This is a genomic window from Mucilaginibacter sp., assembly GCF_025362475.1.
Classification (GTDB): Bacteria; Bacteroidota; Bacteroidia; order Sphingobacteriales; family Sphingobacteriaceae; genus Mucilaginibacter.
On the sequence record NZ_JANYGH010000059.1, the window covers coordinates 1 to 87,911 of the forward strand.

The following is an 87,911-nucleotide window of genomic DNA, read 5'->3' on the forward strand; positions in this document are numbered from 1 at the left end:
CCGATAGTCGATCCCCTCAGCTAAAACTGGGGGGCTTAGAAATCGGATTTAAAACCTAAACCGTTAAAACATACACTAATCAACATCTTTTCTTGATTAGCCAATCTTTACCGGACAACAGTGAACGCAGTGAAGGATCTATTATCCGCCATGCTTCTTCGCCCTGTACAGTCTGCGAATAGATCCTTCGTTCCTCAGGATGACAAACCTTTTTAACGTCATTTCACTTTCTGAGTTTTACCAAATTTTAAAACTCAGAATCACAAGACTATTTAAAAACGCAATTCTCCTTAATCTGCAAGCTCGCGCAGGTCAACAGGAACCACGCGCGAAATACCCTGCTCAACCATGGTTACACCATAAATTACATCGGTACTGGCAATGGTGCGCTTGTTATGCGATACAATGATGAATTGCGAATCTTTTGAAAAGGTGCGGATAATATTGTTGAATTTATCAATATTAGTATCATCAAGCGGGGCATCTACCTCATCAAAAATACAGAAGGGAGCCGGTTTAAGCAGGTAAAGCGAAAACAGGATAGCGGTAGCTGTAAGGGTTTTTTCGCCTCCTGAGAGTTGGTTGATGGAGAGCGGGCGTTTTCCTTTTGGTTTGGCAATGATATCAATGTCCGATTCTAAAGGATGATTAGGGTCGGTAAGGATCAGGTCGCAGGAATCCTCATCATTAAACAGGGAGCGAAACACCTTAATAAAATTCTCACGTACCATAATAAAGGCATGCATAAATTTTTCTTTGGCGGTATCATCAATCTCCTGTATAGTAGCCAGCAGGGATGCCTTAGCCTCGCTCAGATCCTTCTTTTGTGCCTGGATAAAGGTATAGCGCTCATTCATCTCGTTGTAGGCCTCAACCGCCATAGGGTTGATAGCACCAAAATCATCCAGTTGTTTTTTTAGCTTGTCGGCCTTTTCGCGCAGGTCATGCTCACTTTCTGCCGGCGTTTCGGTTTCCGGTAAATCTTCAATGTCAATATTAAATTCAACGGATAAGCGCTCCTTTAGGGCATTCAGTTCCAGTTTAAGGTTATTGCGTTCGTCCCTGAGTTCGTTTTCAATAACCTCATGATTATCTTTTTTGCGCCTTAGCGCCGTAACTTCATTTTCGTTTTCGGTGATAATTCCACGCCATTGGTAATACTCCTGCTCGGCTTGCTGGGTGGCCTTTTCAAGGTTTTCCTTTTGCTCGTACATTTCCAGCAAGTCATCGTCGGAGTTGTCTGATTGTTTCAGGTTGTCCTGTATGGCTGCTTTTACTTTCTCCAGTTCGCTGCTGTTTTGTTTGATGCGCACCTCCAGGCTTTCCTGCTGGTTATCGCGGTATTCCAGGTCTTTTACTAAGCCTGATACTTTATTTTGCTGCTGATGGAAACGGATATTCTCCTGGTTATAAGCGTTTGATTGTACCGATACATATTCATTCAGCTCGTTAAAGGCAGCCTGTTTATCGACCAGCATTTCGCTTTGGATCTGCTTTTGCGCTTTTAATTCGGCAAGCTGCGGATGCAGGGCCATCATTTCATCTTTAATACCTGCAATTTTGCGGGCTATGTCATCCTTGCGGTTAAGGCTGTTCTCAATAAATGTTTGATACTGTTCCTGCCGGGTTTTAACGGTGATGAGCTCGGTATTTAACCGGTTAATGATCATCTGCTGCTCATTGATCTCGGCGCTTTTGGTAGATGAGCGTAAGCCCGAAAGTTTACTTTGCAACTCATCTGTTTTGCTTTTTTGAGCGTTAACCAGGTTTTCAATACCCTTAATTTCTTTCGCCAGGTTCTCCAAATTCTTGGCCCGCCCAATCCGCTTACCCTCAAACAAACCTACAGACCCACCGGCCATGGTATGCTTTGATTTATTGAACTTACCACTCTTGCCTATTATGACAACGCCATCAGGTAAGGCGGCATTGTTAATTTGCAGGTCCTTATCATCATCAACCAGGTAAACATCTTTTAATAAATGGTTACAAAGGCGGGCGTATCTTTTATCAACCTCAATAACCTGTAGGGCCGAAACTGCGCCTGCATTTTCAAAAATAGGGTTAACAGGTACTATTTCCTCGTAATTTTCCAGTATAAAGAAGTGCGCGCGGCCCCTCGCGGCATTACTTAACAGTTGTATGGCCTTTATAGCTTCATCGTAGTTATCAACTACGTAATAGTTCATGAGTGGTTCCATGTAGTTTTCTATGGCTACCCGGTACTCTTCCTTACAAAAAAGCACATCGCTAAACAGGGGGGCATTTTTGGCCCAGTCGGCATTTTTCTTTAAAAAGCGGATAGATTCCGGGAAACCTTCCAGGTTATCAACCATGCTTTTGGTAAGGTTGTACTCGTTTTGTTTGGCATCAAGCTTACGACTTTCTTTGATGATGGTATCCTTTACCAAACTCAATGTCGAATCAGTTTCGGCTATCTGCTCTTTTAATTTATTCTCAAAATCCAAAGCCGACTGGTAGTCATAATCCAGTGTTTCCTTACGGTTTTGCAGCTCGGCAACTACCTGGTTAAAGTGCGAAAGTTCTACCTCTTTATTGGTAGTATCTTCCATGTTGCGCTGGCTCTCCTGCTCCAAAGCCTGTTGCTGAATTTGCAGTATGTCAATATCCTTTTCGGCTTTGTAGGCCTGGTTTTGCAGCCGGGTGTTAATGCCGGTGATCTCCGTTAGCTCATTGCGGGCTTCGGCCTGTTGTGCTCTTAACTCATCAACAGCCTCCTTAAGATCCAGCAAACGGCTTTGGATGGTTTGCAGATTTTCATCCTCCAAAGCCTTTTCTTCGGATAGGCGCTTAATGTTATAAAAAACGTGGTTAAGCTGGTTTTTATCTTTGTCCAGCTCCTCGGTTAATCTTGATTCTTTATCCTGTTGAAACTTCAGCTGCTCGTTCTTGATCTTTTTCTCACTTTCATAAGCACGGATCTTGGATACAAACTCGTTAGTGGTTTTTTGCTGTACCGAAAGATTTTTTTCTTTGGTGATGCTGTCCAGCTTCTGCTGTTGCAGTGCGGCTTCCAGGGTATCTATCTGGGCAACAATGCCACCTTTTTCGGCTTTTTGCTGTTGCTCCTGGTTCTCAATTTTCTTTAATGATTCGCTGAACGATACAATTCTGAAAGATGCCAGCATAATGCTGAGCGATTTGTATTGCTCTTTGATGCGGTAATAACGCTCGGTTTTTTTGGCCTGGTTCTCCAGTGTTTTCAGATTTTTCTCTATCTCGAAAAGCAAGTCTTCCACACGTTCGAGGTCGGCCTCGGTATCTTTTAGCTTGCTGAATGTTTGTTTTTTACGAAGCTTGTATTTAGAGATACCAGATGCTTCCTCGAACAAATTACGGCGCGAGCCTTCCTTGTTGGTAATGATCTCATCAATCATCCGCAGCTCGATGATGGAGTAGGAGTCGGAGCCGATTCCGGTATCCAGGAACAGGTCTGTAATATCTTTTAGGCGGCACTGTACATCATTGAGGCGGTACTCACTTTCGCCGGTGCGGTAAAGCTTCCGGGTAAGGGTAACCTGCGAATAATCTGTTGGCAGTACGTTTTTGGTATTGTCAAAAGTAAGGGAAACTTCGGCAAGGTTGGCCGATTTGCGACTCTTTGTGCCGTTGAAGATGACGTTGTCCATCTTCTCTGAGCGCAGCATGCGGGTGCTTTGTTCGCCAAGTACCCAACGTATGGCATCAACCACGTTTGATTTGCCGCAGCCATTGGGCCCCACAATTGCAGTTACACCCTCATTAAAATTAATGGTGATCTTATCTCCAAAACTCTTAAAGCCCTTGATTTCTAAGCGGGTAAGCTGCATTTATTTTGTTGTATCCTTGCAAAAAATTTAACCTTCAAAGTAATCATAAAAAAATGGTTTTTGAAACTTTTTTTAGCGGGATAAGAAGAAGATAAGGTGAAAGTTTAACGGCGATAGGTTTGGCTTTACCATGATACTATGCCAATCTTACCACGGTTGAATAAGAACGAAAGAATATTAGTTTTAAGGATTTTTAATTTCAGAAAAATATTAGCTTTGAAGGCTAAACCTATTCACGATGACCAAATATCTCTATTCCATTATTTATGCCCTCACTGCTATTTCGTGCACATCCAATAATACTATTGGCGTTGTAAACGCCGATACGAAAACGTCTGATGTGAAGCAATCTGTTACGGCAGGTAAGAAGGCTAAAGATAATGGTATGAAAGCTGTTACTGATACTTCTATGGCGGGGCGCCTGCAGGGTTATTGGGCTGTAGACAGTTTGGAGAATGCAACTTTTACGGTTGATAAGAACAAATTCTACTATCCCGATCAGCATGCCTATTACGCCTACAAAATTAAAGGCGACTCGGTAATAGTTACTTACGATGATTTCAAGGAGGCTTTTAAAATAGAATTTAAAGGCACGGATTCATTAACCATGAGTAATTCAAATGGCGTAAGTAAGTTTTTCAGGTTTAAATAATTTGTATGCTTTAGACTGATTTAAGCCAGGGGGCTTGGATCATGTTGCCCGCGAGTTACCTCGCGGGAGTTAACTAAAACCTTATCTCTCCTCTTAAATAGGTAACCGCTTTGCCGCTCATCAGCACACGGTCGCCTTTTAGCTCGCACCAAAGTTCGCCGCGGCGGGCCGAGATCTGGTAGGCGTGGAGCTTGTTTTTACCCAGTCTTTTTGCCCAATAGGGTATCAGGTTGCAATGTGCCGATCCAGTAACCGGGTCTTCGGGGATACCTGCGCCGGGCGCGAAGAAACGGGAAACAAAATCAGAGTTATCACCGGGGGCAGTGGCTATAATGCCCACAGTATCCATTTTCGACATTGCAAAAAAGTCGGGCGTAAGGTCTTTGATGTCCTGCTCAGTTTTGTAAACGATGAAATAATCCCTTGATCTTAAAAAGGCCAGTGGCTCCTTTTCGCCCAGTGATTCGGCCAGTCCGTTTGGTGGTTCAATGGGTATGGGCGGCCTTGAGGGGAAATCCATCGTGTATTTATCACCATCGCGTTTCACAATAAGCGTTCCTGCTTTTACAGTTTCAAATAATATAGAATCGCCGGTGTAGCCCAATTCGGTAAATATGATATGTGCCGACGCCAGTGTAGCATGTCCGCACAGGTCAATCTCATACTCGGGAGTAAACCAGCGTAGTTTGTAACCGGCATCTGTTTTTACAAAAAAGGCGGTTTCGGCCAGGTTGTTCTCTATAGCTATTTTTTGCATGGTGGCGTCGGGCAACCACTCCGTAAGCGGGCAGGTGGCTGCCGGGTTGCCGCCAAACAAAGTATCGGTAAACGCATCGGCCTGGTATATGGGAATAGTCATATAAAAAATGGTATAGTTTAGCTAATATACTAAGTAGAGTCAAGAATCAAGAGGTAAGAATTAAGATTATAAAAAAAAACTATTTGTCGTCCTGAACGATAGTGAAGGATCTATTATTCGCTATACTTCTTCGCCCTGTATAGTCTGCGAATAGATTCTTCGCGATGCAGCCTTTGACGTGTTGTTGAAAAATTTTTCATGACGTGTTAAAAAACTATTTGTCATCCTGAACGCAGTGAAGGATCTGTTATTCGCCATGCTTTTCGCCCTGTACAGTCTGTGAATAGATCCTTCGTACCTCAGGATGACAAACTTTTTAAAACGTCATTTCCCCTTCAGAGTCACCCGAAATTTTCAAACTCATAACGACAAAGCTTTTTTTAAATTTCATTTCCCTTTCAATGTCCAGTTTTAATTCTTGATTCCAATCTCCTCACTCTTTCTTCCTACTCAATCCATAAAACGGAATTTCCGGTATCATATTCGTTTTTCTCGTATAATTTATTTCCGGGATCCAGCACCCATTGGCCGTCTACCAAGAATTTATAACGGTATTTGCCCGGTTTAAGGTAAAGGCCGATGGTCCATTCGTCGCCGTTATGGGCCAGCGTAAAACCGTCCGGATCCCAGTTGTTAAAATTACCGGCAAGATGAACCACCTTTGCATTGGGGTAGCCCTTAAGCTTAAAAGTATAGTTGGGTTTAACCGCGATAAAAGAATTAACAACGCCATCTTCCACAACGGTGCGCTTATTCAGCGGATCGGTGATCCAATTGTCATCCACTATAAATTTATAGCCATAATTACCAGCCGGGATAATTAAAGGCAAAGCCCACCCGGTTGCTGTTTTTTTGAGCGCTATTTCGCCTGGTTTCCAGTTATTAAAAGTGCCGGCTACATATACTTTACGCGCGTTTGTATATCCGTCGAGGGTAAAATTAACAGTCTCGCCCAGGTTGATTACCGAATTGGTATGACCGTCAACATCTTTTACTGTTACCGGATTAGCCGGATCTGTAAACCACTGCCCATCTACTAAAAACCGGTAGGTATGCATTCCATCGTGCAGGTAAAATTTGGTTTCCCAGCTGTTGCCCTTTTTTTGCAGGATGATGGTATTGGCATCCCAGTTATTAAAGCTACCTGCAAGGGTAATTTTATGCGCACCTGCAAAGCCGCTCAGCCTGAAAGTGTGGTTGTAGCGGTAATAAACCGAGTTTACATCACTAAAGCCATCCGGGTGCTGCTGCAGATTGCTTCTATCTCGCTGCCACTTGCCGTCTATAATGTATTTGTACTCATACACACCTGCGGCGAGCTTTACATCGGCTATCCAGCCGCTGTCCGTTTTAATCATAGCGCCCTTTAAGGTGCTCCAATTATTGAAATTACCCGATAATAAAACACGTTTCGACTTCAAAAAACCAGGCAAGTAAAAACGGGTTAAGCCCGATGGAAGCTCGTAAACATTAAGCTGCGAGAATTTATTAATTCCAAATGTTTCATCGGCGGGGTAACCGGGACGCCCTTCATTTTCATTGGAGATATTGGTGGTTATAAGAAAAGGCTTGTTTTGCGCATTAATGTTCAAGTCGGTGAGTGACCTATCAAACTGAATTAAATTTTTTGAGCGTTTATTTATATTCCAGCCATCCTTTTTAAAAGCCGAGTAATCGCCGTTAAAAAAAGCAGTTGCGGTGGCGCCTTTTACACCGGCTGCTTTAAACAGGCTATCCAGCTCCTGTTTTGACGAGCGCATATCAAGCAGCAGGATCAAATGATCCTTACCTAAAACCAGCGAACTGCGTTTTTGCGCCTTTGTTTCAGAAACGAAACAACTGAGCAACAATAAAAATAGGACGATTGATCTGTACTTTTTCATACTACTGGTTAGTGTAAATGTACATTTCAAATTCTTTTTTAACAAAGTTGATGCTGAATATACCGCGGATAAAAAAATCATACCCCAATATTCCGTCAACGGCATGCCCGTAAGCTTTGCCCATTTTATCCAGGCTGGTTAATAGCACCCGGTTTTTCATAAATCGGCGGTCTCCAATTTTCAGGGTATCAAAACGGGCGTATATCACCTCGAATGATGAACCGCCAATCCCTGTAGTTTTGGTACGGTTAAGCACCTGCATACCAGGTAACAGTTTACGCACGCGGTCATAATCCATCAGGTTGGTTTCTGCACCGGTATCAAAGGCGAACCATAACGGGCTATCATTGGCAATGCCCTTAATAAATATCACATCGTTTAAATACTTAAAGGGGGTAACCATCCAGGGATCATGAAAAGCCTTTTCGCCCTGCGGAATATTGCCGTCTTCTTTGAGTTTATGAATGTATAGCGTATTCCTGAACAGGTCTACAGTAATGGCAAATTTGTTAAACAACCTTGTACCCAGCAAGCCCAATATTTTAATGTTGCGGCTGTTTTCTATGGCCGATAGATCGGTAACATCGGCGGTAAGCCTGGAATAATGCAGATCGAGGATATTGAAATTATACACATTAGTAGTAAATGTGGCGGCTCCCGTACCATTTAAACCTGCCGATTCCTGCTCTGTTATTTGCGGCATATACCTAAAGTAAGTGGCGTTTAAAACGAGGTATGGCGCACCGGTATCCAGTACAAAATTGCCAACTAAGCTATCAATCTGCGCTTCTACAATGATGAGGTTGCCGGCCCGTTTTATGGGGACTATCAGCGTATTGAAATCTCCGGAAGGGTCTGGGTCAGGGTCGCGAATGGCGTTTTTAAAGGTGATACCGTTTATAGGTATGTTATTGCTGCATTGGCCTTGGTGCCAGCAAACAGCTAATAAACATATCATCAAATATAAGTAACTACGGGGCATCACAGGGCTGTTTGTATAGTAGACACGGCGAAATGACTATATGTTACAGCTTGCAATATTTAATTAATGTGGCTAAGGTATCCGTAAGTAATCAGCTCATCCCGATGCTTAATTGGCCGGGTGTAGCCATTGGTTATCAGGATTATCCTGTCGCTTACATCTAAAATGTTGTAATACTGGTGATCTGTTAAAATGATCCCCTTCACCTTGGCGCATTTTTTTATGATAGCCTTAAACATTTCTGCCTGCATGGGCGATATATGGGTAAAAGGCTCATCCAGTAAAATAAAATCGGCTTTGCTGTAAATAACCATCAGGGTTTCCAGCTGCCTTACCTCACCGCCTGAAAGCTCGCCAATGGTTTTCTCGCAATGATCATGGTAAACGGGATGGGCCGAAAAATCATCCCAAAATCGGTCGTCGATAATGCTTTTGGCCAGTTTTTTAATTTTGATGCCTTTAGGCAGGTAGTTATGCTGGGGCAGGTAGGCAATACGCCTGTTGTGATACCCTTTTTTAATGTATTCGCCATTGATGCTTACATGTTTATAAGCGGGAGTAAGCGTACCAAACATGATGCGTAATAATGATGATTTACCGCAGCCGTTGCGGCCAAGGATGCCCAATACCTCGCCCTGTTTGCATTCCAGGTAAACATCCTGCAGAATCTTTCGCCCGTCAAATTCCAGGAGCACGCTGTCGGTTTTTAAAATGAGAGGCTCCAATTTTTTAGCGGATTGTTGATAGTGATAAAAGGATACTGAAGGTAATAAGATCGAAACTGAACACATAAAAGTATAAGCGACGAACGCTATAACCCGCATTGCGGAAATAGAAGTAGGTTTTGGTTGAGTTAAAGTTGAGATACTGAATGCCCAGGATAGAAGCATAGCTGAATAGCTTGCACAGGAAAGCAAGTGGGATATTTAACTGGCGGGAAAGTACATAATAGATACAGGCGAAAGTGGCCAGCAAACACCATACAAGTGTCGGTTTATAAAAATACCAGGCTATTTTTAAGGTGTTGTACATTTAACTAATTATGACAGGTTAAGCTAAATAACGGGAACTTAGGTTTTAAATTTTATTGGGTTTGAAATTATTGTATGCAACCTACCCACGATGTGTTTGAAAAAAGTCTTTTGTCATGCTGAGTGATAAAATTTGGCGAAACTCTGAAGGTGAAATGACGGAAACTAACCAAGGTTAAGACTCACCCCGTCGAGGCTACGCCCGACACCCCTCTCTTCAACTTCGTTGGAAAGAGGGGGTTGAAATCTAGAATTAACTTTTTTGACCCTCTTTCCGGCGCAGCCGAAGAGAGGGGCGCCTTCCGCGAAGGGCGGACCGGCGGGGTGAGTCGTTGCCAGCATACAGAGCCGATTGACTGGTATGAAACAAACACGTCAGGGGTAGTCTGTCGAAGCATGCGGGCAAAGGCCTCTGCGCGCGCCCCTTCGACAGGCTCAGGGTGACAGGCCGTTTAAGAATAGATCATTGGGAGAACAAATCATACAAATGCAAAAAGCCACTGGCTTTTCACCAATGGCTTCTCTTAAATATTTTTGAAGGAAGATTAACCCAGATACGATTTTAAAATTTTGCTACGCGAGGTGTGGCGTAAACGTTGCAGGGCTTTGTCTTTAATCTGGCGTACACGTTCGCGGGTTAGATTAAATTTTTCGCCAATCTCCTCTAAGGATAGGGGGTGGTTGGTGCCTAAACCAAAGAATAATATAATGATCTCGCGTTCACGCTCGGTTAACGTTGATAATGACCGTTTGATCTCTTCAGATAATGATTCGTTAATTAAAATAGAATCGGTATCCGGTTCATGATTTTCCAGTACATCAAGCAGGGTGTTTTCTTCGCCCTGTACAAACGGGGCATCCATAGATACATGGCGGCCCGAGTTGCTTAAGGTATCAGATATTTTATCAACAGTAGTTTCCAGGATGTCGGCAAGTTCCTCTGGCGATGGCTCGCGCTCATACTCCTGCTCCAGCTTTGAAAACGCTTTACTTATTTTACTTAATGAGCCTACCTGGTTCAGCGGTAAACGCACGATACGTGATTGCTCGGCAATGGCCTGCAATATCGACTGGCGAATCCACCATACGGCGTAGGATATAAATTTAAAACCCTTAGTTTCGTCAAAACGTTTGGCTGCTTTAATTAAACCCAGGTTTCCTTCGTTAATTAAATCGCCAAGGGTTAAACCCTGGTTTTGATATTGTTTAGCAACAGATACAACAAAGCGTAAATTAGTTTTAGTTAAACGCTCTAATGCGGCCTGGTCGCCTTCACGTATTTTTTGGGCTAATATTACTTCTTCTTCGGCAGTTATCAAATCAACTTTACCAATTTCGTGAAGATATTTATCCAGCGATTGTGACTCGCGATTGGTAATGGATTGCGTTATTTTGAGTTGTCTCATCTATTTAATAAAACTTTCTATCCGTTATATTCTGAATAGAACGTATAAAGTTAAAAATTTGTTCTAAAATAAAACATATAAATTGACAATGGCAAGTAGCTGATATAAATAAAAAAATAAATTTAATAAAATAAAAGTCGACTAATATTTATCGTTAAATAATAAATATTAGTCGAATTTTGATGAATTATATTTTACTTTGCATGTAATTTAATGATATGGTAATGAAAAAAATACGAAGATTACAGGTGTTGGTTTATATAGCATTTGGCTTGTTTTTTATTCAGAATGGAGCAGTTGATGCATTGCGGGGTTTTAAAGAGGGTTTAAGCGATGGAACGGGCTTAAAAAGCAGCGGTTTTACACAAGGATCGCCCCTGCATCCTGTTATAGATGGCAGTTTTATAACTCACCAGGCCGATGGTGAGTTAAGGATAGGCGACGACTACATTATGCGGGATATTAACATTACCAGCGAAGTGCGGGTTAATGCTGATAAATTGGTAACTCCCTGGATAATAAGGGTGGCAACAATTGTGCTGATACTGAGTATTGTAATTATTATGGGCAAAATGGCTTACACCATAAACAGGGTAATTCAACATATTGCTGAAGGCAACATGTTTCAGCTGGTATGTATTAAGCAGATAAAAAATATCGGGATGCTATTGCTCTCCTACTCACTGGTTGATTTTGGATATCAGCTTATAATGTATTATGAACAAAGGCTTTTGATCCATTCGCCATTGAAGGTGATAAACACATCCTCTTTTGATTTTGTAGCCTTGATAATTGCCATATTGGTTTTCATTATTGCTGAGGCCTTTAAACAAGGTGCAAAGCTTAAGGAAGAGCAGGCCCTAACCATTTAACCCATGCCGATAATCATAAATCTTGATGTGATGATGGCAAAACGCAAAATGTCATTAAACGAACTGAGCGATAGGGTAGGTATTACCATATCCAACCTATCTGTCCTTAAAACAGGTAAGGCAAAAGCTATCCGTATAGAAACCCTGGAAGCGATATGCAAAGCACTGGATTGCCAGCCGGGAGATATTTTGGAATACGCACAACCGGCTGTTATTGAGAGTGTTAATAAATGGAATCATGGGGCGGATAGTAATGACATGTAGGCGTTATAAACAAACAATGGCCATGTTAATTGCTATGAGTTTAAAATACCAGTGGGTACTGAAAGGAAAATGACCTTTAAAAAGTTTGTCATCCTGAACGATAGTGAAGGATCTATTCGCAGACTGTACAGGGCGAAGAAGCATGGCGAATAATAGATCCTTCACTATCGTTCAGGATGACAAAAGGTTTTTTATAAACCCTACACCTCGCTCAGTTTAAAAGTATCCTTCACCCTGATGCCTTTTTCAGTTTGTTGCAATGTGCAGCATTCGTTAATAGGATCATGTTCAAAGTAGAGGATGTAGTCGTTCTCCACAGCTTCGGTCAGGAACACCTTTTTCTCCTGGAGGGTAGTAAGCGGAAACATGTCATAAGCCATTACATAAGGCAGCGGAAGGTGCCCTACAGAGGGAAGCAGATCGGCCATGTAAAGGATTTGTTTGCCCATATAGTTGATGAGTGGCAGCATCATGGCTTCGGTATGGCCGGATACAAAACGGATATTGAAATCTTTGGTAAAAGCTATGCCATCCTCTGGAGCGATAAATTGCAGCTGACCGCTCTCCTGGATCGGTAATATGTTCTCCTTTAAAAAAGAAGCCTTTTCACGATCATTGGGATAAACGGCCCAGTCCCAATGTTTAGGATTGCTCCAGTAAGCGGCATTTTTAAATGCAGGCGATAGCTTTTCGCCCTCTCTGATCACGGCACCGCCAACGTGATCAAAATGCAGGTGGGTTAAAAACACATCAGTAATATCATCCCGGTGAAAACCGAGTGCAGCTAATGAGCTATCCAACGTAGCATCGCCATGTAAATAATAATAACTAAAAAACTTCTGGTCCTGCTTATTACCTATGCCGGTATCAATCAGGATCAACCGGCCTTCATCCTCCACAAGCAGGCAGCGTAAAGCCCAGGTGCAAAGGTTGTTGGCATCGGCCGGGTTAGTTTTATTCCAAATTGTTTTTGGTACCACGCCAAACATGGCGCCACCATCTAATTTAAAAAAGCCGGTATCTATTGTGTGTAGTTTCATAGAGGGTCAATAGTATAGAGAGTCAATAGTCGATGGTCCATAGACCATGGTTTTAATAGAGGTTTTAGTAAAAGGCGCAAAAGCTGATAGTCCAAAGTTAAAAAATAGCTATTGACTATGGTCTATCGTCCACGGACTTCATTTTGCCAATAAATAAGCACAAAAAAGCCGATAGCTCAAAGTTAAAAAAATAACAATGGACTATCGGCTATCGTTTATGGGACTTCTTTTACAAGTGTATTACTTCGTCATAAGCGGCTGCTGCAGCTTCCATAACAGCTTCGCTCATGGTTGGGTGCGGGTGAACCGATTTAATGATTTCATGACCGGTAGCTTCCAGCTTGCGGGCGGTAACCACTTCGGCAATCATTTCGGTTACGTTGTAGCCCAGCATGTGTGCGCCAAGGAATTCGCCATATTTGGCATCAAAGATCAGTTTTACGAAACCATCTTTAGCGCCGGCGGCACTTGCCTTGCCCGATGCCGAGAATGGGAATTTACCAACCCTGATCTCGTAACCTGCTTCTTTAGCCGCTTTTTCGGTATAACCTACCGATGCAACCTCTGGTGAGCAATAGGTACAACCCGGAATGTTATTATAATCTAAAGGATGCGGGTTTTGACCCGCAATTTTTTCCACGCAAATAATACCTTCGGCAGATGCAACGTGCGCAAGCGCCTGGCCTTTTACTATATCACCAATAGCGTAAACGCCTTCAATATTGGTTTTGTAATAATCATCAACCAGTACTTTACCTCTTTCGGTTTTAACGCCAACTTCTTCCAGGCCAATGCCTTCGATGTTGGTAGCAATACCTACGGCCGATAACACCACTTCGGCTTCAATAACCTCGGTACCTGTTGCGGTTTTGATATTTACTTTACAAAGTTCGCCGCTGGTATCTACAGATTCAACATTTGAACCGGTCATGATGTTGATACCCTGTTTTTTAAGAATACGTTGCAGGTTTCTTGAAATTTCTTCATCCTCCAACGGAACAATATTATCTAAAAATTCCACTACAGTTACTTTGGTACCTATTGCATTATAAAAATAAGCAAACTCAATACCTATAGCACCAGAGCCAACAACCACTAATGATTTTGGCTGTTTAGGCAATACCATTGCCTGTCGGTAACCAATTACTTTAACGCCATCCTGTTTAAGGTTTGGTAACTCGCGTGAGCGGCCACCGGTTGCAATAATGATATTTTTAGCAGTGATTTGTTTGGTTGAGCCATCATTAAGCTTTACTTCAACAACGCCTTTTGATTTTAATTTACCAAAACCGTTTACAACATCGATTTTGTTTTTTTTCATTAAAAACTGTACGCCCTTGCTCATGCCATCGGCAACACCGCGGCTACGTTTAACAACAGCTGCAAAATCAACTTCGCCGGCACCGTTAATTTTAATACCGTAATCCTGCGAGTGATTAAGGTATTCAAATACCTGGGCGCTTTTTATTAAAGCTTTGGTTGGGATACAACCCCAGTTAAGACAAATACCACCTAATGATTCTTTTTCAATGATGGCAGTTTTTAAACCGAGTTGTGAAGCGCGGATTGCTGCTACATAACCACCCGGGCCTGACCCTATAACAATTAAATCGTAGTCCATATTTTTAATGATATACTTTGATAACTAAATTTTTGTTTTGTACGGATTATAGCGGGATGTGTTATTTACCGCAGGCGCTATAATTTTAAAGGCCCAAAGCTAAGTAAAAACAGGCGAAATGAGAAAATTGAACAATTTACCAGGGCGATAAAAATTTATTTTTACAGCACAATGTTTTCTGGGGCTTAAAGCAAGGAAATAATTATGAATATCATATAATATCTACCTATTTACTTGTGATTATTTATGATTTTATGACACTGTGTTGAAAAAAACATAACGATTGTTAACATTAACTTAACATTGGCAGTCAGGCGATTACTTATCTTTGCCGCTAATTAACTAAAAGTATAATTAAAAAAACAATTTATGAGGAAGCCTTTACTTCTTTTATTATTATTAACGGGTTTATCATTCCTTTTCAGCAGGAATGCAGCCGCCCAGGGTGTTACCACCGCGAGCATCAACGGTATCGTTACCGATGCTAAAGGTGCTATCCCAGGTGCAACCGTTACTATCACACACGTGCCAACAGGTACCGTGTATGCAAGCGTTAGTCGCTCAGACGGTCGCTTTAACATCCCTAACTTAAGGGTAGGTGGACCTTACACCTTTAAAGTAACCTTTATTGGTTATAAGGATTTTGTTCAGGATAACATCACATTATCTATCGGCCAGGATCAAAGGATCGCTGCTGCGCTTGAAGATAATACTACTAATTTGTCTGAGGTTAAAGTAACAGCTTCCGGAAGCAAAGTGATCAACTCTTCACGTACCGGTGCCCGCGAAACCATCAGCCGTTCACAAATTGAAAATTTACCAACTGTAAACCGTTCATTAAGCGATTTTACCAAGTTAACTCCATCTGCAAACGGACTAAGCTTTGGTGGTCGTAGCAGTAACTTTAACAACATTACTGTTGATGGTGCATTGTTTAACAACTCATTTGGTTTGTCAGGTACTTTAGGTGGCCAGGCAAGTTCACAGCCAATTTCATTGGATGCGATTGACCAGATCCAGGTTGATATTGCTCCTTATGACGTTCGCCAGGGTAACTTTACCGGTGCGGGTGTTAATACAGTAGTAAAATCAGGTACCAACGAAGTAAAAGGTACTGTTTACTACTACGGTCGTGGTGTTAGGTTAACAGGTTACCATGCAGGTAATACAAATGTGCCTATCACTCCGTTTGATTACCATACTGTTGGTGCATCAATAGGAGGCCCTATTATCAAAAATAAATTGTTCTTATTCGTATCTGGCGAGCAGGAAAGAGTTAGCCAGCCACCTGCAACTGCATACGTGGCAGGTCGTCCAGGTTTAAGTGGTTCTAACGTATCGGCAGTTCAGTCAAGCACGTTAGAAGACATTAAAAATAAACTAAAAAGCTTTGGTTATGATCCGGGAGCTTATGAAAACTATGTTTACAGAACATCAAGCGATAAGTTAACCGCTAAATTAGACTGGAACATTGACAAGAACAATACTTTAAGCGCTAAGTATTTCTACTTAAAATCGTTTAAAGATCAGCCAGCCAGTAACTCTGGTATCAGCAATAGCGATGGTAAAACAAGTGTAGGTTACGGTACAACACGTGCTCCGGGCCCTAATACTTTACCTTTCTACGGTTCTGGTTATACCATCAACAATAACTTTAATATCGGAATTGTTGAGTTGAATACCCGCGTTACCAACGCAATGTCAAACAAGCTTACTGTAGGTTATTCAGCATTGAGAGATTACCGCGCCTTTTTAGGTAATGGATCTTTACCAATGGTTGATATTGGCAACGGTACTTCTGATGTAAATGGTAATGTTGTTACCGGCGCCAGCGCTACAGCAACAAGTTTTGGTTCTGAGCTTTATACTGCAGGTAACTTATTAAGTACCAACATTTGGCAATTTGCTGATGACTTTACCATATACGCAGGTAAACATGAGCTTACAATTGGTACAAGTAACCAAATTCAAAGCTATACCAATGGTTTTGCTCCTGATTATAATGGTTTATATACTTATAACTCAGCATCAGACTTTATCAATGATAAACCTGCCGCTGCTTATACTTTACGTTACCCTGCTACAGGTAGCTCATTACCATTAGCAAAAATAAAGGCTTCTATTTACAGCCTTTACATACAGGATAAATACCATGTTACTGATAACTTCAGGTTAACTTATGGTTTAAGGGCTGATTATGATGCTTTCCCTACATCGTTGGCTGCAAACAGCAATGCTGCTGCTTTAACTTTCCAGGGTGGTACTCATGTTGATGTTTCTAAATTACCTAAAAACAGAATACAGCTTTCTCCTCGTGTAGGCTTTAACTGGGATGTTAATGGTGATGGTTCTACACAGGTACGTGGTGGTTCTGGCTTATTTACAGGATCGGTACCGTTTGTATGGATATCTAACCAGGCTTCAAACAATGGTTTATTGTTTGGTTCACGCACAATCACAAAAGCTAATGATCCTACCAATTCGCAGTTAGTTTTTAACCCGAATGTTAATGCTAACCGTCCACAAAATGCAACTGCAAACACATCTTACGAGCTTGATGTTGCTGATCCAAATTTAAAATATCCAAAAATCTGGAGAACAAACCTTGCAGTTGATCAAAAATTGCCTGGCGGTATCATTGGAACTATCGAAGGTGCATATACCAAAGATATCCGTGCTATCTATCACCAGAATTTAGTATTGTCTGATGGCTTTAGCACTTTTGCTGGTCCAGAAGGTCAAATACGTTACGATGCTAAAAATACTACGCCTGCTGCTGCGGCTGCCACTGCTGCCAACCCATCAATTACAGGTTTGTATTATATGAAAAACACCAGCAAAGGATTTTCATACTTCGTAACCGGTCAGTTACAAAAAAGCTTCACAAATGGTTTTGCTGCCAGTGTTGCCTACACTTATACCAAATCAAAGGATGTTAATGACGGTGGTTCAACTGCCAGCACCATCTGGAGCACAAGGTATGTAGCCGGTAATCCTAATAGCGATAACCTTTCAAATAGTTCATACGTTCAGCCTAACAGGATCATTGCAACCGTATCATACCGCAAGCAATATGCTAAAAACCTGGCTACTACTGTAGGTTTGATATTTGAAGCTGCTAACAACGGAGCTATATCATACATTACTGCCAATGACCCTAACGGTGACGGTGCTACCAATGATTTGATGTTCATCCCTAAAAATCAGGGCGATATTATTTTAACCCAGGCACCTACAGCTCAAAATGGAACTGTAGATACACGTACGCCTGCTCAGATTTGGACTCAGTTAAATGGCTTTATTAACCAGGATAATTATCTTAGCCAGCACAGAGGTCAGTTTGCTCAAAGGAACGGCGCCATATTGCCTACCTACAAACGTCTTGATCTGCACTTTGCCCAGGATTTCTTTATCAAAACTGGTAAAGTAAAAAACACTCTGGAAGTTACTTTTGATGTAATCAACTTTACCAACCTGTTGAACAGAAATTGGGGTTTACAACAAGTTTCATACAGCGGGTTTAACAATGGTGCAACTACTGTGTTAAGGTATATGGGTAAAGATGCTGCTACCAATAAGGCAATTTATTCATTCCCTTATCTTGATGCAAATAACGCTATCCCTGTTACCAATTCATACAAAACGGATATCAGCCAGTTTTCTCGTTTCCAGGCTCAGATTGGTGTTAGATACATCTTCAACTAATCTTTCCTGATAGTATAAATTTAAAAGTCCCGGGCCATTTGGTCCGGGACTTTTTTTGTGCCCTGGTATTTGCTTTTGCTATTTTGCAGGATAAAATTACCGGAGTTTTGAAAATAGCGATAATGAAAAAAGGCCCTGAAATCAAGGCCTTTTTCTTATCTATATAGAAGGATCTAAAATTTATTCGTACTCAAAAACGCCAAACTCCGATGTGATGGTTACTTTTTTAGTTTCTGCCTTTTCAACACGCCCGATGATCTGCGCATCAACACCAAAGCTTTGAGATATTTTAATCAGATCTTCTGCTATTGCATCGGGTACATACAGCTCCATACGGTGCCCCATGTTAAATACCTTGTACATTTCCTGCCAGCTGGTTTTTGACTCCTCCTGGATAAGCTTAAACAGCGGTGGAACCGGGAACAGGTTATCTTTTATAATATGAAGTTCATCAATAAAATGTAGCACCTTAGTTTGCGCGCCGCCACTGCAATGTACCATGCCGTTTATCTGGCTGCGATATTTATCAAGCATCGCCTTAATGATAGGTGCATAAGTACGTGTAGCGCTTAAAACCAGTTTACCTGCGGTTATACTTTGGCCATTCCCGATGTCAACAAGATCCGTCAGGTTTTTACTGCCGCTAAAAATGAGATCATAAGGGATAGCCGCGTCATAACTCTCTGGGTATTTATCGGCAATGGTTTTATTGAACACATCATGGCGGGCAGATGTTAGTCCGTTTGAACCCATGCCGCCGTTATATTCTTTTTCATAAGTGGCTTGTCCGTATGAGGCCAGGCCAACTATAACGTTGCCAGGTTGGATGCGGTGATTAGAGATAACATCTTCACGCTTCATGCGGCAGGTTACCGTAGAGTCGACTATAATGGTGCGTACAAGGTCGCCAACATCGGCAGTTTCGCCCCCGGTTGAGTAAATGCCAATGCCGGCATCGCGCAGTTCGGTTAATATTTCTTCGGTGCCGTTAATGATGGCTGCAATCACATCACCCGGAATCAGGTTTTTGTTGCGGCCAATGGTTGATGATAGCAGGATATTATCAATAGCGCCTACGCAAAGCAGGTCGTCAAGATTCATGATGATGGCATCCTGGGCAATGCCGCGCCATACAGATATGTCGCCGGTTTCTTTCCAGTAAGTATACGCCAGTGACGATTTTGTGCCCGCACCGTCGGCATGCATAATATTGCAGTATTCCGCGTCGTTGGTTAAAATATCTGGTACTATTTTACAAAAGGCCTTTGGGAAAATGCCCTTATCAATGTTTTTAATGGCATTATGTACATCATCTTTTGAGGCGGATACACCTCTTTGATCATATCTTTGCGAAGAAATCATGGGCAAATATAAATTAATCGTACACGAATCTCAAATAAACAAATAAACACGAATTTTACGAATGGGAACGAATTGCCACCAATTTAAGAAATACGGGTTTTACAAATGGGTTGAAGTGTGGGGAATGTTTTTCAAAATGTATAACTTGCCATGTGCGGTGGAATTGGTGTTAATTCGACTTAATTCGTGAAATCTGTGTTGATATTAAAATCCATCTCCTATAAAATAAACCGCTGGCGCCTTAGGCGAAACAGCCAGCGTAACTTTTTAATTTATTGCAGTGTGTTTGTGGGCTTTTTTGGAGGCCTTGCAGCCATCGCGTTAAAGTTTCTGGTGCATTTTATGGAGGATGTGAGCCACAGCATCTCATCGCACCTGTATTATCATATCGCTTATGTGTTTTTGCCCGCACTGGGTATTTTTTTGGCCGTAGCCTGGCAGCATCTCATCAACCGCGATAAAATTCAAAAAGGCATAGGCAGTATTTTGGTCAATATTAAAAAGAACAGATCAAACATCAGGGTAAATAATATTTACTCGCATATAGTAACCAGTTCGTTAACCGTGGGCTTTGGTGGCTCGGCAGGTTTGGAAGCACCCATTGTGGCTACCGGTGCCGCCATAGGCTCCAATGTGGGCAAATTTTTTAAACTCAGTCCCTACGAAAAAACGGTATTACTGGCTGCAGGAGCGTCGGCTGGCATAGCGGCAGTATTCAACAGCCCTATAGCGGGGGTATTGTTCTCATTGGAGATATTAATAGGCGAGATAACCATACCTACATTTATACCTTTATTGATAGCATCAGCTACAGGTGTGGTGGTTTCTAAATTATTATATTCTGGTCAGCTTTTTCACCTGGTTACCGAGGGCTGGGTAGTTACTGCAATTCCTTTTTATATTTTGCTAGGCTTGTTTAGCGGATGGATGGCCTTATATATTAATAAGGTAGGCGGCAAACTGGAGGGCGGTATCCTGAAAAAACAAAACCGCTATGTGCGGGCACTTTTGGGCGGCTTGTTTTTAGGGGGTATTATTATGCTATTTCCGCAGCTTTTTGGCGAGGGTTACCATTACCTGCAGGAGATTTTGAATGGCAATATTGATGCCCTAAAAGATGAATCATTATTTGCTGACTGGCTTTCTCAGCCGATGCTCATGATCCTGTTTATCGCGTCGCTGGTGTTTATGAAAATCATAGCGGCAGGTATCACCTTAGGCTCGGGCGGTAATGGTGGTTCATTTGCGCCTACCATGTTCACCGGCGCGTTTTTAGGTTTGCTGGTGGCTTATAGTGTAAATGCAACAGGGCTTATTCATTTAAATACCAGTAATTTTATTGCTGTAGGTATGGCCGGGGCATTAAGCGGCGTACTGCACGCGCCCCTCACCGCCATATTTTTGATTGCCGAAATAACCGGGGGGTATGTTTTATTTATTCCGCTGATGATTGTATCCTCTATCTCCTACATTATATCGCGGTTGTCGTCGCCACATAATATATACTGGCAGCACCTTATTCATGAGCAAAACATTCATCCTGGACAGGATTATAGTATGCTGAATGCCATTACGCTTGATAGTGTTATCAATAGAAAATACACTGCGGTTGACAAGCAAACAACAGTTAATGATTTTTATAAGATTTTGGCGGTAACCGATGCCAATATTTTCCCCGTATTGAAAGATGATGGCCGGCTGGAAGGTGTAGTGCTGATTGATGACATTCGCCGCCGCCTGTTTAACCAGGAGATAGCCGATAATACCATTGCCGATATCATGATTGTACCGCCAACAATAATTGACTATGAGCAGCCAGCCAGCAGCGTAATGGAAACCTTTGATGCCATAGATGTATGGCAGCTTCCGGTAACAAAAGATAACTTGTTTATTGGCTTTATATCCAAGTCGGCCCTGTTAAGTAAGTATCGTGAGGCAATTATTGAGCAGCATAAGGCGAGTGATTTATTTGCATAAATTATACACTAATTTCACGAATAAAGACGAATGCCACTAAGCAGGTCGCCGAGGGGGCACACAGAGCAAACTTGAAAGCCTTACACATTGTAAGCGGTCTCTTGGTCCCTTTTCAAGGAGATGGTGAAGAGACAGAAAGGGGGCGAAACAAAAATGCCACTAACTCAACATTAGTGGCATTAGCAAATTGAATTAATTATATTACCGTTTTTGGTTCTTGCTTGAAGTTGTGGTGACTATTATGAATACCAGTAATGAGGTAATAACCATCATAGCGCCTACAATAGCAAAGGTTTTATCATGCGTTACGGGATGCATTCGTCTGTCTCCAAAATACATTGATATAGAAAGAAAACCTATAACTAAAACAAACAGACATAAAAATTTTATGATTTTCATTGCATTTTATTTCAATTCAATTTGCGGTTTTTAGTCCCTATTAATATGATTCGGGAAAATTTGTTTTTATTTCAATTCGTGAAGTTAGTGGAGTGATTATTTGATGAATAGCAACTCCCTAAACTTAGGCAGCGGCCACATGCCGTCATCAACTAATTGCTCCAGCTTATCAACCCGGTAACGGATTGGCGCGAAGAATGATTTTACCTTTTCATCGTAATCAATAGCACGCTGGCGGATATCTTCAATGATATTTGCTTTTTTGCGCTCTTCAACCATGTGATCAACATTGGTTTTAATAAAGTTCACATGCTCAGATATCTTATTGATAATGTCCATTTGAGCCTCATAAGTTGAGGGGGCCATGCCAAGGTCTTTTAGTCCTTTTACATTTTCAACCAGTTTGGTTTGATAAGCGATCGCCGCCGGGATGATCACGTTGAGTACCAGTTCACCCATTACGCGGGCTTCTATCTGTAGTTTTTTGTAGAAGCTATCTAATAATATCTCGTGGCGGGCATGAGCCTCACGTGGCGTAAATACGCCGGTTTCGGCAAACAGTACTTCCGCTTTTTCTGATAAAAATGCATCAAGCGCTTTCGGGGTAGTTTTTATATTGGCTAAGCCACGTTTTTCGGCTTCTTTTTCCCATTCATCGCTGTAACCATTGCCCTCAAAACGGATATTTTTTGATTCCTTGATGTATTTTTTAATAACGATTAATAAGGCAAGATCCTTCTTTTCGCCTTTTTTTATCAGCTTATCAACATCATATTTGAACTTTTTAAGCTGATCGGCCACAATAAGGTTCAAAATGGTCATTGGGCTGGCCGAATTGGCTGAAGAACCCACTGCCCTTAACTCAAACTTATTACCGGTGAAAGCAAAAGGCGATGTACGGTTACGGTCGGTATTATCAGGAAATATTTGTGGGATCTTGGGGATGCCCTGCCATAATAAATTATCCTCTTTTATTTTTTTGCTGATCCTGGAGGTTTCTATCTCATCCAGTACATCATTTAGCTGGCTGCCCAGGAAAATAGATATAATGGCAGGAGGGGCTTCATTAGCGCCAAGGCGGTGGTCATTATTCACCGATGCAATGGATGCCCTCAGGAGGTCGGCATGTTCATAAACCGCTTTTATGGTATTCACAAAAAACGTAAGGAACATGAGGTTGTTCTTTGGCGTTTTTCCTGGCGATAACAGGTTTTTACCGGTATTGGTAATCAGCGACCAGTTATTATGCTTGCCCGATCCGTTGATGCCGGCGTATGGCTTTTCGTGCAGTAACACCTTAAAGTTATGTCGCCTGGCTACGCGGTCCATCAAGTCCATTAGTAATTGGTTATGATCAATGGCCAGGTTTATTTCCTCATAAATAGGGGCGCATTCAAACTGTGACGGTGCAACCTCATTATGGCGTGTTTTTAATGGGATGCCCAATAATAGGGCTTCGGCTTCCATATCCTGCATGTAGGCATATACCCGGCCTGGTATCGCGCCAAAGTAATGATCTTCCAGCTGCTGGTTTTTGGCCGAGATATGACCAAAAAGGGTACGGCCGGTTAAATACATATCCGGGCGCGCATTAAATAAGGCGATATCAACTAAAAAATATTCCTGCTCTAAACCTAAAGAGGCATTTACCTTCTCAATTCCTTTATCAAAAAAGTGGCAAACATCCACCGCTGCTTTGTCTAAAACGTTCAAAGCCTTTAATAATGGTACTTTATAATCCAGCGCCTCGCCGGTGTATGATACAAATACGGTGGGTATACATAAAGTACGCGCCATTAAAAACGCGGGCGATGAAGGATCCCAGGCGGTATAGCCCCGGGCCTCAAAGGTATTGCGGATGCCGCCACTCGGGAAACTGGATGCATCCGGTTCCTGTTGAGATAAAGCATCGCCGCTAAAACGCTCAATTGCGCCGCCATCGGCAGTGGGTTCAAAAAAAGCGTCGTGTTTTTCGGCTGTTGTGCCGGTAAGTGGTTGAAACCAGTGTGTATAGTGTGTTGCTCCTTTGCCCAAAGCCCATGATTTCATGGCAGATGCTATTTGTTCTGCCAAATCACGTGGGATAGGTTCGCCTTTTTCAATAGAATTAACAATGCCCTGGTATGCTTCTGTTGAAAGGTATTCCTTCATTTTCTTTTTATCAAAAACATTGGCACCAAAATAATCAGAGATTTTTGCAGCAGGTGGTTTAACTTCAGGTATGGTTCTGCTCAGAACGTCCTGCAGTGCTTTAAATCGAATGTTAGACATAATTATATGCGGTTTAAAATAAAGGCAAAATCAAAAATAGAACTATCCTTTAAATAAGCATTAAAAATAATTGAAATATAATAGAGGGAAGTGATATACGGCAGCCTGATTTATAAATCATTTATATAATTGAAAGTTTATTTTTATTACATAATGCCATAAAACTTACCTTTTGCGTTAATTTTTTAACTATTTTTAACTAAAACAGGTAAAAAATGGAACTTTAAGATTTAAATCATCTTATTTTTTGTGTTATTTTCATTTAATGTGAATTTATTGCGTTTTGTAATTTGAAATTCATTAAAATTTAATCTGTTTTTAACTTTTGAATTATGATTTTTATAATTTTTACACTTTTTGTGATCTTTTTTTTGTCGAAAATTTGTTATTGTTAAAAATACTACCTAATTTCAGGAAATAATTTACAGAAACCCTATAAATATTATATTTTTTACAAAAGGAATGTAGATTTTATAGGTCAAAACCTAAAGAGTGTGTTTTTGAGAGTTAATTCTGGATAATTTATCCCTTGCAATCAAACAAATTAACAATACGACAATCAAACTAAAATTAAACTATTAAAAAACAATCAAACTAAATTAAAAAACAAATGAAAGTAAGTTCTACAAAATTAGACCTCCTAAGTTCAGTCCGGCAGCTGACACGAGAGAAATGGGCGCTGGGTGCTACCATTCTAACAGGAAAAATGATTGGCCTATTGCTGGTATTTGCAGCAATGATGGTTCTGCCAGGTGTATTTGGCACATCGGCACATGCTGCCGATACATACACCGCTCATGAAACCACGTTAATTAATACAGTTAACACGGTTTGGACGCTGGTTGCAGCCTTTTTAGTATTTGGTATGCAGGCTGGTTTCGTTATGCTTGAAGCAGGCTTTGCCCGCAAACGCGAAACGGTGAACGTTTTAATGGAGTGTATTTTTGATACTTGCCTTTGTGGTTTGTTATTTTATGCCATAGGTTATGCCTTTATGTTTGGTAATGGTAACGGTTTCATTGGCTGGGGTGGATTGGGTGCTGATGGTAAAACCATCACTAACTGGTTCTTCCTGCAAAACACACCTGATACTTACGGTTCAACAGGTATCCCTGTTTTGGCACACTGGATATTCCAGTACGCTTTTGCTGATACTTGCTCAACTATTGTTTCTGGTGCAATGATTGGTCGTACCAGCTTCCGTGGCGATATTTTGTACAGTATAGGTATTACAGGTTTTATTTACCCAATAATTGGTCACTGGGCCTGGGGACCGGATGGTTTCCTTGCAACAATGGGGACTTCAGGCTTCTTAGCTCACATCAGCGCTCAGCCTTTCCGTGATTTTGCAGGTTCAACAGTGGTACACACTATTGGTGGTGTAGCTTCATTGGCGGGTGCAATGGTATTAGGCCCACGGTTGGGTAGGATTTTTGCCCGTGATGATAAAGAAAAAGGTGGATTACCTGCAGGTCATAACTTATTGGTAGCTGCAGTGGGTGGTTTCATCCTGTGGTTTGGCTGGTACGGTTTTAACCCTGGTTCTACTTTATCTGCAATGGATATGCAGGGTATTGGCCGTGTTGCTGCCAACACTACGCTTGCTGCCTGCGCCGGTGGTTTCACTGCTATGCTTGCTGCTTTATGGTTTGGCCCAACCAAAGGTAAGTTTGATTTAGCTTTCACTATTAATGGTTTCCTTGCTGGTTTAGTTGCCATTACCTGCCCTTGCTACTGGGTAAGCCCGCTTGGTGCTATATTGCTTGGTGGTATATCTGGTTTCATTATTTTTGGTGGTGTTTATTTGATCGAATGGTTCCGTATCGACGATCCGGTTGGTGCAGTATCTGTACACGGTTTTAACGGTATCTGGGGTACATTATCATTAGGTTTATTTGCATCTGGCCAGTTTGGCGCTACAGGACCAACAGGAGCTGATAATTCAGCACCGGTTACAGGTTTATTTTACGGTGGCGGCTTTGGCGTACTTAAAGCACAAGCCATTGGTAGCTTTACCATTACAGCAGCTGTGTTTATAGTAACTTTTGCAATGATGTTTGTGATCAATAAATTAGGTCATCCATGGAAATTACGCATTGAAGAAGAAGGCGAAACAGGAGCCGGTGGTATCGATGTATTTGATCACGGTATTGAAGTTTACCCGGTTCAGGATGACGAGATCAGCTTGAGCGGCCTTTTTGATAAAGGTGTAAAATCCCCAACTACAGTATAATAAAATTCTATAATACCTTGTGCGGTTGGTTAAATCATTACCGACATCTGTTTTACCATCCGCACAGGTATTTTTCTTAATCTTTTAAATTTTAACCGCTTTACCTGAAGGCTATGTTGTGCATTAGCTTAATGGGGAAGCTTTATTCAACCCAAATCAAATTCAAATCAATTAAATCGTTATCATGAAAAAAACACTTTTACTTTTATCATTCTTAAGTATTGCCGCTTTTACGGTTAAAGCGCAGGACACGGTGAAGACCACTTCAGATGCTCCTTTGGTCATTTATGGCTCGGTAGATACTTATTACAAATATGATTTTGCAAAGCGTCCCAATATTCAAACTTCTTTTGCCTCAGATCAAAATTCAGTATCTATCGGTATGATTGATCTGGGCTTGAAGAAAAAAGTGGGTAAAGCATCTTTTGTTGGCGAAATGTCTTTTGGTCCGCGTGGCCAGGAGCAATCAATTCCTGATGCGCTTTATGGCTCTTTACCAGCAGGAACCTCCAGCTATCATATTCAAAATTTATATGTTTCATATGATGTAACTGCGAGCTTTAATTTAACCGCAGGTTATATGGCAACATTTGTTGGTTACGAAGTTATTAGCCCGGCAGCCAATTTTAACTATTCTACATCATATTTGTTTAGTGCCGGCCCGTTCCAAAATGCAGGCTTTAAGGCAACTTACGCTTTCTCTGATAAAGTTAGCTTGATGGCTGGTGTGTTTAACGATAACTGGAATACCTACAAATCAAATTCAGGTACTCCGGAAGTATCAACCTTTGGTGCGCAGTTATTTTTAGCCCCTGTTAAAGGGTGGACAGCTTATATTAACCTGGCAAGCGGTAAATATTCTGGTACTGTATTGGATTTAACTACAGCTTACCAAATAACTGATGCCTTTAAATTAGGCTTAAATGCTGCAAGAAAAACAGGTGCTGGCGCGTTAAATTATTATGGTTACGCGTTGTATCCGCAGTTGGCTGTTTCAAAAACAGTTACCTTTGGTTTAAGAGAAGAGTATTTTAAAGCAAAAGCAACAAACAGTGGTCCTGATATTGGTATTGCTCCGGGTAATTCAGTATTTGCTTCTACTTTAACTGCTAATATTAAAGCTGGTCCTTTAAATTTCATACCAGAATTTAGGTTGGATCACACCAAAAATATAGATGGATTTGTTAAAAGTGACGGTTTAACCGGTACTAAATCCGCTTCGCAATTTGTATTAGCGGCGGTATATTCTTTCTAAAATTTACGTAAAGCAATATTTTTAGAAAAGCCTCCCGATAGCCGGGAGGCTTTTTATCTTTATAGCAAAAGCTGCATGCCCGGGTTAAATTTGGCGCAGCTGTTTATAATACTTATTTTAAACGTATGAGAAATTTGATAGTGGCCATGATGTGTATCTTTTTTGCTAAAACCGTAGCGGCACAGCAAGCAGATTCACTGGCTTTTGATGAGCACAACAAGTATATTTATTACCAAACCGTAGCGCAAGCCGATTTGAGTAAAGATACACTGTACCGCAGGGGTTTGTATTTTATGAAAACGGCGGCCCCAAAAAGCAAAATAAAACTATCTTTGGCTGATGAAGCCCAGGGTGTTTTAACAGGCAACGGTAGTTTTATGGTTGCTAAAAAGGCTTTGATATTAAGCAGCGTTGGCGGCCAGATTACCTACACTTTAAGGATAGAGGTGAAGGATGCCAAATACCGCTATTGGTTTACCGGTTTTGTTTATACGCCGTACCAGCGCGATAGGTATGGGGCTGATGTGCCAACACCAGGTGTAAATATACCATTAGAGGAGGCTAAAAATAAAGTTGACAAGAGGGATCTGGCGGTTTACCTGGATAAAGTGCTGCAAAACAGCCGCCAGGTAGGTGCGATATTAAAATCATACATGTTAAAAACCTCATCGCTGCCAAAAACCGATAAAGGGATCAAAAAGATATCGACCAAGGAGTGGTAGGTTGCCTGGCCCATTGATTCAGAAATGCTTTGTGAAAGCACTTTTTAATAAAATAGATTGTCATTTCGATTGAGCAAGAGAGGCTAAAGAGCGGGAGCGCGAAAGAGAAATCTTCTGCACCCTGTATTTAGGCTTTGTATATCGAGATGCACGGTGTAGAAGATTTCTCCTCATCCCGCACGCTCAATTCCCAGCTGGTTCGGTCGAAATGGCAATCGGTTTTATTTATTGTTAAGATCTGAAGGGAGTGTCTTCACGGTAGATTGGAAAAGTAGGTAATGAAGTAGGTTCTCTTAGTGAAATTCGTCCCTTTTACATTCGCCAAATTCGTGTCAATAAAAAAGCCGCCCCTTTAATTTGGGACGGCTTTAGTTTATTATTAATCTGGCGAGATAATAATAAAAACGTTAATTCTTTGTGTTATTGGTTTGACAAAGCATTTTTTAAAATTTGTTTGTTGTTTTGTTAGTTTAATTAGGGTTTGATAAAATCAGGAACAATTGATATTATTATAAAAATTACAACCCTTCATCGTGCTGGCTAAGGTCCAAACCTGCCATCTCTTCTTCGGGAGTTACACGTAATGTGCTGATCATGTCTGTTACTTTTAACAGGATTAATGAGCCAAAGAACGCGAATGCCGATACACCTACTAAAGTTATCAGGTGCAGGAAGAATAAATGTGTTTCGCCGTAATACAAGCCATTGCCGGTTGTGTTACCCGCGTTTACGTTTTGATGAGCAAATACGCCGGTTAACAACATACCTACCATACCGCCTACACCATGGCACGGAAATACATCCAGCGTATCATCAATGCTGGTTTTGCTTCTCCAGATAACTACCAGGTTGCTCACCACAGCTGCAACAATACCAATAATTAACGAGTGGGGGATGGTTACAAAGCCGGCCGCAGGTGTAATAGCCACCAGGCCCACAACGGCACCAATACAGGCACCTAAAACACCTGGTTTTTTACCGCGAAGGATATCGAAAAACATCCAGGCCATCGCTGCTGCGGCAGATGCTGTGGTTGTAGTAGCCAATGCAGTTGCTGCAAGTGTACCAGAACCTAATGCAGAGCCAGCATTAAAGCCAAACCAGCCAAACCATAATAAACCTGTACCTAATAGTACGTAGCTTATACGGGCCGGACTATGTGATATTTCGTTACGGCCTTTTAGATATAAAGCTGATGCAAGCGCTGCCCAGCCTGCGCTCATGTGTACTACTGTACCACCGGCAAAGTCAAGTACACCTTTTCCGAATAAAAAGCCATCCGGGTGCCAGGTGGAGTGGGCCAGTGGGGCGTAAATAAATATCATGAACAGGCAAAGGAAAATAACATAGGAGTTAAAACGGATCCGCTCGGCAAAGGCGCCGGTGATTAGCGCGGGGGTAATAACCGCGAATTTTAACTGGAACATGGCAAATAATACCAACGGAATAGTAGGGGCAAGTTTCCAGGTAGCATTACCCAGGGTGCCTTTCATCATAAAAAAGGTACGCGGATCGCCAATGAAACCGCCAATGGAATCACCAAATGCAAGGCTGAAACCGAAAATAACCCATATTACAGTAATTACGCCCATACACACAAAGCTTTGAAGCATGGTGGAGAGTACGTTTTTTTTGCTCACCATACCGCCATAAAAAAAGGCAAGGCCAGGTGTCATGATCAATACAAGAGCAGTACTAACTAATAGCCAGGCGGTATCGCCCGTATCAATTTTACTGTCTTTAATAGTTGTTAAGGTAACAGATGGAAATACAAGGGCTAATACGATTATAAGTAAAAGTATGCCAAATGGTATGAATTTTTTCATGCTTCGGGTTTTAGGGAAGAGTTAATAAAATTTAAAGAAGCTGCCCGGTACCCAATCAAAATACCGGGCAGTTTCAAAAACTAATACTGAATGAGGCACCCAATCAAAATGCCATCAGTATTAAAACTAAATTTTTTAAAAAACAATAAAATCCGGCTGCGTAATCAGCGCAAACGGATGAAACTGTTTTATCTGCTACCAGAAATCATGAAACGGAAAAAGGATGAGTTTGCGGAAACGCGATAGTTCGCTGGTGCCCCCGCCGCAAACAAAGTTGAGATACTTTACATGTATAGTGTAAAAATTGGGGCTTATATAAATGCCATGCAGCGGGTAGGCACCCCTGTGCTGTTGCAGGTTGATAAGCTGTACCGGTACATTGTTAAGGATAGCGTCATAATTATATGGATTATGATGAGCTGTTGTAGCCGATACAGTGGATTTTTTTTCGTCTTTGTGGTTAATATGGTATAATGCTCCCCTTGCCGAGGCTGAAAACCCGGAAAAGAGTAGAAAAAATAAGGCAGTAAATCGATAAAGCCTGTTAACCATGTCTAAAAGTAGTAAAAAATTAAAATAAACGTGTTTTTTTTATAAATATTTTAATCTTTTATCTGTTTATATGGTAATTATGTATTGATTTTGTCTTTTTAATTTGATAATTTATTAAAATAATGTAAAAATTAAATGGTTTATTGATTATTTGTTAATGAATAAAGAATATTCATAAAATTTATCGAGGCTGGTTTACGGGTCATAAATGGGCTATTGGGGTAGGAATATTTCGATTTTTGCGAAATATTATGAATGTACATTCGTTATATAATTGTATTTAATTCTTAACAAAATGCATTCGGCCAAATTTGATTTATACAAAATCGAGTGGCTCGATTTTGTATTTGACCATCGTAATAAAGCATACGGTGCTTATGAATTAAGGCAGCATTATAAGAGTACTTTGGCAAAAGCCCTTGCTATAACTTTGGCAGGCGTCGCATTGTTTGTAGCGCTCAGCCTGATCTTAAAGCCCAAACCACCCGAACTTGTAAAAATAACAATGGTTGATCTTACCCCGCAGCTTAGCCGGCCCGTTGAGCCAGTAAAGCCCATTGAACCGCCAAAACCTGCAGCGCCGGCTCCTCCGGTTAAATCTGCTCCGCCTGTATCAACTACCAGGTTTGTTACCCCGGTAATTGTTAGCAAAGGGCCAACCGAAGAGCCGCCCGTAATTAGCAAAATTGAAGGCGCTATTGGCAACGCCGATGTTAAGGTTGCCGGAAGTGGAGGTATTGAAAACGTACTGGATAATTCTGGAACCAAAGGAGGTACCGGTACCGCCCCGGTGGTTGTTCCTGTGGCAGATAATACCATACATGATTTTGGCGGCCTGGAAGTGATGCCGGAGCCGGTTGGCGGCCCATCAGCGTGGAGCGGTTTTTTACAAAAAAATTTACGTTTCCCCATTACGGCCCAGGAACAAGGTGTATCCGGCAGAGTAATCATGGGTTTTGTTATTGAAAAAGATGGTAGGTTATCAAACATAGCAGTTGAACATAGTGCAGGGTTTGGGTTTGATGAAGAAGCACTAAGGGTACTAAAGCTGGCTAAGCCCTGGAAACCTGGTGTACAAAATGGCCAGGCTGTACGTGTTAAATATGTAATACCTATTAAATTTCAGTTAGCTGAACAGTGAGTAGCCATTGTGGTGAATGGTATTGAGTAATAGTTTTTTAGCCCCGTATAATGCGGGGCTTTTTTGTTGTTAAGTACATTGGCGTCTCTAAACCTTTTTCAAGTCCGTCGCGAAGGAACGATTGAGCGGTAAGCATATTTTTGAAGATGAAATTTTGATGAAATTTATTTTTTAAATAAGTGCGATAATTTTATGTTTTGTAAAATATAAAGTATGTATATTCGTTATAGATAAAATTTAATTCTTAAAACTATGCTTATCACAAAATTTGATTTGTACAAAGCCGAGTGGCTCGACGTTGTATTTGACAGTCGTAACAAAGAATACGGTGCTTATGAATTAAGGCAGCACTACGGGCGTACCATGACGAAAGCCATGGGAATAACCTTTGCGGGGCTTGCTGTTTTAGTAATTGCCAGCATTGTTTTTAAACCCAAACCAGGAGAGATACTGGTTATACGCGATGTGCCGATATTGGATATGAAAACGTTTAAGCAGGAAAAATTAATTGAAAAACCAAAACAGGCTAAAGCAGAAGATGCTCCAAAGCCTGTTGAACATATCAAAACCCTGGCAAGCCCACCGCCGGTGGTAGTTGCCAATGATCCTGTTGTTCAGCCGCATACCACTGCAGAGTTACAGGCAAGTACTATTGGAAGTGTAGAAAGCAAAGGAGACGATAAGCCGGGAAATGTAATTGCAGATAAAGGACCGGTTGGTACCGGGAGCGGCCCCGTGGTTGATAATACTGTACATGACATTAATGGGGTTGAAGTAATGCCCGAACCGGTAGGGGGCGCAGCTGCCTGGAGCAAATTTTTGCAAAAAAACCTGAGATTTCCTGTAGTGGCACAGGAGCAGGGTGTATCGGGCAAGGTATATATGAGTTTTGTTATCGAAAAAGATGGTCAGCTATCAAATATAAAGGTTGAGCGTGGTGCAGGTTTTGGATTTGATGAGGAAGCTTCACGTGTTTTAAAACTGGCCAAGGCCTGGAAACCCGGTATGCAAAATGGGCAGGCAGTACGCGTTAAATATGTAATACCAATGAATTTTCAGTTGGCTGATAATAATTAGGATCGGGTTTCGGGTTGCGAGGCTCGTGTGTGATGATGGTAGATAAGTAGTGTGGTGGTAGCCTCCGTATTATACGGGGGCTTTTTTATGTAAACAAAATTAATGCACATAAAATCTATGTATCTCAAAATAAAAATTTAATAATGTTGATTTAGTGAAATATAATTCTGTATATTTGATTTAAAAGAAACTTAATTTGTTTGAGATGAGTATTTCGAAATTTAATTTGTACAATGCCGAGTGGCTCGACCTTGTATTTGACCATCGTAACAAAGCATACGGCGCTTACGAACTAAGGCAGCATTATAGCCGTACCATGAGCAAAGCCATGGGCTTAACCTTTGCCGGGCTTGCTGTTTTAATAGCGGCGAGCGTTATTTTTAAACCTAAGCCTGCAAACACGGTTTATATAGGTCCTGAGTTTCGAATTCTGCCGCCTGTATCTAAAATTATAGATCCGGAGATTAAAAAGCCCGAGGTTATTAAGCATGTTGAACCTGCAAAGGTGTCTCCCCCTGTACCTGCAATTGGGTTTGTTACTCCGGTGATTGTGCCGTATGAGCCGGTTGAGCAGCCACCGGTTATTGCGGATATAAAAGATGCTATTGGTCCGCAAGATGCTAAAGGACCTGCCGGTGGTGATAATGTTATTAAACCTGAAACAGGAACAGGTGGGGGCGGCGATGCCGTTAAAATAGATGAACATATTTACGACGCCGGTGGCGAAGGACTTGAAGCTATGCCCGAGCCTGTAGGTGGTGCCGCAGCTTGGAGTAAGTTTTTGCAAAAGAACCTCAGATACCCCGCCGTTGCACAGGAGCAGGGTATATCGGGTAGGGTGTTTTTAAGTTTTGTTATAGAAAAGGATGGTCATTTATCCAACATAGTAGTTGAGCGCGGCGCAGGTTACGGATTTGATGAGGAGGCTACACGGGTATTAAAGCTGGCCAAAGCGTGGAAACCCGGTATCCAAAACGGGCGGCCGGTACGGGTTAAGTATGTAATACCGATGAATTTTCAGTTAGCAGATAATTAGGATCGGGTTTCAGGTTGCGGGGGGGCGTGTGTGATAGTGGTGAATAAGTGGTGTGGTTGTAGCCTCCGTTATGCGGGGGCTTTTCATTTAACCAATATTTCCTGCTATTCTGTTATAGATATTGGAGAGTATTACATTCCTTGGTTTACCCAATATCATTCGTTTGGCGGTACGAATCTCTTTAAATTCTCTTTCATACAAAAATGTAGCAGCGCATAAATTATCTTTAGGGAAAGCAACTTTATCGTTGGCATTGAGATGTGCTTTCAGCAGTTCAATTCCTGCATCCGGGTTATTGGCGATGATTAAGCCTTCGCCAAGGGTGGGCAGATAAAAACCTTCAACCATATTATTGCTGCAATACACCAATCCGCGGGTAAGATGTTCCTCACAGAAAAACATCCTGTTTTCCTGTGAGGTTAAGTAGTCAATGTATGCAATTTGTTCCCTGAATTCTTCTTTATAGGGTATAACATGAGGCGAACGTGCTGATGCTATATGAATGTCTTTGAAAAAAAGGTATTCGGTTTCTGTGATAAAGCCGGCTTTTGCGTAAACGGGGGCTCCAAGGTCGGTTGCAATTAAATTAATTGTTTCGCAATGGTGTTGTTTGGCCTTATCAACCAGGGTTTGGGTAATATAGCCGCCAATTCCTTTACCCCTGTATTCCGGATGGACAAATATATGGCCCAGCCACGCTATTTTATGGTGAATGATTGTTGCGCCGATGCCGGCAATTTTACCGTCGATAATTATTTTTATAGGGAAGCAAAAAGACGAAGCCGTGTAAAAGCGGAAGCTTGGTATAATATTGGGCCAGCCACTCGGTTGCAAGTCACCAAGCAGGTTTACGTCGTTATCATTCAGGGGCTGAACTTCCATTTACCTATTTTTAAAATATCAATCCCTACAAAACCTTTCTGAAACAAAGGCTATCGGGCAAGCCAACATACACGCCGTAATTGGAGGTTTGTACGTAGCCCGATTTTCGGTACAAGCCATGTGCCTCCAGTTGTTTACTGGCGGTTTCCAACACGGTATATTGATAACCTAATTCAAATGCCCAGGTTTCCAGTTCTTTTAGTATCATGGTACTTATGCCGTTTCCTCGCGCGTTATGGCGTACAAACATTCTTTTAATTTCCACCGCATCGGCATCAAATCCTTTAAAGCATCCGCAGCCAGCCGGGGCATCATTTAAATAAGCAAGTACCACGGTATCTATTTGATCTATTACGTTATGCTGATCGTACAGATTCATGATATCGCCGTTGCGGTCGCGCAGGTCGGCATCCAGTTCGCGGGTAAGGTTGCGGAAATCGGGGTTGTCACTGGTGGTCCTGGTTATGCTGATTGTTTTCATTGATGCAAAAATATAATAAGCTGGAAAAAAGGAGGGAGGGGTAAAGCTAAAAAGTAAAACATTCCTCAATCCCTAAATTAATGGTGCTTATTAATCAAAATGACCTAAATAAAATACATTACAGGAGATTTAGACCCAATTGAGCGCTCGTGTTATTGGATTGCATGTGAGTAGGTTAACATAATATTAAGCGCTGGCATCGCATTTGTAAACTGGCGCCTGTAACAATAATGTTATAAAAGAATATAAAATTATTAAGCTCATGAAAAAAATACTGCTTTTTTCCGTCCTCGCGTTGGTTTCAGTTTTTACTTTTTCCTGTAAAAAAGATGGCAATAGCACCCATACTGTAAAATATACTATCCAGGGTTCAAGTAAATCCAACGTTACCTACACCGATCAGAATGGAAATGTTCAATCTCAGAATAATGAAGATGCAAGCTGGACTATTAGTTTCCCATCAAGCAAACATGGTTTGGTGCTTAAATTAACTGTAATTAGTAGTGATGGCAGCCCGGTTGGTGGTAAAATCTTCATTGACGGTAATCAATCGGCACAAAGCAATGGCGCAGTTAGCAATATCGCTATTTCAACCGTGTTGCCTTAACAATAACCTTTGTTGTTATTTCAGATCAAATTGATTTGTTTAACAATATTAAAATTTAATCCGTTTGCAAATGCATTGATATTCAGTGTGTTTGATTGATTATAAAAACCACATTAAAAATGAGAAGAAAACTTTTATTGGGATTTGCCATGGCCAGTTTGGCTTTTACGGCCTGTAAAAAAGGTGGTGATAATGCTGGTTCAAAAACACATATGAGTGTTAAAATGACCGATGCCCCCGGTGCCTATGATGCCGTTATACTAAATGTTAAAGAAATAGTTGTTTTATCAGCAGGTGTCGAAAGTCATTTAGCAGTAAATGGCAAACCAATTAACATATTGAACTTTAGGTTAGGTAAAGATACGTTGCTGGCCGCACAGGATGTACCTGCGGGCAGGTTGCAGGAAGTTCGCCTTGTTTTGAATGATAGCGGAAACAGGGTAGTTGTAAATGGTGTTTCATATGATCTTAAAACCCCAAGCGGGCAAACATCAGGTGTAAAGCTTAAAGTACAGAATGACCTTAAAGCAGGTATTGCTTATACCCTGTTGCTTGATTTTGATGCTGCAAAGTCAATTGTAACTACCGGCAACGGAAAATATATTTTAAAACCAGTAATCCGCGCTATACCCCAGGAAGTATCTGGTGCCATGGTTGGGGTAGTTATTCCGGCGGCCTCCAGCCCGATGGTTTACGCCATTAAAGGTACAGATACCGTTGGTACAGTTACAGATGCTACGGGCAAATTCTATTTCCCGGGTTTAGCATCCGGAACTTATAAAATTGACTTTGTACCGTTAACCCCATTTTTAGTTAAAAGCATTAATAACGTAGTAATTACAAATGGTGCTGTTAAAGATGTTGGTGTAGTTACTATAGCACAGTAATATTGCTATAACACAAAGAATTTAAGGTCGTTTAGTTGAATAAAATATTGCCGGTATATTTCAACTGAACGACTTTTTTATTTGACAAATACAATCCACTGCCGATTTTTATTCAAAATAAGTTAAGTGCACATCAAACCATTTAACCTGCATCATGTCATAACTATAAATTCACCTTATATGAAAAAATTAATTTTCACCGCAGCCATTTTATTAGGCTGTCTTAGTTTTAAAGCTGCTGAAGCGCAGATTAGTGTTAGCCTGGGTGTTAATATTGGCAGCCAGCCCGAGTGGGGCCCAGTTGGCTATGATCATGCCGATTATTATTACATGCCTGATATTGACGTATACTATTCTGTACCCACACATCAATACATTTATTATCAAAGTAATTCATGGACCAGAACAACCGTATTGCCGGCCAGGTATGGTAATTACGATCTTTACCACGGCTATAAAGTTGTTATAAATGAACGCAACCCATGGGTAAGAAATGATGTTTACCGTACCCGGTATGCAGCTTACCGAGGCCGCCGCGACCAGGTTGTTATCCGTGATAGCCGCGATGATAAATATCGCGATCATTGGGATAATGGTAAGCACAAAGGCTGGGACAAGCAAAAATATAAAAAAGACAAGCATGGCGATGATGACGACCAGGGACATGGTAATGGGCACGGTCATGGTCACAAAGATTAAATGAGTTTGTTTCCTAATGACCTTTGTGGATTAATTTAACAAAAACTTAAATAAATTTACCAATAGTAAAAATGTCATAAATTATGTTTACCTTTGCAGCTTATTAAATACAATATAATGCAACAAGGAACAGTAAAATTTTTTAATGACGAAAAAGGTTTCGGATTTATCACCCCAGATAATGGTGGAAGCGAAATTTTCGTACACTCTTCAGGTTTAATTGACAACATTCGCGAAAGCAATTCAGTTAGTTTTGACGTAGAAGAAGGTCGTAAAGGCCCTAATGCCGTAAATGTAAAAATAGTTTAATACTCTATTATAACCATTCATGAAGCCTTCTCCTTTTGGGAGAGGGCTTTTTTTATGCCCTTATATTTTGGCGAAATGGGCGGCACGCGGCTGCTGGCAATAGGGTAAAAAAAGGTTGCAAGTATCCTTTTTATGATTTATATTAGATTAATATTCAATGGATTATAAATAGTTGAAATATTAAACAGTCTGCCCTCTTAAGCCTATTAGTATGACTTTTCAATGTGTTTTAAAAAGAGCTGCTATTCTTTTGGTCTTTATGCTGGCATATAGCTTAAAGGGCTTTTCGCAAACTGATAGCCTTAGGTTTTATGCCAGCCAACTGGATTCAATTTATAATACCTGGGTTAGTAACCCTGATACCACACTTAAAACAGACTCCGTTATAACAGCCTTTTTACACGTTAACCCAACTTCGAAAATAAAAGGCGCAGGTACGCTTCAAGGCTTTGCCCTCACCTATAATACCCCCGAAATAAACTGGTATCATGATTTAGCAAGGGTGATCGATAAGGATTCCGTCGGCTTTTTAATTAAGGTTCGTATCCCCAGGAAAATTTATGATCAGCATAAAATGCTCACTTGTTGGGCTGTTTGGTGGGGCCGCGAGATGCAGGTTGTTAAATATGGCGGTATTAACATGAGGATAAAACTAATGCTTCAGTCGCAGCCGCAAAGGGCCAGTGTATATTTAGTGCCGCATAGAATTTGGAAAAGCAAATTTGAAAACACTCCGTGGAAAGAACATATCGAATCTTTAAGCGATTATATGGTCGATAGCGATCAAACAAATACTTCTGTAACTATTGATGAAACAGTTTATACAGTGGTATTTAAATTGGGTAATAAATTTTTGATCCGTACCCATTATACCAGGCCTATGGATACAGAGCCAACTCAAAAAGTAACCGCGGATTTTCAAAATGAATAAATGGAAAGCCATTTTAAAAACCGGCTCAGGAGTGTTTGCAACTATTCCCGGTTTGGGCGTGCTTTTAAGCAACATAGGGGTACCGCCCGATAGTTCAAAATACCTGTTTTGCGGCATAATAGAATCTTTTGGGGTATTTACGCTATTAATATTGAGGTTCAACTCCGGCTTTTTCAAATCCCTTCCCATAAAAACAATCAATCGGTTGGCTATTGTTTCTATAGTAACCTTTGGGGTCACCCTGTTTCTTTACCTGTTTCTTTTTAACCAATATGTTGTTGGGTATAAAGACTCAAAGCCCCTATTTTTCCCGGTGTGGCCCCAGGGTGAACTTCAACAAGGGCTGCAGGAAATGGGCAGTAAAGCCAATTTAATTAAGGAATGGGGCCGTGATGATGTGCATACGGTTATCCAGTCATCATCCTCGGCCATGTTAAATTATAGCATGCTGCTGTTTTTATTAATATACCAACTGGTTTTTGTGTCGCTCACTTTTGCATTTGGGATTCTTTCCATACGGGTTAGCGAGATTGATAAGGGGTGATGTTGGTTTTTGGAAGGCTGGCTCCTGCGATTTCTTGACACTTCGGGTGCGCTACTCTTTTACGCAAAAGGAATATTTGTTTCAAAAAACTTTAGTTTGTTTCAAAAAAAGTAATAATTTCACTGTCCGAGAGCCCTGTTTGAAACCTTATCACATGAAATATTATTACTATTTGTTTTTGCTGCTTGTTGTATTATCCAAAACTTCTTCTGCACAAAAAATTGAACTCGTCAATTCGGGCGAAATAATTAAACAATCTATTACCCTTTATGATTCTGCCAGGTTTAAGGATGCTCTTCAAGTGCTTACCAAAGTTAACCGTAGCGATACCAATTACGTATGGTCGGTTTACGAAAAGGCAATCAATTGCTCGGCCGACAGCCAATACACACAAGCTATAAAATATTGCCAGGAAGGACTTTCGCTTACTACGCAGCGGGAGTATGAGCCTGAATTGTATAATACGTATGGCAACGCTTTAAATGATTTGCATCAACCCGAAAAAGCGGTTAAGATTTTTGACCTGGCTATAGCCAAATACCCATCGTACTCGTTATTGTACTTTAACAAAGGGATAACCTACATGGGCATGAATCGCTATGCCGATGCCGAGGCGATGTTTCAAAAAACCTTGCTGGTAAACCCTTATATGTACAGCGCGCATTTTCAGCTAGGTTTTGTGGCTTTGCAGCAGGGTAAAATTATGCCGGCTATGCTGAGCCTTATTGGCTACCTGCTGGTTAACCCCGAGGGTAGGTATTGGTCGCGGTCGATAGGCATCCTGGATAAAATATCTAAAGGTTCCGATGAGATCCTGGAGCTTAAAAAGAATAAAGTGGGCACTGCCGACGATCCTTATGCCGAGGTAGAGGAAATTGTGCTATCAAAAATAGCGCTCGATAAATCATACAAACCCCTGGTATCTATTGACGACCCAATATCGCGCCAGATACAGGCGGTATTTGAAAAGCTGGAGTACCAAAAGGATAGCAAGGATTTTTGGATGCAATATTACCTGCCCTATTACAAGCAGGTTTTTAGCCAGAATAAACTGGAGTTGTTTATTTTTCATGCATTCAGCAACGTGAACCTGCCTGTTGTAAAGGATTACAGCAAAAAGCATAAAAAGGAACTGGACAAGTTTGTTGACGAAGCGGCATATTATTTTAACCAGCTCCGCTCAACCCGCCAATTGAATTTTGCCAACCGCGATACCGTTACCCAAAAGTATTATTACGAAGATGGCAAGCTGATTGGCAAGGGCAAGCTATCTGCCGATGGTAAAATTGTGATAGGCCCGTGGTTGTCAATTTATGGTGCTGGCAATAAAAAAAACATCGGAACCTATAATGATGCTGGCCAGCGGATTGGCACCTGGACGTACTATTTTTATTCGGGCGCGTTAAAAGCTAAAGAGACTTTTGTGGCTGGCAAGCTGATGGGTAAACAGGAATATTATTTTGAGAATGGTAATCCAAGTTCGGTGGAAAACTATGTAAACGGCAACCTGGAAGGAGTGAGCAGTACATACAATTACAACGGTACCCTTAAGTTTACGGCCACCTACAAGCAGGGCAAAAAAGACGGGATAGAACGCAAGTACTACGCCAACGGCAGCTTGCAGGAGGTAGATAATTACAGCAACGATGAGCTTAACGGTATAGCTACCGAATATTTTAAAAACGGTAAAATAAAAAGCACATCGCACTTTAGCGCCGGTAAAGCCGTAGGGACTTACAAATCATCGTTCGAAACGCTGGGCATATCAACCGATGGCCAGTTTGTGAATGCTAATGCCGAAGGGGAGTGGAAATTTTACTATGAATCGGGCAAGATCAAAGAAAAGCGCAATTATATAAATAACAACGAGGAAGGCCCGCATACCGAGTATTATGAAAACGGGCAGGTATCGGTTACCTATAATACTAAAAAAGGCAAGATAAACGGCGAGGTGGTTTATTACCGCGAAGATGGCAAGGTATGGAGTAAGCAGGTGTTTGCCAACGGTGTTGTTGTAATGGCCGAATATAATGACCTTGCCGGCAAACAGGTTTACCATGCCGAAGCTAAAACAGTCCTGGCCGATTTGGTTACCTACAGCATTGATGGTATTAAAAAAAGGCACAGACATTTTAACGCCGCGGGTCAGTTGGATGGGCCGGATACCTTGTTTTATCCATCGGGCAGGGTGAGCCAGATTGATGAATATAAAAACGATAAGCTCAACGGCACATCGCTGAGCTTTTACACAAGCGGCAAAAAGAAAGCCGAAATACCGGTGACCGACGATGAAAGCAATGGTTACTCGGTAAGCTATCATGCCAACGGTATGATGGAATCGGAAGGGTGGCTGCAGGCCGGCGACCACCAGGGCGTTTGGCTTTTTTATGACGAAAAGGGCAGGCTTACCAATCGGTCGTACTATTTAAACAATGATCTGGATGGTTTTAAAGAAACCTATAGCCCTAATGGTAAAAAAAGCCTGGAAGAAAAATATCACCTGGGCTGGCTGGAAAAACTAACCCAGTATGATAGCACCGAAAAGGTTATGCTGGTAGATACCTTCCCGAAAGCTACCGGAAAATATAAGCTGATTTACGCCAACGGCAAGCCGATGACAGAGGGTAATTATGTAAACGGCGAGCTTGACGGCCCCTGTAAAACTTATTATTTTGATGGCAGCCTGGAAAGTAGCTTTGTGTATAAACGGGGTTATATAGATAGCGCTTATGTAAGTTACCGTTTCGGTGGCAAAAAAAACTCTGAGGTCGTGTTTGATCATGGTAGTAAAACCGGCTTCTGGAAGTTTTATGATGAAGATGGCAAGCTAAGCAGTACCAGCAATTATGTGAACGACGAGCTTAGCGGCGAAAGAACTTATTACTTTGAAAACGGCGCTAAGGATTACATTGGCCTATATAAAGCCGGTGTGCTTGATGGCCCAGCCAAAAAATATGATCCGGACGGCACCTTAGCCTACCAAACCACATTTGATGATGATTACGCGGTTTCTTACTCATTCCTGGCAACGGATGGTAAACTAACCCCGCCTGCTGTTATAGCATATAACAATGGTACGGTAAAATCCTTCTTCCCGAACGGAAAACCATCTAGAGAGTGCAGCTACAGCGATGGGGGTAAAAACGGCCACGATGTGATTTACTACAGCAACGGACAAATCCGGTCGGAAGATACCCCGGCATATGGACTGGCCTACGGGATAACAAAAGACTATTATCCCAACGGGAAGCTAAAATCTGTATATAATTATATTATGGATAATCCGGACGGGGTTTGTAAAGAGTACTATGCCAACGGCAACCTGAAGAAAGAAATGACCTTTGACAACGGAGAATATCATGGGCCTACAAAATATTTTGATGAAAACGGAAAGCTGGTTAAAACTACGTGGTATTACTATGATAAACTTATCTCTGTTAAATAATGAATAAATCACGTTTATTATTTGGCGCTTTATTTACCTGCTTTTGCGCATGGGTAAGCACAGCAAAAGCGCAGGACTTTGAAACTTTACGCAAACAGTTTCCTGATGAAAAGGCGGTGCTTTTAAACCGCGTTTTTGAATACAACATCAATCTTAAAAACGGTGTGCCACATGTGGAGAGCAGGGAACTGCAACAGATAGAATATCTGCTGGGCAGCGCTACAGCGTATATGGGTGGTTACGGGTTTTCGCATAGCGATTTCCATAAGCTGGTATCGTACGATGCATTTACCCAAGCGCCAGATGGTAAAAAGCTTAAAGTAAGCGATTTTACCACCAACGATGATAAAGCCGGCTTTGTTTTTTACGATGATGTAAAAGAAACCAGCTTCCATTTCCCGGCTGTGGAGCCGGGCGCCATAGGCAATTTAAAGGTGGCCTGGGATAATAAGGACCCGCACCTGTTATCACCCTTTTACTTCACCGCCTATATGCCGGTTATCAACAGCGAGCTTAAAATTACGGTATCAAAAGATATCTCTCTTAAATACCGGTTTATAGGCCAGGATACCAGCAACATCAAGGTTAACATCGAAAGTAAAGGCCATAATAAAATTTATAGTTTCCAGTACAAAAACTGCCCGGCCGATAAATCATACCATAACGCGCCTGGTTTTGCCTGGTACTCGCCGCACGTGGTTTTTTACCTGGATAGTTACAAGGATGATAAGGGCAATACCGTGCCCTACTTATCTAATATAGATGACTTGTACCACCTGAACTACAGCTACCTTAAAAATGTAAATACCGAAGTTACACCTGCTGTTAAACATATTGTAGATTCGTTAACCAACGGTTTGCATACCGAAGAGGCAAAGGCCCGCAGCATTTACTCCTGGGTACAGGCCAATATCAAATACGTGGCTTTTGAGGATGGTATGGGCGGCTTTATTCCCCGGGACGCCCAACTTGTGTGCACCCGTAGATTTGGCGATTGTAAAGATATGGCCAGCATCCTTACCGAAATGTTGAACGCGGCCGGCGTAAAAGCATATTTTACCTGGATAGGCACACGCGATTTACCCTACAAATTTACACAAACACCGTTGCCCTTGGTGAGCAACCACATGATATGTACTATTAAACTGGGCGATAAATATGTGTTTTTAGATGGTACCGACCCAACCTGTGTTTTCGGTATGCCATCATCAGGCATTCAGGAAAAGGAGGCGATGATAGCCATTGGCGAAAACGAGTACAAGGTTTTAAACGTGCCGATTGTTGAGAAAAACAAAAACATGCTGGTAGATAGTACCTGGCTGGAAATGGGCGCCAACGGTATTAAAGGTCATATTAAACGCGATGTAAAAGGCTACTTTGCCATGGAGATGCACGGTAAACTCATGTATTGGAACCGCAACAAAATAGATGAGTACATGAAAGACGAATTTGAACGGGGATCGAACAAGTTTAAGCTGGATACTTTTTATGTAGATAAGAAACAAAGCGCAGGCGAGCTATCCATGTACGCCAATTTTACCCTGCCCGATTATGGCAAAAAACTGGGCGATGATTATTACGTGAACATCAATCTGTTTAAATTTTTCCAAAACGAGCAAATAGATTACCCCAAACGCAAAGTGCCTGTTGAGCAGAATTTTAACTTCGAAAAAAAATACGTTACCCTGTTTAAAGTGCCCGATGGGTACAAGGTATCTTACCTGCCGCCAAGTAAAGCCTACCACAATAAAGTTTGGGGCTTTAATGTTAAGTACGAGCAAAAAGGCAACTACGTGATCATGACCCAGGAGTTTGATAACGATAACCTAATGCTTGCCGCCGATGGTTTTGACCAATGGAATAAAGTGCTCGAAAACCTGTACCCTTTATATAAAGAAACCTTAAGCCTCGCCAAAAAATGAAGTCTATAATAAAACAAACCTGCAGCCTGCTCACTGTATTGTTAGCAAGCCATTACGCACACGCCCAAACGCCGGGAATAGAAAAAGAAACCTGGTCAGATAAACCTGCCATTCATAAAATTGCCGGTAAATACAGTAAAGAATCTGACGTAATTGTACTGGATAAACACCGGGTAGAATTTACCGACGAAGGAAAAGATGCTTTAGCCGAATATTATACCGTGCACAAGATCGTCCATATTAATGACGACAGGGGGATTGAAGGCTATAACAAAATTTACCTGGGCATAAGCGATAAGGCTGATATTGTAGATATTAAAGCCCGCAGTATTTCGCCAGGTGGTAAAATAGTGGAGCTCAATAAGAATGATATTAAAGAAGTAAAAGAAAAGGACGATCAGATTTACAAGATTTTCGCGATGGATGGCCTGGAAAAAGGTTGCGAGGTGGAATACTATTATACCTTTAAAAGGCCTGCTACGTTTTTTGGCCGTGAGGTAGTGCAGGGTAACTCTCCCATATTGCTTAGCCAGTTTCAGTTGTTTGCGCCAAAAAGGTTAAAGTTTGAGGTAAAGCCTTATAACACCGACGTGGTAAGTAAAGACACTATTCTGAACGAAAAAGCCATAAGCGAATGCAGTTTTACCGAAACCCCCGGCGTAGAGAAGGAAAAATATTCAAACTATTATTCTGGCCTGAAAAGGTTGGAATTTAAGCTGGCTTATAACCTATCTGTAAACAAAAGCGAGCGTCTGTATACCTGGAACCTGCTGGCCAAACGCATTTATGGCGTTTACACCGATTACTCGGACAAGGAAGCTGCGGCCGTTGCTGATGTTATCAAAAAAAATAACCTGGCCGCCTCTACTGATGAGGTAGCCAAAATAACGGCGGTTGAAAATTATATCAAAAAGAATTACTCATACCACGAAGACGTCAGGGGCGAAAATGAAAACCGTGTAGAAACCATTCTGCGCAACAAAAATGCCGGTATGGTAGGTATTGTGCGTTTATACAGCTTGTTTTATCAAAGCCTGGGTGTAAATTACCAGTTTGTGTTAACCGCCGAACGCAGCAAATACCTGATTGATAAAACTTTTGAAAACTGGAATAATTGCGATAATCCTATATTTTATTTCCCGGCCGAAGGTAAATTCCTGGCACCAACCAGGGCTGATTTTCGTTACCCCTGGATCCCATCAGATTGGGGGGCAACTTATGGTTTGTATTGTAAACATACCATGCTGGGCAATTTTTCGACAGCGATAGCGGATATCAAGATGGTACCGCTTGAGGATTATACCAAATCTATGCAGAGCATGGAGGCTACCATAACCTTCTCCAAAGATTTGGATTCGTTAATAACCGATGCCAAACAAATTTTTGGTGGTTATGCAGCAACAAACTATCGGGATGCCTTTAACTACTCCAACGACGAACAAAAACGCCAGCTTTTTAAAGACCTCACCAAAAACTATTTCAGTTCCGAAACCATCCTTTCATCAGAAGTGTTAAACCAGCCTTTTGAAAGCCAGACCGCCAACCTGCCTTTGATTTTACACATCAAAGCAAAATCGGGCGCGTTTTTAGAGAGTGCAGGCAATAAACTTTTGTTGAAAATAGGTATGGCAATTGGTCCGCAGGTAGAGATGTACCAGGATAAACCCCGCCAGTTACCTGTTGATATGGGTTTTGGACACATTGAAGAACGTAAACTGGAAGTTACCATACCGGCCGGTTACAAGATCAGGAATCTTAATGATCTGAAAATTGACCAGACCTACAAAGAAGATGGCGAGCTAACCATGGGTTTTGTATCTGACTATGAACTGAAAGGAAACCAGCTCACCATCCACATTATGGAGCAATACCGCAAACCCCTATACCCCATCACTATATTCGATCCGTTCAGGAAAATTATCAACGCATCGTCTGATTTTAATAAGGTAGTATTGATATTGGAGAAGATATAGAACCGAAAAGCAGAATAGTATCGGGTATCAGGATTTTGTTTAACCGCTGATGTGGTTAAACAAAATCCTAAGGTTTATTGAACTTTCATTCTGTTTATACTTTAATGCCGGAAATGGCAGAGTCTTTTTGAACTCCATTGAAAATAAAAAATTCTGAAAAATTCGAGTTCAAACAAATTTTGCGTAAGGGATTGGCGGGGATACCGTCCGTTAGCTAACAGATAATGCCCTGTGCAGTATGAGCATAAAGCCCGGCCCGCAGGGATACGCTCTTTGGCTCAAGTGTTGTGCTTTGGGCATTGAGTGATAGGGGACTTGTGGTTTTCTTAGTCATACAAGTCCCGGTTGCTTCGTTAACATAAAGAAGTTAAGAAACCACAAAAAACTATAACCTATTCTTCTCCGGCTTCCTTAATCAGTCTATCTACCAAAGATGGAGATATACGAAAGTTAGTTTGCTGAATAAGTTGCAGATAAGGTCGCAGTAAAGGAATTATACGCTGCTGTTTTGCGTAAAGCAACACCCCCGCCGAACCTTTAACGGCTACTCCTCTTTGTTCGGCAAATTTCCTGGCGGCCCTGTCATCCGTGAGTAGGTAATCGCATTTTATCTCGGCAGCTAAAGCTATGGCGCTGGCTTCGCCTGGATCAATAAGATCATTAAATTCGCTTTGCAGCAAATTATTCTGAACAAGCTTAATGGTTACCCAATCTGGTAAGGTTTTGCCATATTCTTTCGCTATTTCGGGAGTTGTGATAACATGTGCAAATAATTGAGGGAGTAAATACAATGCATCAATTTTATCTAAAATGATAAAACAACTGGTATCGGTAATAACAATAGTGTTTTCAGGCATGATCGAGGTCGGCCTCAACACTGGGGTCAAGGTAGTTTACACCAAAATTGATCAGAATTTCAGCAAAATCCCATTTTTTCATTCCGCACATTTCGGCAGCCTGATTTAATGATAGTTTGCCAGCCTCATACAGTTTGGCCGCAATTAAACGTACGGTTTCATCATGCTCTTTTTCCAGCGCATCAGGAACTTGTATTGTCATCGTAGTCATATTATAAAGATAAGCATTATTCAAATTAAAACGTATAATGATTTATCAGGTAGTTTGTTGAATACGGTATTGATAATAACAATAACAGGGCAAACAAATTTAAATTACCCGCCACCCACACTTCACCCCCGCAACAAACCTGTCACCTTTTACCGCTATCCTTTCGTCTTTCCAGCTTTTTTCCTAATTTTGCGCATCCTTTCAAATAAAACAATATTAAATTGGAGCACCAGGAATTAACCACCGTTGAAACCGCCAAAGATTTAGGCTTACTACCCGAAGAATTTGAACGTATTATAGAGATATTAGGGCGAGTGCCCAACTTTACCGAGTTATCCATCTTCGCGGTAATGTGGAGCGAACACTGCTCATACAAAAACTCCATCACCTGGCTAAAAACCTTACCTAAAGACAGCGACCGCATGCTGGCTAAGGCAGGTGAAGAAAACGCCGGATTGGTTGATTTGGGCGATGGCATTGGCTGCGCCTTTAAGATAGAATCACATAACCACCCATCGGCGCTTGAACCTTACCAGGGTGCAGCCACTGGTGTGGGTGGTATTAACCGCGATATATTTACGATGGGTGCAAGGCCCATAGCCCAGCTAAATTCCCTGCGCTTTGGCGATCTTAAACTGGAAAAAACCCAGTGGTTAGTTAAAGGCGTGGTAAAAGGCATCAGCCATTACGGTAATGCCTTCGGCATCCCAACCGTAGGCGGCGAGTTGTTTTTTGACGATTGCTATAATGTAAATCCTTTGGTAAACGCCATGTCGGCAGGTATTGTTAAGGCGGGCGAAACCGTTTCTGCAACATCATACGGCGTGGGTAACCCTGTTTATATAGTAGGTTCGGCAACCGGTAAAGACGGTATCCATGGCGCGGCTTTCGCATCTAAAGATATCAGCAAAGATTCTGTGAATGATCTTCCTGCCGTACAGGTGGGCGACCCTTTCCAGGAGAAACTGTTGTTGGAGGCTACATTAGAAGTTATAAAAACCGGTGCCGTGGTAGGTATGCAGGATATGGGCGCCGCCGGTATCATCTGCTCAAACTCAGAAATGAGTGCCAAAGGCGAGCACGGTATGCGTATCGACCTGGATTTGGTGCCAACCCGCCAGGCCAATATGAAACCTTACGAAATACTGCTTTCTGAATCACAGGAGCGTATGCTTATCGTGGTACATAAAGGACGTGAAAAAGAAGTTGAGGCTGTATTTGATAAATGGGACCTTAACTGTGCCATTATTGGTGAAGTTACCGATACCCAGCGTTTAGAATACTACATGCATGGCGAAAAAGTAGCCGATGTACCTGCTGACGATTTAGTGTTAGGTGGTGGTGCCCCGGTTTACGAACGCGAATACCGCGAGCCTGCTTATTTTGCCGAAAATCAGAAATTTAATATGGATGATGTTGCCGAACCTGCCAATTTGGTGGAGGTTGCCGAGCATCTTTCTGCGCACCCTAACTTAGCATCAAAACGTTGGGTAACTGATCAGTATGATAGCATGGTAGGTGTACAAACCATGACAGCTAACCTGGCCTGCGATGCAGCCGTTGTAGCCGTTAAGGATACCAACAAGGCTATTGTATTAACTACAGATTGTAATTCCCGCTATGTATATGCCGATCCTTATAAAGGTACAGCCATTGCCGTTGCCGAAGCTGCACGTAATATTACCTGCGCTGGTGGCGAGCCTGTGGCTATCACCAATTGCCTAAACTTTGGTAACCCTTACAATCCCGAAGTTTACTGGCAGTTTGTAAGCGCCATTAAAGGTATGGGCGATGCCTGCCGCAAGTTTGAAACCCCGGTTACCGGTGGTAACGTGAGTTTCTACAACCAGTCGGCAGATGGTGGTTCGGTTTTCCCTACGCCAACCATTGGTATGCTGGGTGTAATGGAAGATACCGAGAACATCATGACCGCTGATTTTAAACAACCCGGCGACTTGATTTACCTGATAGGCGAATCTGTAAATGATATCGCGTCATCGCAATACCTGGCTTCATGGCATAAAATAACAGCTTGCCAGGCCCCGTATTTTGATATTGACAAAGAATACGATACACAACAAACCATTAAAGAACTCATTAAACACCGTGTGCTGGTATCTGCACATGATGTTGCCGATGGTGGTTTATACATTAACCTGTTAGAGTCGGCCATGCCAAACGGACTGGGCTTTGATATCGAAACAGATGCTGCTATCCGCAAGGATGCCTTCCTTTTTGGCGAGGCACAGGGCAGGATTGTGGTAACGGTAGCACCAGAGGAGCAGGAACGTTTTATTGAGTTTATGGCTACCAGCGAAACTGAATTTACCTTGCTGGGTACTGTAAACAATGGTTTCCTGAATGTTGATGGTGAACTGTTTGGTCACGTTACCGATGTGAAAATGGTACACAGCAATGTGTTACACTCTATTTTAGGCGAATAATGCTGAAACTGAACCGTGTACATCACATCGCTATCATTTGTTCCGATTATGAGAAGTCGAAACATTTTTACAGCGAAGTACTGGGTTTAAAAATAGTACGCGAGGTATATCGCGAAGCAAGACAATCATACAAGCTTGATCTGGAAGTGGGTGACCGCTACCAGATTGAGCTTTTTTCATTTCCAGAGCCTGCACCCCGCCCTTCGCGCCCCGAAGCGGCCGGTTTGCGCCATTTAGCCTTCGAGGTAGATGCCCTTGACGAGGCCGTATTTCACCTTACAGAACAAGGGGTAGAAGTAGAGCCCATCCGTGTAGATGAACTCACCAACAAGCGCTTTACCTTCTTCACAGATCCTGATGGCTTGCCACTGGAGTTGTACGAGCGATAGGGGATAAGTCTATTTTTTCTTTCTTTGTTCTTTTCTCTCTTTTGTCATCCTGAGGAACGAAGGATCTATGAACTATACAGGTCCATTTTGTAGATCAACTAAACAGGACAATAATAAAAGTTCTGCTCATTTTTCCGGGCGTTTCCGCCACTGATAGAAGTGTCGGCCGGGCTCTATGCTCATACTGCACAGGCCTTATTCACATTGGCCGGTATCCGCGCCGATCCCTAACGCAAAAATTTGTCTGAATCAGAATTTTTCACAATTGTTTGTTTTCAATGGAGTTCAAGAAGGCTGCGCCGTTTTCAAAATTAAAGAATTTTCAGAATGAATTGGCTGTTAATATTGAAAATAAAAAGCGGGCAAAGGCCTGACGGAAAACGCGGGCCTGGGAGTTTTGCCTGTGGGGGGAAGGATTTTTCCGTCTTGATTTTTTGGTTACTTTTGTATCAAGACAAACGGCGTAGCCCTCTTGAGTTTCTTTTTAAAATAAATAATAACGAAAAAAGTAACAGCCCTCCGCGGTAACTGAGCGGGCCAATGTCGTCGTTTACCACAAAATATTTCGATGCCCACCACCCAGGATATTAAAGTAGCCGTTGATGCCGTAGTATTTGGATACACATCCAAAGAAGGATTGTCCGTATTACTTATTAAGCGCAATATTGATCCTTTCAAAAACAACTGGGCATTACCGGGCGGACTGGTTGGCAACAACGAATCCTTAGAAGATGCTGTACAACGCGAACTGAAAGAGGAAACAGGCATTAGCATTAATTACCTGGAGCAACTATATAGTTTTGGTAAACCTGGCCGCGACCCACGTAACAGGGTGATCTCCATAACGTATTATGGCCTGGTTAAACCCGAGGCCTTTGAGATACATGCAGCTACCGACGCGGCAGAAGCGGCATGGTTCAACATCAAAAAAATTCCACCCTTGGCTTTTGATCACGATAGTATCATCATCGCGGCGCATAAACGCCTTAAAAGCAAGATTCTTTACCAGCCCGTAGGCTTCGAGCTATTGGAAGAGAAATTCCCCTTCTCCGAACTGGAAAAACTATACATGGCCGTGTTAGACCGCGATATTGATCGCCGTAACTTTAAAAAGAAAGTAATTAAATTCGGTTTTTTAGAAGAGACGGCCGAAAAGCAAGTGCTTGAAGGGGCCGGCCGGCCGGGAAATCTTTTCAGCTTTAACAAAGACAAATACTTCCAGCTTCAAAAAGAAGGTATCAACTTCGAAATTTAAAGTCCCCCCGTAGAGACGCATAATTGCGTCTCCCGCATGCAGGTCAACGATGCAAATCCAGCATGTAAATCCACCATGCAAATCTCACATGCATATCCGCTCGTCTGGCGGGAGACGGAATTATGCGTCTCTACATCAAAATATTTTCAAAAATAATTTGCGTATTTAAAACGCATATTTATATTTGCGTATAATTAACGCAAATAACATGAAGATAGCCGTAATTATTGCCCGCTTCCAAACACCTTACCTGCATGAGGGGCATAAACAACTGATAGATACCGTAAGTAAAGATTATGCTAAGCTTATTATCTTGCTTGGTGTAAGCCCGGTGATGGGTAGTCGGAAAAATCCTTATGATTACCATACCCGCGAAAAAATGATCAAAAGAGAGTACCCGGATGTTGTTGTTCTGCCGGTGAGTGATCATCCAAGCGATAGGGTATGGTCTGATAACCTGGATAATTTATTGAAAAGTGTTTTTCCTAACGGTCAGTTTTACTTGTTTGGTAGCAGGGATAGTTTTATTCCTTATTACACAGGGCATTTTGAAACGGTTGAGCTGCCCGCGCATGGCGATTATAATGCCACCGAACTGCGTAAACAATATGCCGATAAGGTGTTTGATTCCAATGATTTTCGTGCAGGGATACTGTATGCCTATTATAACCAATATACTAAAGTATACCCAACGGTTGATGTAGCCATGTTCAGGAACAACAAAACCGAACTACTATTAGGCAAAAAAGCCAACAGCAATACATGGCGCTTTATAGGAGGCTTTGCCGATCCGGAAGATGAAAGCTACGAAGCTGCCGCCCAACGCGAGCTGTTTGAAGAGTGTGGCGAGCTACAGGTAAGCAATATGATCTATGAAACAAGTCACCGGGTAAACGATTGGCGTTACCGTAACGAAGCCGATAAAATCATTACCTTGTTGTTCAGCTGCGATCACCTTGCCGGGGAGCCGGCGGCTAACGATGATATTATAGATGTGGCCTGGTTTAAAATTGAAAACCTGGCGCAAATGATTGCCGATGGCCTTATTAACGATGAGCACACCAAAATGATGAAGCTCATCATCACCAAATACCTTAAAAACTGAACCGATGAAACGCGAAAACCTCATTCTGTTAGCCGATGCTTATAAATATGCCCACCATAAATTATACTATCCCGGTACCACTAAAATTTACAGTTACCTGGAAAGTCGTGGCGGAATGTTTAATGAAACCATATTTTTTGGCTTACAATATATTTTGAAAGAATACCTGCAGGGCCCCGCATTTACACAGCAGGAACTGGACGAAGCCGAAGGCTTTTTGCAGCAGGTATTTGGCCGGGATGATGTGTTTGATAAAAGTAAGTTTCAGTATATACTGGATAAGTACAATGGCAAATTACCCGTAACTATAAAGGCCGTAGCCGAAGGTACTGCTGTACCAACCGGCAATGTATTGATGACCATTGAAAATACCGACCCGGAATGTTACTGGCTCACCAATTTTTTAGAAACTTTACTGGTACAGGTATGGTACCCTTGCACCGTAGCTACACTAAGCAACCAGATAAAAAAGATGGTAACCCGGTACTATACCGAAACTGCCACACCTGAAGCCAGCGGCGGGATAGACTTTGTGCTGAATGATTTTGGCTTTCGTGGTGTTAGCAGTGTGGAAAGCGCTAAAATTGGCGGCGCGGCACATTTGCTTAATTTTAGCGGCAGCGATAACCTGGCCGGTTCATTAATGGCTATTGATTATTACGATGCCCAAAAAGTTTATGGTTTAAGTATCCCGGCTACCGAGCATAGCATCTGCACATTACTGGGCAGGGAAGGGGAGCTGGAAGTTTTCAGGCATGTATTAAAAACCTTCCCTACAGGTATCATTGCTTGCGTATCTGACAGTTTTAACATTTTCAGGGCTTGCAAAGAGTATTGGGGAACCGAATTGCGGAACGAGATCCTGAGCAGGGATGGCACGCTGGTGGTCCGCCCGGATAGCGGCGACCCCGTGAGGACCCTGCTTGAAATATTTGAGATCCTGTTTACTCAATTTGGTTATACGGTTAACGGCAAGGGGTACAAAGTTTTACCGCCACAGCTAAGGGTGATACAGGGCGATGGCGTAAACTATAATGAGATAGGCAATATTTATGAAGCGTTAAAAAATAATGGCATCAGTGCCGAAAACCTGGTATTGGGCATGGGTGGCGCTTTGCTGCAAAAGATTGACCGCGATACACAGAAATTTGCTTTAAAATGCAGCTGCGCTGTTATTAATGGTAAAGAGGTTAGCGTTGCGAAAAGCCCGGCGGAGATGAATGCGCAGGGTGACATTACCGAAAGTTTTAAAAAGAGCAAAGGAGGCAGGTTAAAGCTGCTGAAACTGAACGGTGTATTCAAAACTGTTAACGAGGATGATGAACCCGGCGCAGAAAACCTGTTGAAAACCGTTTTTGAGAACGGTAATTTAATTAATACCCTTACTTTTGAACAGGTCAAGACCAACGTAAATACCAATTAATACCACCATGACGAAACTACTGTTTGCAATAAAAGATTATGAATACCTGGCCGAAAAAGTACTGGCCTGCGGAACTTTTGAAAAAGGGGAATTAGTAGTTATCATTTTACCGATGGCGAGCGCTATCAGCGAATTTTAACCCCTGTTGAAAATCGGGATGTAGTTATAATTGGAGGTACCGTAACAGACCAGGCTACGTTGGAACTTTATGACCTGGCATCCTCGCTGGTAAGTTATGGGGCCAACTCATTAACATTGGTTATCCCGTATTTTGGCTATTCAACTATGGAACGTGCGGTGTTGAGTGGTGAAATTGTAACTGCTAAGACAAGAGCGCGGTTAATTTCGGCCATCCCAAAATCAAACAGGGGCAATAAAGTAGTGTTGTTTGATCTCCATTCAGAAGGGATTCAGTATTATTTTGAGCATGATCTTTACCCGGTACATGTTTACTGTAAGGATCTGGTGATAAAGGCCGCCCTTAAATATGGCGGCAATAATTTTGTGATGGCCAGTACCGATGCGGGCAGGGCTAAATGGGTGGAGTCATTAGCCAATGATATGGGCGTAAACGCCGCCTTTATACTCAAGAGGCGATTAAAGGGAGATGATACCGAAGTAAGCGCCATCAATGCGGATGTTGCTGGTAAAACGGTGGTTATTTATGATGATATGATTCGCTCTGGCGGCAGTATCATTAACGCTGCCAAAACCTACAAAAATGCCGGTGCCGCCGATATTTATGTAATAACCACACATGGTTTGTTCATCAACAACGGCATCGAAAAATTGAAAAACAGCGGCCTCATCAAAAAGCTCATCTGCACAGATTCGCATATGAATATGCAGGCCATCGATGATGATTTTGTGGAAGTAAACAGTTTGGCTGAATTGATCTGCTCGGTTATTTAGTGGAGATCATTTTATGTTAGGTGGTATTTAAAGTAGAAACTAACGGCGTTTATGTTAATTCCATCTTTGCAAGTCCGCAAATCTGATGTGTGCTTTTTTTAAGGTCACGCTTTTGGCCGGGGCTGCATACTCGCGGCAGCAAAAAACGCTTGTGATGGCTGGGGGGAAATTAAATTATTAATATTTTTTATTTAGGTATAAACTAAGATAAATTATGAAATTTTTAAAGCTCCTTTTTATGATCAGTGTAATACATGGCGAATGCTATGCGCAAAGCAATGCTAACGACAAAAAAGCTATCGCAATGCTAAAAGAGTTTTATGTGGCTCATCAAAGTATTGAGTCAACTATAAGATCTGCCCCGCCTAAGGTTTATGTTGGAAAAGTAGATTCTTTACAAAAGAAATATTGTACCTTAGAATTAAGGGGAAAAGTAAAAAAATATAGTGAGAATGGCATTGATTTTTTGACCAATGATAAGGGAATAGACTCTTGGTCATTTAAAACAATGACAATTGTGAGGGCTCAAACAAACGAAAATATTTACCTCGTTTGTTATGATGTTTTAGACGTCAATTACCCCAAAACTCCAGTGAAGCGACATGTTGTCTTACACGTAGGTGTACTAAATGAAAGTGGACATTATAAAGTAGCTTCCGTTAAGTAATTTTATACGAATTGTGTCGTCCTAAAAAAAGGTCCCCCATCTGGCGCGAGTATGCAGTCGAGGCCAAAAGCGTGGCGTACTCGTGACTTTTATGTTTATTTATTTCAAATCCTATAATTTCCCAACGATTGCCACTTGGTTTCCATCGAACCAATGGAGCTTTATGTCGAACGCGTTTTTATTTGATCAAGTCCTCGCCTTTCTTTGAATCGTTTTTTAACCAAGCGACTAACAACCGCTCATTAATTAAGGATTATAATGAAAAGAATTTTATTTTTTGTAGTTTTTGCCTTTGTGTATTCGTTCGCCAAAGCATCGGCGCCAATTGATTCAGCAAAAAAGGATACAGCAAAAATCAACAGGCAGGTAGTGAAATTGAACGAAAAACTGGCCGACTTACAAACAGATCTTACCAAAATACAGAATCGTATTCCCGATGAACAGGCAGCGGTAGAACAAACCGCGTCAAGTTCCAATAAGGCGCAGGAAGAAAGTCGTAAAAAAGCGGCATCAGCAGTAGGGGGCGATGTGGGAGATACCCGTAAAGCTGCGAAAGCAGCGCGAAAAGCTGCCAACGAAACCAGCGACGCGGAGGATGCGAGCAATAAATTGAAAAAAGATCAGGAGAAAGTAAAAAGCATTAATCGTGAAATTGAAAAAATCCGGGGAAAGATCAATAAGCTCCAACAGGATAGCTAAAGATATTTTAACGATCAGAAGCCCCAGCCATTCTGGCGCATGCTAAGTATGCACCATATAAAGTATTGAATACTCCGCGCTTTTTGCCTGGGCTGCATACTCGCGCCAAATGGGGGAATTATGCAGGCTATTATAATTAGCCCCCCAACGCAACAACCCTAAACCCAGACCTTCAGAATAGCCAGCATCGCCCCAAAGAAAATTACCAAAATTCATATGGTATGAACGTATTGATCTCCCTCGGGTAACAATATTCACCAGTTTTTCCTTTTAATAACCGAACTCGTTTATACCCTTTTAAGATAGCAAATGAATCTGTCTGAAACGATATACTATTAGCTTCAAGATTGGTTAAACCAAGCCAATTAAATATAAGCAGGCAAATAATAACTCTTAAAATTGTTTTTTTGATAGCATCATTTCTTATTTAAATCAGTATGGGTCCATGCTGATAGTCTATCTGTATTAAATTTCATTTGAAAAAATTCAATTGACTATTAAATCGGCAAGTACTCCCGGTTTTAGTTGATTCAGGCTGTCCGCTGACGTCATAATGATTAGGTACACATTATTGCCCTGTTTCTTAAACATAACCTCTATCGGGATTTTTACCCCTTCCCTTTGATTCTCATATTTTATGCCCATGAAGAAATCCTGAACACCATCCTGCTTATATTTGATATAAAAACTACGCGCCTGGCTGTAGTAATATAGGAGAGAGTCGTTTTTTACCAACTCTGATGTCTGGTCACCATCGATATTTAAATATATGGAGGAAATTTTATCTTGGGGGCCTGTTCGGTAGACCAGATCATACTTTGAAAATTTATCAAGCACATTAAAAAGAAAAAATTCGGTCTGACTACTGCTCTTGGCCGTAACCCGCGACTCCTTTCCGAGAGTCAAACTATCAGGTGAATCTAACCGGTAGACATTAATACGAAAATCTTTTTCATAGTCGAACTGACTTATAGGATTTCGGTCTTTACTCTCGATTGTTTTGTCGAATTTAAGTTGCTTCGGGTTACGAAATAATTTTAAATAGTCAGGGGGAATAACAATTACAGTCCTGACACCATCCAAGACATTGGCCTGGGTGATCTTTTGGCTGTTACGCGAAAAAATGACGTATAAAAAAGCAATAAATGACAGAAGAATAGCTAACACACAAGTGATTACTATGGTCGTTTTTCTCATAGAATTTCTATTTAACTAAATGCAGATATGTCTAAAATAATATGAAAAACAATTAAAGTTTTTATGCTTTTATATTTTGAATAAAACGCTCATTCTGGCGCGAGTATGCAGCCGTGGCCAAAAGCGTGGAGTACTAATGACTTTTATGAGTATTTATCGATAAACCAAAATATATTTTTTATCGCGTTCATTGCCGTGAGAATAGTAGATTTTTTTATTAATTCTATTAATGCAATCAGTTTCTATCCGCACTGAATTAAGCAATATGTGATGATTGTCAATGATACTTAACTTGATTTTTTTACTAAAATGATGAGTGTCAAAAAACTCGGGAGATTGAATTAATTCCTCGCTGGAAAACCGGGTATAACCGATAGCTCCCCAAGTTAAAACCTCGTTTAACCAGCCATTTTTGTCAAAAAATTCCTTTGACTTAATCAGGTAGGTGCTTTTTCTGAATTTAAAGACTTTGTCCGTTATAGACAAAGAATAGTTAGACAAAATCCTAATTGATTGAGCTCTTTCAGTTACCCTTATTTGACTATCCTTCTTTTGGCCAAAAAATAAAATATTAAATAATAGAAGAATTGCTATTTTATTCATGGGATCGTTTTTTTTATAACGTCACGAGTACTCCACGCTATTGGCCAGAGCTGCATACTCGCGCCAAATGGGGAGTTCAAAAATTATACATTTAGTTTTATTAGTTTAATCTCAATATTTTTCTAAATAATCTTTGGGATAGTCTTTCTGATACTGTTCTGGGATTACTGTTTTTCTGTAATCCATACCATTTATCTTTAAAAAGTCGACAATTTGCATCTTCTTTTTATACTCTGAAGATCCTATTTCAAATCGCCACTTTCTCAAGGCGTCTGTTATGTATTTGGGGGAATCGCCCGGGCTGGTTTTGTAAAGAACTTGCCGAAAATCCGCACCTCTTTGTATCAAATAGGTTATGATCTCTGGATCGCCGTGAGATTCAACGCCGAGCATAGCCCAGTATAAAGGACAAATTCCATATTCGTTTACCAGGTTTACTTTTGCCCCCGCGTCAACCAATATCTTAATATAATCAAATTTAGCCTCGGAACAGGCAATCAACAATGGCGTATCTCTCGTTTTCATCGAACCATGCTGTTCTTCATTGGGATTTCCGCCATATTTTAAAAGTAATTTAAGAAATTTTGGATATAAATCATCAGTTCCACTCCCAATTTTCGCCGCTTCCATCAATGCCGAATCGCCATAATAGGAATCCTGTAAATTGGGATTAGCTCCTTCCTCCAAAAGCGTTTTTACAGATGTATAATTGGTATGGTATACTGCGAGAATCAACAAAGGCTGACCAAACCTGGACTCACGAAAATTAACAAGCTTTTTGTCTTTGCTGATTTCAAGTCTTATTTTCTCTACGTCTCCATCCTCGACCGCTTTTGCCAGCTCCCAGGCTGGCGTTTCCTGGAATAGCCGGTAATCGGCACCTAACAATTTAGTTTTGTCAACTATAGTATCACGGCTCGTACAGCTCATCATAAGCATCATAAACCCCATTATGTGTAGACTCATTTTTTTCATTAATTACTGTAATATCAAGGGAATTTTGAATACCATGTCCATTCCAATACCCATTCCAATTCATCTTAACTGTCGCAAGAGTCCGCCCTTATGACCCGATGCTAAGTATGCGCCATGCTTTATAAAGTCACGAGTACTCCACGCTTTCGGCCTTGGCTGCATATTCGCGCCAAATTGGTCATTACTTTCCAAAATAGGTATCGTCATCAGACGAAAAGATCAGTTTTATTTTCCCATCATCTTCCTCCACTCTGGACATCCAAACGCCCGAGCCGATCTGCCCTGCGTCATTAAAAAAGCTAAAATCATCAAATGAAATGTATCCTGTGCGGTATTTCCATTTTCCTTTGCATTCATATACCCTGCCTTTTGAGTTAACATATTTATGAGTATAAGAATGGTCTTTGTATACAAAAATCATATCCGCCCGATCTGTGCTATAGCTATACGTGCCAATCAGGGCATTTTCTTTCACATTAAAACAACCAACTAAAATAGGGACAATCAGTACCAGGATTATATAAATAGGTTTTCTCATTGCTTAATTACTTCTCCCATCTGGCGCGAGGTATGTCATACAAAGCAAGTGCTTTTTTATCCATGACCAACTTTATAAGGTGCCATTAAAGATAAATGATTTCAGCTATTTAATTATAATTTCGCCTTAATGTTTCACTTTAAACAATTCAGCGTTGACCAAAGCGGCTGCGCCATGAAGATCAATACCGATGGTGTTTTGCTTGGCGCGTTAACGGGGGCTGATAATCCGGTGTCTATTTTAGATATTGGTACAGGCACAGGCGTAATAGCCCTGATGCTGGCCCAGCGTTTTGGCAGTGCGCAAATTGATGCTGTTGAAATTGATGAAAGTGCTGCCAAAACAGCTCAAAGTAATTTTAAAAATTCGCCTTTTGCCAGCAGGCTTAGGCTTTATCCATTGGGCTTTGAAGCCTTTTTTAAGACCCGCACGGATAGGAAATATGATTTGATCATCTCCAACCCGCCATTTTATATCAACTCTCTGCAATCGCCGGGCGCAAAAATAAATTTGGCTAAGCATGCCGGGGATGGATTTTTTGAAGGATTAATTGAAGCGGTAGCAAACAACCTCAATAATGACGGGATCTGCTGGTTGATATTACCACCAGATACTGCGTTGATGGTTAAGGATTTGGCGTTACAGCGTGGCCTTTATCTGCATAAAATAATAAATGTGCATTCGTTTAATGATGAGGCGGCACATCGGGAGATCCTGGCCTTCGGGTTTGAGCATAAACAAGCCATAGCACAGGCCTTTGTGATTTATGATGAGCCGAAGATTTACAGCAAAGCGTACCAGGAGGTGTTGAAGGAATTCCTGACGATTTTTTAGATTAATACCTGTCTCTTATAAAAGATTTTCCAGCGATACGGTGGCCTCGGCATTTGTTAAAGTTAATGCAGGGGCGGAAGCATCAATGGAATATAGCTTGCAATTAAAAGTGAGTTTAATTTTTAGCGTTGCACCAGAGCCCAATGTGGCCGGCACCGGGGTTACCGATATAATGTTTGCGCTGCTACCTGTTTGTGTCCCTGTAGCGCTTGTATAAAAGTTTCCCTGGCTGTCTGTATAGCTAATGTTGATGAACTTAGCATCAATGGCATTATGATCTGTTCCGAAGGCTAATACACCTGTTTTGATAAAGGCGTTAAAAATAGCTTTTTTATCATCGGTTGGTAAAACGTGATAGGTTCCAAATTCAACACCTATTTGCGGGTTAAGTGTTTGCGCCTGGGATATCAGGGCAGAAAGACTACCGGTGATGTCGCCCGCGTTATTTGAAGTTGCCGCAGCCGAGCCAATAACCCAGCCTTTAACGCCATCGGTTGTTTGCCAGGCCAAAGCCTGGCCATTTAAAGTGCCTTTAAAATAATATTCGCCGGTAATTGTAGTTGGATCGGTTCCCGGGTTTGTGCCGGTTGCTGTCGCGCCGGGTGGCAAAACATCGCCCTCCAGCTTACAACTGCTAACCACAGCCATTAAAAACAGGAAAGTAAAAACTTTAAGGTACCAATCTCTCATACAAACCTGTTTTTATTTTTAAGCACTTATACGTGTACCTAATATATAATAGTTTCGCGGTATTTTAAATATTTAAAACTATTTGTTACAATAATTGTATACTCCGCGGTAACAAAAGGACGCATACCGGGGAGTTGACATGTGAATTTTCTATTTTCTTGTTTGTTGCCTGCAGCATCTTCTATCTATATTTGCGTCCATGACCCATATTGGCCTTATATCTGATACCCATAGTTTCCTGGATGATGCCGTTTTTAAACACTTTGAAAACTGTAATGAAATTTGGCATGCCGGTGATTTTGGCACCCTTGAGCTGGCAGATAAACTGGCTGCCTTTAAACCGCTGAAAGGTGTTTACGGCAATATAGATGGTAAAGATATCAGAACGGTTTATCCCGAAAACCTGCGTTTTAACTGCGAGGGGGTAGATGTTTGGATAACGCACATTGGCGGTTATCCCGGCAGGTACAGCCAGGCTATTAAGCATGAGATATACAGTAATCCGCCAAAGTTATTTATCTGTGGACATTCACATATCCTCAAGGTGATGAATGATAAAAAGTTAGGCTGCCTGCACCTTAACCCCGGCGCTGCCGGCAAGCAAGGCTGGCACAAAGTACGTACCCTGATGCGCTTTACTATTGATGGCGATAAAATTCAGGACCTGCAGGTTATTGAACTGGCCGGAAGGTAAGTGCGGGTTTGTTAATAACAATTTAACTGTCAAAGCGCTATAGTAAACCAGCCTTTGCGTTTTCTACCTCAAAAACCGAATCGATAAGCAGTGGAGTTTGTTTGCCGGCAGCAACAGCCAGCTGGTCGCAACGTTCATTTTCGGGGTGCCCGTTATGACCGCGTACCCAGGTGAATTTAACCTGGTGTGGTTTGCTCGCCTCTAAATAGCGCATCCAGAGGTCTTTGTTTTTTTTACCGGCAAAGCCCTTGGCAACCCATCCATTCACCCATCTTTTTTCGATAGAATCGATGACGTATTTAGAATCAGAAAAGATCATTACCTGGTTAGGACTTTTTATAGATTCCAGGCCCTTTATAACAGCCAGCAGTTCCATCCGGTTATTGGTAGTTTTGCGAAATCCTTCGGATAGCTCCTTATAATGCTTACCCGAACGCAATATCACCCCATACCCCCCCGGACCCGGATTACCACTTGATGCACCGTCTGTATAAATCTCAATCATAGGGCAAATATAGTAAAGCCCCTTAATCCGCTAAAGTGAGAATACGAATTTAAATGCCTGATCAAAGAACTCCCCCTTCAGGGGGCTGGGGGGCTCACTTTTTTTATCTTCAACCTCAGGGAGTTACCTATAACCACAACATCCGAGAATGCCATGGCAAAAGCGCCAACCATAGGGTTTAAAAAGCCAAAGGCAGCAACAGGGATAGCTATAATGTTATAAGCAAAGGCCCAGAAAAGGTTTTGCTTAATGGTGAGTAATGTATGTTTACTGATCTGTAAAAACTTAATAACAGAAAGCAGATCGGTATTAAGCAATACCACATTGGCAGATTGAATGGCCACCTGGCTGGCATCGTTCATGGATACACCTACATCAGCTTTGGTAAGGGCAGGGGCATCGTTGATACCATCGCCTATCATAATGGTTTTGCCTTTTTGTTTGTAGATATCAATAACCTGGAGCTTTTCGTCGGGCAGTTTTTCGGCGTGTACCTCGGTGATTCCAATCTGGCTGGCTACCTTCAGGCAGCGGGTTTTCTTGTCGCCGCTTAAAAGGATAGGAATGATGCCCATCTTTTTAAGTTTGATAATCATAGACGCGGTTTCGGGCCTAAGTTCATCGTCAATTGCTATCTGCGCCAGCAGCTTTTGATTTTTATACAGTGAAAGGTTAAAATGGTCCTGGGCGTTTTGTTTGGCTGTACCTAAAAAGTAGTGGTTACCCTCTACATCTTCGGCGCGCATACCCAGGCCTTTTTCTTCTTTAGCCGTTTTGAGGATCACCTTTTGCTGAGGTAGCTTTTTCAGCCCCTCCACTAAGGATTTGGCAATGGGGTGGTTTGATCGTTCTTCGATTGCAGTAACAATACCCCTGATGAGCTCTATATTGATGCCCGGTTCAACTTTGATCTCATCTATACTAAACTTACCGGTGGTAAGCGTTCCGGTTTTATCAAATACCACATATTTGGTGTGGGCTACCGCTTCAATGATATCGCCACCTTTAATGAGTATTCCATTTTTGGCAGCACGACCTAAACCAACCATCACAGCGGTTGGGGTGGCCAAACCCATGGCGCAGGGGCAGGATATTACCAGCACTGCAATAGCATTCATAAGCGATTTTTGCATGCCCGCACCACCTGCAAAATAGGTAATGATGAAAGTAACAAGAGCTATCAATAACACTGCAGGAACAAATATGGAGGCTACCTTATCACCCAGCTTTTGTACCGGAGGTTTAGCAGCCTGGGCTTTTTTCATCAGATTAATGATCTGTGATAGGATGGTATTTGAACCAACCTTAGTGGCCAGCATATGAAAATTGCCGTTAAGCAGGATGGTGCCGCCTATTACTTTGTCGTATTTTTCTTTTTCCACAGGCATACTTTCGCCGGTAAGCATCGCTTCATCAACAGATGCGCTGCCAGAAAGTATTTCGCCATCAACGGGAATCTTATCACCTTGATTTACTATTAGCGTATCGCCCGGGCGTACCTCTTTGGCATTTATTACTTCAATACCGCCGTTTATAACCCGGTTGGCATTTACCTGTTGAAATTTAATGAGGTCTTTTACGGCCGAGGTAGTTTGAGTTACCGAACGTTTTTCAAATACATTGCCAAGCAATACAAGTGTTATGATAGTAGCGCAGGTTTCATAAAACTGATATTGTGAGCCCAGGTTTTGGATGGTGCCTGCCAGGCTGTATATAAAAGCCGAAGTTGAGCCAATGAATATCAGCACATCCATATTGGGCATACCGCCTTTAACCGAGCTCCAGGCGCTTTTGCCAAAATGCAGACAGCCTACTATAAAAACAGGTAAGCATAAAAGCAACTGCACTAAAGGCTGGTGTAAAAAATGCCAGGGCAGCAACATATGCATTAAAAGAGGCGCTGTAAAGATGGCGCAGAATATAAATTTGTTCTCAACAGGCTCATAAAATGCCGGAGAATGCTGCCCGATGTCATCAATTACTTTAAATCCTAAATTTTCTATGCCTTTTATTACTTCAGGCAGTTTGGAGTCGTCGCTGGTGGAGAATTTTACTTCTTCGCTGGCAAAATCAACAAGTATATTTCGTAACCCTTTTTTTTCGAGGAGTTTATGAATAGACATGGCGCAATTATTACAATGCATCCCCGTCACATTCAGTTCAATTAATTGCTCAGCCATAGATACAAATCTAAGCATTAACTAAAATCGTTCTGAAAAAATGAGGTAAACTGAATGTAATTTTAAAAAGAGTTTGCAAATAGCGTAGAGATTTCTATTTTTGCACTCTCCAAACGGTAGATGTAGCTCAGTTGGTTAGAGCATCGGTTTGTGGTACCGAGGGTCGTGGGTTCGAGCCCCATCATTTACCCTTTATGGGGCGAAGTCATTTTTAATGATTTTTGCCCCATTTTTTTTGCCCGTAACTCTTTGTTTTTCAGGTAGATTAGCTCTGCGCCCTCATTCATTTTCGTGGTTCGACATGCCACCCCATCGAAGGTCAATTTTTCAGGGTATAACGTCCCTACTAGGTATCTTTTACCCTGTATAGTAGCATCATCATACAATTTATCCAGCAATTCGAGGCTTTTTATAGCTGCTTCAGCTATAGGCCTGATGTCTAAAAGCGTAGAATTATGTACCATAACCTCGTTCAGTTTGGCTTCCAGTCGCGTAATTTTCTCATTGCATTCTTCTTTGATTCGGCGAAACTCGCCCGATTCTATTTCATCCAGTAATAGTAAATCCCTGGCTTTATCTGTACGTAGGGTCAGTTCATTGATTTGATGGATCAACTCCTTGCGCTCCTCGCGTACAGAGCAGGTTTGGTTATTGTAACAGTCGGTAACCGTTTCGACAAATAATTCTGAATAACCTTTACGTGGTATAAACAATGTCAGTTCTTCCAGAAATGAGTTGTTGGCTAATTCGGCAGGGTAACGTACCCCGCAGGATGATCGGCAATGGTAGTAAACCCTATAGGTTTTTCGTCCTTTTGATGCACTACCAGTTAACATCCGGTGACATTTTGGGCACTTCAAAAAGTTACGTAACTGCAATTCATCGGGCGTGGCAATGGGCAGTCCATATTCTCGTTTTCTACCATCCAGTACGTCCTGCACTCTATAAAATAAGGCTTCTGTGATCAAGGGGACGTGTAAACCCTGCACCAACCGGGCAGGCTCGTCTTTATATTCCGGAACTTTGATCTTGCAACAATAAACAGGGCTTCTGATCATGGTGTAAAAATTGTTTTTAGCGCATTTCAGCCCCTTTTCGTTTGCTGCTCTCAAAATGTGTTCGCCTGAATAAATACCTTCAGCCAGTGATTCAAATACCCACTTCATGATGGATGCTTCCGGCTCTTTAATGGCGATATAGCGCCTGCCGTCTTCTTTAGCCTTATTGGCATACCCTAGAGGCGCTTTGCCCATCCAGCGGCCTTCTTTCTTGGCTTGTCTGATGCCAAAGAACGTATTTAAACCCCGGCGGTCGTTTTCAATTTCAGGCGTGGTCAGATAGATTGCCAGCATCATTTTGTTTTCTGGTATGGTCAGATCCAAAGGCTGTTCAATCGCCTGCGGTTCTACACCTAACTTTTTTAGCGTAGTGATCATTTGATAAGCATCGGACGTGTTCCTACTAAACCTGTCCCACTTGGTAAATAACAGCAAGTCCGTTTTGTGCTTGTATTTTTTTAGAATGATAACCAGCTTTTTCCATTCAGGACGATTGAATGTTTTCGCGGAATGATCCTCGAAAATTACGCTTCGGACGCTTATGTTCTTGACCTCGCAATACTGTCGCAATACGGCTTCCTGGCTTCTGGGAGAATACCCTTTTTGTGCCTGCTCATCCGTACTTACCCGGACATACAAATCTGCAATCTTCATAAATTTTGTGATTTAGTAGCTACTTTTTTCTTTTTGGACAAAACCTCTATTTTCTGCGCCGTAGCGGTCAAAATGGCTTCTCTCACTGACAAGTTACTCATTTTATAGAGTAACTCCAGCATAATTATAGCTTTATCGTGCGTGATGATCGTTCCGTGTTTAGCTAATATTTTTATTGCTTTTTCAGGTGTTATCGTTCGCTTTTCGTTCCTAAAGTATTGTTGCATAGGTTGATGATTCAAGTCACAATATTCAGGAGTTTTAAAATGCGCCATACTCTAGTAGAGTATAATAAACTTTTTTTAAAATATATTTATCACTACTAGAGTAGTCCCAATTTTCAGGTATCTCACCTTTGCCTTATAAAAAAACAACAACCATGAACTTAGTGAAGCGATCTCACGAACGCCTTATAAAAACAAATTAGAAACATGAGTAAAATCAATAAAGATCCTAATGTCATTGGCCGGAAATTTAACGGACACCCGCATCTGAAACTAAAGATGGTGAAGCAATCGCCACGGCAAAAGATCCGGCAGCTTTTACGAAGCTTCATCCCATTGGATGAACTCCGGCAGGGCCGGAAATCGAAACAGACCGAAGGTTGAGATCCGCAAGGATCTTATTCGCATTCACCAACATTCACTAACCATTAACCAATGTTCAGGAGCGCTTTCGGAAGGAGCTTTCTTGTAGCCCGCGTGGTCTAAGCAAAGATGTATTTTTGCATGCGCAAAAAATCTTTGCCGTCCTTGAGGCCGGAGGAATTACTCGAAACTCGTAATCCCTGAACTTGATAAAAAGTGTAGCCTATGCCCCGAAGAAAAGCGGACAAGCCCGAGGAACTATTAACCCATAATTTGATCGTAAGAGTAACGGAAACCCTCTTTAATAAGCTGGAAACACTGTGCAAAGAAAGCGGTTGTTTGTCCATCGCAGAGGTGTGCCGTAAGATTCTTTCCAATCAAAAGATCAAGATATTCAAGGAAGATATTTCTATGAACCCGGTCATGGAAGAGTTAGCGTTGATCCGAAAAGAACTTAAAGCCATTGGTGTCAATATCAACCAGATCACCCGAAGTTTTAACCAGGACAGAGCCAGAACACACCATACCTATCATGTGCTGAAAGTCGCTGAGCAATATGAAAGAGTGGATGAACGGGTGGAAATCCTGCTTGCAATCATTGCTAAACTCGCCGATAAATGGTTGCAAAAATAAGCACGGGTAAAAGCATACGGGGGATGCTCCATTACAATGAGAACAAGGTCGGTTACGGTGAGGCCAGGCTCATTCTTGCAAGCGGCTTTGCAGGAGAGATCGAGCGCATGAATTTTAACCAGAAACTAAATCGCTTTCATAACTTAACCATGATGAAGCCGAATGTCAAGACCAATGCGGTTCACATCTCCCTTAACTTTCATTCCAGCGAAGAGCTAAGCAATACAAAATTGCAGCAGATCGCAAACTGTTATATGGAGAAGATCGGATTTGGCGACCAGCCGTTCCTGGTCTACCGCCATGATGATTCAGCGCACGATCATATTCACATAGTAACGACCAATATCACGGCCCAAAGGCAGCGCATGGACCTGCACGATATAGGGATTAAGTTATCTGAACCGGCGAGAAAAGCCATTGAGGAAGAGTTTAACCTGGTCAGAGCAGAAAGTAAAACATTTAAACTGGAGGCTACAATTAAACGGGCTGATCCCGCAAAGGCAATGTATGGTCACCTGCCAACCAAAAGAGCTATCAGCAACGTGATCATTGCGGTAACCAGGGATTATAAGTTCACTTCCTTAGCGGAGCTAAATGTTATTTTAAAATGCTTTAATGTGGTGGCGTTACGTGGCGCAGAACATACGCTAATGTTTGAAAAGAAAGGATTGATGTTTTCGCTACTGAACGCAAAAGGCGAAGCTATTGGGGTGCCCATCAAAGCCAGTGCCTTTTATACCAAGCCCTCCTTACGAAACCTTGAAAAGAAATTTGAGGTCAACCGTGAGAAGGGCAAAGCTTTTAAAGAAGAACTGAAACAGGGAATTGACCAGGTATTCGGCCATTATACTTCCCTAACCAAAGCATTATTCATCAAAGAGGTGCAAAAGCTTGGGATCGATGTGGTTTTCAGGCAAAATGAACAGGGCTTGATTTTCGGGATCACTTTTATTGACCACCCAAATAAAGTGGTATTCAATGGTAGTGACCTGGGCAAAGCCTACAGTGCCAAAGCCATTACAGAAAAGTTCCGCAAGCAAAATATACAACTGAAGCCGGAGAAAGAACCTGCATTACGTTCCGTCCGGCGAAAGGAACAGCAAATACAAATCCCTGCTAAAACATATTTAAAAGCACCGCAAGCCACCAATTTCTTAACCGCTGCTTTAGCAAAAACGCAACCTGATTTTGGTACGGGCGTACCGAAAAAGAAGAGACGCAAAAAACGAGGCCAGGAGGTCGAACAGAAATTAACCCTATAACAACATTTTATGAATACAGGAGAAGATACACAGGGCCTTCGTAAGATCATTGATCTGACAAGGTTCATCAGCATTTTTATATTAAGCATCCATTTTTATCTTGTTTGCTACCAGGCATTTGAGCATTGGGGTTGGACAGCAGCGTTTACGAACCGCATGATCGGGAACATTGCAAAAACCGGCTTATTTTCCGGCCTGCTTAAACCTAAACTGGCAGCCTTACTCTTCCTGAGCATATCCCTGCTTGGAGCAAAAGGCAAAAAGGACGAGCATATCCAAAGATCCGGCATGGTCGCTTACCTGTTATGCGGGTTACTTGTTTATTTCATTAGCCTGCTGGTGTTATACCTGCCCGGCAGTTATAGCATGGTGGCTATCTTATATATGGCCTTAACGGGAATTGGCTATTTGTTGATCCTTACAGGCGGCACCCGTTTATCACGCCTGATCAACGTAAACTTAGGCAAGGATATATTCAATTCAGAAAACGAAACCTTTCCCCAGGAGGAACGGCTTTTGGAAAACGAATGTTCCATCAACTTGCCAGCCAGGTATAAGCTTAAAGGAAAAGTAAGAAATAGCTGGATCAACGTGATCAACCCATTTAGGGGACTGCTTATCGCCGGGACACCTGGCTCAGGTAAGTCTTACTTTGTGATCAGGCATATTATTGACCAGCATATTAAAAAGGAGTTTACGATGTTTTTGTATGACTTTAAATATGATGACCTGACAAAGATCGCCTACAATAAATTATTGCAGTATAAGGCCAATTATAAAATAGCGCCATCCTTTTACATTATAAATTTTGATGACCTGAACCGAACGCACCGCTGCAATCCACTTGATCCGGCAGGCATGGACGATATTACGGATGCCACAGAAGCAAGCCGCACGATCATGATGGGTTTAAACCGGGAATGGATAAAGAAACAGGGTGATTTCTTTGTGGAATCGCCTATCAATTTTCTAACGGCTATCATCTGGTATTTGCGTAAGTATGAAGGTGGGAAATATTGCACCCTGCCGCATGTCATTGAACTCATGCAGGTACATTACGATCACCTTTTTGCGATACTGGAATTACAGGAAGAGATACAGGTACTCATCAATCCCTTTATATCTGCCTATCATAATAATGCAAAAGCACAGTTGGAAGGTCAGATCGCGTCGGCTAAGATCGGCCTGGCTAGGTTGGCATCACCACAATTGTATTATGTATTATCCGGCAATGATTTTACCCTGGATGTCAATAATCCCGATGAACCCAAGATCATTTGTGTAGGCAACAATCCGCAGAAGCTGCAAACCTATGGGGCCGTACTTTCGCTGTATATTTCCCGAATGATCAAACTGGTCAATCGAAAAGGCCAGCAGAAAAGCAGTTTGATATTTGATGAGTTCCCGACCATTTACTTTAATAATATGGACAGCGTGATCGCTACCGCACGTTCTAACGAGGTAGCGACCACTTTGGCTGTACAGGATTTCAGCCAGTTAAAAAAGGATTATGGCACGGAACAGGCTGATGTGATCACCGGCATTGTAGGGAACGTGATCAGTGGCCAGGTTACCGGAGATACGGCAAAGAAGCTGTCGGAAACCTTTGGTAAGATCATGCAGGACAGGACCAGTCTGAGTATCAATAGTTCGGATACTTCCACCTCTAAATCCACCCAATTGGATTATGCAATACCGGCGGCGAAGATCGCGGCCTTATCTTCGGGTGAGTTCGTGGGGATCGTAGCGGATGATCCCAAACAGAAGATCAGCCTGAAGATGTTTCATAGCGAGATCCAGAATGACCATGTGGCAATAAAAAAGGAAGAAGAAAACTATGTGCCGATTCCCGTTATTGCCAATGTGACGGAGCAGGACGTGATCGAGAATTATAAAAAGATAAAAATGGAAGTGGCAAATCTGGTAAATGCCGAACTGGGAAAACTGAAACCAGAAATCAAGCCATTGGAAAAAAAGAAAAGACAGGTCATAAAAAAGACTCTTCGTCAATCAGTATTACCGACGAAGAGAAACAGGGAGAATAATAAAAGCAATGACCCGGAAAAAGCAGTATCAATGTAATCTATCCAATTTAAGCTAGGTCTGTTAAATTTTATAATTAGTAATGCTTGTAAAAATCGTGCATTTACAATTAAGCATACTAAGGCATGGGATATTTGTCATTATGTGAGCGATGATGAATTGCCTATTGGCATTCTGTCAATTTGTAACCAGGCTTATGAGGAAGCATGATCTAATCTCTCATTGTATCTGCGGCAATTTACTGTAACCACCGGCGGGGCAATAGGCTTAGGTTGATTTTTTCTGGTATATATTTTGCGCAAATGTCTGTGTATGAGATGGTTTCAGCTCCTGCTGCTCTTGCAACTAATCAGGATGGAGGTAATGGTGCTATTGACACCGCAGCTACCAAAGGGGGGAATTAGCGGTAAAGGGCATTGTAAGGGCAAGTCGTCGGGTTTTCAAAGGCATTTTTTTTAACCTAATCAGCCTTATTCCAAGTCGCGAGTAAATATTATGGATCACTGTGTTTTTCAAAATGATTTGTATGTATATTTAATCGCCAATTAATCTAAACCATGAGACTGCGAAGTCTGTTTAATACCCTATTTCTTTTCCTGATATCTACCAATGTTTTTGGACAACAGGATGTGGAATTGCATATTAATGCCCATTTTCTCCCAAACAAAAAAATATTAAAGGTAAAACGGGACTTCAATGATCCGTACGTTTGGGTGCTTGCTGAGAACAACGAAGTGTACCGTGTTAACAGCACCGATAACACCATTGATGATTTTTCAAATAGATTTACAGATTACCATAATTATCTTTTTACAGATATAGCTGGGTTAAGCGGAGACGTGGCCTACATTGCTGTAAACAGCAATGCTGTCATTGAATATAAAAATGAAAGATTGAAAATAATTTCTGAAAGCTATGGGCTGCTAGATAAAGTAAATACAATAGGTATCGATTACACCAAACGATTTTTAACGGAAACGGCTGATGTTTTACTGATAGGAACAACTAAAGGGCTTTACCGTTATAATATTGATTCCGACAAATTGATATTAAGCTCGGACCCCAATGATAGTCAGGTCTACGAAGCCAACTACAGGAAACTGATGTTCAGTGGTACCTATTATATACATAATGTAGGTTTTGACACGGTCAATTACCAGCCCACAGAACTCATCGGAGACCGCTACATCTTTCCTTACTTCGTCTGGCAAAATGAAAAGACCTTTGGAACCAAGATTAACACAGCATATTATGCCACTTCGATGATCTATGATTTTCATGATCACGCCAATTATGTCAATATGTTTTGGGGAAATGACCGGGGAATGTTCCAGATAAACGGGAATGAAAGTTTCAGTGCGACCTGGCCGCATAAGCATTATCTTTCCGGGATAGAAGTCAATAAGATCACGGGAGTTTATGGGCTGGCAGCATTCGGGAATGGCCATGCTTTTTTTGATCCCGGCATTATCAAAGAAACTTTGCTTGTCGGCACCAATACCGGCTTGTATTTCAGTAGTTCCATTTATGACTATTATGGTAATAATGACCAGCTTAATAATTTTAGCCTTTTTTATTTTAAAGATTTAGGGCAGGTCAAGGTGAACGATATATCGGTCAATACAAAATCGATCGTTGAGCCCGTTTGCGAAGATGGCATTTGGCTTGCCACTGATGAAGGGCTTTACCTGGTAAAAACGGATTATTCCAAATTTCTCAATGCCCAGACCGCCAAACTGGTAACTTTCAAAGATGAATTCCCTGATGTGGCCACGAAGAAGATATGCGCCGGCGAAAAGGCCGATCTGATCGCCGATTCTTATAGTACGGGGAATGCTGCCGTGCAATGGTATAAAAATGACATGGAACTGGTCGGTCAAAGTAAAACTACCCTCGAAGTGGATAAGCCGGGCGAATACTACGCGGTATTGTATGATCCCTGCCAGAATATCCATTTCGAAAGTAATCATTTAATCGTGGAAGTGATCTCTGCCCCTATAATTGCCTTTGATTACCCGGAAAAAAAAGAATATTGTGATTCGGCAGCAGTGACCCTTCAAACGGAGAATAGCACGGCCTACCACTATCGTTGGTTCAGGGATAGTACGCAGTTGAGTGATACCACCTATAGGTTAGTGGTTTCCCAAAATGGCAGGTACCGGGTCGAGGTTAGCGCTTGTGCAGGTTCCTGGGTTTCATCAAAGCAAACAGAAGTTGAACTCATTAATTTACCCGAACCGTCAATTTCGCCCAATAGGGTAACTTATTGCCAGGGAGATATCGCCCGGCTGTCAGCTAATATTTCGCCTGATTCGACCTTTGATTTTAGTTGGTACTGCAATGGTGAGCAAGTGCCAGGTACTTTAAATCAAATAGCCATAGATGTATCGATAAAAGGTGATTACGTGATTAAATTGGCCGCAAAATCGAGATATTGTTTGAGGTTTTCTTCAACCTATCATCTGTCATTTGTTCAGGCCCCGTTAGCGGTATTTAATTACCCGGATACCCTAAAACTGTGTAATCAAAGCAACACCATATTGAAGACCGTATTTACACCAGGGTATCATTATCGATGGTATAAAAATATGGTTTTAACAGGAGTGGCAAATGAGGAGTTCAATGTACAGGAAAATGGAAACTATCAGTTCGAGGTAAGCACGTGCGAGGGTAGCTGGCTTCTATCAAAGGCTGTATATGTCGAATTTAATAAAACACCATTACCCACGATAATAAAAGATAAGCCAGTTTATTGTGTGGGTGATGTTGCAACGCTTAACGCGGGTATCACACGGAGTACCAACTACCACGTTATTTGGACAATCGATGACGAGCCGGCTACTGAATGGAACGACCATGTAGTCATTAAAACAACCAAGCCGGGAAATTATAAGGTTAGGGTGGTGAATAGCCAACAGGGAAATTGTTTGGAAATTTCGAATGATGTTGAAGTAAAATTTGTTCCGAGGCCGGAGATCACACTCCATACAGATTCCAATAAAACTCTTTGTGAAGGTCAATCACTGGAACTAATGGCTATGCACACTAAAGGCGAAATTAAATGGTTCAACGGAGCTTCTTCTGATAAAATTACTGTAAACCGTTCAGGGATTTATAACGTTTCCATTACTTCTGCTTCGGGGTGTACTGCGGATACGAGTTTAACGGTTTATTTTAACCCTAAACCGATTATTAATCTGAGCGATACGACGATATGTATGGCGATTCATGAAGAAATCTTATTGACTGCACCAAAGGGTTTAGCGAGCTATAGCTGGAACGGTATTCCCGGAACCAATATTTTCAGGACGAACCACCCGCAAATTATAAATCTTACAGTTACCGATAACCATGGTTGTGAAGCTTCAAAGCAAATACTCGTTTCAGAGCTCTGTGGAGAGAGTAAGATACCAAACACATTTACACCAAATGGGGACGGGGTAAACGATACCTGGGCTATTCCTTCCTTACAAGATGATCCCAAAGTTTTGGTGCGGGTTTTTAACCGGTACGGTACCCTGGTTTATCGAAGTAAGGGGTATAGCAATTTCTGGAATGGACTATCAGGAGGAAAACGTCTTCCTAATGCTGTTTATTATTACCTGATTTCAAGAGGAGCGGGGAAGCCCCTCCTGAGTGGTTTCGTTGCTATCCTGTATTAGAAAATAGTTTCGATAAATTAATGTTTAAAGACATTAACTTTAATATAATTTATTACCTTGGTAATATAATTACCAATTACCTAAGCCAATTCATAGCCAGTGAAATTTTACAAGCCTAATTTAAAGCATCGTTTAAAAGCATACTCATTGACGGAGATCATGATCGTTCTGGTCATTATCGGGATCCTTGTTTTGTTGGCCTTACCTATCTTAATACCCTTGATATCCAAAGCTAAAAGCACAGAGGCCAAGTTACAACTGGGGCATTTGCAAATGTTAGAGCAAAACTACTTTTATGAGCATTCAAGATATTCGAAGGATTTGTCCGAGATTGGTTTTATACAGGAAAAGCTGACAACGGAAAATACGGCTGGCCGCGCAAATTATCGTATTGATATTAAAAATGTGACGAGTACCGGCTTTACGGCCACTGCAACTGCTGTAGTAGATTTTAATGCTAATGGCACTTTTAATGTATGGGAAATTAATGAAAATAAGGATTTAAAAGAAGTAACACCGGATTAACGTGCTGCTTATAATTCAATTTTTTATTTTGGGAATATTAATCTGGATATTTATCCAGGACCTATTGTATCAATTAGTAAACTGGATTTTGTTTCCGGCGCTGGTTTTAGGACTTTTATGCTATCGACTCCTTTTTACCGGTATCAGCGATATCGGGACAGTTGCCTTTGAAAACCTGGTTTTTCTGCTTTTGCAATTGGGGTTGCTGACTTTTTATTTGTCAATAAGGAGGAAAAGGTTGGTTTTTCTGACCTCTTCGAATTTGTTGAATTGGGGCGACATTATTTTTCTGGTATCAGTTGCTTGTTATTTTTCATTGTATAATTATATCCTCTTTTATGCGCTCAGTTTGCCATTAATATTGTTTTTATGGGTTTTAATTAAACCTTTATTTAAAAGTAAATTTATTCCACTTGCCGGTCTGCAGTCAGTGTTGTTAGCTATTTGCTTGGCATTAGACTGGTGGGTAATACGATTGGGTTTAACGGAGGATTTTTGGGTTTGGCATTACTATTTATTATGGATACAATAGGAAAAGTAACGTTAGAGACAGATATAGTTCACCTTTTAGCAAAAGAGCAGGTATGGCACTATCAGGTCTTGCCAAAGACTGTTTCAGCGGAAAGTTTGGAACTTTATTGCGAGCAAGGAAAAGGTTCGGCCAGCCTCATCGCTGAATTGGAAATTGTACTCAACAAAAAAGTAAAATTAACCCCTCTTCCTGCCGGTGAAATCATCAGGCTAATGGCTACCTATTACCAAAAGGAAAAAGACGCCAACGATTCGGCATTTATTACCCCTAATTTAGTCGACGACGATTTTCTGGTTACCCTGATTAAGGAAGCGAAAAGTCTTAAAAGTAGTGATATCCATATCGAAAGATATGAAGATAAATGCAGAGCGCGTTTTCGAATAGATGGTGTACTGGTCGAACGTTATATATTAAAAGGCGACGACTATCCGGCATTGATCAATAAAATTAAGATAGCTGCAGATCTGGATATTGCACAGAAACGACTTCCACAGGATGGAAGGATCAATTTCAGCAGGGAAGAATTTAAGTTTGATATACGGGTTTCTGTTTTACCAGCTTTGTATGGTGAGAAGGCGGTGTTGAGGCTGTTGAATAATGACGCCACGAATATCGATCTGAACAGTTTGGGCTTTTCGGGAAATGATCTTGATAATTATTTGCAAGGTGTAAAAAGACCCAACGGCATTTTACTGATCAGCGGTCCCACGGGTTCCGGTAAGACTACTACGCTATATGCAACCCTTAAATTGTTAAACAAAACAAACCGGAATATTTTAACAATTGAAGATCCCATTGAATATACCCTGGAGGGTGTTAACCAGGTACAGTTAAAGGAGAATATAGGTTTTACTTTCCCAATGGCCTTGAAGACCTTTATGCGGCAAGATCCCGACATTATTATGGTAGGGGAGATCAGGGACGTGGAAACTGCAAATATGGCGATCCGCGCGGCCCTCACCGGTCATTTAGTCCTGTCCACTATTCATACTAATTCTGCCTGGGGTACGATCTCCCGCCTGATCGATATGGGTATCCCGTCTTATCTTTTGTCAGATACCTTGAACACAACGGTAGCACAACGGTTAATTCGCCTTTTATGTCCGGCTTGTAAAAAAAAGATGGATTTTGATGTTTCGCTATTCCCAAAGCAATTTAAACCGGAAAAGGAAATCAACTATCATTATGGGCCGGTAGGATGCGAAAAATGTTATTTCACCGGGTTTAAAGGTAGAAAGGCTATTTATGAGGTGATTCCGATGGATTATGAACTATCCAACGAAATAAAAAAGGGGAATCTTGATGTGAGGAAACTTTTAAAGGCCCGGGGGATCCAGACACTTGCTGCGAACGCTCTTCAGGTTTTTACAGATGGCTTAACATCAATGGAAGAAATTTTTCCAATGTTATTTAATAATTAAAAGTTTCAAATGTTAAAAAAAATTACTTGCTTAATTCTTATAATCTTATTTAATATCAGTTTACGCCTTTGTGCACAGCAACAGGATCGGATAGGTCAACTACAGTATAAGCTGGATACGTTAGGGAGGACGGTACCTGGGCTTAACCAAAAGGTTCAATTATTGGTGACAGGGGTTTCTGTAAAAGAATATCTTAATGCATTGGCAAGGGCAAATAATCTGAGTATCAGTTGCGATCCTGTGCTGAATTTTACTATTTATGATACATTTAATGGAGTTACCGCTTCGAACATCATAATATTGTTGGCACAAAAATACAATTTGGAAATAAATGTAGTGGGGGCAATTCTATACGTAACCCCTTTTAGAGATCCAAACTCATTTTTACCCATGCCTTCTAAAGAGATTGATGCACAATATAACCAAGCGAACAATACGCTGTCATTTTCGCTGGTCAATGACAGCCTTCCTGCGGTAAGCAAGAAAATTACACAGCTTTCCGGTAAGAACATTATTATCCCCGGGTCATTGCAAAGCAAAAAGGTGTCCGCATTCATACGTAATGCCCCTTTTGACATTGCGATGGAAAAGCTTGCTTACGCTAATGATATCAAAATGAGCCGCACCAATGATAATTTTTACCTGTTTCAGCCATTGGAGGAAAATGAAGAGTTATATATCAATGGAGACAAGAATACATCTGTAAGAAAAGTAGTGAGAAACGTCCAACAAAGTTTAAGTGGAACATCCGGTGTTTCTGTGAGAGTTGTGAACGGACATAAATTGATCTCAGCTGATGCGGTAAATACGCCGATTATTGACCTCGTAAAGCAGGCTTCACAGGAAACAAACAGTAACTATTCGATATATTCGGAAATAAAGGGTATAATCACACTGCACGTTTCGGATATCAGTTACGATTCCTTTTTGAACATACTCTTTAAAAGCACTGAGTACACTTTTCATTCTGAAGAAGGGGTATATTTAATGGGAGATCGGAAGCTATCAGGCCTAAGGACCTTTAAAGCAATTCATTTACAAAACCGACCGATTGATACCCTTTTCAGTATGATACCCAATGAATGGAAAAAGGGAATTGAAGTGCAGGAGTTTCGGGAGCAAAATACCTTATTATTATCAGGCTCAAGTGCCCAGATTGCTGAAATTGAAAATATGATAAAACAGTTGGACAAGCTGGTGCCAGTTGTTTTAATCGAGGTTACCATGATCGATGTACATAAAACAAGGAATGTCTCAACCGGGATCTCGGCAGGAGTCTCCGATAGTGTGAAAACTGGTGGCTCAGTGTTACCAGGCCTTAATTATACATTTGGAACTAAAGGAGTAAATGATTTCTTAAATAGTCTCGGTAAGCTTACTTCCCTTAACCTAGGGCATGTAGTTCCGAATTTTTATGTCAATCTCAAGGCGCTTGAAGCCAATAATAATGTAGATGTGCGGTCTGTGCCGCAATTATCTACTTTAAATGGACATTCAGCCATCTTGAGTATTGGAAGTCGGAGATATTATAAAAATACCACACAAAATGTCTTTCCTTCCATAACCACTTCACAGTCTATCTTTACGAATGTCTACCAGGAAGTAAATGCTAATTTGTCTATTTCTATTAAACCAGTTGTTTCGGGAGATGACCAGGTTACCCTGGGTATAAACGTAAATATTTCTGATTTTACCGCTTTCCCTACTGATGGTTCCCCTCCACCTCAGGCTATCAGTAAATTTGAAACTATTCTAAGAGTGCACAACGAGGATACAATTGTTTTGGGAGGGCTGGAAAGGACTGAAAGCGATGATAGTGGCTCTGGAATTCCGCTTTTGTCAAGGATCCCTATATTAAAGTGGATTTTTAGCAGCCGGTCGAAAACAAATTCTAAAATAGTTACGGTTCTTTTCATCAAGTCTACTATAATCCGCTAACACTGATGTTGTCGAAATACTATAATTTTGATAAAGCTTTGGGACTTTCGCTTACCATTGGTGATGGCGCTACATCATTTGCCGGTTGCCAGATGGTAAAAAAGGGAAACGCAATTGATATAGAAAAAACGGCTTTTGATATCATTGTCGACGAGAATGTCAGCGAATATTTTGATAAAGCTTATCCCGTCTGTTTAAATCTGCAGGGAAAAGGTATATTATACAAACAACTTGGTGCCCATGACCAGTTTAACGCGACTAATTTTAATAAGATACTGCCGGGTGCAGTTTTTACCGATTTTTATATCCAACTGTTTAATTCTGGTAATAAAACCTTTTTAGCCACGATTAGGAAAACAGAGGCTGACAGATGGATCTCACTATTGGTTGAACAAGGTTTCAAGGTGCTGATGTTAAACTTGGGGCCGTTCCCCGTTCAGCCGGTACTTGGCCAAATGAATTTTTACGGGAAGGAGTTCGTTTTTGATGGAAATATGATAATGGTGGATGAATCCGGTAACTGGTTGGATTTTGAATATGATCCATCCTTTTCCGCTCGGTATGTGTTAAAAGTTGGACTCGAAACGTTGGATCAAAAAATCATTTTACCTTATGCGTCGGCTTTTCAGTTAATATTGAATGGTAAGGTTAAACAGGTAGAGGTAGCTGTCGCTGAACAGGATAATGTTTTACGCACAGCCTTAAAAGACAGGAGAATAAAAGTAATGTTAGTGTTGGTGCTTTTGTGTGTTTTTTTTATGCTGTTAATTAATTTCATGGTATTTTCTTGGTTGTATTCAACTAATGAGAAACTGGGTGGTCAAATTGCAGTTTCTTCTCAGAATGTTTCTGACCTGCAAGGCTTGCAAGATAAAATTAAACGCCAGGAATTATTGTTACACGATTTGGGATGGGATAAAGGCATTGATAAAGCAATGTTGCTGGACCAATTGGCATCATTACTGCCAATTGGTTTGACCTGGGCGGAGGTCGATGTTAACCCGATTGATCTTAAAAATAGCAAACGGTCCCAAATTCTAAACTTTAATGATCATAAAATCAGGGTCTCAGGATTTTCCGAACAAGTGATCCCTGTTAATGAATGGATGGCAAGGATCAAGACCAAAAAATGGGTAAAAAGTGTTGAACTGGAAAATTACAGTTATAACAGCGAATTAAACACCGGACAATTTATTGTACTTATTTCTTATTGATATATGTTAAAAAGCAAGGTCATAAAAAAAGAGTATTTGCTGGTCGCCGGTTCTTTGCTATTGCTGTTAAGCTATGAATTGGCATTTAAACGCACCTATGTGGCCTGGAGACAGTACCGCCGTTTAGAGGAACAATTAAGTCCTCAGGCTGATTTTAGATATCAACCTGGCTTCCTGGAAAGAAAGAGCAAAAACCTTGATAAACTGATCGGTTTGTATCGGGTCGATACGGCAGAACTGAAAGATGTGGTTATTGGTACGGTAGCAAATAAAGCGGCTAAGCTAAATGTCAGGTTAAGTGGAGTTCCAGCACAAGGTGATGATCTGCAACTAGATGGGTTTAATATCCAGCAGCTTGATTTGGAGGGTGAATATTTTTCCTTGCTCAAACTGATAAAAAGCCTCCAGGGAACGGAGCAAATCGGCATGGTCAGGTCTGTTGTTTTGGTTTCAAAAAAGAATGAGGGTAAAGACGGGAAAGTAAATATTTCAATGAAAATCTATCTGGAAAGTATTAAATAAGTAATTAGATACACTGTTTTTTTTAAAGAAATAAATATTTGTTATTATGAGAATAATGATTATATTTATTTCACCAAATAAACCTTACAGCCATTATGAAATTTGCCTCAATCACACCCTCGCTTTTTTCTAAGATCCCTGTTTTTCAATTTGCATTTGATATTAATTATGTGGAGTGAACAATTAATTGACTTGATATTTATCAGGTAATTTAATTATTTAACCGAAACTGTGTTTATTATCTACCGCGTAGATAATGTCTGTTTTGCCTGTGCGTTTTTATTTTTGACAATGCTCCGGATCTAGGAGCAGCACCTTTAAACCTTATCCAGATGTCCAAATCAAGAATTTTTGTATTCTTTGCATTTCTGCAATTTTTTTGCTTGCCGGCACTATTTGCGCAAACGACAAGCGGGAACTATTTTGTTCCGACGATATTTCGAAAAGCGCCAAATAGTGCAGCGTTTACAAAGTACGGGGACTATCCGGTGAATCTGTTTACGGGCCTGCCGGACATTTCGATACCGCTTTATAATATCCAGTCAGGCGGCTTAAGTGTGCCGATCACCTTATCATATCATGCCTCGGGTATTCGGGTTTCGGATGTAGCGAGCTGGGTGGGTTTGGGCTGGTCACTTTCCACGGGCGGGAGTATAACCAGGAAAGTAATGGGGTCTGCCGATGAAGAAACAGGTGGGTTTCTCCAGGGCCATCTTCGGGTCGATGCCGCGATCAACGCGGAAATTGATTCTGACGTAACGTTTTTGGATAATGTAGTCAAAGGCCAGTATGATACGCAGCCTGATATTTTTTCATATGATTTCCCCGGGCACAATGGTAAGTTCTTCTTTGACGCGACGAATAGCTTCAAGCCTGCTCTGATACCTTTTGCGCCCATTTCAATACGCAACACCAATTTTAATCCCAGTCATTATACAGACCCCTATGTGCCGCATTTTGCCGTTAAAGACGAGCATGGCAACAGCTATCTTTTCGGGTATAATAATATAGAGCGGACAAGGACCGAAACGCCTTCACACACAGGCTTCTCTAATACTGCCTTTATGCTGGAGCAAATGCTCACCCAGGATAAAAAAGATACCGTTTCGTTTTCCTACGCATCCCAGGATGTAACCTACCCCGATGAACAATCGATGGCTGATATTATCACCAGTAACGTCGACAATCATGGAGATTTCACAAGATACGTTTCACAGTATACGCCCAATAACAATTCCTATAATATATCGACAGTATCTGAAAAGCTGATCCAGCAGATCAAATTTACTAATGGAAAGGTTGTTTTTGAACTGGATGCAACCCGCAGAAATGATATCGGTAACTCCTCTTACCCTAACTATGGTCTTAACAAGATCAGGGTATATAGTATCAACCATGCCACTAATACCTATACGCTTCAAAAGTCAGTAGTCTTTTATAAAAGCTATTTTTATCCGGGCGTAACCAACCAGCAACGCTTAAGACTGGATTCCATCCAGGTTTTGGATGCCGGAGGAAGTATCATGCAGCATTATCGGTTTGTTTACAACAGTAGTGTAACCATGCCGCTATATGGCTCTTTTGCCAAAGATTACTGGGGGTTCTATAATGGAAAAGCCAATACCTCGATGATCCCCAATCAAACTGTAACCTACGTGGCTAACGTAGTCAACGGCCAGACTACCACGCAAACGATAGGAAGTACGGTGCCAAACAGCCGTTTTTCTGATTCGACCTACATGCAGGCCTGCGTGCTGCAGACGGTTTATTACCCCACTGGCGGGCATACTGATTTTACCTTTGAAACCAACAGGTACCTTGACGAACAAGGAATAATGCAGCTGGCAGGGGGGCTGCGTGTGTCTTCTATTAAAAGCTATGATGGTGTAAATCCGGCACCGATCGTTAAAACATATAAATATAACTTAAACACGGCGCGAAAGAACTTCCAGCTGGGATACGATTATTTTGCAATGACGCAAACGCACCATTACTGGGAAACCATCAGAGTGAGCCTGGTTAATACCTCCATCGAAACGATGACCTCCTATGTGTCTAATTCCAAACTTGACCTTTACCCGTTTGACGCATCTTTGGTTGTTTATCCGAATGTTAGTGAATACATCGGCACCCCCGGCAGCAATATAGGACGTACCGATTATATATTCAGGGATCAGCCGGATGGGTATCAGGAAGCCTCGGCAGCAGGTATCCCGATTCCAGCAACCCGGTTTTATGCCAGGGGCCAGTTATTATCTAAAACCGAATACCTGAGCAAGCCGGACGGATCTTATCAGAAAGTCAAGAAGGATTCCAGCAGCTATACGGCGTTTCCGCAGAATCTGCATGTAAATGTAGGCCTGGCTGTAGGGCAGCTGATTGTTAATGAGGGCACGGTGGGTCCGACATTTATGCCATCTTCAGGCCAATTTTCCCCGGGCAACTATAATCTTAATAATGGTTTTGTTTTCCATAACTATGGACTGGTTTCGGACGACAATTATTTAACCGGCACCACCAGTTATATTTATGATCAAACAGATCCCTCCAAGTTTTCAGCTTCAACGGTAACCAATAAGTATGATAATATTATCCACCAACAGGTTTCCCGGGTATACCAGACAGACAGCAAGGGGAACACAAGTATTGCAACCATGAAGTACCCGGCCGATTACCAAAGTGGTAACGCGGTTTTGGATACCATGCTTAACCGGAACATGCAGGCGGAAATGATTGAGAAATGGGATACGGTTAAAAATGTGACCACTGGGATCAATGGGGTGATCGCCGGCCAGGTCAATTTCTTCCAGTTTGAAAGCAATTCATCGGTTTTACCGGCAAGGATCAGCAAGCTGCGCGTAAGCGCGCCGCTGACCAATTTTGTGCGGTCGTCGGTAGCCTCAGGTACAGGAGCGTTCCAGTCAGATTCACGTTATGTACAGATGATCAGTTTCGACCAGTATGATTACAAAAACAACCTGACCCAATATACGCCAAGGAACGGCGCACCTGTTTCGGTGGTGTGGGGCTATGATTATACCCAGCCATCTGCTGAAATAAAAAATGCTGTATTAGGCACGGTTGCCTATACAAGTTTCGAGTCCAAAGACCAGGGTAACTGGTCATATTCGGGCAGCCCGGTCATGGATCCAACTGCGCCTACTGGTCAAAGTGTGTATCCATTAACCAACGGTACGGTTACCACCTATCCCCAGGATTATACAAGGAATTATGTGTTATCCTACTGGAGCAATAATGGCGCGGCAACCGTTTATGCGGGAAATTATATCGGCGGTACCGCATTAAGAACGGCTAATGGATGGACCTATTTTGAGTACCAAATACCTGCAGGTTTTTCAAGTTCAGTATCGGTAAGCGGTACCACCTCGATCGATGAATTAGCGTTTTATCCAAAGGATGCCCAGATCACGACATATAGTTACGATGCCAACGGGCTTACTGGCCTTACAGATACGAAGGGTGTGGTTACCGGGTTTGAATACGATTTCTTCCAGCGCCTGAAGAATATTCGGGACTGGAATGGTAATATCGTTAAAAACTATGGGTATCACAATTATGACATGACCATTGGCAACGATGCTATCAGTACACCTGTATTAACCCGTAACAACTACCCGCCCGGTACAAACCCAACGTCGACAACATTTACGGTGCCTGCCTCAAAATATCTTTCATCAACCAAGGCATCCGCAAACGCGGAGGCCCAGTTCGATCATGATACCTATGGGCAGATCTATGCGAATAAGACCTGCGGCTGCCCGGTACAGATGATATCGTTCACGCTCACGAATAATTCCGGTGCCACGGGCCTTTCAGCAAATTTCAGCGGGCCTGGCTCTTACAGTTTTCCATTTCCGGCAACCGGCAGTACTATCGTACAGATCCCTGCCGGTACTTACAGTTTATCCCTGCCGCCCGTATCGCCGTTTAATTCACACCACTGGAAACTGGGCAATGTCCGGGCCGAAATATATGCGCCATCGGCCTCTTTCAGCAGTGTAGTAATTGGAACTGGCAGTACGGATTCATTTGTAATGGTTTATTAATTGCAGGTATCATGAAAGAGAAGATCAACAAATTAGCAATAAATACGGTTACCTCAATTGGAAAGGTACTTACCGCTTTATTCATCATCATAACTCCGGCCGGTTCCTTATTGGCCCAGTCGGCTAACCAGAACTATATCATCAATAACGCGCCTCGGGTCAATGGCTTAACAGATGACGCGACACTTAAAACGGCGGCCACCAATAAATCAAAAGTACAAGTAACGATCCAATATGCTGACGGCCTGGGGAGGTCCGTTCAGACCATCCAGTCAAAAGCATCTCCATTGGGATACGATGTTGTTACACCTCAGGGTTATGATTCCTACGGGAGAGAAGTAAAAAAATATCTTCCTTACATTCCCTCGCTGGCTACAACAGGCAGTTATCGTACCGATGCACTGACAGGCGCGCAGACTACCTTCTATAATTCTCCGCCATCTGGTGTTGTTCAGATCCCGACCGCTACCCAGATAGCTTACTCGGAAACAAAACCAGAGAACTCACCGCTTGTCAGGGCAGTAGAGCAGGGTGCACCCGGTCTGTCCTTTAAAATAGGAGGCGGGCATACGATCACGTCCACTTACACTGTAAATTCTGTAGCCGATGCAGTCAACCTCTGGGTTGTCAGTGCTTCCGGGGCCTCTTATTCTACAAGTTATACCGCTGGTGCTTTGACAGAAACAACAGTGACAGATGAAAATGGGAATGCTGTTTTAACTTACAAAGATTACAATAAAAGGTTGGTCTGTAAGAAAGTCCAGTCAGGGGCGGGCACCTACCTGGTCACGGATTATATTTATGATGATTTCGGGAATCTCCGTTACGTGGTTCCGCCGCTGCCAACGGTCTCTGTGATCAATTCGGTTACCAATGCAGCCGTTGCTGTTCCCGCCTCTTTCACAGAGAGCAATGCCGTATTTCTGAGTTATTTTTATGCCTATCATTATGATGATCTTGGGCGGGTGATTGAGAAGAAATTACCAGGGCAGGGGTGGCAGTATGTTGTATACAATAGCAGGGATCAGCCCATCATGAGCCAGGATGCCAATCAATTGAACAATGGCATCTGGATGGTGACCAAATATGACGTTCTTGGACGTCCAGTCATGACCGGGGAACTGACAACTGCTTCCACCCGGACCTCGCTGCAGACAGCAGCTGACGCATCAATCGCCAGTCCTTTTGAGAGTTTTACTAATGTGACCAACAATTATGGCTATACCCATGTAAGCTACCCGGATATCAGCCCGGGTGCAGGAAAGAAAATACTCACGGTGAATTATTATGACAGTTATGATGTGATCATCAATACAGCGGTAAACCCTGGTTCGACTGTCTTTACTGCGCCGTTGGTTTCGATAGATTCCCTGGATAAGGCTCCGCGGGGTTTGCCGGTTGCTACCCTGGTCAATGTATTGGGAACGACCAATTACCTGTTTACAGTTACCCATTATGATAAATATGGAAACCCTGTAAAAGTTACTTCGCAGCATTACCAGGGAGGAACGTTGGCTTATAATAAATATGATATAGAAGAAAACTCGTTCAGTTTCCAGAATGTTGCTACAAAAAAAATACGTAGACATTATTTGCCTTCATCGTCCAATCCACTGTTGACTATCATTACCAGTCCAGTTTATGACCACATGAACCGGATTCTGCTGAACCGCCAACAATATAAATCGACAACTGATACCGGTTCAATGGTCACGCTGGCCAAAAGTGACTATAATGAGGTTGGGCAGTTGATAACCAAGCATCTGCACAGCACGGCGGCAGGTATCCCGGCCAGTTCCGGCTTTTTACAGCATGTGGATTACCGTTATAATGCCAGGGGGTGGTTAACCCGGATCAATAACTCAGCTTCGACTACCGATGAGACTTTTACGTCTCAGCTGGACCTGTTCGGCGAGAATCTGGACTTTGACCAGGTTACTAATGGGCTGGGCGGTACGGCACAATATAATGGGAACATCAGCAATATCAAATGGCAGACCAAGGTTCCCTCCAGCCTTGCGGGTATTATCACGCAGGAATACAAAGGCTATGTATTTACTTACGATCCGTTAAACCGCCTTAGCAATGCGGCATATAAAGCACAGACAACGGCGAATAACAGTTCCTATGATGAAACGATCCAATATGATGAACTGGGCAATATATTAAGCATGGTACGCAAGAACGGAGCAGCATCCACGTTGAACAATATGACTTACAGTTATATGAATGCAGGCATTCGGAGTAATAAGTTATGGCAGGTGACAGATGGCGGAACTGAAGGCTTCAACCCGACTTATAATTATGACAACAATGGTAACCTGATGAGCGATGCTAAAAAAACCGTAACTGCTATCGCTTACAACGAGTTGAACCTGCCTACCCAGGTTACGATCACCACAGGAACCAAAGTGCTGAAGAATGTTTATGATGCCACTGGTAGAAAACTGGAAAGGTTGGTCACTACTGGCAGCACCACATCAGAAGATCGTTATTACGATGATGGTATTGAATATACCAGTAATACCATCGAGTTTGTGCAGACGCCAGAAGGCAGAACATTGCCCTCAACTGGGAAATATATATATGAGTATAATATCACTGACCATTTAGGTAATATTAGAGTAATGTTTGGAGATAAGAACAACGATGGAATTTTGACGGCCAATGAGGTCACTCAAACTACTGATTACTATGCATTCGGAAGGGAGATCACCTATAGTCAGGGCATAACTGCAATTCCAGATAATACATATAAATATAACGGAAAAGAACTTCAAAAAGATATAGCCCTGTATGATTATGGTGCGCGGTTCTATGATCCGGTGATTGGAAGATTTACGACTGTAGACCCTCTTGCTGAACAGATGCGTAGGCATTCACCTTATAATTATGGGTTTGATAATCCAATAAGGTTTATAGACAAGGATGGAATGGGG

The 87,911-nt window shown here is 41.7% G+C and carries 70 protein-coding genes, 1 tRNA gene and 1 pseudogene; 44 read left to right on the forward strand and 28 right to left on the reverse strand.

The window, feature by feature from the left end; all coding sequences use genetic code 11:
- Positions 1 to 290: 290 nt before the first annotated feature.
- Entirely contained in the window at positions 291 to 3,830 is a 3,540-nt protein-coding gene (gene smc, locus Q0R88_RS20530; RefSeq protein WP_295719824.1) for a chromosome segregation protein SMC, read from the reverse strand.
- 238 nt (positions 3,831 to 4,068) lie between these two features.
- On the opposite strand from smc, the gene Q0R88_RS20535 reads away from it, so the two are divergent.
- Positions 4,069 to 4,482: a hypothetical protein gene (locus Q0R88_RS20535; protein ID WP_295719826.1), complete on the forward strand. Its 414-nt coding sequence runs from the start codon at positions 4,069 to 4,071 to the stop codon at positions 4,480 to 4,482.
- Positions 4,483 to 4,555: 73 nt separating this feature from the next.
- Here the strand turns inward: Q0R88_RS20535 and Q0R88_RS20540 are convergent, their stop codons facing one another.
- The 6 genes from Q0R88_RS20540 to Q0R88_RS20565 all read right to left on the reverse strand — a co-directional run bounded on the left by Q0R88_RS20540 (position 4,556) and on the right by Q0R88_RS20565 (position 10,643).
- Positions 4,556 to 5,341: a PhzF family phenazine biosynthesis protein gene (locus Q0R88_RS20540; protein WP_295719828.1), complete on the reverse strand. Its 786-nt coding sequence runs from the start codon at positions 5,339 to 5,341 to the stop codon at positions 4,556 to 4,558.
- A 446-nt stretch (positions 5,342 to 5,787) separates the two neighbouring features.
- The gene (locus Q0R88_RS20545; RefSeq protein WP_295719830.1) at positions 5,788 to 7,224 is read right to left on the reverse strand and encodes a hypothetical protein; all 1,437 of its coding nucleotides are present in this window, start codon (positions 7,222 to 7,224) and stop codon (positions 5,788 to 5,790) included.
- Position 7,225: 1 nt separating this feature from the next.
- A complete protein-coding gene (locus tag Q0R88_RS20550; protein WP_295719832.1) occupies positions 7,226 to 8,182 on the reverse strand; it encodes a pepsin/retropepsin-like aspartic protease family protein in 957 nt (318 codons plus the stop codon).
- A gap of 83 nt (positions 8,183 to 8,265) precedes the next feature.
- Complete coding sequence (locus tag Q0R88_RS20555) at positions 8,266 to 8,931, reverse strand: ABC transporter ATP-binding protein (RefSeq protein ID WP_295719834.1); 666 nt, start codon at positions 8,929 to 8,931, stop codon at positions 8,266 to 8,268.
- A 4-nt stretch (positions 8,932 to 8,935) separates the two neighbouring features.
- Positions 8,936 to 9,238: a hypothetical protein gene (locus Q0R88_RS20560; RefSeq protein ID WP_295719836.1), complete on the reverse strand. Its 303-nt coding sequence runs from the start codon at positions 9,236 to 9,238 to the stop codon at positions 8,936 to 8,938.
- Between the two features lie 544 nt (positions 9,239 to 9,782).
- Positions 9,783 to 10,643 carry an RNA polymerase sigma factor RpoD/SigA gene (locus Q0R88_RS20565; RefSeq protein ID WP_295719838.1) on the reverse strand — a complete coding sequence of 287 codons (861 nt, stop codon included), beginning with the start codon at positions 10,641 to 10,643 and terminating at the stop codon, positions 9,783 to 9,785.
- Positions 10,644 to 10,867: 224 nt separating this feature from the next.
- Between Q0R88_RS20565 and Q0R88_RS20570 the strand changes: the two genes are divergently transcribed.
- Both Q0R88_RS20570 and Q0R88_RS20575 read left to right on the forward strand, forming a co-directional pair.
- Positions 10,868 to 11,515: a DUF2975 domain-containing protein gene (locus Q0R88_RS20570; RefSeq protein WP_295719839.1), complete on the forward strand. Its 648-nt coding sequence runs from the start codon at positions 10,868 to 10,870 to the stop codon at positions 11,513 to 11,515.
- A gap of 3 nt (positions 11,516 to 11,518) precedes the next feature.
- Positions 11,519 to 11,779 carry a helix-turn-helix transcriptional regulator gene (locus tag Q0R88_RS20575; RefSeq protein WP_295719841.1) on the forward strand — a complete coding sequence of 87 codons (261 nt, stop codon included), beginning with the start codon at positions 11,519 to 11,521 and terminating at the stop codon, positions 11,777 to 11,779.
- A gap of 200 nt (positions 11,780 to 11,979) precedes the next feature.
- On the opposite strand, the gene Q0R88_RS20580 is transcribed toward Q0R88_RS20575, so the two are convergent.
- A complete protein-coding gene (locus Q0R88_RS20580; protein WP_295719843.1) occupies positions 11,980 to 12,819 on the reverse strand; it encodes an MBL fold metallo-hydrolase in 840 nt (279 codons plus the stop codon).
- Between the two features lie 229 nt (positions 12,820 to 13,048).
- Complete coding sequence (gene lpdA, locus Q0R88_RS20585; protein ID WP_295719846.1) at positions 13,049 to 14,440, reverse strand: dihydrolipoyl dehydrogenase; 1,392 nt, start codon at positions 14,438 to 14,440, stop codon at positions 13,049 to 13,051.
- A gap of 369 nt (positions 14,441 to 14,809) precedes the next feature.
- Here lpdA and Q0R88_RS20590 point away from each other — a divergent pair, with 369 nt between their 5' ends.
- Complete coding sequence (locus tag Q0R88_RS20590) at positions 14,810 to 18,145, forward strand: carboxypeptidase regulatory-like domain-containing protein (RefSeq protein ID WP_295719848.1); 3,336 nt, start codon at positions 14,810 to 14,812, stop codon at positions 18,143 to 18,145.
- A gap of 180 nt (positions 18,146 to 18,325) precedes the next feature.
- Here Q0R88_RS20590 and Q0R88_RS20595 read toward each other — a convergent pair whose 3' ends face one another.
- Positions 18,326 to 19,507 carry an AIR synthase related protein gene (locus tag Q0R88_RS20595; RefSeq protein ID WP_295719851.1) on the reverse strand — a complete coding sequence of 394 codons (1,182 nt, stop codon included), beginning with the start codon at positions 19,505 to 19,507 and terminating at the stop codon, positions 18,326 to 18,328.
- 195 nt (positions 19,508 to 19,702) lie between these two features.
- Between Q0R88_RS20595 and Q0R88_RS20600 the strand changes: the two genes are divergently transcribed.
- Positions 19,703 to 21,484 (forward strand): chloride channel protein, encoded by a 1,782-nt coding sequence (locus tag Q0R88_RS20600; protein WP_295719854.1) that lies wholly within the window; start codon positions 19,703 to 19,705, stop codon positions 21,482 to 21,484.
- Positions 21,485 to 21,685: 201 nt separating this feature from the next.
- Here Q0R88_RS20600 and Q0R88_RS20605 read toward each other — a convergent pair whose 3' ends face one another.
- The gene (locus tag Q0R88_RS20605; protein WP_295719856.1) at positions 21,686 to 21,883 is read right to left on the reverse strand and encodes a hypothetical protein; all 198 of its coding nucleotides are present in this window, start codon (positions 21,881 to 21,883) and stop codon (positions 21,686 to 21,688) included.
- A 96-nt stretch (positions 21,884 to 21,979) separates the two neighbouring features.
- Positions 21,980 to 24,154, reverse strand: a complete 2,175-nt coding sequence (locus tag Q0R88_RS20610) for a glutamine synthetase III (RefSeq protein WP_295719858.1) — start codon at positions 24,152 to 24,154, stop codon at positions 21,980 to 21,982.
- Between the two features lie 610 nt (positions 24,155 to 24,764).
- Here Q0R88_RS20610 and Q0R88_RS20615 point away from each other — a divergent pair.
- The 3 genes from Q0R88_RS20615 (at position 24,765) to Q0R88_RS20625 (ending at position 28,364) form a co-directional block, all read left to right on the forward strand.
- Positions 24,765 to 26,387, forward strand: coding sequence for an ammonium transporter (locus Q0R88_RS20615; protein WP_295719860.1), 1,623 nt, complete (start codon positions 24,765 to 24,767; stop codon positions 26,385 to 26,387).
- Positions 26,388 to 26,571: 184 nt separating this feature from the next.
- Positions 26,572 to 27,642, forward strand: a complete 1,071-nt coding sequence (locus Q0R88_RS20620; protein ID WP_295719863.1) for a porin — start codon at positions 26,572 to 26,574, stop codon at positions 27,640 to 27,642.
- Positions 27,643 to 27,767: 125 nt separating this feature from the next.
- Positions 27,768 to 28,364: a DUF4468 domain-containing protein gene (locus Q0R88_RS20625; RefSeq protein WP_295719865.1), complete on the forward strand. Its 597-nt coding sequence runs from the start codon at positions 27,768 to 27,770 to the stop codon at positions 28,362 to 28,364.
- Positions 28,365 to 28,882: 518 nt separating this feature from the next.
- Here Q0R88_RS20625 and Q0R88_RS20630 read toward each other — a convergent pair.
- Together Q0R88_RS20630 and Q0R88_RS20635 are read right to left on the reverse strand one after the other, a co-directional pair.
- A complete protein-coding gene (locus Q0R88_RS20630; RefSeq protein WP_295719866.1) occupies positions 28,883 to 30,190 on the reverse strand; it encodes an ammonium transporter in 1,308 nt (435 codons plus the stop codon).
- 195 nt (positions 30,191 to 30,385) lie between these two features.
- Entirely contained in the window at positions 30,386 to 30,742 is a 357-nt protein-coding gene (locus Q0R88_RS20635) for a hypothetical protein (protein ID WP_295719869.1), read from the reverse strand.
- 295 nt (positions 30,743 to 31,037) lie between these two features.
- Here Q0R88_RS20635 and Q0R88_RS20640 point away from each other — a divergent pair, with 295 nt between their 5' ends.
- The 3 genes from Q0R88_RS20640 (at position 31,038) to Q0R88_RS20650 (ending at position 33,996) form a co-directional block, all read left to right on the forward strand.
- Positions 31,038 to 31,883 carry an energy transducer TonB gene (locus tag Q0R88_RS20640; RefSeq protein ID WP_295719871.1) on the forward strand — a complete coding sequence of 282 codons (846 nt, stop codon included), beginning with the start codon at positions 31,038 to 31,040 and terminating at the stop codon, positions 31,881 to 31,883.
- A 252-nt stretch (positions 31,884 to 32,135) separates the two neighbouring features.
- Positions 32,136 to 32,960, forward strand: coding sequence for an energy transducer TonB (locus Q0R88_RS20645; RefSeq protein ID WP_295719874.1), 825 nt, complete (start codon positions 32,136 to 32,138; stop codon positions 32,958 to 32,960).
- Between the two features lie 205 nt (positions 32,961 to 33,165).
- Positions 33,166 to 33,996, forward strand: a complete 831-nt coding sequence (locus tag Q0R88_RS20650; protein WP_295719877.1) for an energy transducer TonB — start codon at positions 33,166 to 33,168, stop codon at positions 33,994 to 33,996.
- A gap of 87 nt (positions 33,997 to 34,083) precedes the next feature.
- Here the strand turns inward: Q0R88_RS20650 and Q0R88_RS20655 are convergent, their stop codons facing one another.
- On the reverse strand, positions 34,084 to 34,878 hold the full coding sequence (locus Q0R88_RS20655; RefSeq protein ID WP_295719879.1) for a GNAT family N-acetyltransferase: 795 nt from the start codon (positions 34,876 to 34,878) through the stop codon (positions 34,084 to 34,086).
- A gap of 25 nt (positions 34,879 to 34,903) precedes the next feature.
- The gene (locus Q0R88_RS20660; protein WP_295719881.1) at positions 34,904 to 35,359 is read right to left on the reverse strand and encodes a GNAT family N-acetyltransferase; all 456 of its coding nucleotides are present in this window, start codon (positions 35,357 to 35,359) and stop codon (positions 34,904 to 34,906) included.
- 262 nt (positions 35,360 to 35,621) lie between these two features.
- On the opposite strand from Q0R88_RS20660, the gene Q0R88_RS20665 reads away from it, so the two are divergent.
- From Q0R88_RS20665 to Q0R88_RS20705, 9 genes are all read left to right on the forward strand, one after another.
- Entirely contained in the window at positions 35,622 to 35,966 is a 345-nt protein-coding gene (locus Q0R88_RS20665; protein WP_295719883.1) for an MmpS family transport accessory protein, read from the forward strand.
- A gap of 119 nt (positions 35,967 to 36,085) precedes the next feature.
- A complete protein-coding gene (locus Q0R88_RS20670; RefSeq protein WP_295719885.1) occupies positions 36,086 to 36,853 on the forward strand; it encodes a DUF4382 domain-containing protein in 768 nt (255 codons plus the stop codon).
- 180 nt (positions 36,854 to 37,033) lie between these two features.
- A complete protein-coding gene (locus Q0R88_RS20675; protein WP_295719888.1) occupies positions 37,034 to 37,552 on the forward strand; it encodes a hypothetical protein in 519 nt (172 codons plus the stop codon).
- Positions 37,553 to 37,669: 117 nt separating this feature from the next.
- Positions 37,670 to 37,861: a cold-shock protein gene (locus tag Q0R88_RS20680; RefSeq protein WP_295719892.1), complete on the forward strand. Its 192-nt coding sequence runs from the start codon at positions 37,670 to 37,672 to the stop codon at positions 37,859 to 37,861.
- 211 nt (positions 37,862 to 38,072) lie between these two features.
- On the forward strand, positions 38,073 to 38,792 hold the full coding sequence (locus Q0R88_RS20685; protein ID WP_295719894.1) for a hypothetical protein: 720 nt from the start codon (positions 38,073 to 38,075) through the stop codon (positions 38,790 to 38,792).
- Positions 38,785 to 39,336, forward strand: a complete 552-nt coding sequence (locus tag Q0R88_RS20690) for a hypothetical protein (protein ID WP_295719897.1) — start codon at positions 38,785 to 38,787, stop codon at positions 39,334 to 39,336. The genes Q0R88_RS20685 and Q0R88_RS20690 overlap by 8 nt, the downstream gene beginning before the upstream one ends.
- Before the next feature lie 154 nt (positions 39,337 to 39,490).
- On the forward strand, positions 39,491 to 42,781 hold the full coding sequence (locus Q0R88_RS20695; RefSeq protein WP_295719899.1) for a hypothetical protein: 3,291 nt from the start codon (positions 39,491 to 39,493) through the stop codon (positions 42,779 to 42,781).
- The gene (locus tag Q0R88_RS20700; RefSeq protein WP_295719902.1) at positions 42,781 to 44,703 is read left to right on the forward strand and encodes a DUF3857 domain-containing protein; all 1,923 of its coding nucleotides are present in this window, start codon (positions 42,781 to 42,783) and stop codon (positions 44,701 to 44,703) included. The genes Q0R88_RS20695 and Q0R88_RS20700 overlap by 1 nt, the downstream gene beginning before the upstream one ends.
- Positions 44,700 to 46,676, forward strand: a complete 1,977-nt coding sequence (locus Q0R88_RS20705; protein WP_295719905.1) for a DUF3857 domain-containing protein — start codon at positions 44,700 to 44,702, stop codon at positions 46,674 to 46,676. Before Q0R88_RS20700 ends, Q0R88_RS20705 begins: the two co-directional genes overlap by 4 nt.
- A 392-nt stretch (positions 46,677 to 47,068) precedes the next feature.
- Here Q0R88_RS20705 and Q0R88_RS20710 read toward each other — a convergent pair whose 3' ends face one another.
- Positions 47,069 to 47,533 (reverse strand): DUF3368 domain-containing protein, encoded by a 465-nt coding sequence (locus Q0R88_RS20710; protein WP_295719907.1) that lies wholly within the window; start codon positions 47,531 to 47,533, stop codon positions 47,069 to 47,071.
- Entirely contained in the window at positions 47,526 to 47,735 is a 210-nt protein-coding gene (locus tag Q0R88_RS20715) for a UPF0175 family protein (RefSeq protein WP_295719909.1), read from the reverse strand. The genes Q0R88_RS20710 and Q0R88_RS20715 overlap by 8 nt, the downstream gene beginning before the upstream one ends.
- 230 nt (positions 47,736 to 47,965) lie before the next feature.
- Between Q0R88_RS20715 and purL the strand changes: the two genes are divergently transcribed.
- The 9 genes from purL (at position 47,966) to Q0R88_RS20760 (ending at position 56,638) form a co-directional block, all read left to right on the forward strand.
- A complete protein-coding gene (gene purL, locus Q0R88_RS20720; protein ID WP_295719912.1) occupies positions 47,966 to 50,188 on the forward strand; it encodes a phosphoribosylformylglycinamidine synthase subunit PurL in 2,223 nt (740 codons plus the stop codon).
- Positions 50,188 to 50,577, forward strand: a complete 390-nt coding sequence (locus Q0R88_RS20725) for a VOC family protein (protein ID WP_295719915.1) — start codon at positions 50,188 to 50,190, stop codon at positions 50,575 to 50,577. The genes purL and Q0R88_RS20725 overlap by 1 nt, the downstream gene beginning before the upstream one ends.
- A 568-nt stretch (positions 50,578 to 51,145) precedes the next feature.
- Entirely contained in the window at positions 51,146 to 51,832 is a 687-nt protein-coding gene (locus tag Q0R88_RS20730) for an NUDIX domain-containing protein (RefSeq protein WP_295719916.1), read from the forward strand.
- Between the two features lie 208 nt (positions 51,833 to 52,040).
- The gene (locus tag Q0R88_RS20735; protein ID WP_295719918.1) at positions 52,041 to 52,937 is read left to right on the forward strand and encodes an NUDIX domain-containing protein; all 897 of its coding nucleotides are present in this window, start codon (positions 52,041 to 52,043) and stop codon (positions 52,935 to 52,937) included.
- Positions 52,938 to 52,941: 4 nt separating this feature from the next.
- Positions 52,942 to 54,360 carry a nicotinate phosphoribosyltransferase gene (locus Q0R88_RS20740; RefSeq protein WP_295719921.1) on the forward strand — a complete coding sequence of 473 codons (1,419 nt, stop codon included), beginning with the start codon at positions 52,942 to 52,944 and terminating at the stop codon, positions 54,358 to 54,360.
- 7 nt (positions 54,361 to 54,367) lie between these two features.
- Complete coding sequence (locus Q0R88_RS20745; RefSeq protein WP_295719923.1) at positions 54,368 to 54,499, forward strand: hypothetical protein; 132 nt, start codon at positions 54,368 to 54,370, stop codon at positions 54,497 to 54,499.
- Positions 54,493 to 55,272 (forward strand): ribose-phosphate diphosphokinase, encoded by a 780-nt coding sequence (gene prs / locus Q0R88_RS20750; RefSeq protein WP_295719984.1) that lies wholly within the window; start codon positions 54,493 to 54,495, stop codon positions 55,270 to 55,272. The genes Q0R88_RS20745 and prs overlap by 7 nt, the downstream gene beginning before the upstream one ends.
- Positions 55,273 to 55,486: 214 nt before the next feature.
- Entirely contained in the window at positions 55,487 to 55,939 is a 453-nt protein-coding gene (locus Q0R88_RS20755; RefSeq protein ID WP_295719926.1) for a hypothetical protein, read from the forward strand.
- Positions 55,940 to 56,197: 258 nt separating this feature from the next.
- Positions 56,198 to 56,638 (forward strand): hypothetical protein, encoded by a 441-nt coding sequence (locus Q0R88_RS20760; protein ID WP_295719929.1) that lies wholly within the window; start codon positions 56,198 to 56,200, stop codon positions 56,636 to 56,638.
- A 42-nt stretch (positions 56,639 to 56,680) separates the two neighbouring features.
- On the opposite strand, the gene Q0R88_RS20765 is transcribed toward Q0R88_RS20760, so the two are convergent.
- The 5 genes from Q0R88_RS20765 to Q0R88_RS20785 all read right to left on the reverse strand — a co-directional run bounded on the left by Q0R88_RS20765 (position 56,681) and on the right by Q0R88_RS20785 (position 59,951).
- Positions 56,681 to 56,854, reverse strand: coding sequence for a hypothetical protein (locus Q0R88_RS20765; RefSeq protein WP_295719933.1), 174 nt, complete (start codon positions 56,852 to 56,854; stop codon positions 56,681 to 56,683).
- A 270-nt stretch (positions 56,855 to 57,124) separates the two neighbouring features.
- Positions 57,125 to 57,835, reverse strand: coding sequence for a hypothetical protein (locus Q0R88_RS20770; RefSeq protein ID WP_295719935.1), 711 nt, complete (start codon positions 57,833 to 57,835; stop codon positions 57,125 to 57,127).
- 153 nt (positions 57,836 to 57,988) lie between these two features.
- On the reverse strand, positions 57,989 to 58,438 hold the full coding sequence (locus Q0R88_RS20775; RefSeq protein WP_295719937.1) for a hypothetical protein: 450 nt from the start codon (positions 58,436 to 58,438) through the stop codon (positions 57,989 to 57,991).
- A 111-nt stretch (positions 58,439 to 58,549) separates the two neighbouring features.
- Positions 58,550 to 59,413: an ankyrin repeat domain-containing protein gene (locus Q0R88_RS20780; protein ID WP_295719940.1), complete on the reverse strand. Its 864-nt coding sequence runs from the start codon at positions 59,411 to 59,413 to the stop codon at positions 58,550 to 58,552.
- Between the two features lie 181 nt (positions 59,414 to 59,594).
- On the reverse strand, positions 59,595 to 59,951 hold the full coding sequence (locus Q0R88_RS20785) for a hypothetical protein (RefSeq protein ID WP_295719942.1): 357 nt from the start codon (positions 59,949 to 59,951) through the stop codon (positions 59,595 to 59,597).
- A gap of 129 nt (positions 59,952 to 60,080) precedes the next feature.
- On the opposite strand from Q0R88_RS20785, the gene Q0R88_RS20790 reads away from it, so the two are divergent.
- A complete protein-coding gene (locus tag Q0R88_RS20790) occupies positions 60,081 to 60,785 on the forward strand; it encodes a methyltransferase (RefSeq protein WP_295719944.1) in 705 nt (234 codons plus the stop codon).
- 15 nt (positions 60,786 to 60,800) lie between these two features.
- Here Q0R88_RS20790 and Q0R88_RS20795 read toward each other — a convergent pair whose 3' ends face one another.
- On the reverse strand, positions 60,801 to 61,475 hold the full coding sequence (locus tag Q0R88_RS20795) for a hypothetical protein (protein ID WP_295719946.1): 675 nt from the start codon (positions 61,473 to 61,475) through the stop codon (positions 60,801 to 60,803).
- A gap of 199 nt (positions 61,476 to 61,674) precedes the next feature.
- Between Q0R88_RS20795 and Q0R88_RS20800 the strand changes: the two genes are divergently transcribed.
- Complete coding sequence (locus tag Q0R88_RS20800) at positions 61,675 to 62,169, forward strand: metallophosphoesterase family protein (RefSeq protein WP_295719948.1); 495 nt, start codon at positions 61,675 to 61,677, stop codon at positions 62,167 to 62,169.
- Positions 62,170 to 62,206: 37 nt separating this feature from the next.
- On the opposite strand, the gene rnhA is transcribed toward Q0R88_RS20800, so the two are convergent.
- On the reverse strand, positions 62,207 to 62,674 hold the full coding sequence (rnhA, locus tag Q0R88_RS20805; RefSeq protein ID WP_295719950.1) for a ribonuclease HI: 468 nt from the start codon (positions 62,672 to 62,674) through the stop codon (positions 62,207 to 62,209).
- A 77-nt stretch (positions 62,675 to 62,751) separates the two neighbouring features.
- Positions 62,752 to 64,872 carry a cation-translocating P-type ATPase gene (locus Q0R88_RS20810; RefSeq protein ID WP_295719952.1) on the reverse strand — a complete coding sequence of 707 codons (2,121 nt, stop codon included), beginning with the start codon at positions 64,870 to 64,872 and terminating at the stop codon, positions 62,752 to 62,754.
- 98 nt (positions 64,873 to 64,970) lie between these two features.
- On the opposite strand from Q0R88_RS20810, the gene Q0R88_RS20815 reads away from it, so the two are divergent.
- Positions 64,971 to 65,044 (forward strand) — tRNA-His (locus Q0R88_RS20815).
- Here the strand turns inward: Q0R88_RS20815 and Q0R88_RS20820 are convergent.
- Both Q0R88_RS20820 and Q0R88_RS20825 read right to left on the reverse strand, forming a co-directional pair.
- Complete coding sequence (locus tag Q0R88_RS20820; protein WP_295719953.1) at positions 65,040 to 66,566, reverse strand: recombinase family protein; 1,527 nt, start codon at positions 66,564 to 66,566, stop codon at positions 65,040 to 65,042. The genes Q0R88_RS20815 and Q0R88_RS20820 overlap by 5 nt on opposite strands.
- Positions 66,563 to 66,841, reverse strand: a complete 279-nt coding sequence (locus Q0R88_RS20825; protein ID WP_295719955.1) for a hypothetical protein — start codon at positions 66,839 to 66,841, stop codon at positions 66,563 to 66,565. The genes Q0R88_RS20820 and Q0R88_RS20825 overlap by 4 nt, the downstream gene beginning before the upstream one ends.
- Positions 66,842 to 67,378: 537 nt before the next feature.
- Here Q0R88_RS20825 and mobC (Q0R88_RS20830) point away from each other — a divergent pair.
- From mobC (Q0R88_RS20830) to Q0R88_RS20880, 12 genes and pseudogenes are all read left to right on the forward strand, one after another.
- A complete protein-coding gene (gene mobC / locus Q0R88_RS20830; RefSeq protein WP_295719958.1) occupies positions 67,379 to 67,786 on the forward strand; it encodes a plasmid mobilization relaxosome protein MobC in 408 nt (135 codons plus the stop codon).
- A complete protein-coding gene (locus Q0R88_RS20835) occupies positions 67,771 to 69,048 on the forward strand; it encodes a relaxase/mobilization nuclease domain-containing protein (protein ID WP_295719961.1) in 1,278 nt (425 codons plus the stop codon). Before mobC (Q0R88_RS20830) ends, Q0R88_RS20835 begins: the two co-directional genes overlap by 16 nt.
- Positions 69,049 to 69,057: 9 nt before the next feature.
- The gene (mobC, locus tag Q0R88_RS20840; protein ID WP_295719964.1) at positions 69,058 to 71,130 is read left to right on the forward strand and encodes a conjugal transfer protein MobC; all 2,073 of its coding nucleotides are present in this window, start codon (positions 69,058 to 69,060) and stop codon (positions 71,128 to 71,130) included.
- A 518-nt stretch (positions 71,131 to 71,648) separates the two neighbouring features.
- A complete protein-coding gene (locus tag Q0R88_RS20845) occupies positions 71,649 to 74,753 on the forward strand; it encodes a gliding motility-associated C-terminal domain-containing protein (protein WP_295719966.1) in 3,105 nt (1,034 codons plus the stop codon).
- 99 nt (positions 74,754 to 74,852) lie between these two features.
- On the forward strand, positions 74,853 to 75,278 hold the full coding sequence (locus Q0R88_RS20850) for a type IV pilin protein (RefSeq protein ID WP_295719969.1): 426 nt from the start codon (positions 74,853 to 74,855) through the stop codon (positions 75,276 to 75,278).
- Positions 75,279 to 75,797: 519 nt separating this feature from the next.
- Positions 75,798 to 77,231 carry a GspE/PulE family protein gene (locus Q0R88_RS20855; RefSeq protein ID WP_295719973.1) on the forward strand — a complete coding sequence of 478 codons (1,434 nt, stop codon included), beginning with the start codon at positions 75,798 to 75,800 and terminating at the stop codon, positions 77,229 to 77,231.
- 9 nt (positions 77,232 to 77,240) lie between these two features.
- A complete protein-coding gene (locus tag Q0R88_RS20860; protein ID WP_295719974.1) occupies positions 77,241 to 79,169 on the forward strand; it encodes a general secretion pathway protein GspD in 1,929 nt (642 codons plus the stop codon).
- Positions 79,170 to 79,261: 92 nt separating this feature from the next.
- Positions 79,262 to 80,383 carry a hypothetical protein gene (locus Q0R88_RS20865; RefSeq protein ID WP_295719975.1) on the forward strand — a complete coding sequence of 374 codons (1,122 nt, stop codon included), beginning with the start codon at positions 79,262 to 79,264 and terminating at the stop codon, positions 80,381 to 80,383.
- A gap of 3 nt (positions 80,384 to 80,386) precedes the next feature.
- The gene (locus Q0R88_RS20870; protein WP_295719977.1) at positions 80,387 to 80,905 is read left to right on the forward strand and encodes a hypothetical protein; all 519 of its coding nucleotides are present in this window, start codon (positions 80,387 to 80,389) and stop codon (positions 80,903 to 80,905) included.
- Positions 80,906 to 81,237: 332 nt separating this feature from the next.
- The gene (locus Q0R88_RS20875; protein ID WP_295719979.1) at positions 81,238 to 84,972 is read left to right on the forward strand and encodes a DUF5977 domain-containing protein; all 3,735 of its coding nucleotides are present in this window, start codon (positions 81,238 to 81,240) and stop codon (positions 84,970 to 84,972) included.
- A gap of 11 nt (positions 84,973 to 84,983) precedes the next feature.
- A pseudogene (locus tag Q0R88_RS27210) lies at positions 84,984 to 85,508 on the forward strand (DUF6443 domain-containing protein); the annotation flags it as partial.
- Positions 85,509 to 85,646: 138 nt separating this feature from the next.
- Positions 85,647 to 87,911 (forward strand): RHS repeat-associated core domain-containing protein (locus tag Q0R88_RS20880; protein WP_295719982.1); only part of this gene is annotated, 2,265 nt, incomplete at its 3' end.

Bases quoted from the DNA above. Each gene is read 5' to 3' on its own strand.
- smc (WP_295719824.1), bottom strand. From the start codon at position 3,830: ATGCAGCTTACCCGCTTAGAAATCAAGGGCTTTAAGAGTTTTGGAGAT.
- Q0R88_RS20535 (WP_295719826.1), top strand. From the start codon at position 4,069: ATGACCAAATATCTCTATTCCATTATTTATGCCCTCACTGCTATTTCG.
- Q0R88_RS20540 (WP_295719828.1), bottom strand. From the start codon at position 5,341: ATGACTATTCCCATATACCAGGCCGATGCGTTTACCGATACTTTGTTT.
- Q0R88_RS20545 (WP_295719830.1), bottom strand. From the start codon at position 7,224: ATGAAAAAGTACAGATCAATCGTCCTATTTTTATTGTTGCTCAGTTGT.
- Q0R88_RS20550 (WP_295719832.1), bottom strand. From the start codon at position 8,182: ATGATATGTTTATTAGCTGTTTGCTGGCACCAAGGCCAATGCAGCAAT.
- Q0R88_RS20560 (WP_295719836.1), bottom strand. From the start codon at position 9,238: ATGTACAACACCTTAAAAATAGCCTGGTATTTTTATAAACCGACACTT.
- Q0R88_RS20565 (WP_295719838.1), bottom strand. From the start codon at position 10,643: ATGAGACAACTCAAAATAACGCAATCCATTACCAATCGCGAGTCACAA.
- Q0R88_RS20570 (WP_295719839.1), top strand. From the start codon at position 10,868: ATGAAAAAAATACGAAGATTACAGGTGTTGGTTTATATAGCATTTGGC.
- Q0R88_RS20575 (WP_295719841.1), top strand. From the start codon at position 11,519: ATGCCGATAATCATAAATCTTGATGTGATGATGGCAAAACGCAAAATG.
- Q0R88_RS20580 (WP_295719843.1), bottom strand. From the start codon at position 12,819: ATGAAACTACACACAATAGATACCGGCTTTTTTAAATTAGATGGTGGC.
- lpdA (WP_295719846.1), bottom strand. From the start codon at position 14,440: ATGGACTACGATTTAATTGTTATAGGGTCAGGCCCGGGTGGTTATGTA.
- Q0R88_RS20590 (WP_295719848.1), top strand. From the start codon at position 14,810: ATGAGGAAGCCTTTACTTCTTTTATTATTATTAACGGGTTTATCATTC.
- Q0R88_RS20595 (WP_295719851.1), bottom strand. From the start codon at position 19,507: ATGATTTCTTCGCAAAGATATGATCAAAGAGGTGTATCCGCCTCAAAA.
- Q0R88_RS20605 (WP_295719856.1), bottom strand. From the start codon at position 21,883: ATGAAAATCATAAAATTTTTATGTCTGTTTGTTTTAGTTATAGGTTTT.
- Q0R88_RS20610 (WP_295719858.1), bottom strand. From the start codon at position 24,154: ATGTCTAACATTCGATTTAAAGCACTGCAGGACGTTCTGAGCAGAACC.
- Q0R88_RS20615 (WP_295719860.1), top strand. From the start codon at position 24,765: ATGAAAGTAAGTTCTACAAAATTAGACCTCCTAAGTTCAGTCCGGCAG.
- Q0R88_RS20620 (WP_295719863.1), top strand. From the start codon at position 26,572: ATGAAAAAAACACTTTTACTTTTATCATTCTTAAGTATTGCCGCTTTT.
- Q0R88_RS20625 (WP_295719865.1), top strand. From the start codon at position 27,768: ATGAGAAATTTGATAGTGGCCATGATGTGTATCTTTTTTGCTAAAACC.
- Q0R88_RS20630 (WP_295719866.1), bottom strand. From the start codon at position 30,190: ATGAAAAAATTCATACCATTTGGCATACTTTTACTTATAATCGTATTA.
- Q0R88_RS20635 (WP_295719869.1), bottom strand. From the start codon at position 30,742: ATGGTTAACAGGCTTTATCGATTTACTGCCTTATTTTTTCTACTCTTT.
- Q0R88_RS20640 (WP_295719871.1), top strand. From the start codon at position 31,038: ATGCATTCGGCCAAATTTGATTTATACAAAATCGAGTGGCTCGATTTT.
- Q0R88_RS20645 (WP_295719874.1), top strand. From the start codon at position 32,136: ATGCTTATCACAAAATTTGATTTGTACAAAGCCGAGTGGCTCGACGTT.
- Q0R88_RS20650 (WP_295719877.1), top strand. From the start codon at position 33,166: ATGAGTATTTCGAAATTTAATTTGTACAATGCCGAGTGGCTCGACCTT.
- Q0R88_RS20655 (WP_295719879.1), bottom strand. From the start codon at position 34,878: ATGGAAGTTCAGCCCCTGAATGATAACGACGTAAACCTGCTTGGTGAC.
- Q0R88_RS20660 (WP_295719881.1), bottom strand. From the start codon at position 35,359: ATGAAAACAATCAGCATAACCAGGACCACCAGTGACAACCCCGATTTC.
- Q0R88_RS20665 (WP_295719883.1), top strand. From the start codon at position 35,622: ATGAAAAAAATACTGCTTTTTTCCGTCCTCGCGTTGGTTTCAGTTTTT.
- Q0R88_RS20670 (WP_295719885.1), top strand. From the start codon at position 36,086: ATGAGAAGAAAACTTTTATTGGGATTTGCCATGGCCAGTTTGGCTTTT.
- Q0R88_RS20675 (WP_295719888.1), top strand. From the start codon at position 37,034: ATGAAAAAATTAATTTTCACCGCAGCCATTTTATTAGGCTGTCTTAGT.
- Q0R88_RS20680 (WP_295719892.1), top strand. From the start codon at position 37,670: ATGCAACAAGGAACAGTAAAATTTTTTAATGACGAAAAAGGTTTCGGA.
- Q0R88_RS20685 (WP_295719894.1), top strand. From the start codon at position 38,073: ATGACTTTTCAATGTGTTTTAAAAAGAGCTGCTATTCTTTTGGTCTTT.
- Q0R88_RS20690 (WP_295719897.1), top strand. From the start codon at position 38,785: ATGAATAAATGGAAAGCCATTTTAAAAACCGGCTCAGGAGTGTTTGCA.
- Q0R88_RS20695 (WP_295719899.1), top strand. From the start codon at position 39,491: ATGAAATATTATTACTATTTGTTTTTGCTGCTTGTTGTATTATCCAAA.
- Q0R88_RS20700 (WP_295719902.1), top strand. From the start codon at position 42,781: ATGAATAAATCACGTTTATTATTTGGCGCTTTATTTACCTGCTTTTGC.
- Q0R88_RS20705 (WP_295719905.1), top strand. From the start codon at position 44,700: ATGAAGTCTATAATAAAACAAACCTGCAGCCTGCTCACTGTATTGTTA.
- Q0R88_RS20710 (WP_295719907.1), bottom strand. From the start codon at position 47,533: ATGCCTGAAAACACTATTGTTATTACCGATACCAGTTGTTTTATCATT.
- Q0R88_RS20715 (WP_295719909.1), bottom strand. From the start codon at position 47,735: ATGACAATACAAGTTCCTGATGCGCTGGAAAAAGAGCATGATGAAACC.
- Q0R88_RS20725 (WP_295719915.1), top strand. From the start codon at position 50,188: ATGCTGAAACTGAACCGTGTACATCACATCGCTATCATTTGTTCCGAT.
- Q0R88_RS20730 (WP_295719916.1), top strand. From the start codon at position 51,146: ATGCCCACCACCCAGGATATTAAAGTAGCCGTTGATGCCGTAGTATTT.
- Q0R88_RS20735 (WP_295719918.1), top strand. From the start codon at position 52,041: ATGAAGATAGCCGTAATTATTGCCCGCTTCCAAACACCTTACCTGCAT.
- Q0R88_RS20740 (WP_295719921.1), top strand. From the start codon at position 52,942: ATGAAACGCGAAAACCTCATTCTGTTAGCCGATGCTTATAAATATGCC.
- Q0R88_RS20745 (WP_295719923.1), top strand. From the start codon at position 54,368: ATGACGAAACTACTGTTTGCAATAAAAGATTATGAATACCTGGCCGAA.
- Q0R88_RS20755 (WP_295719926.1), top strand. From the start codon at position 55,487: ATGAAATTTTTAAAGCTCCTTTTTATGATCAGTGTAATACATGGCGAA.
- Q0R88_RS20760 (WP_295719929.1), top strand. From the start codon at position 56,198: ATGAAAAGAATTTTATTTTTTGTAGTTTTTGCCTTTGTGTATTCGTTC.
- Q0R88_RS20765 (WP_295719933.1), bottom strand. From the start codon at position 56,854: ATGAATTTTGGTAATTTTCTTTGGGGCGATGCTGGCTATTCTGAAGGT.
- Q0R88_RS20770 (WP_295719935.1), bottom strand. From the start codon at position 57,835: ATGAGAAAAACGACCATAGTAATCACTTGTGTGTTAGCTATTCTTCTG.
- Q0R88_RS20775 (WP_295719937.1), bottom strand. From the start codon at position 58,438: ATGAATAAAATAGCAATTCTTCTATTATTTAATATTTTATTTTTTGGC.
- Q0R88_RS20780 (WP_295719940.1), bottom strand. From the start codon at position 59,413: ATGAAAAAAATGAGTCTACACATAATGGGGTTTATGATGCTTATGATG.
- Q0R88_RS20785 (WP_295719942.1), bottom strand. From the start codon at position 59,951: ATGAGAAAACCTATTTATATAATCCTGGTACTGATTGTCCCTATTTTA.
- Q0R88_RS20790 (WP_295719944.1), top strand. From the start codon at position 60,081: ATGTTTCACTTTAAACAATTCAGCGTTGACCAAAGCGGCTGCGCCATG.
- Q0R88_RS20795 (WP_295719946.1), bottom strand. From the start codon at position 61,475: ATGAGAGATTGGTACCTTAAAGTTTTTACTTTCCTGTTTTTAATGGCT.
- Q0R88_RS20800 (WP_295719948.1), top strand. From the start codon at position 61,675: ATGACCCATATTGGCCTTATATCTGATACCCATAGTTTCCTGGATGAT.
- rnhA (WP_295719950.1), bottom strand. From the start codon at position 62,674: ATGATTGAGATTTATACAGACGGTGCATCAAGTGGTAATCCGGGTCCG.
- Q0R88_RS20810 (WP_295719952.1), bottom strand. From the start codon at position 64,872: ATGCTTAGATTTGTATCTATGGCTGAGCAATTAATTGAACTGAATGTG.
- Q0R88_RS20820 (WP_295719953.1), bottom strand. From the start codon at position 66,566: ATGAAGATTGCAGATTTGTATGTCCGGGTAAGTACGGATGAGCAGGCA.
- Q0R88_RS20825 (WP_295719955.1), bottom strand. From the start codon at position 66,841: ATGGCGCATTTTAAAACTCCTGAATATTGTGACTTGAATCATCAACCT.
- mobC (WP_295719958.1), top strand. From the start codon at position 67,379: ATGCCCCGAAGAAAAGCGGACAAGCCCGAGGAACTATTAACCCATAAT.
- Q0R88_RS20835 (WP_295719961.1), top strand. From the start codon at position 67,771: ATGGTTGCAAAAATAAGCACGGGTAAAAGCATACGGGGGATGCTCCAT.
- mobC (WP_295719964.1), top strand. From the start codon at position 69,058: ATGAATACAGGAGAAGATACACAGGGCCTTCGTAAGATCATTGATCTG.
- Q0R88_RS20845 (WP_295719966.1), top strand. From the start codon at position 71,649: ATGAGACTGCGAAGTCTGTTTAATACCCTATTTCTTTTCCTGATATCT.
- Q0R88_RS20855 (WP_295719973.1), top strand. From the start codon at position 75,798: ATGGATACAATAGGAAAAGTAACGTTAGAGACAGATATAGTTCACCTT.
- Q0R88_RS20860 (WP_295719974.1), top strand. From the start codon at position 77,241: ATGTTAAAAAAAATTACTTGCTTAATTCTTATAATCTTATTTAATATC.
- Q0R88_RS20865 (WP_295719975.1), top strand. From the start codon at position 79,262: ATGGTAAAAAAGGGAAACGCAATTGATATAGAAAAAACGGCTTTTGAT.
- Q0R88_RS20870 (WP_295719977.1), top strand. From the start codon at position 80,387: ATGTTAAAAAGCAAGGTCATAAAAAAAGAGTATTTGCTGGTCGCCGGT.
- Q0R88_RS20875 (WP_295719979.1), top strand. From the start codon at position 81,238: ATGTCCAAATCAAGAATTTTTGTATTCTTTGCATTTCTGCAATTTTTT.